This window comes from Nitrospirota bacterium (assembly GCA_016180645.1).
Lineage (GTDB): Bacteria > JACPQY01 > JACPQY01 > JACPQY01 > JACPQY01 > JACPAV01.
In genome coordinates this window covers 1-115343 of record JACPAV010000024.1, presented here as the reverse complement: position 1 = coordinate 115343, position 115343 = coordinate 1, and the positions used below count along the sequence as shown (strand labels likewise).

The window sequence follows — 115343 nt, the reverse complement described above, 5'->3', positions numbered from 1 at the left end:
ACTCCTTCGAACCCACGGCGGCCGTCATCCGGTTCGCCACCTCTCTCTGAACCATGAGACATAACAGCTCCAGTCCAGACGGCGCCAGGACGACATGGCCGTCCCGCGACTCGCCGGAAGCGACCCAGCGGGACGACGCCCACAACAGTTTGAGCGTCAACACCGTCGCAATCGAATAGGGAAGATTGGCCACAACCTTGTTCGCGCTCCCCCCGGGCACCCATTTCTCGAAGTCCATCGCGTCCGCGTGAATGACCTCCACATTAGGAAACGCCCCCATCTCCCGCCGCAGCGATTCGATCAACCGGCGGTCCAGCTCAAAGGCCCACACTTTCCGGGCGCGTTTCGCCAGAGCCTCCGTGAGAAACCCCGACCCGGACCCAATCTCCAGAATTCGATCCTCCCGATCCACCTCCGCCAGCGAGACGATCTTCTCGATGATGCCCTTCTGATGAAGAAAGTTTTGCCCCAGCGACTTCGACGGCCGGAGGGCGGTCTCCCGGAAAACGTCACGCAGCGGCCTGACCAAGCTCCCACCTCGGCACCGGTTCGGACGGCCCGCTTTCCCGCCGACCCGCCCGCCACCGCTCGAACGCCGCGTACGCGATCATCGCCGCGTTGTCCGTGCAGAGGGCGGGCGCGGGGAAATGAACCTTGACCCCCGGCACGGCATTCAGCATATACCGGACTTTCTCACGAAGGCGCCCATTGGCCGCCACCCCGCCGCAGACGACAACCCACTTGGGATGAAGATGGTCCACCGCAAGTTCCAATTTCCGGGAGAGCGCATCGACCGCCGCCTCCTGGAATCCCGCGGCCAGATGCGGCTTCTGGCTCTCCAACTCCTCCCGGGAAAGTCGGCGCAGTTCAACCGCCACGGCCGTCTTGAGCCCGCTGAAGCTGAAGTCCATTCCTTCCTTTCGGGCCATGGGGCGCGGGAATTTGACGCGCGACGGATCTCCCCTTCGTGCCAGTTCCTCAATCTCCCGTCCCGCGGGATAGTGCAGACCCAAAAGAGTGCCCACCTTGTCAAACGCCTCTCCGGCGGCGTCATCCCGAGTCCGCCCCAGCACCTCGTAGTCGGCCACACCGCGCACATTCACCAACTCCGTGTGCCCTCCTGAAACAAGCAGGGCCAGATAAGGAAACCCGATTTCCTCATTCTCGATCCTCGCCGCCAGAATGTGCCCCTCGAGGTGGTTGACCGCCAGGAGCGGCTTGTCGAGGGCCCACGCCAGGGTGCGGGCGAAGGCCACACCCACAATCAGCGCACCCGGGAGGCCGGGACCGGCTGTAACGCCCACGAGGTCGATATCGCTCGCACTGCAATCCGCCTTCTCCAAGGCTGATCGGACCACGGTATCGACGGCCTCCACGTGACTCCGCGAGGCCAATTCCGGCACGACGCCGCCGAACGGGCCATGAAGATCGGCCTGTGACGCTATGATGCTTGACCGGATCCGTCGATCTTCGAGAATAGCGGCGGCGGTCTCATCGCAGGACGTCTCGATCCCAAGGGTCAGCATTCAGGCTATCTTAGCTGGTAAGCGGTCAGCCGTCAGCCTCGGATTCTGAGGCAAGCGTGAATAGCGGGGATTCCGGTGCATTGACCGGGAGCTGAGAACTGACTGCTGATGGCTGAACGCTTACTTCAACTCCTTGAGCAGCTTCTCCGCCAATGGAACCTTGTCCGATTTGGGATACTTCTTCGCGAAGTCTTGAAGAAGTGCCTTGGCACTCTTTGAATCATTCATCTTCCGGAAGCTCAGCGCCTCGAAATAAGCGGCGTCGGGCGCCTTGTCCCCATCCGGAAACCGGTTCCGTACGTCCTCAAACTTGATGATGGCCTTCTCCCATTCTTCGTTGCTGTAGCGGCTCATGCCTTGCCAAAAAAGAGCGTTGTCGATCAGCGTGGACTTCGGATGACTCTGTTGGAAGACGTCAAACTTGTCGATGGCCTCCCCATACCTTTTCTGGAGGTAAAGCCGTCGCGCCTCTTCATAGCTTTCCTGCTCGGAACGAACGTCCGGAGAAGCGTCCGGACTTGTTTCACTCAGCAGTGCCTTCTCAAATTGGCGGATCCGCTCCTCGAGGGCCCGCGTCTTTTCCTCCAACAAGTCGAGTTGCTGGAGCACGCGGGGGTCCGACCCTCCCCCTTTCTGCTTCCCAATCTCCTCCGCTTTTCCCCGCACCTGGCTGATTTCCTGTCCCATCCGATCAATTCGAACCAAAACGTCCGCCTGCGCCCCCTTCGCCCGTTCCAACACCTCGACCTTCTTCTCCAGCTCCCGTATCCGGGCATGGGCATCGATCATGTTCTCCTCACCCTTGATCCCCCGCTGATAGGGGAAACAGGATGACGCGAAGGCGAGCAGGACCGGCAAAAGGAGTCTCAAACCAGAAGCGGCGATTTCAGTCGCCGAGGTGAACGAACTGCGCCCGGCGGTTCCTGGCCCAGGCCGACTCTTCGTGTCCGGGGTCGAGCGGAATTTCTTCTCCGAAACTGAGGATGGAAAGGCGATCGGCGGGCACCCCGAGCGCGACGAGGTAGTCCCGCACCCCGAGTGCCCTCCGCTCGCCCAAGGCCAGATTGTACTCATTGGTGCCGCGCTCATCGCAATGCCCTTCAATTTGGATCCGAATGCCGGCATGGGACAGCAGCCAATCGCTGTTGGCCCGGAGGACGCCTTTGGCCTCCTCCGTAAGCGAGTAGTCGTCGTAGGGGAAGTAAACCCGCTTGAGGACCAATTGTTCGTCCGGAACAAACGCGTTCTCCCTCGTCAGCACCTTCCCCTCGCCGGTGATGGTGGCCGCTTCTACACCCGGAGGTGGAGGGGCTGCTTTCTTGGCTTCCTCCGTGGGTGCTTCGACCGGGGGCAGCGCCAGCTTCTTGATTCGCTCTGAGAGATCGTCGGCTTTCGATTTCGCGTCGACGGCGAGTTTTTTCGCTTCGTCGTATTTCTTCTCCCGCAGCCGGGCGAGGGCCTCCGTCAGCGCGGCCTCCGCGGTCTTGTACTCCTCGGCATACAGCGTTTCGGCCCCGGCCTTCCTCGCCGCTTCCAACGCGGCCTGGGCATCGGAAATTTCCTGGGTGGGAGGCTTGGGGCCACACGCATAAAGGAGAATGGAAAGACCGGCAACCAATGAGAGAAATCCGTTTCTCTTCATGATCCTTACTTTATCTCACGTTTGACGCGGAATGTCAAACGGGGATTGTTCCCCAGTTTGCAGGATGCTTGGCCCCATGGATCACTTCGGACGTCTTCTCTGACATTTTTCGCAATACGTGAAACTCCGCGAGGGTTCGCGGACGCGTTGGAGCGGCCGCCCGCATTTTGGGCATGGCCGCCTGAATTTTCCATATACTTGATGCTGTTCCTGAAACCGTCCGGGATGGCCGTCTACGTCGACGAAGTCTGAGATGGTCGACCCGCCCGACGCAATGGCGCGACGAAGGATTTCCGTGAGAGACGAGTGCAGTCGTTTCAAGGCTGTGACGGGCAGGCGATGGCCGAGAGCAAGCGGATGGATTCCGGCCTCGAACAGGGCCTCGTCCGAATAGATATTCCCCACCCCCGAGATGATCTTCTGATTCAGGAGGATGTGCTTAATGGGGGCACGATGAGCCCGGACTCGAGCAGCCCATTCGCCGGGGTCCACTTCAAAGGGATCCGGCCCGAGGGTGGAACGCGCCCACTCCTCCCATCGATCCCGGCCGAACACCACCACTTTTCCGAACCGGCGCGCATCCCGAAAATGCAATTCGGATGCGCCGAAAACGAAGCGAACGTGCGTGTGATTCAGCGCCGTTTCTCCACTGGATTGAAAACGAAGCTGCCCCGTCATGCCGAACCGGAGCGCCACGATCCGTTTTTCGCCCCGTCCGTTTCTTGAAAGCGAAATGACACCAAGCTTCCCCATCCGCCGAACCGCCCGGACGTCCAGCCCTCGCAGGTCCAGCCGATCCGGATTCTGAACGAAACCGGCGGTGTGAACGTGGAGATCATTCAGTCGTCGACCGGCCAGCTTTTCCTGTAGCTGTCGGCAAACGACTTCCGCTTCGGGGAGTTCCATCGGGCGCCTTCTCTCGAATCTGATCCCATTCTTTCATCCTCTCGGCGATCTCCTCTTCGTAACCCACCGGCTTCGGCCGATAGTACTGCCTACCCTCCAGTGATTTGGGCAAGTAAGATTGGCGGACTCCGGCCGCCGACGCATCGTGCGGATAGACATAATCGCGCCCGTACCCCAGGCCCTCCATGAATTCGGTCGGCGCATTCCGGAGATGGACCGGCACATCGAGCGTTCCCATGCGCTTTACGTCCCCCTTGGCCTCTAAGTAGGCCTTGTACGACGCGTTCGACTTTGGGGCCGTGGCCAGATAGGTGGTGGCCTGAGCAAGAGGGAGATACCCCTCGGGCATCCCGACGAAATCGAGCGACTGCATGGCCGACACGGCGACCTGAATGGCTTGCGGGTCGGCGTTCCCAACGTCCTCCGACGCAAAGATCACCAATCGCCGTGCGATGAAAAGTGGCTCCTCGCCCGCTTCCAGCATCCGCGCGAGCCAGTAGACCGCGGCATCGGCGTCGCTTCCGCGCATGCTCTTGATGAAGGCCGAAATGACATTGTAGTGTTCCTCGCGATCGCGATCGTAGCGATAGACTTTCCCCGCAAGCGCTTTTTGCAGTATCTCCGCGGTCACCGCCGATCCCGGAGCAGCCAATCGGGATACCACCTCAAGCGTGTTCAGGGCGCGTCGAGCGTCCCCATCCGCCCGCTCCGCGATTTCGCGAACCACGGAATCCGGAACCTGGACCCCCTGTTTGGCCAGCCCTTTCTCGGCATCGTGGATCGCCCGCCGGAGGATCTTCTCGACGTGCTCGGTGTCCAGCCGATTGAAAACGTAAACCTGACACCGCGAGAGCAGCGGGCTGATGATGTAGAAGGATGGATTCTCCGTGGTGGTGGCCAGCAGCGTGACGCTACCCTCCTCCACGTGCGGCAGGAAAATGTCCTGCTGGGTCTTGTTGAAGTGGTGGATCTCGTCTACAAAAACCAAGATTCCCCGTCCGAGGCTTTTCCACTCCTGGGTGGCGCGTTCCAGAACGGCTCTGACTTCCTTCGTCCCCGATGCGACCGCAGAAAATGAAACGACGCTTTTCTTCGTCGCCGCCTGTACCAGCCGGGCAACGGTCGTTTTCCCCGATCCCGGAGGCCCCCAGAGAACGGCCGACGGCACGGTGTCCCTTGCGATCAGTTCTCGAAGGGGCGATCCCTCTCCCAGCACGGCCTCCTGTCCCAGCACCTCATCCGGCATGACGGGTCGCATTCGCTCGGCGAGGGGAGCGGCGGCAGGCGGAATTCCACCTTTCACGGCCCGCTTTTCGAAAAGAGGAAGAGAATCGTCAGCCATGGGGAGAGTCTACCGCAACCGACCCCGCGCGTCTCGGTGGGCCGCGGCGGATCGCTATCGGAACTGCGGCTGGTACGGCTCGGAGCGCGGACGCCCGATGTGAAATCCCTGGCCCAATTCCACACCGAGGTTGACGAGCGTTTCGAAATCGATCGCCCTCTCGATGCCCTCCGCGATGGTGTTGGAGTTGATGCGCTGGGAGAGCTGGAGAATGGTCGTGGCGATCTCCCGCCGCGTGGAGTCTTCGTGAATGCCGTGGACAAGCATGTGGTCGATCTTGATGAAATCCGGCTTGAGGAAAGCGACCGACTCGATGGACGAGTATCCGGACCCCACGTCGTCCACCGCCACTCGCAGTCCGCGCGCCTTGATCTGCTTCAGGATGCGCGCGAACGACTCCGGGTCCTTGATCGCGGCGCGCTCGGTGACCTCGATGACAATCCGGTGAAGGGGCAGGGTTTTGTCCTGGAGGATCGGCAGTTGCTGGAAATCGCCGCTCTCGATGATGTTCGGCTCGACGTTGATGAAGTACAGGTGCTTGCCGTTGCCCCTCAGCATGTCCACCATGCGCTTCTGCCCGGCCTGCTCAAGGGGCAGCGTGAGACTGCACGTATGGGCCGTCGAAAAAAGAATGGAAGGATCTTCGAACTTCGTATTCTCGGGACCGCGGATCAGGACTTCGTATCCAAGGACGTACCCTTTCTGAAGATTGACGATCGGCTGGAACATCGGGCGCAAGTCGCCGCGGCGCACAATGTCCCGCAGCCGCTCCGCGCGGTAATTCCGCTCGCGCACATCCTCGTTCAACGCCATGTGGAGGGCTTCGTTGATCCCGCGATGGACAAGCCGTTCGAAGCGGACAAGCGGATTGTGCTCGATCACGTCATAGCCCACGAACACACCGTGGCGCCCCCCCCCGTTTCGATTCAACTGTGATTCGAGCACGGCCATCAATTCGAAGTTGAGCATCTGGCAGATTTCGTGCATGGCCGTTCGATCCACCGATTCGTCCCGGAAGCCCACGAACGCGATGAGGTCGCCCCCGCTCGGCCAGTCCACCGTGAGAACGTGCTCTGACGACAGCTCCCCGATGAACTCTTCAAACTTCGCGGAGACCAACTTGACCAAGTGATCGAAATTCTCCCGTCCGGCCTCTTCTTCGAAGCGGCTGTACTGGGTGAGGTCCACGTAAATCAGACCGAGTTGGCGGAGGTTTGCGAGCAGATCCTTTACTTTGGGAAGTGCCGCCGGCAGACTTGGGAAACCGGTCAGACCATCCTTGAGTAGATCATCCTGCTCGGAGGGCATATCTAACCCATTGTAACCAGAGGGCAGTATTTGTCAAACGTGATTTACGTCACAATTGACGCTACATTGCGGCATCACGTTGCGGCAATTAAGCTGGCCGCTCAGCGTGAATACCTCGATTCGCTCGGGGTAGCCGCGGGCTTCAGCCCGCGTCCCAAGACGCACCCATGAAGGGTGCGCCTACCGGACACGACTCGGACCCAAGCCTTTCCCGCCCCATTCAACGCCAACCGGAGTATAATCCCCCTTCCATGGGAACGAAGAAACAACCCATCATCATCGCGAAGAACGTCTCAAAATCCTTCGAGGGAGGCCGCGTGCAGGCTCTCCGCGACGTCAACCTCACCGTGGAGAGCGGCGAGTTCATGGCCATCATGGGACCGAGCGGAAGCGGGAAATCCACTCTCCTGAGCATCCTGGGCGCGCTGGAGCCACCCGAAGCCGGGGAGATTCTGTTCGAGGGACGCACCCTGTTCAGCCAGACCGATCTCGCCGACTTCCGGTCCCGCAAGATCGGTTTCGTTTTCCAGGCTTTTCACCTGATCCCCACGCTTACCGCTCTGGAAAACGTGCAAATTCCCATGATGGCGACCGAAGTGGACGTTGCCGAGCGGTCGCATCGCGCCGTCTCTCTCCTCGATGAATTCGGCCTCCATGAACGGCTCCATTTTCGTCCCCATCAACTCTCGGGCGGAGAACGTCAGAGGGTGGCGATCGCCCGCGCGTTGTCCAATTCGCCCGAGGTGATTCTGGCCGACGAACCGACGGGGAACCTCGATACCTCCTCCGCCGAAAAAGTACTCGAAGCCCTGGTCTCCGCCAACCAGGAGCACGGGGTGACGGTGATCGTGGTGACGCACGATCAGAGCGTCGCGTTCCACGCCCGGCGCGTGCTTCAGCTTCGCGACGGTCGAATCCAGGATGCCGCGGTGTCCCGCGACGGTCTGAACATTGAGCCGAAGTCCCCTCCAAAGGGCGTCATGGAGAAGCTGCGGTTCGTCAGGCTCGATGCCAACGGCGCGTTCTCGTTCAAGCGCATCCCGTTCAGCCGGAGCGATCGGGCCTCGGTCGAACGGATCATGAAGGACGACCTGTTCCCCTTGGAAAAGGCCGACATGATCAATCTGAGCACGGACGGTCTTCTCGCATTCACGCCTTCGCCTCTCGAGGAGGGCGATCTCATGGCGCTCTCGCTCTCTTTGCAGGATCAGCCGGTGCCCCTGCTCTGCCGCGTTTTGGGGCTGACGGCTTTGGAAGACCGCGGTTTTCAAGTCCGCGGCCAGTTCGTGGAAGTCTCAGAACACGCCCGCGACCGCCTCCTCGCCCACCTGGACACCCTCAACCACTCCTCCTGACCGCTCCCCCCTCCCTGGTTGGTAGCCGCAGGCCATGTTCCATGCCATGCCCTCCATGGCACGGCAACATATCATGGCCCCATACCCTCCTTGGCATGGGGCTTCAGCCTGCATCCTCTCTGCCATGCCCCGCAAGCCACGCCCTCGTCAGGACTATCTACCCGTCAGGTGACCGCCGACAATGGCTACAATGGGTTTCAGGGTTCGATTCCAAGGATCTGCGTCGAGCCCGAAGTTCTCCAGAGCCGTGGCCCCGTGGTTCGCGCATTCTGTCCAAGCTACGGGATGGGATCTCAAGTGAATATTCTCCGGTCGGCTCAGGAAACGATCGGGCAGGCGGGGGAGGAATCGCCGAAGGGGATGGTAGGGGAGGCTGAGTAGGAGGTAGCGCTCACGTGGGAGAGGCGAAGATCGGTCTCGACCCACTCACGAAGCAGATCGGCTGTGCTCCGGAATACGTCCAGGTCCGTCCGTTCCTCCGCTGCATCCGCAAAGGCCGCGTACCAGCGGCCGACGTGATCGGCGAGGAAGGATTGGTGGGCGTTCAAGCACACTTCCGACATTTCGCGGGCGCCTCGGCGCAATCCATACGCCGCCTTGAGGAGGACGACTGACATGAACTCCATCTCCGCACAAATGTGATCCGGCATGTCGGGTCGAGCCGCGACCGGCAGGAGTCCGAACGCCCGATAGAAGCCCGCCAAATCTCCAAGGATCCGTTCCTTCCGCGCCGGGCAATACGAAGTCTCATAGGGTGAACAAAGCGGGTTTGTCCCGAACAAGCGTTCGTGCTCGATACGGAGATCCTGTCCCCCCACCCCATTCAGCAGGCCGGCCATCCGATGCATGTGGGCTCGGACGGATTTGGGAACGGTCTGTATTTTCTCCAGCCCCAGCGCCAGCACTGAAAGATTCGTCGCCATCACATCCGTCTCGGGATAGCGGAAGCACCCCGCCAGGAAGCGATACACATCGGCGCAAACGATCCAGCGGTTAACCTCGTCATGGCCGACCGGACCGATGCCGCCGACCGCAGGCCGGCCTACTTCTGAATCTTGAGTGGAATCCATGGGAAGTAGTGCTTGCGCGCGCCGCGGTCCTCATCGGATCCGTTCCACAGCGCAAACGCGATTTTCGATTCGCCGTCAAAGGGAAGGACGCTGTCCATCGCGTCCTTCGACACAAGAGGGCGGATGAGAACGACCGTCCACGCACCACTCTTCCACTCGCCCCGGCCGGACGCGTCCTGCCGCGGCTGTGTGGTAAGCGTCCCGAACCCTTCCGCGATCAACTCCTCGACCGGCACCTTTCGCTTCATCAGGGAGACCGGATTGCCGACGTACGTTCCGGGCGAGTAGTTCATGGTCTGTCGGCCCGTCAGGCTGTCCTCCGTCAGGAACGGATACGCGCCGTTCAGAAAGGGGTAAACGTCCCACCATCCGTTCGGATAGATCTTCGCAACCCCCTGAAATCCGAGGTCCATGTCATCCTGCCACGTGGCTTTCCAGTGAACGATGTGAACGCGGCCTGCCGGCTGGCCCGGACCGGGCGACGCGTGACCCATGAACGGCGAAGGGTCCGCCGGGCCGATCGGGAATTCGATCGCGCAACCATCCGAGAAACGGCCGATGTCCTGGATGCTGTCACGCGTCCTGTCAGGCCACTGCAGGCGGATGGCGATGTCCGTCTCGTTATGGAGGCTGCGGACTTTCAGCGACGGGATGGTGAGTTCGATCAGCGAGGGCGCGATCATGTTCTGCGGCAGAAGCGCAAGCTCTGTTTCCGGCGCCGAACCCCATGCGTCGTCGGCCGGACCGGACGGAACGGGCTTGGGTCCAATGTTCTTCGATTCCACCTCGAAATCGCCCGCCATCGGCGCGGGCGCCACCATGAACAACGCGAGGATCGTCCCTGCGACGTTACGAAATATTGTGCCGGTAGACATTGTTTTCCTTGTCGAAATACGGGCGGATGTAGACCGGTTCCTTGAGAGGAACACGCACCACCTCCTGACCGTTCGTGTTGAGTCCCACCGCCATCTCTCCCTCGCGCCGGAACGATCCCAAGGTCTGGTCCGATGATCCGAACAAGAGGAGCGCCGCGAGCAGATCTTTGTCGTCCTTCGCGGCGCGATAGGCCGCGACCGCCGGGTCCAACGCCGGTCCGAACATCTGGAGCAGGAATTCGCGCGGAACGTGGATCGGTGGAATGTAGTAGACGTTCGGCTCCAATCCATACTGAGGATAAAGCGGCACGGCGATTTTCTTGATGCGAACGAGATAGTCGATCGGATTGTCCTTCTTCTCCTCGCCCGGCTTGCTGAGCCAGCCTTGGAGTCGGATCTTCCCGATGCACGTTTCCACGCATCGCGGCTGCTTCCCCTGTTCCAGAAGCGGGTAACAGGCGATGCACTTCTCCGAGACCCGTGTCATGAGATTGAAAAACACTTTCTTGTACGGGCAGGCTTTCACGCACTCACGGTAGCCGCGGCACCGCGACTGATCGATCAATACCACGCCGTCCTCCGGACGCTTGTAGATCGCCTTCCGCGGGCACGACGCCAAGCACGCGGGATACGTGCAGTGATTGCAGATCCGCGCGAGGTAGAACATCCACGTCTTGTGGATCCCCTGAAAGAACGCGCCCTTTTCGACGACCGCGGATACATCGTCTTCGCCGACGTTCGGTGAGGCGTAGTCCTCCTCTTGCGGCTGATATCCCAACACGCGTTCGCCGGGGGCCGCCGCTTCGAAAACCGTTTTCCCTGCGTAAGCGCCGCCGTTCCACTCCTGCGGACCGAGCTTCTCCAGGATTTTGACATCCCACCCGAGCGGATAAAACCCGTACGGCTTCGTCTCGACGTTGTTCCAGAACATGTACTCCTGGCCCTTCCCGGAGGTCCACGTCGTCTTGCAGGCAATGGAGCACGTCTGGCACTCGATGCACTTGTTGGTATCGAAAATGTAGGCGACCTGCTTCTTGGGGCGCGACTCCTCGTAGGGGTACTCCATCTCGCGCCGAATCTGCCAATTCTTCACCTTCGGCATCGCTTCGCCTACGCCTTCACCTTGACGAAACCGCCCTGCAAGAAGGATTTCATGGAATCATTCTCATATCCGGGCCGGAACCCGTCCTTCGCAGGCTTCCAGAGTTTTTCGCCTCCGTACCCACCGTCCTCGGCCTTGGTGATCTTGACGAAACTTTCACGCGGCGCGCCGGTGGGGCAGTGGACGTCCGGCATGAAACCCTTCCCGATTTTCTGGCCCAGGAGATCCTTTCGCACGAGCGAGTCGGTCATCCACGTCGGCTTGAGCCAGCCGCGCGTGCAGCTCTGGTGGCTGCCGTACCGGTAGATGGACTGGTAGCCCGTCTCCGGACCCTTCGCCAAGCCCGTCGGATTCGTCTCGTGCCCCTTCACGCTCTGGTAGGTCGATCCAAACATGTTGTGCCAGGTTCGCGCCACGCCGCGCGGTGTACCGGGATAGTACCGCGCACGCAACAGGAGCCGCGCCAACTTGTATTCCTCGGTACCCTTCTTCCAACCGCGATAGGGCCGGTCCGCCGGGTCCGCGTCGATCCACACGTAATCCCCATCCTCAATTCCCAGTTCCTTGCCGTCGAGCGGATTGATGTCGACGAACGACTCGACCACGAACGGCTTGCGCTTGTCGTGCCGGTACACGTCCCCGAACGGGCCGAACCACACGGCCACGACGTCCGTATCCACCGGCGTTGTGTGTGCGCCGTGACGATACTTGGGGGTGTGATAGATGAACCGGTGCCCTTCCTTCATAAGCGGATGCTGCGTGTTCTTGACGTCGCTCCAGGGCTTGACCACGTGGCGGGTTTGGCGTTTGTCGCCGGATAACTCGGCGCGATTCACGCCATAATCCTCCGGGGATTTCGGCTTGAGGGCCGGGTGCGGCGCCGACACGATGACGTTCGGCTCGTAGAAGGTGGAATCCACCGGCTCCCGGTAGACCAGCATGTTCTCGCCGCTGTCGATGAATTCCGGTTCGTCGCGATAAAACTCCAGCCGGCCGGATTTCGTGTACCAAGGCTTGTCTTCGTTCGACTGCTCCCATCCGGCGGCTTTCGGATACGTGCGGCTCAGGAGAATCGATGGGACGCCCTCCTGCGCTTTCTTTTCGATGTCGTTCATCTTGTATCCGCGCGTGGCGCTGCTGTGATCGAGCACGCGTTGGAGGTACGGCTCCGCGGTGCCCTCGTTCACGAACTTCCACATGTCGCGGAACCGCGAATCGCCCGTCACGTCCGCCATCGCATTCGAGAGTCCGGCGGCCACTTCCAGATCGGATCGCGTGTTGAAAATTCGCGGGAGCGGCGACCGGGGATAAACGTAGAGGAACGGATTGGTCACGGAAATGGTGAGGTCCGGATATTTGAACTCCGCCCAGGAATCGACGGGGAAGACGACGTCGGCGTACTCGCAGGAGGCCGTCCACCACCACTCGTTCACGGCGATGAACTCCACGCGCGGGAACACGTTGATCACCGATTCGTAGTGTCCCTTTGCATTGCCGATGAGGGAGTTGCTGTTCGTGACGTGGATCGCCTTGGTGGGCGTAGGAATGTGGCTCTTCCCCGTAATCAGCGTCTTGCCCGCGCGGAGGACGTGCTCGCTGTCGTTGAAGTAATGGACCGATTCGGCTTTCGAGTAGCCTTTGGGGCGGGATGGCTTGGCGCCGTCCAGCTCCAGGTCGAAGGGGTTCTCCGCGATGAACTGCGGCAGGCCGTTGAAGAAGGCGGCGCGATAGTTGCCCGCGAAACTGCCCACGTTCGCGCCGATGAGCCCGATGTTCCGCGTGAGGGCGGCGAGGAAGAAGATCGCGCGGTCCTTGAGATCATTGTTGAAAAACTGGTTCGGGCCCATGCCCACGGCGAACAGCGTGGCGGCCTTGTTCTTCGCGATCTCCCGCGCCAGCCATTCGATCCCCTCCTTCGGCGCCCAGGTGATTTCGCTCGTCTGCTCCACGTTGAAGTTCTTCTCGACATACTCGGACAGGAGATCGAATACCGTTCTCACCGCCACGCTTTCCCCGGACGCCAGTTTCACCGTGAACGCTCCCGACACGGCCGGCTTGAGCGCGGCCGCTTTCTTTCCGTATTCGTCCCGGCTGACGGCCTTCGGCCCCTTGGCCGTCTCGTCCCATACGACGTAATCGCCCCATTCGTTCCGGAGGGCTTCGGGGACGATCGGAGTGGGCTGAAGGTGATTCGGAGGCGACTTCGCGCCCGAGGCCTCGACGGACACGTAGTTCCGGAGCGTCGACGCTTTCCGATCCGGCCAGACTTCCGCCGCGCGGAGGAGTTTCAGGTTGTCCATGCGGACGAGGAACGGAAGGTCGGTGTAGCGGCGAATGTACTCCTCGTCGTGCAACTTCTCTTTGAGGATTACGCCGGCCAGTCCGAGGGCCAGAGCGGGAGTGGTGCCGGGACGAACGACAAGTGCGGCATCCGCCTTGTTCGCCGTGGCGCTGTATTCGCACGCGATCACCACGGTTTTGGTTCCCTTGAGGCGAGCCTCGGTCAACCAGTGGGCGTCCGGCATTTTGGTGGCGATCCAATTCATTCCCCAGGCGATGACGAGCTTCGCGTTCTCCACGCACACGAGGTCCCAGTCCACCGTCTGCTGGCCGGTCACCATGGGATGGCCCGGCGGGAGATCCGTATGCCACGAGTAGTTGTCCCACCCGCGCGCGCCGATCGCCTTGTCGGGACCGACGTTTCGGATTTTGGCATCGAGGAGGGCCATGCTGTTGGCCAGACGGTACTGCGCGAAAATGCGCGTGGCCCCGAGGGCGGCCATTCCGCCGCGGAACTTGATCGTCTGCACGCCCGCTCCACCGACGGCTTCGACCATGGCCTCGTCGTACCCCTGCGCCTTCAGCCGCTTCACGCCTTGCTCTCCCGAGTATGTCTCCGCAATGTTGGCCATCGCTTTCGCGGAGAATTGAAACGCTTCATCCCAGGACACTCGGAGCCAGCCGTCGCGCCCCCGATTGACGTACTTGGACGGTACTCGGCCGGTTTCCGGATCGCGGGGGAATCCGTCCATCACCCACTGCCGGAATCCGGCCCGCACGAGCGGATATTTGCATCGGCGGTCGCCGTAAAACCGGCGGACGAGCGCGAGTCCCTTCTGGCAGCAGCGCGGCTCCCAACGGTGCGATGCTTTGTTTCCATAGAGGTCCACGGCCTTGCCGAAACCGTAGGTGGGACCGAGGCGCGTGATGACGCCGTTCTTCACGTAGGCGCGGAGGAGGCAGTTGTGCGTGTCGTTCGGGGCGCAGAGAAAACTGAACGTGCTGTCGTAGGCAAGGAGATCGCGGTACACCGATTCCCATCCGCGATTCGGGTACTGCGCGAGTGGATTCGGCGTGTCGAACGGTTCGAAGAAGGTGAACACGCTTCCCCACGCGTCTTTCGTCATGAACGCGAGCGATCCGCCCGCGCCGGCCATCAATTGGAGAAAAGTTCTTCGAGAGGGTGATTCGTCGCTCTTATTATGATCGTTATTGTCAAGATTAGGGCTACTCGAAACCGATTTCGGGTCGTTCATGGACCGTCACGGTACCCAACCCGGTCCTACCCCGAAATGACGCCCATCAAGTTTTTTTTCATGACCGCCGTCACCCATTATTCACTTTCGGATCACCCCCCACCAAGATGGCCGGGGGTGTGCTACGGGAAGTTGAGGACTTGGGTAGGAATGCTCTTGTTCGTAGGCGAATCGGCGCCGTCACCGATCTGGCCGAGGTTGTTCTCTCCCCAGCACTTGATCGTGCCATCGGAGATCATGGCGCAGGTGAACTCCTCGCCACCGCCAAGGGCGACCACCGAGCTGAGTGAAGTCACGTTCACGGGGATCAAACTGTCGGTTGTTGTTCCATCACCAAGCTGCCCGCTGTTGTTGCGTCCCCAACACTTCACCGCGCCGTTCGAAAGCAGCGCGCAGGTGTGGGTGTAACCGCCAGCCATCGCAATGGCATTGGTGAGGGAAGTGACCGCCACGGGCACAGAAGCATTGGTGGTTGTGCCGTCACCGAGTTGCCCGTAGTTGTCCCGCCCCCAGCATCGTGCCGCACCGTCGGCGAGCAGGGCGCAACTGTGCTCGACGCCGGCCATAACCGAGACGGCGTTGGTGAGGGATGAGACGGCCACAGGGGAGTGTTTGTTGATGCCGGAGCCGTTACCCAGGGCACCTCTCGCTCCATATCCCCAGCAATTCACCGTTCCATCGAATATCAGGGCGCAGGTGTGACCACTGGTCACGTCGTACCCGCCGCCGGTTTCTACCGCCACCGCTCCGGTCAGCGTCGAGACCGCCACCGGCGTGTTCTTGCTCAACGAGGTCCCATCGCCAAGTTGGCCGGCAAAGTTCAGGCCCCAGCACTTCACGGAACCCTCCGCAGCCAGCGCGCAAGTGTGAGCTTTCCCGGCGTCAATCGCGACGGCATTGCTGAGGCCGGTCACAGCCACCGGAGTGAGCCGAGTCGTTGTCGTTCCATCACCGACCTGGCCGGTGCCGTTGTTGCCCCAGCACTTGACCCCGCCGTCGCTCGTGACGGCGCAGGAATGGGTAGTCCCGGTCGCCAGCGCCACCACCCCGGTGAGCGAAGAGGGAACGACGGGGCTTCCGGCGGCGACGGTCGTGCCGCCATCGCCGAGCTGGCCGACGTTCCCGCCGCCCCAACACCGGACGGTCCCTTCCGAGACCAGGGCGCACATATGGAGGGTGCCTCCATCAAGCCCTTTGCGGAACGGGCGTGCGGATGCGCCGGTGGCGGCGGTATCTCTGACTCGCGGGAGCTTTGCCCCGAGGGGGCCCGCGGGCATGGTCACTGAAACAGGAGTGAACCGCTCGGTTACGGTCCCGTCGCCCAGCCCGCCCGCAGTATTGATTCCCCAGCACCGCACCCAGCCATCCGAATGGAGTGAACACGTAAAGTTGTTGCCACCCGCAACCGCCACGGCCCCCGTGAGGCTCGACACGGCGACAGGCGTCCAGCTATTGTTCGAAGTGCCATCTCCAAGCTGACCATTGCCGTTGAGTCCCCAGCACTTCACGGTCCCATCCGAAAGCAATCCACAGGTGTGGTCTATGCCGCCCGCAACCGCCGCCACGTTGGTGAGCGTGGAGACAGCCACGGAGGTCCACCTGTCGACCGTGGTGCCATCCCCGAGCTGACCGAACAGGTTGGACCCCCAACATCGAACCGTGCCGTCCGATACGAGTCCGCAGGAGTGATTGCCGCCGGCCGCGAGGGAAACGGCGTTGGTCAGTGATGAGACCGCAATCGGCGTCGTCTTGTCCACCGTGGAACCATCGCCGATCTCTCCATAATTGTTCCATCCCCAGCACTTGACCGTGCCATCAGGCAACAACGCGCAAGTGTGATAGCCTCCCGATGCCACGGCAATCGCGTTCGTCAGGCTCGAAACCGCCACGGGCGTGCTCTTGCTGTTGTTGGACGATCCGTCCCCCAACTGCCCGTACTGATCGCTGCCCCAGCACCGGACCGAGCCGCCCGACACCAACCCGCAGGAGAAAAAGTGGCCTCCCGCAACCTGCACCGCGCTCGTCAGGGATGAGACGGCCGTAGGCACGGACCTCAACACCGTCGATCCGTCACCCAATTGTCCAAAGTCGTTCTTTCCCCAACACCGGACGGAGCCGTCCGCCAGCAGACCGCACGTATGATTTCGAGCCCCCGACAGCGCGACGGCACCGGTCAGACTTGTTACGGCCACCGGAGCGGTCTGCATGCTGACGGACGAACCGTCACCCAGTTGTCCGTAGACATTGTCGCCCCAGCACCGGGCGGTTCCGTTCGACAGCAACGTGCAGGCATGCTGCCCAAAGTGATTGGTGACGGCCTGGGCTATCCTCGTGCCCCACGTCATGGCCGACCTCTCGGTCCCATTTGCATCCGCATTATTCACCGTGTCCACCGCCTTGACCATGAAGTAGTAGGAGGTCCCGGTGCTCAGGCCGCTGACGGAGTAGCTCGTTGCACCGGCGGAGGTCGTGTAGGACGTTACGAACGAGCTGCCGCACGCTCCCCTCGTCGTGCTCATGCAGATCTTGTACACGAGGCTCGAGCTCGCACTGACGTTGTCCGTCGCCGCGGACCACGCCAGGTTGATCTGGTACGTCGCAACCGCGGTGGCCGAGACCAGACCCGAGAACGTCGGAGGAGTTACATCGATTGTCCACGTGGAGGAGGCCGCCGGTCCCGTGTTCCCCGCCGCGTCTTTCGCCTGCACTTGGAACGTATGCGATCCCCCCGAGAGCCCCGTGTAACTCTTCGGCGAGGTGCATGCCGCAAAGGCCGCAGTGTCGAGTGAACACTCCAACGTGCAGGAAGAATCGTTGCACGTGAACGTGAACGTCGCAGTCGTTGATCCGCTGATAGCTGACGGCTGAGAGCTGATCGCTACGGTTGGCGCCGTCGTGTCCACCGACCACGCATAGGAAACCGGCGTGGGGTCGGTGTTCCCCGCAGGATCGATGGACCGCACGGCAAACGTGTGGCCCGCGTCCTTCGACACGCTCAGGACGAGCGGGCTCACGCAGGCAGAATACGTTCCATTGTCCGTGGAGCACTGGAATGTTGCCGCCGTGTCAGGCGACGTGAACTTGAAGGTGGCCGAGGTCTGGTTGCTGACCGCCGGCGGCTGATCGCTGATCGCTGTGTCCGGGGGCGTCGTGTCCACCGTCCACGTGAACGTCGCCGGTGTGGGATCCTTGTTCCCCGCCGTGTCGACGGCGTGGACGGAGAAGGTGTGGCTGCCGTCCGAGAGGAGAGAGAGCGTAAGGGGTGACGCGCAAGAAGAAGGCGTGCCAATGTCCAATTGGCAGAAGAAGGAGCAGGTAGGCGCAGGCTTTACGCCTGCGTCCAAAGACGCACCCATAAAGGGTGCGGCTACCGGGTCAGTGCAGGAGAACTCGAACCCGGCCGAAGTCCTGTTGCTGACCGCTGACGGCTGAACGCTGATAGCTGTCTCGGGAGGCGTCGTGTCACATACGTTCCCCTCGTCGATCTCGGAATCGCAATCGTTGTCCTTGCCGTCGCAGATTTCCACGCTGGGGACGCAGGTGGGGAGAACGACAAACGAGAATCGGGCCGGTGTGGGGTCTGCATTGCCGAAGCCATCGGCCGCCTGGACCGCAAGGTCATACGCACCGTCCTTCGACAGCCTCAGGACAAACGGTGATGTGCACGGCCTTGCCTCGAAACGCTCCGGTCCCGTGAGTGAGCAGCGATACGCGCAGAAGTCCTCGTTGCACGAGAAGGCAGCAACAACCTCCTGACCACTTTCGACTGACGGCTCACGACTGACGACGGCGGTGTCCGGCGGCGTCAAGTCCGGCGAAGGCAGTTCGTACGATTCCGGCACCCCCTGCTTCGTCAGGAACGGCTTGAGGTCTTTTTGGAGCACAAGAAAAACTTTTTCCGCCTGCTCCGGAGCCGGTGCGCTCGCGGGATCCGCAGCCATGAGAAGCGCGGCCTCCAAACCCACCTCGGCTTGAATCACAACAATCTCCATCAGGGTCGACACTCCGTCCCCGTCCGCATCGGGCAGTTGGATCTCACCCGGTTCCACCGGGCGCTCCACAATCGTCTCCGTTCCTGGGACACCCCCGCCCAGTCCGACTTCCGTCCGAAGCAGCGTACTGGCAAGAACCATTTCCGGGCGCGAGGCCACTCGAATGCGGATGCCCAAGGCATGCAAGCCCGGTGAAAGAATGGATCTCGGCACGGCGGCGGAAATCTCGATCCCGAGGTCCCCCGAATCGGAGGACTGTCGCTTTTTTGATTTCGGAATGTTTCCATTGGGGCGAGCCGGCGCACCCGGCAATCCCACGGGCTCTCCAAATCCACGCACGCCGCCCCTCACTCCCCCGCGCACCGCCGCGGGAACACCCTCAGCCACAACCTGCTCGTCCCAGAGCACATCCGCAAGCACGCCCGCATCCTTCCCCGCACCCCGAACACCCGACCTCAACCCCTGATTCACCGCCTCCAGCATCGCAGCCTGCTCGACCGTCAGCGGCAACACCGCCTCCACCTTCAATGTGCCGGGATCCACGGCTTCGGGTGGCTTCGCCGATTCCGACCGCCCCGCCTTGCCGGTCAGTCCGCACCCGGAGAATCCGATCGCCAGAAAAAATGCGAGCCCGCATATCAAAATCCGGTAGAGCCAATCTCCATTCAATGCCGTGGCTCCTGTCCAAGGTGAGTCTTGCATCCGTCCGTATCGCAGTGTACGGGGGGTACCCCATCGCTTCAAGGCAAAACGGGGCACGATCATCGAGAATTCTTCCTCTTTCGGTGATCGCCTCGATCCACCATATGGCTCTCCGCAGGTCCGGATTCGGGTGAAGCCGCCGGTTTCGTTTGAGGCGCACCGGCCGACGCAGGTGGGTGACTCACTGTCACTTGTCCGTCGTGATGGGGCGCTCCATGCGCACAATCCTGCAACGTCCAGATCATGACGGATGTTCCCGGCGACGAGACTCCCGCCAGCATCGATAAAATGCTCCTCATCCTTCACCTCCATGCTGTACCACTTGTCTGCAAGTTCTGATCGTTTCCATACCCCCGCATTCGCAATCGGCGTTCCAACTGTATGGCATGAGTTCCGCGCTGTTCTGCATGTAATGACGATATGATATCCATGATCGTTCAATGCTTGGTGATTTTCGTCACATAGGTGTGTGACCTGCCATAACGATTACTGTTGCAATACACAACGGTCCGGTTATCATCCATCCAGATGGGTACAATGCTCTTCGGCCGGCTCGAAATATTGAACAGCCTCGGCCAAGGACAATTCGGTCGCGTCCATCGGGCGTTCGATCGCACGCTCAATCGCGAGGTGGCCGTCAAGGAGTTCTTCAAGGACGTTACCGAGTGGGGGGACGAATCTTTTCGCAAAGAGATGCGGCTCCTCTCCCATCTCCATCATCCGGCGCTCGTCCAAGTGCATGACCTGCTGATCGATGATGCGACAGGCACCCATTACCTCACGGAAGACCTCGTGGCTGGGCCGAGCCTCTCTCAGTTTCTCCGGGATGCCTCGTGGCCTTCGCGATGGGAAGCCTTCGTCCAGATTCTCCAAGGCCTCGAATTTCTCCACCGCCAAGGCGTCATTCATCTCGACATCAAGCCTTCCAACGTGCTCGTCAACCCCGGCTCCGGCAGCATGCCCCCTCAAGTCAAAATTCTGGATTTCGGTATCGCCGATGAAATCAGCCGGTTCAATCAAAAGGGGCTGATCGCAGGAACGTTCCCGTATATCGCGCCGGAGGTGGCCCTCGGCGAGCAGGTGGACGGTCGTGCCGACCTCTACTCGCTCGCGGTCATGTTCAGCCGGACCTTCAAGAAAATCCCGGAGGACGATTCGGCATCGAGTGCCGGCTCCACCGGAAAGAGCATCGAGGAACTCGTACGGGAGACCGTCGGGCGAGTGCCTCCTCCACCCGAAGCCTTCCGCGCCGACGTGCCGGATTTGTTCCGGGAAATCCTGGTCACCCTTCTGGAGCCCAATCCAAGGCACCGTTTCTGGTCGGCCAACCAGGTGATTTCTCGGATCAACGCTCGCTCCTCCACGCGCTACGCCCTCGAACCCGGCCGTCAGCGGTTGCCGGACAAGGCCACGGCGATGCTCTCGGGATTGGAGTCGCCCTTGAAAGAGATGTGCGCATGGTTCGACGAATGCCGAAACGCCTTCCAGCCCCTCTTCGTGGGCGCCATCGTGGGTCGGCCGGAGACGGGAAAATCCGAACTTCTCGATGAGTTCCGGCGATGGGCCGAACTCCGCGATGAAAGGGTCGTTTCGCTCGCCGATCAGAAATCAGGTCTTCCGGAATTGTTCGAGAGGCTGCCGGTAACGCAGGATGCGGCTGCCCTGCGGCCCTATGCACCCTATCTCAAGGCCCTCCTCCCGGAAACATTCAAGGAGGCCCCCGATCCCCCGTCGCTCGAAACCACTCCCGACATGCAGCACGTCCAATTCCTCGAGAAACTCGCCGCCGCGCTAAGTGTCCTCACGGTCCGGCGAAATCTCATCGTCTTGGTGGATGACCTGGATCGGAAGGCGGATGTCCGCGAACTCCTGTCCTACTACTGCATGACACTGGGTGAAGACCCGAATACGAAGGCCGACGGCTCCACCTTCCTCTTGGTGACAAGCGCATCGGAGGAAGCGCTTCCGATCCGGCTCGTTCTGGATCGGACCCTGATGCTGGGGCCGTGGAGCGACGAGCAAGCCGGAGGCGTGTTGAAATCCCTCCTCGGAGTCGCCGATCCACCCGGCCGTCTTCTGAGGCGCCTGATGGACAAGACGGAGGGCGTGCCGGGGCTGTTCGTCGAGTATCTCAGGCTCCTGGTGGAAAAGGTCCTCCGGCCCGGGGAGGACCTCGAAGCCCAACTCGAGACGTTGGATTGGAGCCGGCTCGACGCCACGCTCAATCTCTCTGTCTGGTTCGCGGAAGAACTCAAGCGGTTGAGCAAACCGGAAAGGACGATTCTGGAATGGCTCTGTGTGTCACCCAAAGGGATGATGGCCGAGGATCTCGAATCCCTCGATCCTCTCCTGAGTGGCCTGGGCACGAGCCATCTGCGCCGGACTCAAGATCTCGGCTGGGTCCGCCAGGGGCCGGAGGGCTCCCAGCTCGCGAGTGACGTGCGCCGCGAAGCCGTCCTGTCGCAAATGAATCCGTCGGAGCGGGCCGCCAAACACCTCCAGCTCGCGGAACGCTGGACCCAGCTCTCCTTCGGTCGGAACGAGACCAACGCGGATGGTCGCATGTCCGCCTTCGATCGGGCCCATGAATATTTCCTCGCCGGGAAACCGGCCCAGGCGTTCGCCCTTGCGCGTCCGGACCTCCAACTCCTCGTCCGGCTCCATCAGCCGGGACCCGCCCTGCGCTTTCTCGAAGAGCACGCCGACGCCGCGGCGCCTTTGCCCCCGGCCGACGCCATCACATACCGAACGCTCCTGGCCCAGGCCCAATCCGCCACCGCCCGCTTTCCGGATGCCATTGAAACTTTCCGGCAACTCCTCAATCAAGCCGAAGGGCTCGATGCGCGCGCCGAACTCACCTCGGGGCTCGCCCACGCCTACCGACATGGGGGGCGTTTGAACGAAGCCGCCGAGGCGATCCGGGGAATCACGTCCAGACTGGCTCTCGATTCCCGTTGGCTGCCGGTCCTGGATGCGCTTCTTGCCGACATCCTTCTGGAACAATCCCAATACGATGAGGCCGCCGCCCTTTGCCGTTCCTATCTGTCGGGAGGCAAGTCATGCCCGGATGATGAACGGCTGGCCTTTCGCCATGTCCTCGCCAAGTTTCATCTCTACCGGCGAGAGATGGAGTCCGCCATTCCCCTCTTTCACCGGAATGCGGAGGAGACGAAGGGTTCCGGACGCTCGGCCCGTCACGCCCTCGCGCTGAATTCACTGGGCGTCGCCCATCTCGCCCAGGGGCGCCTGGATGAAGCCGTTTCCCTGTTCCAATCGTGCGCTACCCTTAGCCAGGAAATCGGCGATCTTCGGGGAACGGCGCTCGCCTACGTCAACCTCGGCGTCGCCTTCCACAAAGCCCAGAACATCGACGTTTCATCGAAGCATTACGAGAAAGCCCTCACGATTTTCCGAAGAATTTCAGACCGGACGGATGAGGCCCGCGCGCTGTACAATTTCGGCATCCTCCGGGCGCAGGCGAGGGACATGGCCGGCGCTGAGAATGCGTATGAAGAGGCCCTTCGCCTGGCTCAAGATCTGCGGATGATCCACCTCGAGGCCGCTCTCCGGCTCGAACTGGCTGAATGCTTCGAGCAGCGATCCCATCTCAACCGTGCGGAACGGGAGTGCGAGCAGGCGATCGACCTGTTTCAGCGGCTCGGCATGCCCGACGATCTCATGCTCTCCCGTCTCAAACTGGCCGAGATCCGCGCCGACCGCGGCCTCCTCCGCGAAGCCCACTCGGAGTTGGCCGCGTGCGAGCCGCAGGTGGGGGAGGCATCGCCCCCCCTCGTTCAAATTCGATTCTTCTTTGCCAAGGGCAAGTCTCTTCGACAGACCGATCCACGCTCGGCCCGTGCCTGCTTCGAAAAGGCCCTCACGACGCTGGATCAGTCGCCCTCGAAAGACCCGTTGATCCGGGAAAAGATCGTTCGCGAGTGGTCGGCTCTCACGCCACCGGAGCGAGTCTCTTCCCCATCTTCTTCCGAACCGTCCGAGGAGGTCCCTATGTCATCCGAAGGCAAAACCCTCATGTCGTCACGAATCGTGATCGGCGGGTCCGCCGGGAATCCATCCAAAGGTCAGGAACCGGAACCCGGTGGAACACGGCAGGTTCCGGTCCAACCCACGGTCACACCCGCCGATCCACCCCAACCGTCGGCTGACCCCCCACTCCACCGCCGGAGGACCGACACGGAGGCCTTCAACCTCCTTGATGTGGCACGCAAGATCAATTCGGCCCTGGATCTCCAGGATCTTCTTGTCGACATCGTCGATTCCCTCCTGGCGTTTACCGATGCCGAGCGCGGTTTTCTCCTCCTCATGGAAAACGGTGCGCCGGTGGTCCGCGTCGCGCGGTCCCATGACAAGAAGGACATCCGCGACACCGCGGAGAACTTTTCTCTCACCGTTGCCCAGGAAACGCTCGAAGCGCACCAGCCCGTCATCGCACTGGACGCCATGAAGGATCCGCGATTCAAGGATTCCGCCAGCATCTACCAGCTCCAGCTCCGCTCCGTCATTGCCGTTCCCCTCTTCATGCGCGGCGAGGCCATCGGCGCCCTGTACATGGACACGCGTCTGAAGGCGGGACGTTTCACCGAGCAGGACGTCCCGTTGCTTTCCGTCCTGAGCGAACTTGCCGCCGTGGCGATCTACAAGGCCCAACTGATCGCTCAAAACGTGCGTGACCAGCGCGAGTTGAGAAAAACGGTTCGTGAACTGAAAGATTCCAAGGATCAGATTGAGACGCTGAACCACCAACTGGAGGAGGCGAATCGGAAACTCAAGGACCAATTGGCCTCACAGGAAACCCGGCTGGAGGAGGCCGAAGAAAAGCTCAGTGTCTTGATCCGCGAGGAACAGCCGAAATACAAGTATGAACGCATCGTCGGATCGAGTCCGGCCCTCCGGCGCGTCCTCCTCTCCGTGGATCGGGCCGTGGAGAGTCGAGTCCCCGTCCTCCTCCAAGGGGAAAGCGGAACGGGCAAGGAACTGGCGGCCCGAGCCATCCATTTCAATTCGCCGCGCAAAGACAAACCGTTCGTGCCGGTCAATTGCGGGGCGATGCCGCAGGATCTCTTCGAGTCCGAACTCTTCGGACACGTGAAGGGCGCGTTTACCGGGGCGGATCGGGAGAAACCGGGCCTGTTCGAAGTGGCTGAAGGGGGAACTCTGTTCCTGGATGAAATCGGGGAGCTGCCCCTCCCCCTCCAGGTCAAACTCCTCCGGGTTCTTCAAGATGGCGTCATACGACGGGTGGGAGACACGCGCGAAAGAAAGTTGGACGTTCGCATCATCGCCGCCACGAACCGCGATTTGAAAACCCTTGTGGCGGAGAAAACGTTCCGGGAAGATCTCTACTACCGCCTGGGCGTGTACCGGATCCAGATCCCGCCTTTGCGTGAGCGGCGGGAGGACATCCCCGCGCTCGCCCGCGCTTTTCTGGATCAGATCGCTGTGGAAGAAAAGGAATCGCCCAAGAAGATCAGCAAACGCGCCCTGTCCGCTCTCATGGGCCGGCCGTGGCCCGGCAACATCCGTGAGATGGAAAACTTCCTGCGGACGGCACACGTCGTTGCGCGTGAAGCCGAAATCGACGTCCAGGACTTGGCCCAGGGCGAAGGCATTTCTACTCCCGAAATGCCACAGGGGCGGAGGAGAGGTCAGAATCTCAAGAGCGCCGTGCTGGAGTACCAGAGGGAACTGATCATCGAATCCCTTCGCCGCGCGGAGAACAATATTTCCGAGGCCGCCCGCGATCTCGGGGTAGATCGCTCCCAGCTCTCCATCTGGGTCAAGAAGCTGAAGCTCAAGGGCAAAGATTCCTAGCCCCGGCGCCCCTCCGCCGGCGGCGTCTTGCAAATATCGTGGGACGTGCTATACAGAGCGGCGCTCGGCCCATGGTCCGTCAGGTGGTCTTGGTGGTCATGCCGAGGGGGAAACACCCGTTCCCATTCCGAACACGGTCGTTAAGCTCCTCAGGGCCGATGATACTATCCGCCTTAGGTGGATGGGAGAGTAGGTCGCTGCCAAGACCACCGGACGGACCATGGAAGGTCCGCGGGCTAAAGCCTGCGCCTACCCCTGATCTGCATCTTGGTGGCTGCGGGCTTCAGCCCGCGTCCATCGAAGGAAGTCTCTTATCTCACCCCCACCAACCTCTCACTCACCTCCCACAACTTTCCTGCATCTTCATTATTATGGGATCGCCCCGACGATGGCATGACGCGTTTGTTCCAGAAATATTTACCGGTCACGTTCGCCACCTCCGAGGAAGTCGCCAGGTAGACGGGCCCGCGCGCCGCCTTCTCAGGCGTCAACAGAAACGGCTTCCCGAGTTTCATCCCGACCCGCATCCACCACACGGAAGTGCCGCCGAAATTGGAACCCACCGCGCCGGGGTGCAGGCAGTTGGCGCTGATACCGGTTCCCTCCAGCCGCCGCGCCAATTCGTAAGTGAAAAGGACGTTCGCCAGCTTCGATTGGTTATACGCCTTCATAGCCGTGTATCCCCGCTCCATCTGGAGATCGTCGAAACGAATCCGCCCCATCCGGTGGCCCTCCGACGCCACATTGATAATCCGCGCCGGCGCGCTTTTCTTCAGGTGGGGCAATAACAGTGCTGTCGTCAAAAAGTATCCGATGTGATTCAGCGCGAAGGTGTACTCCAACCCTTCCGGGGTCACCACCCGAGGACCCGCGATGATTCCGGCATTATTGATCAGCACGTCAAGCCGCGGATGACGTTTCACAAACTCCCCGGCAAATGTCCGAATGGAGGTTTGGGACGAAAAGTCGGCGATCATCAGCTCAACGGACTTGCTCCCCGTCTCCTTGCGGATCGTATCCAGAGCCTCTCCGCCCCTCTCGCGGCTTCGACAGACCATCACCACCCGTGCGCCTGTCTTCGCCAGCCCCAGGGCGGTGAAGTACCCCACCCCCGAATTGGCGCCAGTCACTATGCAGGTCTTCCCCGTCATCGTGGGTTCCACCCGGCCACGGGCGTCGATCACACCAGCCGCTTTCGAGCGGCGACGACTCGCACGGCCGTCGGTAGCGCCACGTTGCCATTCCTTCGGTACTTCGAAATCAACTGCTTGATCTCCGATTCCGCCGTTCCCCGCTGCTCCGCGGTGAGCTTCGCGAACAGCGTCTGGAGGGGCGCCGCAATCTCCATGAGGGCCTGAAAGTATTCGTCCACCGAATCAAACAACGATTCCCCCTCGGTCTCATCTTCCGACACCACTTCCAAACCGGCCGATTCCATGATCCCTCGGAGATCGCCCGGTTTCGCCAGCCTGAAAATACCCGGTTGGTTCGGATCGGGCGGGGGCAGCGTCATCATTTTCCTGAGCACACCCATCGGCGTGGAGGTCATCGGATTCTTTTCGGGCGCCGACCAGACGGCGGCCGCTACATATCCGCCCGGTCGCAGCACGCACGCGATATCCCTTGCGGCCTTGGAAACATCCGGAAGGAACATCAGGCAAAAACGGCTCGTCACGGCATCGATGGATCCGTCATCGAAATCAAGCGCACACACATCGGCCGTTCTGAACTCAACATTGGCAAGGCCTTTGGCGTTCGCCTTACGGCGGGCAACGTTCAGCATGGCTTCTGAGAGATCGAGGCCGATCACGGATCCCGTCGGGCCCACCGCTTCGGCCGCCAAGAGCGCCGGGTAGCCCGTGCCGGAGCCAAGATCCAGGACGCGGTAGCCCGGTCGAAGGCGGGCCTCCGCCAGTAGTCTGTAGTTGACGAACGACGTGTTCCGATCGAACACCTCATCCCACTTCTCCCACGCCGGAGCCACGCGGGTCCACTCTTCCCTCTGCGCCGCGATCATTTCCTGCGGATTCATGTTCGCCATGAGACACCTCCCTTGAAATGCGGTTCCTGAGAGTCGTAGACCCGCCCGGTCCTTATGTCAAACCACGCCAGAGGGGATCTGTTCGGTGAAGATTCAGGAGTTGGCGCGAGAGCCGCTCACATGAACCATTTCTTCGTGTGGTGCACGGCGTCGCCGAACTGCCGCATGAACCCGAGATCATCGTCCGTCAATGGCCCGCGGCGCACGGCGGCCAGGTTCTCGCCCAATTCCTTGCGATTCCGAGGAGCCGTGAGACACACATCTACATTGGGATTGGACAGAACGAAACGATAGCACTCCCCCGCCGTCGGAATGCGTCCCTCCGATGGCCAGGCCGTCGGTCTGCGCATCAGATACCTCCACCGCGTGGCCGTGTAGCCCACCACCCCCGGGTCGTGGACGCCCAAGTGGGGAAAAATGTCCTCCTCCGCGCCGCGATGGGCTGCATTGTAGCGCATCATGATGACGTCCAAGGCTCCGTTCGCACATAGCTGACCTGCGAAGGGACGGTTGTGCGTGGAGATGCCGATCGCGCGCACCTTCCCTTCCTCACGAAAGCGGGCCATCTCTTCGCGCACATCATCCGTGAGGTGTTTCGGCTTTGTCACGCCCAGAAACAGGAACAGATCGATGTAATCCGTCCGGAGCTGCCGGAGCCGTTTCTCCAGCGTTCGACGGAGATTGGGATGGCCCCAGAGCAGATTGTACGCCCCCGTGGCGATCACAACGTCATGACGATGATCATGAGACAGCCCGCGGAGGACCTTGATCATGTGGGAATCGAAGCCGAAACAGAAAAAGAGGTTGACGCCCTCGTCCAAGGCTTTGAACACCGTATCCTTCCCCGGACGGTAGGTGGCGGAGAGTCCCAGCGGAAAGACCTTGATCCCCGTTCGCCCCAGCTCGTTGCGCTGAATATCGCGCATATCGACCGGATCAGCCTACCAGTTTGGCCCGGGACTTGGAAGCGGGCGACCCTTCAATTGCATCGCCCCAGGCCTCATCGAGGGCAGCAGATTTACGACGTATCCCGACGAAGTTCAGAAGCGGATGCGCGAGAATTGGCGCCAAGTCCCCCTCAAGCCTCTACGAATGGTGATAGGATTAAGCTTGACCCCATCAGCCAATACTCCAACTACGCTCCACGGCTACCGTCCCCTCGCACCACTCCATCCAGAAAGCGCTTCACCTCTTGATGGAGGTCCTCGCTACTCACACTTGCGAGTCCGGTGCTTGATTGAAACGCATTGGTGATGCCATCCAGCAGATCCTTTAGCGATTCCACTCCTTCACCGTTTTCCAACGCGTCCCTACTACGTATCATCTTGCGGGGAATCCGTACCCTCGACCTGAGATCGCGCCGATCTGCCACGTGCAACATGGCCGATGTGGCCATGGCTTCGAAAGGCAGCGTATCCAACGGGCAAGGTCCGGCGGTTTCCACTGTCAGATCCAGCTCCAACTTCTCCGTACGCAATCGGGGAAAGAGTCGATCTGCAAGGACCAGCACCAGCAGGCTATAGGACAGAATCGTGGCCACTCGGACCGGGATAACATCCTTCCTCCCATGGCTCTGGTCGATCGGCTCCTCCTGCACAACAAAACGAAACGAGCCATCCAGCGTCGCCTCGCACTCAAACGTCATCCTGGATTGAACGTCCGTGTCGGTCACCGAATGGGACCAGGAGATCGATTTCCCACCCCCGATCGCAGTGATCCGGCCTGGGGGAAATGTGATCCGCCTGGAAGAAGAATCGCCTCCTCTGAACGCAAACTTGGCCACCTTGATAGCATCATGAAGCCGCGCGAGCGTTGCAAATGAGAACTCCCCCGCAGGGCAAACAAGAAAGCTATACCAAACGAACGGCCTTTCCTCACTCAGCGATTCTTTCTTTGGACCCCCATAATTCTCCTCAATGAGTTTCAAGATCTCACCCCTGGGAACGGTCAGACGACCTTCTGCACGCCCAAACCCCTCCGCCGTTACATCAAATTCCACTTCGAAATCCTCAACCGCCATTGCCGGTTCACGAACTTCCACCGGAATGCGGATGACCCACCGCGTCTGGCCACCTCGAATGGGGTGACGTCCATCATCCTCGAATTGGTCCGACGTCCCAGGGACCCGCGGGAAGGGGAATTGGCCGTTCCCGTCGACACCGCCGTCCATGTCCAGTCTGTGATGCGACTTGCACCCATAGCGGACCAAGGCGCTCCTCGCTGTGACGCCCAGGTGAGGGTTGTGAACCCCCAGCTTGACGTAGAGGTTGTACGCTGTGCCTTCCGGACCCCGGGAAACTCCATGTCCCTCAAGCTCGTGTTTCACCTCAAGCGCAGGAAGTGAGCCTGCGGAGGCGACCACGGGAAGCGGCACCCCCTGGACCGCGTCACCTCCTCCCAGACGCCCCTTCTGGGCCGTCGCCCTAACACGTTTGGCAATCCAATCAACGAGCGCCCCACGAATCGACCGCTCAAGTTGCTCTGGTGCTTGGTACATGGTTGCGAAATACCCCTTCGGGCCTTGGAGCACTCGGTCCCTGAACGCCTTCTGACGATCATCAGCGGCCGGCATGTTTCTAGCAAAGATCAGTACCTTCGTCGGGTCTGAGCCCTGGGCCTCATCAAACTCCATTTCCACGAACGAGACCTGTCGATCCGGAACGAACGAACCATACTGGGCACCGAGTATCCCTACGTAAATGTCGCACCCCTGCGACTTCTCGATACACACCTGCACCGACGATTGGGGTCGAGCATGTTCCCTGTCGCTTCTGAACACCTTGTGTCCAAGCTGCTTCACAACTTGTTCAGCGATCTCTCGGTCCTTCTCCAAGTCTCCAATCGTTGAACTAATCATGACCTGCAATTGCTCCTCCGGCTCGAACCCACCATCCCTACTCACTTCCCCGCCAGAATGTCTTGCTTCGGAGTGGTCCGATTCCAACCCAGGCGGGCCGAGGATGAAAACCGGGTAACCCTCTGCATGCGTCTCGACCCTCAACACCCGACACATTCCCCTCCGCCCGGAGAACGCTACAAATCCCTGTCGGCCTGATCGCTCATCAATTTCCCACTGCCAAGGCCCGTTCCTGTCCTGCGACACATACTTCATCGCACCGACAGACTCCTTCCACTGACTCCCAGTATGCCATCTAAGCGCCTCTTCGGAGAGCCACCCGTAGAGAACACCTGTTCTTGCACCGTCGGAACGCTCCTCAATCGAGAGGAACAGCGCGGGGGCCCTGCCCCTGCCGATATCCAAGATCGAGCGGAGCTCCTTGGCATCACTAGGCCCCAAATATCTCGCCCGAAGAATATTGGGCTCTTCCCATCGACGAGGGGTGCCCGTCTGGCCACGGTATATGATTTGGGAAGGCGACTTGTCTCTCTCTGGTAGCAGCCACAGAGCACGAGGAACCATCAGAACTCCGGAATGGCGAGCGGGTCGGAATCAGGGCCGCATCTTGACATTAGAGTGTATGCCGGAAAGCCACCGGTCGTGTCGAAATGGGTTGTGGAGGAGCGTTTCTCTAGAGGCAAGTATCTTTCAGTCTAAGTGAACGCTTCGTTGCTGTCATTGCTTTCCCACACCGGTGGTCGTATCCTATTCTCATGAAACGGAAAACGGAAGCCGTGTACGAAAACGGGACGCTCAGGCTGTCCAAGCCGTTGCCGCTCGCGGAGCAGGCGCGCGTCTACGTCACCGTCGAAGGCCTACGAGAGAAGGACGACGATCTGCCAGAATCCGCATGGCTCCGGAGTGCGTCGGCGAACGAAGCCTTCGACTTCCTGAAGGATCCGGCCGAGGATATCTACGATCCTGCCGACGGGAAGCCGTTCCGTGACGCGGCATAAGATCGTCCTCGTCCCTTTCCCATTCGATGATCTCTCTGGAACAAAGGTCAGACCGGCGCTATGCCTGACTGATCCGATCGGCGTCCAGCGACACGTCATCATCGCCTTCATTACCAGTCGGATCCCGCCCGATCCTGTCGCAACCGACCTCGTGCTTCCCGCCGATCACCCCGATTTTCCGTCGACCGGGCTGCGAGTCGCGTCCACGGTACGCCTGCATCGCCTCATGACCGTGTCATCGAGCCTAATTCGGAGGGAGTTGGGCACTCTGTCTCCCGGCAGGCAGGCGGAGGTGAGCAGCAAGATATCCGCATTGTTCACTCTCGCCGGATAGGCGCGGGCGGTCAGAAAAAGTATCTGACGATTTGCAGAAAACCCATCACCTTGGGTGCCCCTTCGACATGGTCATGAGAACCGCCATTCGCATCACATCGCACAGATGGCGTACCCGCAAGGCGCTTCGGCTCGAAATCCACTTCAATGATGCCGGGGGCCGGACTTGAACCGGCACGCCCCCATTACGGGACTAGGGATTTTAAGTCCCTTGCGTCTGCCATTCCGCCACCCCGGCCTTGAAATATCAATGCGCTAGATGGCATCCCGGAAGCAAGCTTTTCCACTTCCGGTAGGCTTCCGGTAGGCGCGGAAAACCCCACCTTTTCGGGTTCAGCCGATGCCTTCTCCCCAGAGAGCGCACGGGCCATATTCTGCTTCATGCCCAGCGCCTTTGCAAAGTTGAGTCTCGGTCTTGGCATTACTTTCCCCCTTTCAATTGACCGGCTTCCGGGCCGGGAGTACACTGAAAGCGTGAAGAACGGGAGAGGAAGAAAATCCGTGAAGGTCCCCAACTACGGGCGCACCTTCAAGGAATCCCTCGCTATCAAGAAGATGCTGGACAAGCTCCCGGAGATTCACTACCGCACGTGGAAGGAAGCCTTCACGCCGGAAGAGTGGGCCATGCTCCGCAAGACGCGCCGAACTTCCCTCTAGCCGATCCGATTCGTTCTTGTCTCGCCTACACATTCTCGTGCCGCCGTCTGCCTGGGACACGGTTGATTCGTGGGACAAAAGCCTCAAGGTTCGCTTCGTCAAAACCTGTAGGCTTGTGTCGGTTGATCTTGCGTATCCCTCTCTGCGCACCGAGAAGATCAAGGGTCCGGGGGGCGAACCGCTGCTTCGTCCCACTAACGGCATCCCCAATCCTGCCATTGAAGTTTTTGTGCCGGCCGGGGGATAATGCCCTCGGAATTGACCCCCGCCTGAGTAGTGCTCAAGTTGAAGCCGGAAGTCACGGCTTCCACTTCCATCGATGACCACAACGGCATCCGCCAGATGCGGCTTCGCATTCTGAAAAACGAGGTTGCAGGTGTACATGTAGAATGACTCCTTGTGCCTAAACCCTTCTCCCCATAGTTGCCCAGGCTCCTTGTTGACGGCGATGGCATCGTAGAAGAACTCGTACCGAGCCACGCCTCGAAGAAACTCCGTTCGGATCGCCTTGGAGCACTTGTTGAACCTGAACTCAAACCGGGGGTGAAGTTGAAGTTCCCTGCGCAACAAACCGATTCGCGTGTCGGCATCTTCTTCCCCGCCCCCGTGCGGGATGGTACATCCTTGTCCATTGGGAGGAATTGCACCGAGTCTGTAAGAGTCCAGTCAAGGTGAGGAGAACCGAAAAGAAGCGCCCCGGCCCCCAGCGAGGATACGGGGGAGCGTGGGGACCAGGGCTATGTGGGCTTTTGTGGGCCTCCCCCGTGGCCCTTGAATGGTGCGCCGATCATGCGGGCCTTGTCAAGCCGTAGCGCCTTCCCCGGCGGCTGGCGCGTGGGCGCGATCCGGCCTGGCGGATGATCGATCCTCGGCCGCGTAAATGAAACCGCGCCACGGGCCAGCAATCGGCCATTTCACGGCGCATCCCTTCCGCGGAGCAGCGAGAAATCCACTTCCGGCAGGCTTCCGGCACGTACGGAACCCCCCCGCCGAACTACGCCGAACGTGTATCGGCGCAACTTGCAGCGCCGTGAAGCGCAATCCCCTACGACTCCGAGGAATCGTCTTCCGTTGCAGTGACATGGGGTACTACTGACTCACTGTCCGCTATCGCTTTTCAGCCCCTTGCGTCTGCCATTCCGCCACTCCGGCTTGACAGGATGTCAACCGCCCTTTCGACATTGCGCGCAGGCAGGGATGCCTGCCCTTCGCGGAAAGGGCGGCCGAACGCCAGGCTCCATCCCGGACACGGACATTGCTGTCTGCGGTCCGCGAGAAGTGCGGCGAGCAGTATCCCAGGAGGGTACGCCGGGCATGCGAGTGGGTCAACGAAACAGTCTCCCGAGGCTCAGCTCGACTTTTGCCATTTTCTGAAAGGTTTATGTTGGTCATCATGCGTAGGGGAGGGTCTTCAGACCCTCCCGACAAGAGAGAGCATCTGAAGATGCTCCCCTACGAATCGGCATTCTGTCAGAGGCTCTCAGCTCGACTTTTGCCATTTTTTGAAAGGTTTATGTTTGGTCATTATGCGTAGGGGAGGGTCTTCAGACCCTCCCGACAACCCTCCCGACAAGAGGGAGCATCTGAAGATGCTCCCCTACGAATCGCTTGAGCGGTGTCTGAAGATGCCTTCCCATCCGAGCGAGATTCTGAGCGATGTTCACACAGCACGGAAAAATGCCAAAAGTCGATCTCAGAGCCTGTCCCAAAACCCGGCGGAAGCGGAGCGGGTTCCGCGGAGCCTAAAGGCTCTGCCGCTCCGGCGGGGTCCGCGATACGTTTTGGGATAGGCTCCCAGCCTCAAGAGGCGGATTCTCCGACCTCCTCTATTCCGAGCCGAAGATGTGGAGGCCGGCTCCGGAACCGATGTAGAGGGCGCGGCCCCGGCCGAGCGATGGGGATGAACGCGAGCCGCCGGGAACCGATTGCGACCAGTGAAGCTTGCCGTCAGGATCCAAGGCGTAGATCGTCCCACTGCCGCCACAGCCGCTTCCGAGGTGTTTGAAGTACACGTTCCCGTCGATATCCACTGCCGGACTTTCAACGATCGGATCGGAGCACGTCCCAGGCGCGCCGAACGTCCAAACGGGCACACCGCCCACCGTGTACACATGGAGTCCATCCGACGACTGAATGTACACCCGTCCGTGGGCAGTGGACACCGAACCGCTCACCGGCGCCCACCACAGCAGGCCGCCGCCACTTGAAAGGGCGTAGGTGTAGCTGTTGTAGGTACTCGCGATGATGGTCCCATTCTCCGCGATGGCAGGGGTCGACAGAATCCTTTCCCGGAGGGAGCGCGAAAACAATAAGGAACCGCTCGGGCTGAACTTTCTTAGGCTCGCATCGCCGCCTCCCACGTAGACGCTCCCCGCTTCGTCCACGGCGCACGCGTTCCGCATGGCGTCCCCGATCGAAATCTTGAATGTCCGACTGCCGGTCGGGTCAATTCCGAAGAAGTTTCCCCCGTTGTCACCGATGTATGCCGATCCATCCGGCCCCACGCACGGAGACGCCTGTATGGTATTGGCCACCCAGTGGGTCCATTGCAACTGACCCCGCGCGTTGAATTTGTGAACGATCCCGCCCTGCGATGCCGCGAACACGTTGCCCTGGGTATCCACGGTCGGGCTTCCAAGCACCAGTCCCGTGTTGTAGGTCCAGCGCACGGTACCGTCCCGCTCCAGTCCATAGAGCACTCCCGAGGCCGTGGCCACGTAGATATTGCCCGCATCGTCCAACACGGGGCTGCCGTTCACGCCGCCCCCGGAATTGAACGCGAGCTTCGGCGCGATGGTCGTCGGCCCCAGCGTGGGGGCAAGCCCGCTGTGCCGGCTGTCGGCGCCGAAGCTCGTCCACGTCTTCGCCAGCAGGGTCTGTTTCGCGGGATCGCCGAGGGCGTAGACCCTGCCGTCGGTTGCACCGATGTAGATCATCGAGTGGGCCAGGGCAGGCGAAGACCAGACTTCCACGTCAAGGGGGATCGATTCGATCTGCGAGCCGTCGGCCATGTTCAGGCGAAATACCGTGCCCGGTCGCGTCACCATGACCGCCTCATTCGATGTAACCGCCGCGTTCGAACGGATCTCGCCGTCCGTGGCCGCCTGCCAGAGCAACTGGCCACTGAAGGCGTCAAGGCCGTACACGTTCTTGTCCCACGCTCCCACGACCACTCTGCCCCGAACGACGGACGGCGACGTGGAAAAGCCGGCCGACGCCCTAAATTGCCACCGGGTCGCACGCGACTTTACGTCGAAGGCCGTAAGTGCTCCCGACTGATCGGCCACGAACAGCGTGTCGTACTTTGCCGAGGGCGCCGACCAGACCGACCCCGCCATCGCAAAAGCTGCCTTCGCGACTCCGGTGGACGCATCGAGGACCAACACCTTCGGATTCACGTAGTTCTGCCCGGACGGAATGCCGAGCGTTGGCTGGTACACCAGTCCTCTGTACACGGTCGGGCTGCCTTGGGGCGTGTTCATCCGTTGCCCCTCCGCATCTGAATACTTCCATTTGAGGCGGCCATCCGCGAGCGCAAACGCGTACACGGCCGAGTCACAGCCCGCGATGTAGACCACCCCCTCCGCGAGGGTTGGCGAGGTCGAATCGCTGCACGTCGCGAGATTCACCGGTCCCCAGAGGAGCTTTCGCGTGGCCAGATCGAAAGCGTACAATTCATTGCCCGTCGTGAAAACGATCTTGCCGTTCGCCACCGCCGGCGTAGGATCGTCCGAGGCGTATGGAACGCTCTTTCGGTAGAAGTCCTTGCCCGTCAGGGCATCTTGCATCACCAGTTCATTCAGAGATGTGGTGAACAGAAGCCCATCGGATACCGCCGGGCCGAGGACTTTCACATTCAGCTCCGTCCCTCCGAATCCGCCGTTGCCAATCGCGCTCTTCCACACCGCCTGAACGTGGGCCGGCAGCATCGCGGGCGAGTAGCTCGTGTGCCCCGCGCTCGCCCCGAACATCGGCCATACGTAGGGGTCGCCCGGATCACCCTCCAGGACTTCGATGGAGAGTGTGCTGGTGCCGGTCGCTCCATCGTCGTCCGTGACGGTGAGCTTCACGTTGAAGACTCCATCTTTCGTGAACGAGTGCGGACCCTTCGCGGTTGCGGCCGTCGCTCCATCGGCAAAGTCCCAGGCGTACGCGGCCACCGTTCCGTCCGTGTCGAAGCTCGAATCACCCTTGAACCCCACGTCGAGCGGCGCGAAACCTTTAACGGGATCGGCGAAGATGACCGCCACCGGCGGCTTGTTCGGCGGTTCGACGAGGATCGTCAGCATCTTGTCGCAGGACATTCCGTCATTGTCGGTGGCCTTGAAGACCGCGGTGTAAGTTCCCTGCGCTGGATATACGTGGCTCACCTGCGACCCTAAAGCGTTGGTCCCATCGCCGAAAGTCCAGCCTGTCACGACAATCGATCCGTCGGCATCCGTCGCAGAACCGTTGAAGGAAACGTTCAACGCCGCGTGGCCCTTGAGCGGCGTCGCGTTAGCCGAACACGTCGGCGGGATCAGCACTCTCTCGACCGTGACCTTGGCGCTCGCGCTGGCGGATGCGCCATCGTCGTCCTTCACCGTGAGGGTTGCCGTGTAGGCGCCGTCGTTCTGGTAGGAGTGAGACGGCTCAACGCCCGTCGAGGTTGCGCCGTCACCCAGCGTCCACGCATACGAAACGATTGTTCCGTCCGGATCGGAGGCGGTGGTCTTGAACTGAACCAAGAGAGGCTCCGGCCCTCTCTCCGGTACCGCCTGGATCGAAACCGCAGGCGGTTTGTTGGGCGGCAGCACGGTCACCGTTCCGGTGGCCATGCACGGGGCGCCCTCATTGTCGCGCACGGTCAGCGAGGCGGTGAAGGTGCCGATGAGGATGTAGGCGTGGGATGGATTCTGGATGTTCGATCCCGGCGTGCCGTCGCCAAATGTCCATTCGTAACTCACGATGGAACCATCCGTATCGGCCGCCGCGGAGGCGAACTGGGCCGCCAGAGGAGATTTCCCTCTCTGGGGTGAAACCGAGAGCGAGCACGTCGGCGGCTTGTTCGGGGGCTTGTCGACTTGAATCCCCACGGTCGAATGGCAGACGCCACCTTTGTCGTCATCGGCCCGGAATTCGGCCGTGTACGCGCCATGGACCGAGTAGGCGTGCGTCGATTGGGCCGATCCTGAGCTTGAGCCATCACCGAATGTCCACAGGACGGCCTTGATCACGCCATCGGCATCTGAGGCCGTTCCGCTGAACGCCACAGAGAGCGGCGCAATGCCCGCGAGCGGAGTCGCCGACGCCGAGCAGACGGGGTTTCGATTCGGATTCGCGGCGATCGCCACCGTATTCGAGCACGAGGCGCCTTGGGGATCGGTCGCCTTGAACTGCGCGTTGTACAAACCGACGGCCGCGTAGGTGTGCTGCGTCTGACCGAGGTTCGCGGAGGAGCCGTCGCCGAAGGTCCAGGCATAGGTGAGCGTTCCGCCATCCGGGTCGGTTGCGGAACCGAGGAACGACGCGGCCAGAGGCACGGCCCCGGTGGTCGGCGTAGCGGAGGCTGCGCAGACCGGCGCGCGGTTCGGGTTTACCGTGATCTGGACGCTGCCCTGGCACTTCGCGCCGAGGGCGTCGGTGACGGTGAGGACCGCTGCGTACGTGCCGACCGCCGCAAACTTGTGCGCTGCCTGTGCGCCGGCTCCCGTCGAGCCATCGCCATAGTCCCACGCGTACGTAAGCGGGTCCTTCTCAGGATCGGAAGCCGTCGCCGCAAATTTCACATCGAGAGGCTCCACGCCGCTCGTCGGATCGGCCGTGGCCGCACAGGTCGGCGCTTGGTTCGTGCCCGTGCCGTAGATCGCGACAAGTGTCATTCCGCCCACGAGGTAGATCGTGCCGTCCTCGCCTACGGACGGAGACGAGTCCCACCTGCGATAGGCGAAGTCTTCCTCCACCGGCAACTGCCATTCGACGATGCCGTCCGGCTTGATCGCGTACAGATTCCGCGTGCTTCCGCAGGCACGCGTCTTGAATAGGATGCGGCCGTCCGACGTCATCGTGGGCGAGGCGACCGCCGTGTCTGAATCACAGGACGTGCCAGGATCAAATCTGAAAATCTCCCTGCCGGACGCGTCCAGGGCCAGGAGTGCGTTGTTGTCGTTCACAACGATGCGCCCCTGTGCGTCCACCGCCGGAACCGATTCGTTGGTTTTGACGCCGCCGAGATCCTTCTTCCAGACCTGCTTCCCGTTGAGGTCTACGACATGAAGCCGATTTACATCGGTGGAGACGGCCTTGGTGGAGATGACGGCCACGCGCCCGTCTGGGGTAACGGTCGGCGAACCGACGATCGGAGCACCGGCGCCATAGCTCCAAAGAAGGTCCCCGGCCGGCGAGAGCGCGTACAGGGTGCCGCCAAACCCGCCGATATAGATCCGGTCCTGATCGTCCAGGGCGGGCGAGGAGTAGAAGCTGTCGGTTGCGGCGGCCGGTTCGGTTCCGGATAGGCGCGCCGATTCCGTGAGCGAGGTAGGGGACGGCACGGCGGTCACCCCCTGCGGTGTGAACTTCCATCGAAGTTTTCCATCCGGGAAGACGGCGTACACGGCGCTCATCGAGCCGCCAAACACCAGCGTTCCGTCGGAGAGGATGACGGGCGAGGACTCCAAGTACGGATCCCCCAGGCCCAATTTCCACCTGAGCGAGCCGTCAGCACTGAAGGCGAACAGGTTTCCGTTGTCGCGGCCCGTGACGTAGATCGTGCCGTCCGCTGCAATCGTCGGCGAAGCGTGGGTATCGCCGATCGTGTTGTTCTCCCACTTGACCTTTCCATCGGGGGCAACCGCCTTGAGCACGCCCGAGAAATTGACAAAGTAGGCCGTGCCATCGTCCGCAAGGCTCACGGAGTTGTGGACCCAATTTCCCGCGTCCAAGGCCCAGCGGACCCTCGGCAGGTGCGACGCCTCGAACTGGGATGCGCCGCTGTGACGCGGATCATGGCGGAACATCGGCCAGACGCGGGCGACCGTCGCTCCGCCCGTGCCGAACGCGTAGACCTTGCCGTCCTCCGACCCAATGAAGATCATGTTCTCCGCGATGGCCGGTGACGACCAGATCATGCCGCCCGTCGCATGGGTGTAGAGAACGTCGCCGGAATCTTGTTGAAGGACGTATAGGCTGTTGTCCGACGAGCCGACGAACAGCATTTGGCTTGCCGCGGCGATGGACGAGCGGATTTGGCCCTTGAGGTCCTTTTTCCAGGCCACCTTGCCGCTGGCCTTGTCCACCGCGTACACGAAGTGGTCGGTGGATGCGACGAAGACCCTCTTTTCCGTGATCGCCGGGGAGGTCTGGAGCTGCCCCCCAAGAAGCGTCTGCCACACCACGTCGAGCGTTTGGAGATCAACGGCGTAAAGTTTGCCGTCCATGTTCGCCAGGTAGAGCATCCCGTTCTCGAACGACGCGCTCGCCCAGAAAGAGTCTCCGATGTTTTTGAATTTGACGGACTTGCCCGTCTTGGCGTCGATCACGTGGAGACGGCTGTTGACATAGCCCGAGCCGGAACTGCCCGCGATCCCCATGGTGACGGCGAACACGCGACCGGATGCCACCATCGGGGCCGCCCAGGGTGTCATGAAATGAGAGCCGTCCGGCGTCACAAAGGTCCAAATCTTGGCGCCGGTCTTCGCGTCGAAGGCGAAGACCGTTCCCTCGCATGAGGCGATGTAGACCACGCCCGACTCGAACACGGGAGACGTCGATTCCGTGCAGGTCCCAAGGACGCTGGTCCATGCGATCGATCCATCCGCGGAACTCACGGCGTAGAGCCGTTTCCCATCGGTGAAGTAGACGCGACCATCGCCGTAGGCCGGCGTCGGATCGTCTGCGTTGTCCTTCACCGGGAAGTGCCACAGGCTCTTGCCTGTGTTTGTATCCAGCGCGTGCAGCCCCATCTTGGAAGCGATGAAGACCTTCTTCTCCGCCGCCGACGGCGAGAGAATCTGCGCCGTCCACTCCGTGGGCGAAATGGACGTCGGGACCGGCACGCTGAAGACCCACCGCTTCGCGAGCGGGAGCGTGATCGAGGCAACCGCCCGCCCGGTCTGGAAGGCATCGTGCTGGAACATCGGCCAGTCGGAGGCCGTGGCGTTGGAGGAGCACTGGACCGCATTCTTGAGCGACGTGGAGCCCGTCGCGCCGTCGTTATCCGTCACCGTCAGCTTGGCCGTGTATGAGCCGCACTGGTTGTAGACGTGGTTCGGGTTCTGGAGGGCGCTCGTTGTGCCGTCGCCGAAGTCCCAGTGGAACGCCATGATGGTTCCATCCGGGTCCACGCCGAAGCCCACGAAGTTTACGAACAGGGGCGCGGTACCTTCGTACGGATCGGCCGAAGCGAAAGCCTGTGGGCCGATGTTGGGGGCATGGACGTTGACCGGAAAAGACTTCTCACAGGAGGCTCCGTCGTTGTCCGTCGCTCGGAACAGCGCCGTGAACGCCCCCTCCTTATGGTAGATGTGTTGGATCGCGGGGGAATTTGCGGAGGCGCCGTCGCCGAACGTCCAGACCGTCGATTGGATCGAGCCATCCGGGTCGGTCGCGCTCCCGTTGAAGCCGACAGCCAGCGGCCCCTTTCCATTCGTAGGACTGGCCGTGGCCGTGCACGTGGGCGGCTTAATGACTTGGTGGACGGTTACCTGAACGGCTGCGCTCGCAGTCGCGCCGTCATTGTCGGTTACGGTCACCTTCGCTGTGAAGATGCCGTCCCGCTTGTAGGTGTACGAAAACGAGGATTGGGAGAAAGTGCCGCCGTCACCTGTATTCCAGGCATACGAGGAAATCGTCCCGTCAAGATCGGATGCCGTGGCGGTAAGCTTCGCCGCCAGAGGTTCATCCCCGGAGCCAGGTTCGATCCTTGCGGATACCGCCGGGGGTGTGTTCGGGGGATCGACGTTGACCAGAACATCATCGACGCACACGGTACCGTCATCATCCTTCACCGTCACAATAGCCTTGTAGGACCCCTGACCGGTGTACACGTGCTTGGGATGCGCGAGGGCCGAGGAACCGCCATCGGCGAACGACCATGCATACGAAACAAGGGTGCCGTCAACGTCCTTGGCGACGGTCGCGAAACTGACGGTGAGCGGCGCCTTGCCCTTCTGCGGGGTCGCCAAGGCTTCGCACGTGGGCGCTCGATTGGGCGGCTCGACCACAATCGCCATCTCCTTCACGCAGGTCCCCTGGTCATCATCCGTCGCCGTGAAGGTTGCCGTGTAGTTCCCGAAAGTCGCGTAGGTGTGGGTCGCGGCAGGGGTCGTCGTCGTTCCCCCGTCTCCAAACAACCAGATCGTGGAAACGATCTTCCCATCGGGGTCGGAGGAAATGGCGGAGAAGTTGACCGTGAGGGGCACGTGGCCTTTGAGCGGCTGTGCCGAGGCTGAACACGTCGGCAGCTGATGGTTCACGCTCACTTTCGCCGTGTTGAAATGGCCCTGGTACGTCGCTTTAACATGTCCCTCGCCCGCCTGGGTCGCTGCGAAGAGACCGTTGGGATCGACCGTCCCCGCGATCCCGTCCACGCTCCATTGCACCGAGTCCGTCACTCGCCGGCCCACCTCATCGGAAATCTCCGCGGAGAACTGCTGGGAGGCCCCCTTGGCCAATTTCGCGAAGCCCGGCCGGATGACCAGGTTAAAGACCTCCCCTGTCAGGACGGAGATCGACACCTCTGCCGGCACACTGTAGTTCCCGTCGCTCACGGTCACCTTAGCCGTCTGAATGCCGATCGTCTGCGGGGCCGTCCAGGTCGCGGATGCCCCGGCGCCGACGACCGTCCCCGCGCTTGCCGACCACGCGAAGGTCATCGGATCTCCGTCCGCATCCGCTGCGGTTGCAGTGAGCAGCGAGGTCGCGCCTGGTTTGGCGGAGGCCGGATCGGCCTTCACGGTCACCACGGGCGGATGGTTCGGATTGAAAGCGCACGCCCGACCCAGATTGATCCGCCCCGCACCCACGGGTTTGTCCGTCGCGATCTTGTCCGCCGTGGAAACCAGGATCGATTCGATTTCCTCCACCGTGAGCTGCGGATTGCGGCTCGCGATGCAGCCAACCACCCCGCTTACCATCGGCGTTGCCATCGAAGTGCCGCTCATGTACCGGTACCCGTTCGTCGGAACGGTCGCCCAGATATTCACACCCGGCGCGGCGAGGTCCACCACGGACCCATAATTTGAAAAGTATGCCCGGGTGTCATCCGGACCGGTCGCGGCGACCGTAACAGCCGAAGGCACCGCCGCGGGTACCTTTAGTGAGGCATCTCCCGCGTTGTTCCCCGCCGCCACAATCACAACGGCTCCCTTGTTCCGCGCATCGTCGATCACCTTCACGAAAGCGTTGTAAACGTCATCTGACCGTCCCCCGCCGAGGCTCATGTTGATGACCCGGGCGCCGGCATCCGCGGCATACGTGATCCCATTCAGGATGCCGATATAGCTCCCGCTCCCCGTATCGCCCAGAACCTTAACCGGGAGGATCTTGCAGTCCCAACAACCCCCTGCCATACCGAGCGCGTTGTGTCCCTTCGCCGCCGCCGTGCCCGCCACGTGCGTTCCGTGGCCGTGACCATCCTCGGTATGGTCGCCTCCCGTCACGAAGTTTTTCCCTTTCAGCATCCGCCCTTGGAATTCCGGGTGGGTGGACTGCACGCCCGTGTCCAGAATGGCCACGGCGATGTCTGACGATTTTGCCGGCGTCTTCCACGCCGCGATAGCGTCGATTTTCGTGTAGCCCCAATCATCCTGGGGATCGCAATTCTGGAAATTCGGGTCGTTGGGGAACGCCCCCGGCGAGCAGCCCTGGCCGCCGTCCAATTTCGCCGCAGCCGCTTTGAGGTTGGGCAACGGGCCGATGTTTTTCGCACTCGTGGATTGCGGGGTTCCCGTTTCCACCAGAATCTTCCGGAGATCCGCCGGCAGAAGGGCGGTTCCCTTCTTCTGCTGGAAGATGCCCTCCAAGGCCGCGGCCGAGCCGGTAACAATCGGCGACGCGCTCGATGTACCCCCGAAACTGTTCGTGTAGAGCTGGCTCGAATCTCCGCCAAACGCATCCCCATAACCGGTGGTGAACACGTATCGTCCCCACCCCTGCACGTCCACCCTCGAACCGTGGTTGGTCCAGCATTCCGGCGCGTGGGCCACGTTGTCGCCCGCGCCCACAAGGATCGCACCCGAGTCCCGCTTCGCCCGGTCGAAGGCGCCGCCATAGATGGGGTTGTCCAGATTCATCGACCCATTCCCTGCCGCTTCAACCACCACCACACCCTTTGCCACCGCCACCTGAATCGCGTCGAACGTCGCCTGCCAGTACTCCATCGCGATGAGCTCAAACTGACCGCAATTGCACGTGCACGTTTGACCGCTTGAGGGACCTTTGGCGTGCAGTTCGATCAGGATGAGGTCTCCCGGTTTCGCCTTGCTCGCGGCCAGACTGATCGCACTCGCCGTACCGTACGCAAAGACCGAGACTCCCTTGGCCTTCGCTTTCGGCACGATGCCCTTGATGCCATACCCGTTCTCCAAGCCGACCATCTCGCCGTGAACGGCCGTGCCGTGGTGGAGCCAGCCCGGATCCGTGGTCGGCGTTCCGAAAATATCCGTCTCGTGAACGTCCAGGTCCTCATGATGGGTGGCCCACGCCCCCTCCACGTCATAGATCGTAATCCCGTCGCCTTTGCCACCTGCGATCGTCCAAGCGTGGAGCGCATCCACCCCCTGCGGCGCGGGATTCAGGTATCCCTGCTTCGGGAAGAAGTCAGGGGTCTGTGGAGGATTGTCTCCGGTCGTGTGGGCCGGCTCGGGCACCGGCTCGAAGTAGACCACTTCCACCACGTCGAGCGCACTCAGGGCATTGATGAAAGCCTCGGGGTCCACGGAATCGGACAACTTGAAGCTGTAGTAGAGATTGAGGTCGGGCAGGGATTGATCCGAGAACGATTCGGCGGCGGTCCTCTCTTTTTGGATCGCGGTCTCATCTTGCGAGAAATGTCGTTCGGCTGAAATACCGGAGAATGCCCCCAGAGCCGCTTCCAGAGGGACAAGATCGGCCTTCGCCTCGGACACAAAATCGCCCTCGCGCAATCGCACCGCCGTGCCTTCAACAAATTTCACAACCACGTGTCTCGCATCAACACCCTCCGGGATCGCGAGGTGAGGTGATTTCCTCGGGACGGCACGACGGGACTTTCTCTCCGAATCGAGCGTGAACACCGGGTGGACCGCCGTCCCGGCGACACGCGGATCGGCCTGGATCTGCCGTATGCCCTCCGCTGGGGTCACGTTCGGAGGTAATTGGATCTGGTACAGGCCCGCAACCGAGTTGAAACCGACGACCTTGCCGCCCAAGCGTTTGGCCAGGGACTCGACGTCAGCTTGAGACGTTCCCTCCTTGACCGTCACCAGAATCTCGTCTCGCACCACGTCCTGTTCCGTGGCAGGGTCCTTCACAACGTGGCCCGCATCGAAAGGTTTGTTGAAGATGATGCCTTTTGCGGGCGCCCCAGGACTCCGATCCTGACCCCGACCCAACACCCGCCCACCCTTTCCCTCACATCCCGCCAACAGGAGCGCGAGTAGCAGAGCAAGAATGAGGATCGACAGACCGGATGGATGCAGGCCGGCGATGACCGGTTCCCCGCGATAAACGTTCATGGGCACCTCCTCGTGGGATACGAACAAGGATCGCATCTCGTCGCCATGCCCTCTCAAGCGCAACGGCCGTACCATCACCCCCGTTCGTGCCAATGCCCTGAATGCACAAGACTTTCGAACAAAATGTGACGATCGTCACAGAGGCGGTCGCTGTGGGGCCGCGCCACGAAGCGTGTGATCGCGCAACGCGCAGAGCTGATGCGACGGATTCCTCTCGACTCGACTGAAAAAAAGCTTATACTGTGCGCTCGGCAATCAGCCTTCACACCATGGCGGCGACCCTGAATATGGCGAGCATGAAGAGAGCAGATCGAGCTGGGTGCTCACCCACAATCACCCACAACACAGATAGGTGAGTCATGAGCGAAGATTCGAATGAGCGGACGACTATTTTCGAGGCCGTGCGCGCTTCATACAAACCCAAGGCCCACGAAACGGCATATGTCGAGCCGATCCAGGGAGAACATGTCGGGCGCATGTTCGGAATCGATCGTGACCGACCGTTCGTGGTCGGGAGGGCCGCCGAGTGCGAAATCTGCCTGCAGGATGCGAAGGTGTCCCGACGTCACACCGAAATCGCTCACCACGAGGGAGAGTATCGCCTTCACGATCTTGGAAGCACCAACGGAACGTTTGTGGGCCAGGTGCGCGTGGCAGAGTGTACCCTGCACGACGGGGACATCATCCAGATCGGTCAAACCGTGTTGCGATTCAGAGTCCTGCGGACGATAACCAGCACGAAATAAATGAAGATCAAGTTCTGGGGAACGCGCGGATCCATCCCGACACCGGGCCGTCGGACGGAGAAGTACGGCGGCAATACTTCGTGCGTGGAAATCCGGACGGACGACGGTCAGATCCTCGTCTGCGATGCGGGCACCGGGATCCGCGAACTGGGGCAATCTCTATTGACGGAATTCAAGGACAAGCCCATCGAGGCCCACGTATTCATCAGCCACACGCATTGGGACCACATTCAGGGCATCCCCTTCTTCACGCCCGCCTTTCAATCCGGAAACGCATTCACGTTTCACGGACCCGGAGACATCAAAGGCGCGCTCCACGGCCAGATGTCCAACACCTACTTCCCCGTCCCCCTCACCGCCATGGGCGGCAAGCTCCACTTCGTTTCATTGCAGCCGGGATCACGCGTCCATGTCGGGAAAGTCCAGGTTCTTTCGGCCGGGCTAACCCATCCGGGGGGCGCGATCGGCTACCGCTTCACTCTCGACAATCATTCGGTCGCCTACATCACCGACAATGAACTCGCTCCCATTGAATCGCCCGACGGGCCCATTCCCCCTTCGGCGGCAGCGCTTGCGGATTTCGTCAGGGACGTTGACCTCATGATCGCCGACACGCAATACACCAAAGATGAATACCACTCGGGGAAGAAGGGCTGGGGCCATTCGATCATCGACGACGTCCTCCGGCTGGCCGCCCACGCGCACGTGAAAGCCCTCGCCCTCTTTCATCACGACCCTACCCACTCCGACGAGTTCATGGACCAGCTTTTCCAATCCAAAGCCGCCGAGCTCTCCAAGCAGGGCGTTTCGATGGAGTGCTTCGTCGCCCGCGAGGGCCTGGCGATTCAGGTCTGAGCGCCGGCCTGATTCTCCGGCCGACGGTTGCTACCGCGTAAGATACACCAATACGCTGCCGGCGAACTGGCGGTCGTTCGGCGATGCCTGCGGAGCGCCGATCACCAGGTCAGGCTTGCCATCACCATTCAGATCGCCCGCGGCAATGGATTGACCGAATACAGTGGCGATTCCCGGATCGCCCAGCGTGAAGAGTGGAAATCCGTCCCTGCCCGAAAGAATCTCCACCTGAGTGTTGGCCGGATCCAGCGCGGCGGCGGCGAGATCCGGGCTGCCATCTCCGTCAAAATCCCCCACCGAGGCAACGACCATCCCAAACATGAGGGAGGCCGGATCGCCCAGCCGACAGTAAATCTTCCGACCATCGGTCCCGGAGTACACACACACTCGTCCGACACCGTCCATGCCGTCCGACTCACCGCCCCCCGGCGCACCGAAAGCGAAGTCCGGAACTCCGTCCGAATTCACATCGCCAAGTTTCGCCAATGACGTGCCGATCTCACCGAAGTTTTCAGTGCCGTCTATGCTTCGGATGAGAACGCCGTTGGCGCCGGAGTAGACGTACACGCGACCCGCGTCTTCGAGCGCCCCCACCTCCGTCTTTGGAGCACCTACGAGAAAGTCCGGGGTTCCGTCCGCGTCCACGTCGCCCACCGCCGAGACCGCAACGCCGAATTCATCATCAACGGTCTCGCTCTGAACCGTGAAGAGAAGTGAGCCCTCCCCTCCCCCGCACGGACCGACCTCGACGACACCCGTCAGGGTCCAAGTCTCCGCGTCAAGTCGGCTGTGTCCCCACGCGCAATCGTCCTGGCCGTCTCCATTCACATCGCCAAGGCGGGCGGCGTTCACACCCAGCATGCTCATGGGTTCGCCCTTTCTTTCGCTCCAGAGCGATCCATCCAGTCCCGAAAACACTCGAACGGCCCCGGTAAAGGGCGCTTGTTCCGATCCGACGGTGGGCGCCCCCGCGCCGAAATCGGGTGTGCCATCCCCATTCACGTCTCCCGCAGGGAAGATCCCAAATCCCAACTGATCTCCAACGGCGCTGCCCGCCACCTGGAGAAGGAGTGATCCATCGGAGCCGGAAAACATATAAACCGAGCCGGCAACCTCCAACTCGCCGGCTTTGACACCGGACGCACCAACGAGGATCTCAGGGCGGCCGTCGCCGTTGACATCATCCAGGATGGCCACCGAGGTGCCGAACATGTCCTGAACCGCATTCCCGTCGAGTTGGAACGCGAGGGTCGGCCCCAAAGCCATGACCACGGACTTTTCAACCTCATTTGAATCGATGTTGCCGGCCGCGTCTTGAGCCCGGACCACGAAGTAGTAGGAGGCCGACGGAGTGAGCCCCTTCACAGAATAGCCTGGCGCGCCCGGTAACGTCAGAAACGTGGAGGCGAATGCCGATGCGCACGCGCCCGGCACCGCACTCTGGCAAACGTGGTACACAGCGGACGATTCCGGCGAGGCATCCCATGACAGGTCGGCTTGCGTGGTCGTAATCACTTTCGCCGATTTCAGACCGGCAAACGCGGGTGGAGTGAGGTCCACCGTCCACGTGAAGGTCGATGGAGTCGCATCCTTGTTTCCAGCCTTGTCTACCGCGTACACGGAAAACGTGTGGTTCCTTTCCGTGACGGGTGACAACGTAACAGGCGACACGCAAGAGGTAGGAGTCCCCACGTCCAGTTCACAGAAGAAGGTGCAGGTAGGCGCAGGCTTTACCCCTGCGTCCGAAGACGCACCCATAAAGGGTGCGGCTACCGGGTCAGTGCAGGAGAACTCGAACACGTGCGACGTGTCACGTGTCACGAGTAACGGCGTTTTCCGAAACGCGGTCTCGGGCGGCACCGTGTCGGGCGGTTCGGTGTTCACCGGCGCGGCAGGGACCGTTGCGGACACAACGGGCGTAGTGACGGGGACCGGAACAACGACCTGCGCTGCGTTCACAACGGGGGGTGGCTCAATGGCCGCGATGACCACCGGCTCCGGCTCGTTTGAGGAGGCCACCGGCTCCAAGCCCCTCCTGCCCTCGACGATAATGGTCCCCTGCCCGGATTCCGGCGGTGTCGGGGAAGCGAGATCGGTTTCTGAGCTCTCGACGGTGCGTGCGGGTTGACCTCCCGTATTCTCCCCTGATTCGCAAGCCGCCAAGAGCACCATCGCAACCCATACTGAACTCGTCCAAAGTTTCACGAGTCACCTCCTATTGCGCAATGTAGACGTACACACTTCCGGCCCCTTGCAGTCCGTTCGGTTTCGCGTTCGGGGCGCCAATGACGAGGTCTGGCTTTCCGTCAGCGTTCAGATCGCCCGAGGCAATCGCCTGACCGAAGCTTGTCTCCACCTCGGGACGGTTCAGCGTGAGCAGTCGGCGACCGTCCTTGCCCGATCGGATGTCTACGCGATCCTTTTCGTCCGCTTTAGTCGTCAACACCGTCACGGCAAGCTCGCGTAGACCATCCCCATCAAGATCGCCGATGGCCGTGAGAGTCTCCCCGTACCGCTTGGAAGCGATCTCGCCATCCACACAGAACTTTGTCCGGCCGTTCTTGCCGGAGTAGACACAGACACGCCCCACCCCTCGCTGACCTTCGACCGTCGCCCCAGGTATTCCTGCGGCGAAGTCCGGAACACCGTCGGAGTCCACATCGCCCAACGAAGCGATAGCGCTACCAAGTTTGCCTATGGTCTGAGAGCCGTTTATCTTCAGGACGAGGGATCCATCCGCACCGGAGAACAAGTACACTCGTCCGACCCCTGGAACGAATTCCACGTCACTATATGGAGCTCCCACGAGCAGGTCCGGCCTGCCGTCGCCGTTGACGTCGCCTGCCGAGGCAATCACTGTCCCGAACAAATCGCCGGCCTGCTCGCTTCGGAGCGTGTATAGGTCAGCCTCCCGTCCGCCAAGGCAGGGCCCCACCTCCACCCCCCCCACATAGGTGCCTGCCGTCTCATCAAACCCCGTATGTCCCCACGCGCAGTCCACCTTCGAATCCCCATCAACGTCCCCCAAGGGTGCGACGTCGTACTGCGCCGGCATCCAGCTGTCTCTTTTCCTGGCCGCCAATACGGAGCCATCCCGGCTCGAGAACATCCGGGTCACTTTCTCGGCGCGTCCACTCCATTCAGAGGCGCCGTAGTCGGCCAGCCCATCACCGTTCAGATCGCCCGGCGAAAAGACATAGCTCAGCTGTCCCGACACCTGGGTCCCACATGTTGTGAGAAGAACCGACCCATCCGCACCCGAAAGGACATAGACAGCCCCCGCATATTCCACCCCGATCGGGGAGTTCTCCCCCGGGGCCCCGGCTAGGATCTCGGGGATGCCGTCGCCGTAGAGATCGCTCATCAAGGATACATCCCAACCCAGTCCGTCGAATTCCGCCTCTCCATCCACCTGGTAAGCCAAGGTTGGGACCAAGTGCGTTCTCGCGGACTTCTCGACCTCGTTCGAATCCACATTCCCAGCGGGATCTTCCGCTCTCACGAGGAAGAAATAGGTGGCGAACGGGGTAAGGCCCGTGATGGAATAGCTCGACTCACCGGGAGCAGTCACGTACGAGGACGTAAATGCCGAGGCGCAGGCGCCCGCCACGGCACTCCGGCAAACATGATAAACAGCATCCGCTTCCGGCCCGGGATTCCAGGAGAGATCGGCGCGGACCGACGAGACGGCTGTTGCCTCGCGCAGGCCGTCGAACGTCGGCGGTGTCATGTCCACGGTCCATTTGACGGAGGCAGGCGCCCCGGTGTTCCCGGCAGGATCGGTCGCGCGAGCGGAATGCGTGTGAGATCCTTCGACGGCATTCACGGTGACCGGAGATGCGCAGGAGGCGTATGGACCACCGTCCACTGAACACTCGAACGTCGCCGTCGCATCGGGAGACGCAAACGTGAACGTGGCCGATGTCTTGTTCGTCGCTTCCCGCACATCACTTGTCAGGCTCGTTTCGGGGGGGGTCGTGTCCACGATCCACGTGAACGTGGCCGCGAGAGTCCTTACCTTCCCTTCTGCATCGATCGCCCGGACGGAAAGGGAATGAGTCCCTTCGGCCAAGCTCAGCGTGTCCGAACTCTTGCATTCCGCCCACGGACCCCCGTCCACTGAACACTGTATGGTGGAGCCGGTTTCGGGGGCAGGGAGAGCCGAAATCGCCGTGGTTCCGTTTGTCGCTTGTGCCACGCTGCTCGCCACAACGGCTTCAACCGGCGGCACGACCACGGGCTGACGGCTCTCCACGGGCTGCTCCGCAGCAGGCTGAGATGGCTGACTAACCTCGGGCGTCGGCTCCGTGACCGGAGGAGTGATCTCCTGGACAACTCCCTTGGGCTCCGGCCTGACTTCAATCACCGGGGGTGGAACAATATTCTCCGGTTTCGCCTCTTCCGATACTTGCACCGGCCGGCTTTCAAGTTGCGCTTCCAGTTGGCCGTTGGGATTGTCATCCTCCGCACAACCTGCAAGCAACAACACCAATCCGAAAATCACGCTCATTCGTCTTTTCATGTAACACCTCCACCTGCTCTCCAAAGTTGAATTCGCTTGTTTCATTCCTGGAGAAAAGCAAGAGGACGGCCAACATTCAAGACCGCTTCTGTATGGATATAATAGTTCATATAATCTGTTACTATTAGTTCCGTATCAATATGATGATCATTACAACGGTACCGTTGTTGCATATCCTATGTCCGTTGCATAGTACAACATAGAAAATAGGGCCACGGTCCGCAATCGAACCGTGGCCCTTGGAGAGGTGGATAAGCGGATTAGGTTCTTCGGGGAATCCGTTTCCCCTGAACGATGATCATGGCCTGCCCCCGGTGAATACGTAGGCGGCGCCGGCGAAATCCAGATTGCCCCATGGGGACGCAACCGTCGTACCGGGCGCGCCGATGAGGACATCCGTGAAGCCATCACCGTTCACGTCGCCGGCCGGACTCACAAAGTGCCCAAAGTCCGCATCTCCCATCATGGGCTGAATCGATGGGACGGGCATCGGCATGTTGAAAAGCCACGAGCCGTCCACGCCGGACAAGGCGTTGGATCGGATCAGAATGTCGGCAAAGCCGTCGCCGTTGAGGTCGCGAGAGATGGAGATGGGCAGGGCGACATCGGTCTTCTGCCACAGCACCGATCCGTCCCTACCCGAGAGGGCATGAAGCGTGACGTTTCCCCACTGGGAGGAAGCCACCACCAAGTCCGGTGAGCCATCCCCCTTCAAATCGAAACCGCCGGAGACGACGTGCCCGAATCTCTCCAAGTCGTTCGTCCCGGTCTTGTGGTACAGCAGATTGCCCTCCGCCCCGGAGAATACCCAGACCACACCGGTCCGATTCGGCGAGGGACCGTCCGAAAGGTCGCGCGGCGCACCGATGGCGTAGTCGCCCGTGCCATCGCCGTCCACGTCGCCGATCGCTGACACGGAGTACCCGAATTCGGTCTCGCTGTACGCCATGTTGCACGGCGCACGCAGAAGTGTGCCGTCGGCTCCGGAGTAAAGGTAGGCGAGGCCGGCCCGCCCGAACATGTCATAGGCGCGGGGCGCGCCGACCAGAACCTCGGCATGGCCGTCTCGATCGAGATCGTCAAGTATCGCGGCCGACCAGCCGAACCCATCGTCCAAGGCGGGCGATTGCAGCCGGAACAGCAGCGAGCCATCGCGACCGGAGTGTACGTACACGCTGTCACCGCCTTCGGTATCCCACCGCCCCGAGATGAGGAGGTCGGGCGTGCCGTCCCCGTTGACATCCCCACCCCCTTGCACCATGTCGCCGAAAGCCCTGGAATTGCCCGGATTCGGGATCTGATAGCGCAGGTCCAGTCCACTTGGCGAGGCCATCGGGTCCGCCCAGGAATACACAAAGACTTGGCCCGACCCATCCCAGGAACCGGGCTGGCTCACGGCGAACTCATCCTTGCCATCCCCATCGATGTCGCCCAGAACCGTCCCCGCCGTGCCGAAGTTCCCGCCGGCGCGATCGCCATTCAGGGTCATGAGCAGCGAGCCGGGCGCAGCAAGGGTGCGGGCCGTGACCTCATTGACATTCCAATCCTCGTTCCCGGCTTCATCCACGGCGCGAACGACGAAGAAGTAGGACGTTGAGGCCATCAATGCCTCTTGGGAATAGGACGTGGCGCCGGAGGGGGCCGTGGCCGTGGCGACGAAATTCGACCCGCAGTCGCCGGAGAAAGACGACTGACAGATTCTGTACGAGATCCGATCCGATGGGCTGAGGTTGTCCGTTGCCGGCTCCCATGAAAGCGCCATCATGGACGCCGAAATGGCGGTCGCAGAAATCACTCCTCCGAAACTCGGCCGCTCCACATCCACGGTCCACGCATGCGAGGCGGGCATGGGATCCACGTTCCCGGCGAGGTCGCGCGCGCGGACCGAAAACGCGTGGCTCCCCGCGGGCAGGAAGGTGTAGGACGCGGCGGGCACACACGCCCGATACAGCCCCCCATCCAGGGAGCATTCGAACGACGACGTGCTCGGCTCGGACGAGACGAATCCGAACGTCGCGTCGGGTCCCGTCGTCAGGGGGGGATCAGGAGTCATGAGGGTATCAGGAACGACCGTATCCACCGACCAGGTGTGATGCACGGTAGGGGACACGGCGCCGCCCGTGTCGGTCGCCTTCACGTGGAAGGCATGGTTGCCATCCGATTGGGCGGGCGAGGGAAAAGGCGACACGCACGGTGAGAAGGATTCGGTGTCCAGTGCACATTCGAACAGGCAGCCCTCTTCCGAGGCGGAGAACGCGAACGTGGCTTCAGCCGTGTTTGTCCACGGCGGAGGGGCCGTCAGCAGCCGGACCGTCGGAGGGGTATCGACCGTCCAGGTAATGCCGGCCGGGGTCGGGTCATTGTTTCCCGCCTGGTCAACGGCGTAGACGCTGAACGCGTGGGCTCCCTGGCTGACGGTGAATTCAACGGGAGAGCCGCACGGGGCGGGCGTGCCAATGTCGAGTTGACAGAAGAAGGATGAGGATTCGGTGCTGCCGAAAGTGAATTGGACGAACGTCGACGTGGTGATCTCACCCGAGCTCAACACGGAAAAACCGTCGGTGGCGCTCAGGGTCGTGTCGGGAGACGTGAGGTCTATCGTCCAACTGTAGCTCGCGGGCGTGGCATCCGAGTTGCCGGCGCGATCGACGGCGTAGACGTAGAAGGTGTGCACTCCGGCGGCCAGGTTCGAGGTGGTTTTGGGCGAAGAGCACACCGAATAAGAGGCCGCGGAATCCATTCGGCAGCGGAAACTCGATCCGGATTCGTTCGAACTGAATGAGAAGGCCGCCGTGGTCTGGTTGGTCGGGCTCGGCGGGAAGGACGTCATCGTAGTGTTCGGCGGGGTCAAGTCGATCGTCCAAGACTTGATTGCCGGCGTCGCATCCATGTTCCCTGCCACGTCGGTGGCCTTGACGTAGAACCTATGCGTTCCCACGCCGAGACCCGAGTAGGACGCCGGCGAGGTGCAAACGGCGTAGCTTTGAGCATCCAGCTTGCACTGGAACGTTGACCCGGTCTGTGTGGCGGTGAAATAGAGGTTTGCGTACGTGAGGTTGGTCGAGTATGGCGGACTCGACGTAATACCGGTATTCGGAGGGGTGACATCGTTGATCATGGTGGTTGCCGGGCTCTTCACAAAGATCGCGTCCGCCGCAACCACATAGACCTTGTTCCACGAGTCGGCCTGATTGTCCCCGATGTCGATGGCGGGGAAAGAACCATCCTCTTGTCCGATGCCGGATCCGATTTGAACCGTCAACGAGGAATCCTTGAAGACCCAGACCGACAGCCAGGGTCCCACCGCGCCGGCCGATCCCGTGAGCGTATCGTGGATCCCCGGGGGGTTCATGGTCACGGTCATCCTGCTCGCGTCCGGTGCGGAAGGAGGCGAGGAAGATTGAGCCCGGGCCGCTCTGCCGCCGCATATCATCGCGGTCGAGAGGACTGCGGCAAGGATTTGAAATCTGTGTCTCGTGAAATGGTTCATGAAGATCCTCCTTATGAAGCCAGGGCGGCCGCCATCTTCTGAGAGAAGTCGCCGCCTTTTTGCTGGGTCTGTCTCTTCCGCGCCACCAGCCGTTGGCACGGCAGCGTGGGGTCGAGGACGCCCTTTTCCTGTTCAACAACATCCAGACCCATCTTCTGAAGAAGCTGGGCCATGAACTTCGCCGTGTGGGCATGGATTTCGCATTCCACCCGGTGCGAGGCGCCCATCCTTTCAATGTAGGTCTTCTTGATGAGAACCCGCGTGGATGACGCTTCGAGCCGCTTCTCCTCCAATACGATCACATCGCCGAATCGTTGCGCCTGGAGTTTCGGGGGGGATGCGGCCAGCAGTTCACGGCTGGGAAACTCGATGATCAGCCGCCCACCTTCTTTGAGAACGCCCTGCGCCCCTCTCATCAGGCGGATGCTCTCCGTAACGTTGAACCTGGCCACACACGAGGGAGGGACGATCACAACGTCAAACACGCTCTTGAAGGGCAGATCCGTAGGCTGCGCCAAGATGACCCCCGCGTCGCGGAGTTGGGCCCGGGCGAGAAAAAGGTGCGGTCGGAGCAGGTCCACCCAGCACAGTTCCACTCCGCTCGGAAACCTGAAGATGGCCGGCTCATTGCCGCATCCGAGAACCAAGACTTTCTGTCCCGCTTCGACCTGGAACGCCTCTTCCCCGAGGGCATCGAGGACCGATTCCGATTCCCCGCCGGACGGAACCAAATCCATCCCCCATCCCGAGAGAAGCCCGCCGCCTTCGGCAGACCTCACCGTTACGTCATTTGGATTCATCGTTGCCTCCTCGTATCTGCATTCGATCCATCATTGACTGTCTATCCACCCCGCACCTATCCTGTGCAGATCCCCGCGCACTCGAACGATTGCAGCGAAGGGTTGGCTTCACTTCCAGCTCCAATACCAGAAAGCATCTTGAGCCGGGATAGGTGCGGGGTCCATGCGCAGCCCATACGCAACGCCCATACCACATGACACTGAATTCCGATGCAATATCTATCTTATAACAATACCTTATATGATAGTGCGACATTTTGCCACAATTCAATCGACGCCTCCGTGAATCAATTAAACGATGTGTTGTTGCTTACAACAGAGTGGAATCGGCAGAAGTTTGCTCCTTAATGAGTCCCGGGCAGTAGGATCAGTGAGAGTGTGCCTTACCAGGATCGAATGCCGGATGCAGTCACTGATGGTCCTCGCCAGCCCTCAGGCTGAAACCTGAATAATCGCTCCAGTCCCGAATGGCATATCGCGGATAGGTGGAAATCTGTGACTGCCCGATGAGGAGTCCCGCGCCCAAGTTCAGTGCGGCCGATGCGGGCCGATCATACCGAAGCCAAAGGAGCAGACTGGAGGCCGTCGGAACACTCGCACTGAGGGATCTCGACCACCATGCCGTGGCCAGACGTGCCTCCTTCGCGTTTCGTGAGAGAAGTCCCTCCGCCTTCTGAAGTTTCTCCCTCCGCTGTTCGGGCGTTTCATCAGGAATGCTGCGTAATTCGCCGGCGGCCGAGCGGGTGTGCATGGGAACGACCAGGACATTCACGAAGCCCAGAAGCGAGCCGGCCCCACCCACCCGGTTGTCAATCCGAAGCCCCGGGTCATCGGTGATGACACTGATCGCCCCTTGTCCCACCGTGAGAACCCCGAATCCGATCAACCACCCCGTCCGCCATTTCCGAGCGGGAGCCTCCGCCCTATCCAACCTCGCCTGAATGAAGTCTATGCGGGAAGCAACCTCAACGTCACCGGATGATTCGATGGATGACGGCGCGCCCGGCGATTCCCCCCACGCCGCACCCACGCGAGCAGCCGCCAGGATGGCGCAGAGGCACGCCACGTGAACCTGTTTCGTGAGAGCAGATTCCGTGAGAATCAAATAGAGTATACTGTCACCGATTATACGCCGAGGATTCGCCGGGTTTGAGGCCGAGAACCTTGACGCCTTTCACGCCCTTGATCTCCTTGCGCAGGGCGTCCGGCGTGCCGATCAGGACGGGGAACGTGCCGTAGTGCATGGGGATCACCGTCTTCGGCTTGATCATCCGCACGGCGAAACCCGCTTCATAGGGCGACATCGTGTAGAAATCACCGATCGGGAGGCACGCGATCTGCGGCTTGTACAGTTTCGCGATCAGCGCCATATCGCCGAACACCGCCGTGTCGCCGGAGTGATAAACCGTGGGGCCGTTCTCAAACTTCAGGATATAGCCGACCGCCTCACCACCATAGATGATTTTCCCATCGTCCAAGATACCGCAACTGTGATCGGCGTGAACCATCGTGATCTTCACACCCTCAACGATCTGCGATCCGCCTTTGTTCATCCCGGAAAGTTTCTGCACGCCTTTGCTTTCCAGCCACGCACACGTCTCGTAGATCCCCACCACGGTCGGACTGTGCTCCTTCGCAATGGCCACGGCATCGCCGATGTGATCGAAGTGACCGTGCGTGATCAGGACCAGGTCTACCCGTTCAAGTTTCTTCTTGTCCTCCGGACACCCCGGGTTTCCCTGGACCCACGGATCGATGAGGATCCTCTTGCCGCTCGACGTCTGGAACAACATCGTTCCATGCCCCAAATACGTAACCGAAAGTCCACTCGCCTTCATAACCTACCTCCTCTTTGTTATCCGACTATCACTGTGCGTCACGATATCGACATGACGAGAATCAATTTCTCTGCGCAGAAATCCTCTCATCCGTGAAACACGAAATCGCCCCCAATTCTACACAAAGATGGGGACTCTTCCAGTCACCGTTTAACTAACCGGTAAATCTATAGAGGAACGTCAAGTTCTTTCTGAGGATTGGCACCGCCCTTGCTCATTGACCGATGGTCAGTCAATTCGCATGGGGAGAAACGCAGAGCAGAACAAGGAAATGCGGGCAAGGACGCGCAGCAAGATCCTTGACGCCGCGCGCGAAGTCTTCGGGGACAAGGGGTTCGACGCATCCCGAATCGAGGACATCGCCCAGGTGGCCCAGGTCGCCAAGGGCCTGTTCTACGAGCACTTCAAGAACAAGGAAGACATCGTCCGCCAATTCGCTCTCCAAGTGGGAAACGAGATTTTCCAGAACATCAGCTCCGTTTTGGAGAGCCAATCCTTCGCCGATCCGCGTAGCGTTTTCCGCTCGGCCATCGAGGCGTATTTCAGCACGATCGACCGCAATCGGAACCTCGCCCTTTTCTTCGCGCGCGAAGGGCGAAGCGTAAGCGTGGGACTCGGCCGCGTCATTCATCTCATGTTTGATCGGCTCGAAAGCCTCGCCTACGGCCAGTTCGAGCGCGGCCTTCGGGAAGGCCTTCTCCGGCCGGCGCTCCACTACGGCCTGATTGCACGCGCGCTGACCGGACTCCTCGAACAGGCCGGCCACTACTATCTCACCCATCCCGATCTCACGCGGGAACAAGCCATACAGTCACTGGTCGAATTCTCCGTGGGCGGAGTCGCTCAAACGAACGGAGCGCACGCGTGAGCCGTAACACCTAAAGGGGGGAACGTTGCCGAAAGAAACGTGGAAGCCGCAAAGACAGGTCGCCATGGTGATCGACCTGAACAAATGCATCGGATGCCAGACCTGTACCGTCGCCTGCAAGACGCTGTGGACCGACGAAGAAGGCCAGCGCCATATGTTCTGGAACAGCGTAAACACACAGCCGGGCCGCGGCACGCCGAAGGATTGGGAAACCATGGGCGGTGGGTTCGACGCAGACGGAAAAGCGCGATCGGGAAAACTCCCATCCATCGAGGATTTCGGCGAGGCGCCCAAATACGACTACGACAAAGTCTTCTATCAGGGCAAGGGCGCGGGTGAGTACCTCCACCCGCCGAAAAAGCCGAAATGGATGTTCAACTGGGATGAAGATCAAGGCGCGGGTGAGTTTCCCAACTCCTATTTTTTCTACCTCCCGCGGCTCTGCAACCACTGCACCTACCCCGCCTGCGCCGAGGCCTGCCCCATCAAGGCGATCTACAAGCGCAAGGAAGACGGAATCGTGCTCGTCGATCAGGGGAAATGCCGAGGCTACCGCTACTGCATGGAAGCGTGCCCGTACAAGAAGATCTATTTCAACTACGTGACGCTCACGGCGAACAAGTGCATTTTTTGCTTCCCGCGCCTCGAAAAAGGAGTGGCGAACGCCTGCGCGAGACAGTGTCCCGGACGGGTTCGATTCGTGGGCTACCTCGACGACACGGCCGGCCCCATTCACAAGCTGGTCAACGAGTGGAAAGTGGCGATCCCACTGCACCCGGAATACGGGACTGAACCCAATATTTACTATGTACCGCCGATCGGTCCGGCTCGCGTCGGGCAGAATGGAAATTTCGATACCACCCAAGCGCGCATCCCGATCGAGTACCTACAATCGCTCTTCGGGCCGAATGTCTCCGAGACGCTGGCGATCGTCCAGGCCGAGATGGACCGCCGCCGCAAGGGTGAGAAATCGGAGTTGATGGACATCCTCATCGGCTGGCGATGGCCCGATGACTTCTTCAAGCCGTTCACGAACGACCCCGTGACGGCGAAGGGAGGCGTGCCCTCTTGAAACTCGACCGCCGCGAATTTCTCCAGACCACCGGCGTGGCCGCCGCCACCCTGTCCCTCTCCCAGTTCACGGTCACCAGTTGCGAACGCAAGGCCGCGCTCCCTCCGGCGCTCAAGCATACGGGCAACTGGGAAGACGCCATGCGCGAGAAATGGTCGTGGGACAAGACCGTTTTCGTCACGCACCCCCAGGATTGCTACCCCGGAAACTGCTCCTGGGTAGGCTACCTCAAGAACGGCGTGTTCTGGCGCGAAGAGCAGACCGGCCGGTACCCGGTGGTGGACCCCACCACGCCCGACTGGAACCCACGCGGCTGCCAGAAAGGCTGCATGTACTCCCGCGTCACCTACGGAGGCGAGCGGTTGAAGTTTCCCATGAAACGCGTGGGTCCCCGCGGGAGCGGCCAGTGGAAGCGCATCAGTTGGGACGAGGCGCTCACCGAGGTGGCCGACGCCATCATCGACGCGGCCGAGAACGTTGGGCCGGAATCCGTCGTGGTGGACGAGCAGCCGGGCCAGGGCGGCGCCTTCCCGCACGGCGTGTATCCCCCGCTCCGCTTCGCCGCGATTCTCGGCGGAACGATGCTCGACGCGAACGGAATCATCAACGACTACAACATCGGCCAGTACATGACTTTCGGGAAGTTCCACGGCGTCAGTTCACAGGACGACTGGTTCAAAGCCGAACTCACGCTCATCTGGCTCATGAATCCCGTCTACACGCGGATCCCGGGCTACCATTTCGTGTCGGAGTCCCGTTACAACGGCGGGGAAGTCTGGACCATCGCTCCGGACTTCAGTCCTTCCGCCGGCCATGCGGACTACTACGTTCCCGTCAAGATCGGGACCGATGCCGCGCTGGCCTTGGGCGTGGCGCGAGTGCTCATCGAAGAGAAACTCTACAAAGCGGATTTCGTTCGCGAGCAGACGGACCTCGCGTTCCTCGTGCGAAAAGACACCCGACGTTTCCTGCGTCAAAGCGATCTCAAGAAAGGCGGGAGCGACGAACAGCTCTACTTCTGGGACGGAGCAACCCAATCCCTGTCCGCCGCGCCCCGGAAGAAGCTGTCCCTCGGCAAGGTGGTGCCGGAACTCGAAGGCGAGCATCTCGTGAAGCTGGCCGACGGGACGGAGGTCGCCGTCACGCCCGTATTCGAAATCCTGAAACAGAAGCTCAATGCGGAATACGACCTCGACAAGGTCCACTCGATCACGGGAATTCATCCGGATGTGATTCGCGATCTCGCACGCAAGATGGCCGCGAAAAGGACAAACATCCTCGTCGGCTGGTGCCCCCCGAAAATCTACCATGGCGATCTCATCGAGCGCGCCATGTGTCTCTGCCTCGGGCTTACCGGAAACTGGGGGCGCAAAGGGACCGGCGTGCGCGGCTGGACCGTGCTGGCCGACGCCTCTATCTACAGCATGCCGATACGCGAGGGCGGCAAGGGCGCATTCAAGGAAACGTTGACGGAAGTGAAGCGACTGGTCTCGCTGCTGAAAAGGAAAGATCCGTCGATGACCGACGAAATGGCCCACATCGATATCGAAAACATCATGGCCAAGCTGGTCGGTCAGGTCCCGCCCGCCTTCTTCTGGTACTACCACGCCGGCTACCGCGAAGTGTGGAACACCAAGGAATGGGGCGATACTTCGATGAAGCGCACCTTCGACGAGTACCTCCAGGAAGCCGTGGACAAAGGTTGGTGGGAGGACTACGTCCGCCCGCGGCAGGATATCCCTCCGCAGGTCTACATCCTATGCGGATCCAACACTCTTCGCCGCACGCGCGGCGGCCCGAAACGGCTGCTCGAAAACCTCTGGCCCAAACTCAAGATGGTTGTCGCCGTCGACGTCCGCATGTCCACGAGCGCGATGTATTCCGACATCGTCCTTCCGGCGGCGTTCTTCTACGAGAAAACCCAGATGCACTCGATCACCAGTCCTCACATCCGGTTCTGGGCGTTTGCGGACAAGGCGATCGATCCGGTGCACGAGTCGAAAAACGAGTGGGACATCTTCGCGTTGCTCGCGAAGAAGGTCTCCGATCGGGCGAGAGAGCGCGGCAAGGAGGAGTATCGCATCCGGCAGATGGTGGACGTCGACAAGGTCATCGACTCCTTCATCCCGCCCGGTATCCTCGGCAAGATCGGCAACCGGCTGTTCCACGAGCGAATCTCAAAGCAGTTCCGGGAGTTCTACGGGCCCACTCGCAAGTTTGAAAGCGTGTACAAGCGATTCACGGCAAACGGGTACTATACCGACGGGGAGAGCGAGAAGATTTTCGGGGATGCCCTCGAAATCTTCACCGAAGGAGGGATGGTCGCCAAGGACACGGACCTCGCCAAATTGCGGAAAGACGGCTTCGTGAAATACACGGGCTTGGGCCACACCCCCCACGGGCAGAACGTGGCGACGGACGTCAAGCCGGATGAGACCGTGAACCCGTTCTCGTGGCACACGGAGAAGAAGATCCCCTACCCGACGTATGCCCGGAGGGCACAGTTTTACATCGACCATCCGTGGTTCATCGAGGGCGGTGAAGAACTCCCGACCCACAAGGTCCCGCCCAAAGCCGGAGGGGACTATCCGTTCATCATGACCAGCGGTCACCTTCGCTGGAGTATCCACGCCTCGAATGTGGCCAACGAACTGGCCCTCGCCCTGCACCGGGGCGAGCCGTTCATGTTCATCAACGCGATGGATGCGAAAGAGAAGGACATCGAGGACGGCGAATACGTGCACGTCCAGAACGACATCGACCACTTCACCATCCAGGCCAAGGTCAGCGCCCTGCCCCGGCGCGGGCAGGTGATCGTCTATCACGCATGGGATCCGTACCAATACAAGGATTGGAAAAGCTACGACACCGCGATTCCGGGAATGGTGAAGTGGCTTCACCTGGCGGGAGGCTACGGTCACCTCAAGTTCTGGGTGTGGAATTGGCAGCCCGTCCAATCGGACCGGCATGTTTTCGTGGACATCCGCAAAGCGAGCGTCGTTTGAGGGGGAGCCGGATCCTTTCGATGACGAACACCCACGTGGCGAACGCCGCGGCGTTCCTCACGCTTGGAATCACCGGCATCCTCCTCCTGCCCGCTCCCTTCTCCAGTCTGAGGGAAATCTTGTTGGGCGGTCGATTCGAGGTTGTCCGGGATGTCCACCTGTGGTCGGCCGTACCCTTCGGAATCACGCTCATCGCCGTATACGCCCTCCGCGGCTGGGCCATCCTGAAAATCAGGAGGCTCACGGCCCTGGTGGGCTGGAAGAAGCTCAATTCGATCCTGGCGCTGGCGCTGAGTATCCTGCTCTTCGCAACGGGGGTGCTGCTCTGGATCGAGCCCGAAGCGGCCGCGGGATGGCTCCCCATCAGTCGAAGCATTCACGTCTGGTCGACCTGGGCCGTCCTTCCGTGGGTGCTCTTGCACGCCTCGGTGGAAGGCATGCGCTGGATGTATCGCAGGAGGAGGCGATTTTCCTTCTCCTCAACCATTCCTGTCCTTGCGGCAGGTCAAGCCCTTCCCGTTTGTACCGAGGAGGTGAAGACACCATGAAGATCACGGCAAAGAAATTGGAACTCGATCCGCAACAGGCTCTGGCGCCGGATTCCGGCCTGTGGGGCCACGTGCCCGCATCGCGACTCAAACTCGATCCTTCTCCCTTGGAGAACCAGCCCTCGGAGTACGTGCGGAACCTGCCCAAGAAACACGGAGCCATCCACGAAATATCCGTGAAGATCGCGCACGACGGCAAATCGATTTATGTCCGCCTCGAGTGGAACGACAGCAAGAAGGACGCGGCGCCCTCCGATTCCGATCCTTTCCCGGACGCGGCGGCCGTGATGTTCCCCGGTCAGGAAGGCCTCCCCAGCGTCTTCGAAAACGATCCCATCTCCATGGGAGCGGACGATATTCCCGTGAATGCCTGGCTCTGGAGGGCGGACTTTGGCGATAAAGCCAAGGACGTGCGCGCGCGCGGATTCGGAACATCCAAGCGACTGCCCGACAGCACGATTGCCGCCCGAGGCGAATGGAAGAACGGCCGCTGGCAGGTGGTTCTGAGCCGCACCCTGGCGGCGCCGGACGCTGAGAAGGAGGTCGCCGCGCTGCCCGCTCAGGGCACCGTCCCGATTGCCTTCGCCGTATGGGAAGGCTCGAACAAGGAGCGCGCCGGCCTCAAGTCCACCGTTCCAGGTTGGCTCCTCCTGGAGGTGAAGGCGTGAGCCCATCGAAGCGCCAATTGGCGATGGTGATCGACCTAAACAAGTGTATCGGATGCCAGACCTGCACCGTCGGCTGCAAACAACTCTGGACCAACGATCCCGCCATGGAATACATGTGGTGGAACATCGTCACCACCGTGCCCGGTCGCGGCACTCCCCGCGATTGGGAAAAAATGGGCGGCGGATTCGATGCCGATGGAAAAGCCCGGACCGGACGACTTCCCACCAACGAAGAGTTCGGCATCGCGTGGAACTTCAACTATGAGGAAGTGTTCTTCGAGGGCAAGGGCACGAGCGTCCATCTGAAGCCCACGCCCGAGCCCACGTGGGGGCCCAACTGGGAAGAAGATCAGGGCGCGGGCGAATATCCGAACTCCTACTACTTTTACCTCCCGCGTCTGTGCAACCACTGCACGCGGCCGGCCTGTCTTGAAGCCTGCCCCCGCAAGGCCATCGTCAAGAACGAGGAGAACGGCACGGTCCTGATCGACGAGGACAAGTGCCACGGCTACCGCTTCTGCATGGAGGCCTGCCCGTACAAACGGATTTACTTCAACCCCAAGCGGTTCATCGGCCAGAAGTGCATTCTGTGCTTTCCGCGGGTGGAGAAAGGCGTCGCGCCGGGTTGCGTCCGCATGTGCCCCGGACGCGCGCGCCATTTCGGGTACCTCGATGACGAGGCGGGCCAGGTGTTCCAACTCGTGAGCAAGTGGCGCGTGGCAATCCCTCTGCATCCCGAGTACGGGACCCAGCCGAACATCTACTACGTGCCGCCCGTGCTGCCGCCTCCGTTCGACTCCACGGGGAATCCGCTTGAAGCCAAGCCCAGAGTGCCGGCGGAATATCTCCGTTCGCTGTTCGGTCCTGCCGCGGACGAGGCGCTTCGGATCCTGAATGCCGAATGGGATAAAACGCGGGCCGGCCAAAAGTCCGATCTGATGGACATCCTCATCTCCCGGCGATGGCACGATATGCTCAAGCCCTTCGATCAGAATCCGGCGCAGATCGAGGCATGACCCAAGCCATGGCGGATACCCCTGCGCAATCGACAGACACCATCACAGAACCCTCACCCTCGGCAGGTCCCGTAGGGGCGAGGCATGCCTCGCCCCTACAAGAAACGGGAGAGGGTCAGGGTAGGGAGCTCCAGGCAACCTCCCCAGCCGCATCTCGCTGCCGGTTCTACCGGCTTCTCGCCTCCGCCTTCGCTTTTCCCGACCACGAATTTTTTGAGGACATCGGAAACGGCCGGTTTCGATCAGCCGTCGAAGAGTGCGCCCGTTCTCTGCCGTATGCCCTGGAGGCGTCCCTCCCCACCGATCCCCTTCCACCCGCCTATGACGACTTCGAAGCAGAGTACATCCGGCTGTTCGAGGTTGGACTCGGCGGAGGGCCGCCCTGCCCGCTCTACGCCGGCGAGTATCTCGGCGCCCGGATGAAGACGATGGAAGAGCACCTCCGCTTCTACAATTTCTTCGGTCTCAAGCTGAATGAGGGCGATGGGCGCGAACTGCCCGATCACCTCACCGTGGAGCTCGAGTTCATGCACTTCCTCAGTTTTCAGGAGGCCCAGGCCCCTGCGGACCCCGAATCAATCCAATCCCTTCGGCACGCCCAGTCGGACTTTCTCGACCGCCAACCGGTTCGCTGGCTGCCTCTGCTCGCCAAGAAACTCGCCGGGCAGAAACCACCGCCATTCTACGCCACCCTCGTGGAGATGACGGAACGATTCATGAAACAAGACCTCGGCTACCTGCGGGCCACATGAGACGCCGGGAGTTCCTCGAACTCGCGGGAACCAGCGCCCTCGCTCTCTCAGCGTTCCAAGCCGGCGCATGCTCCGGACCCACCAGTACCACCTCGCGCCTCTCGCCTCCCGCCTCTCGTCCGTCGTACGGTGGCTGGCAAGATCTCTATCGAACGAAATGGTCGTGGGACAAAATCGTCAAAGGCACTCATCTCCGGACGGACTGTATCGCGGCATGTTCCTGGGACCTCTACGTTCGCGACGGCGTCGTCATCCGCGAGGAACAAAACACCATCTACCCCCAAACGAACCCGGATACGCCCGACTTCAATCCGAGAGGCTGCAACAAGGGCGCCTGCTATTCGGATCTCACCTATGCGCCCTCCCGGATCAAGTATCCACTCAAGAGGGTGGGCGAGCGAGGCAGCGGCCGCTGGAAACGGATCAGTTGGGACGAAGCCCTCACCGAAATTGCCGACAAGCTCATCGACACCTGCGCGAAGCACGGCTCGGACACGGTCGTCTACGATCACGGCACCACGCAGATCGACATGGGGCCGGACACCGCGGGCGAAATTCGACTCTTCGCCCTCATGGGCACCACCATGCTGGACTCCTGGGCGGGCGTGGGGGACCTGCCGATGGGCGTCGTCCAAACCCTCGGCCTCTACAACATGGACGGCACGTCGGATGATTGGTTCAACTCGGACTACATCATCGCCTGGATCGGCAATCCGGCCTACACACGCATCCCGGAATATCATTTCATGGCCGAGGCCCGATACAAGGGCGCCAGGGTGGTCCACATCTCTCCCGACCTCAACGCCACCGCCATTCACGCCGACCGCTGGGTCAACGTCAATCCCGGAACGGACGCCGCCTTCGGACTCGGACTCGCGCACATCATCATCAAAGAGAATCTTTTCAAGGCGGACGTCATCAAGGAACAGACGGACCTCCCGCTGCTCGTACGATCCGACACGGGGAAACTCCTCCGCGGCTCGGACCTCTCAAAACGGGGCCGTGACACGGAGTATTTCATGTGGGACACACGGAAAAATCGCCCCGCCTCCGCCCCAGGCGTCGAAGGCAACCCGAAACCGGTCCACGACAAGTTAAGCGTGACGAAGGCCATCCAGGCCCTCGGTTCACGTCATTTCTATTCCATCCGACTGGGTGACCTGGATCCCGCTCTCGAAGGATCCTTCGCCGTGACGCTCAAGGGCGGCGAAAGCGTCGCCGTCCGGCCGGTCTTCGAACTCCTCAAGGAACGGCTGGCCCCCTACACCCCCGAACACGTCCAGTCCATCACCGGAATCCATCCGAATACAACCGTCGCCATGGCGCGCGAAGTCGCTGCCGCAAAATCGGCCATGATCTTCATGTCCTGGGGCGCGTGCAAACACTACCACAGCGATCTCATGCAAAGGGCCGCCCTCCTCGTTCTTGCCCTCACCGGCAACTTCGGTAAACCGGGCGCGGGCATGCGGGTGGGCGCGTGGTGGACGCTCCACGGATTCGAACTTCTCGCGTTCGACCTCGCTCACATGCTTCCTGCGATGGTCCACCCGGCGCTGGAAAGTCTCGCCCGGGCGCCCAATTGGATCCGCTCGACCGCCCGCCGGAACGACGACCTCATGAAGGTCCTCACGCGCCAGTACAGCCTTCACACGCCTCTGATTCCGTGGCTCAACGTCCACGGCGGCCTCTCCCAAGTGTCCGACCGAAAGGACTACAATGATCCCACTTTCAAGCGCCCGCACGCCGACTGCATGACGGAATCCATCAAAAAGGACTGGATGCCGGTCTACCCCCCCCCCGGAAAGGATCCCAAGGTTCTCGTCTTCTCCGGCGTCAATCCACTGCGCCGATGGCCTTCGCCAACCCGGATCCGGGAAGTGCTCTGGCCCAAGCTGGATCTCATCGTCTCCCTGAACGTCCGAATGTCCACGTCCACCCTCTGGTCGGACATCGTCCTCCCCTGCGCGGGCTACTACGAGAAGACCGGCATCAAGTTCACGATGAGCTACGTTCCCTACATCATCGCCGGCGACCAGGCGGTGCCGCCGCTCCACGAATCGAAACGGGAGTGGGACATCGCGGCGCTCCTGGCCAAGAAGATTCAGGAACGGGCGAGGGCACAAGGCGTGAAACCGTACCGGAATCTTCTGGGCAACGAGCACGATCTGAGCCGGATCTACGAGCGGTTCACGCACAAAGGCAAACTGACCGAGGGAAACGCCGATCGGGCCATGGACTGGATCCTGGAACGATCCAAACCTATCCGGGGCACCGACTGGAAGGAACTGTCGCGCCGCGGCGCCGTGCGGATCAAGCACACCGGGGGCTACATGCTCCTGAACCACGTCTGCGGCGATTATGAGGACGGAAAGACCGTCTACCCGCTCCAATGGAACCGCGAAGGCAAAGAACCGTATCCGACGATGACGGGCCGTCAGCAATTCTACATCGATCACGACTGGTACCTGGAAGCGGGTGAACATCTGCCGATGCACAAGCCCGCGCCGGACGCCGGTGGGAAATACCCGCTCCGGCTCTCGGGCGGACACACCCGATGGAGCATCCACTCCATCTGGCGCGACCAGCGCCACATGATGCGGCTGCAACGAGGCGAGCCGGTGGTGTACATGAGCGTCGAGGATGCGCGCTCTCGAAAAATCCGGGACGGCGAGCGCGCCAAACTTCTGAACGACGTCGGTTCCTTCATCGCCATGGTGAAGATTTCGCCTGCCGTGAAGCCGGGCCAGGTCATTTGCTACCACGCCTGGGAGCCGTACCAGTTCAAGGATGGCCGTGGAAATCAGGAGATCGTGCCCTCCCCGTACAAGGCGCTTCACCTCGCCGGCGAGTTCGGCCATCTCTACTACCGGGCCTACTACGCGGCCCCTTCCCACACTCCGCGCATGCAGACGCTGGACGTGGTGAAAATTGGCTGATGGATCTCCAGGAGCGGATCTCCAGGTTCATCACCGAGAGTTCCCCACCCGGACAAGCCCCCAGGGTCGAAGGTCTGCGCCGCCTTGGGACGGGATCCGCCGGCGCCTCGCGCGAGAATTGGGTATTCGACCTGGTCCCGGCCAACGGGGCGATCGGCGAGCGGCGCGCCTGCATCCTCCGCCGCGATCCGCCGAAATCGCTCCTTGAAGCGGGCGTCACCACCGACCGCACCGTCGAGTTCGCGCTCCTGAAAACACTGGAACGCTTCCCCGTGCGCGCACCCCGCGTCTACTGGCTCGATGCGGACGGCTCCCGGCTTGAACGCCCATCGATCATCATGCATCGCATGGAAGGCCACGCCTCTCCAACCAGCACGCTTCCGAGCTACGAGCCGGCGGAGTTGAAAACGAAACTGGCGGATCAGTTCATTCAACTCCTATGCAACATCCACGCGGTGGATTGGAGGAACTGCGGCCTCGGCACGGTCTTCAAAGTCCCGGAAAATGGGCGCGCGGCAGCCCAACAGCAGGTGGATCTCTGGACGAAGGTCTATTTGAAAGACCGGACGGAACCGCTCCCCCCCGTCGATCTCGCCCTCCGCTGGCTGAACGAACACCTTCCCAAAAAAGGAGAAGTCACCATCGTCCACGGAGATTATCGCTCGGGGAATTACCTCTATGACGACGCCGGCACTCTTCATGCCGTGCTGGATTGGGAGCTCACGCATCTCGGCGATCCTGTCGAAGACGTGGCCTGGGCCTGCCTGAAGTTCTGGGCGAACCGCGACGGCTGGGCATCGGGCCTCCTGCCCGTTGACGAGTTCTGCCGGGAATACGCCCGGCGTTCCGGCCGGGAAGTCGATCCTGGCAAGTTCCGATTCTATCGCGTCCTCGCGAACGTCAAGACGACCGCCATCTTTCTTTCCGGAGTCCGCGTCTTCTGCGAGGGTACGCGACCCTCCGCGCAGCTCGGCATCCTGGGATTTCTCATTCCCCGCATTGTCGAGGACACCCTAAGCCTCATTTCCAACTGACCATGCGCCCCACAATCGGCGACATCATCAACGGTACAAAGCGCATCATTCAGGAAGTCGTGTTCCCGTTCGTCGCCGAACACCCGAACCATCCCGAACAGCCCGCCGTCATGGAAAACCTCCTCAGCCTCATGGTGCTCCTCGAACACGCGGCACAGCGATGGGACAAGGCCCATTTGTTCCTCGCGGAGGAGAACCGGGAACTCACCGCACTGCTTTCCAAGATCTCCAACAACCCCCCGCAGCCGTCCGCCCTGGGTGTCGACCTTTCGGCCATGTGGGAGATCAACTCCAAGGTCAAAGAACGAATCGCCACACTTCTTCAGGCCCTGCCGGCCGCCCTTCGCTCCGAGGCGGAGAAATCCCTCGCCCAACTCGTCGAACGTGAAAAAGAGTGGATCAAAGTCGGAGAGGTCCTTTGGGACTAGTGTTCTTGGACGATGAGTTTCGACACTTCCCCTCGGATCGGTGGCCCAACGTCAGCGCCGCGGATCTTCGATGGTTCGAGCGCTACTGGCTCAACGTGCATTCGCACGACGGCCGATACGCCCTTGGGCAGGGGATCGGCGTCTACCCGAACTTGGGCACCATGGATGCCTTCGCCCTGCTCGTCGATTCGAATATCCAGTACAACCTGCGGGCAGCCGTCCGCCCCGGATGCTCCGGTTCCGATCTCCGAGTGGGACCCGTTCGGGCCGAGATCAAGAGCGGCGGGCGGAAATGGCTCTTCGCATCGAATTCCGGCGCAGCGGATTTCTCTTACGAGATCGAATTCGACTCCGACCTGCAACCGGCCCCACACACCTTGCCTCATGGAGAGCCGGAAACGGTCAATAGCCTTCCCATCCGATGGTGTACCTTCGCTCAAACCGGCCGTCCGCGGGGCGTCATTCGCCTCGGCTCCCGGAAGATCGATGTCCGTCCAGACTCCTGGTGGGCCGGTCGGGATCGGTCTTGGGGAGTTCGCCCGGGAATCGGAGGCGGCGGGGAACTCGAATGGCTCGGTGCTTTCCAGAAACTTCACTGGGGCTTTCTGCTCTACTGGGTGTTATTCAGTACGCCGAACCGACAATTCTGGTATTTCGGCACTCACGATCCCGGAGGTGGAAACCGCCATTTCACGGGATTCATCACGGAGAAGGACGGCCGCGTGACTCCCATTATCGACGTCGAGCACGACGTGATCCTTGATCCGGAGTCCGCTCGTTTTCAGAAGGCACACCTGAGAATTCACACTTCAAGTCATATCGAGGAAATAACTGTAACTCCCTTTTCTACTGTGTATCTCCGAGGAGGCCTGTACGATGGGCTGAACGGCGTCTACCACGGAACGGATCGCGGCCCTTCGGTCGTCGAGGGCGAATCGTGGAATTCTCGTCTGGACCCCCAACTCCGGCAGTCGGTCACCGGCCTGAACGACCACGCCTCTCGCTTTGAGGGAAAGGACGGCGCCGGCCGCGGGGTTTTCGAACTGCACTATGGAACGTAGAGAATTTCTCGAGCTGACGGGGACAGGCGCACTCAGCCTTACCCTCCTCCATCTCACCCCCTCTTGTGTCTCGCCTGATTCCGGTAAACCGCGAGCCACGGGCCACGAGCCACGAGCCACGTACCACAGCTTCCAAGATCTCTACCGCTCCAAATGGACCTGGGACAAGACCGTTCGCTCCACTCACTTCGTCAACTGCTGGTACCAGGCCCATTGCGCCTATGACGTCTACGTGAAGGACGGGATCGTGCTCCGCGAAGAACAGGCCGGGGAGTATCCGCAGACCCATGCGGGCGTCCCCGACTTCAACCCGCGTGGCTGTCAAAAGGGGGTCTGCTACAGCCAGCGCATGTACGAGCCCACTCGGGTCAAGTACCCGCTGAAACGGATCGGCGAACGCGGCAGCGGCCGATGGAAAAGAATTTCATGGGACGAGGCGCTGACCGAAATCGCCGATGCGGTCATCGACACAACGCTCCAGGACGGCTCCGACACGATCGTCTGGGAAATCGGCCCCCTGATCACGATGGGCACCTTCACCGCGGGCCAGATGAAACTGGCCGTCCACCTGGACCAAGTCACCCTCGATATGAACCCCGAGATCGGGGACGCCCACCACGGGGCGGCCGTCACGTTCGGCAACGTCATCTGCGAACGATCGGCGGACGACTGGTTCAATTCCGACATCATCCTCATCTGGGGATGCAATCCCGTCTACACGCAAATTCCGAACGTCCACTTTCTAAACGAGGCCCGGTACAAGGGAACGCGAATCGTTTCCATCGCCCCCGACCTGAATGCGTCGTCCATCCACACTGACCAATGGCTCTCGATCCGGCCGGGCACGGATGCCGCCCTGGCGCTGGGCCTGTGCAAAACCATCATCGATGAGAACTTGCAGAACGCCGATTTCATCCGCGAGCAAACGGACCTCCCCCTCTTGGTGAGAGAGGACACCCGCCGGTTCCTTCGCGATAGCGACTTCAAGCCTGAAACCGATCGATCGGCCGCCTCAGAGAAGGAACGCGTCGGAGCGGAGAAGTTTTACGTCTGGGACGAGACCTCCCAGTCCCTGCGAAAAGCCCCGAGACGCCGGCTCAAGTGGGGCAAGGTCGTCCCCTCCCTTTCCGGTTCGCACGTGGTTCAGACCCCGGCTGGCGCTGTCCGCGTGCGCCCGGTCTTCGATCTTCTAAAGGAGACACTCCGCGGATACGGAGCCGAGTCCGTCGAGAAAACGACCGGCATCCCCGCCACCCGGATCACCGCGCTCGCGCGAGACATCGCCAGGGCCGAAGCGGTCTGCAACGTCACGAGCAGCAATTTCGGAAAATATTATCACGGCAACCTCGTCGAACGTTCGATCATCCTCCTTCTCTCCCTTTGCGGACACATCGGCAGGAAGGGCGGCGGATACTCGGCCTTTCCGTTCATCTACCAGGACGGCATCGAGAAGTTCCTCATGACTCCCTACTCCCTTGAAGGCGCCAAGCAGATCCTTGCCCTCAACGGAGCGATCCTGCCTTCCGCCATCAAGAAGCGGTTCACCGAGGACTACACGAAGGAAATGGTCGTGTACGAGCTTGCCCGCGAAGGTCTGCACGAAAAAGGGCTCCTGACTTCCGGCACCCTTTTCTGGGCGATACACGGGGGTGTGATCGAAGCCAGCGGACGATCCCGCGAGTGGGACCCGGCCATGAAGCGCGACCTCGGCGACTTCCTCCACGAATCGTTCAAGGAAAAATGGCAGTCCATCTGGCCGCCGGTCAACAAAAAGCCCCGCGTCCTCTTCACCTACGGCGGCAACATCTGGCGGCGCCTCCGAGCCTACACGTTTCTCAACAAGACGCTCTTGCCGAAGCTCCACAAGTTCGTCGCGATTGATTGGAGAATGACCTCCACCACCCAATGGGCGGACATCGTCCTGCCCGCAGCCGGCTGGTACGAGAAGACGGAACACAAATGGGTTACTCCGCTCACGCCTTTCATCCACGTCGGTTCCAAGATGACGCAGTTCTTCGAGGCCCGTTCAGACTGGGAGATCTGCCTGCTCATCGCGAAGAAGATCCGGGACCGCGCACGCGAGCGAGGTCTCGAGACATTCAAGGACCGGTGGGGAAAAACGCGCCACTTCGAAACCGCCTATGATGAAGTCTCGGCCGGCGGCCGGTTCGACGAAGGGGGCGACGACGCCCTGGCCGGCCTCCTCATCAAGAAAAGCACCAATCTCGGCGGAATCGAATGGGAAGAACTCAAGAAGAAAGGGTTCGCCCGATTTACCTCCCCCGGGAACGGGATTCTCTCCAATGGCAACGCCTGCGATATCAAACCGAATGAAACGATCACGCCCTTCACGCATCATACGGAGAAGAAGATCCCCTACTCCACCGCTACAAGGCGAATTCAGTTCTATCAAGATCATCCCCTGTACCTGGAACTGGGCGAAGAACTGCCCGTCCAGAAGGATCCCCCGACCGCGGGGGGAACGTACCCGCTCATGCTCGGTGGGGGCCACACGCGATGGAGCATCCACGCGGCGTGGCGGGACAATGCGTACATGCTCAGGCTCCAGCGGGGAGTGCCCGTCGCCTACCTCAGCTCGACGGATGCGCACCACCGCGGAATCCGCGACGGGGACGAAATCGAAGTCCGCAACGACCTCAACCGATTTCGGATTCACGCGAAAGTCTCACCCAGCCTGCGACCAGGACAGATCATCATCTATCACGCCTGGGAGAACTTCCAATTCAAGAACGGCGACGGTTTCCAAAATCTGATTCCCTCGCCCATCAATCCCGTCGAACTCGCGGGGGGGCAACTTCAACTGCGCCCCATGTCCGCCATGCTCTCCCCCGGCCAGTTCGATCGCGACACGCGCGTGGAAATCCGGAAGGTCTAGCATGGGACTCGTTTCCCGCAGGCAATTTCTCGAGATCACCGGAACCGGGTCTCTCGCCCTCAGCCTCCCCCATTTCCTCCCCTCATGTTCGAAGCCCACTCCTCACGAGCCACGAGCGACGAACCACGAGCCACGATCCTATTCCGGCTACCAAGACCTCTACCGTCAGAGTTGGACGTGGGATTCCGTCGTCAAAAGCACTCACAACCTCAACTGCTGGTACCAACAGAATTGCCTCTTCCACCTGTATGTCAAAGACGGCGTGGTCCTTCGCGAAGAACAGGTAGCCGACTATCCGCAAACGAACGATCAGGTTCCGGATTTCAATCCCCGTGGCTGCAACAAGGGCGCCTGCTACGCGGCCATGATGATCAACCCGAGCCGCCTCAAATATCCCTTGAAACGCGTGGGGCCCAGGGGGAACGGCAAATGGCAGAGGGTTTCATGGGATGAAGCGCTCGGTGAAATCGCGGAGCGGATCGTCGACTCGATCCAGAAGGACGGCCCGGATTCCGTCGTCTGGGATCCCGGCGGCAATCCCGTTTCCGTGATCTCCTTTGCAAGCGCCTGGCTCCTCTCCGACCACATGGGTACCGTGTTCATGGACATCAATTGCGAGATCGGTGACGAGCAGCAGGGCGCCGCCGTTACGTATGGGCACCCCGGATGCGACCGGTCGGCGGACGACTGGTTCAATTCGGACCTCATCCTCGTGTGGGGCGGGAATCCCGTCTACACCCAGATCCCCAACATGCACTTCCTGCTCGAAGCCCGCTACAACGGCACGAAAATCGTCTCGGTCTGCCCGGACTTCAGTCCCTCCAGCGTCCACACGGACCTCTGGGTCCCCGTGAAACCCGGCACCGATGCCGCTCTCGCCCTTTCCATGGCGCACGTGGTTGTTTCCGAGAAGCGATACAACGCCGATCTGATCCGTGAGCAAACCGATCTCCCCTTCCTCGTGCGCATGGACAACCGCAAATTCCTGCGCGAATCGGACATGAAGAGTGGGGGTGATGACGCCCTCTTCCACCTGTTCGACCTGACCGGTCGCAGCGTGGTCCCCGCGCGGACGGATACGCTGAAACTCGGCAAGATCCTCCCCGCGCTTGAAGGGGAATTCGAAGTCGAAACTCTCCATGGCCGCGTGAAGGTCCGCCCGGCCTTCGAGCTTCTGAAGGACATGCTCCGTTCCTACGATCCGGAGCCTGCATCCAGGATCTGCGGCACCCCCCCGGACCTGATTCGCAAGCTCGCCCACATGATGGCGGATGCCAAGGCGGCCACCAACGTCTGCACCAGCAATATCTCGAAGTTCTACCACGGCGATCTCATGATGCGGGCGCAGATTCTCATCTACGTTTTGTGCGGGCATCTCGGCCGGAAGGGCGCCGGCTATGTGTCGGCCTCCTTCCTCCTGCCGGATGGATTCACGCAGTACCTCTCGGCCCGACCCGGACGGCTCGCCCGTATTCTGCTCCGAAACTCCCCCGCCATCTATAAAATGATCCGGCAGGGCCGGGGTTGGAGAGACGCGGTGCTCGAGCTGATGCGCGAAACGTATATCCACGATCGCTTTCTGACCAACTCGACGCTTTTCTGGTACGTCCACGGCGGGCTCGCGGAAGTGAGCGGCCGCTCGCGCGAGTGGGATCCGCATCTCAAGAAAGACGTGGACGAATACATCCGCGAGGCTTGGAAGAAGAATTGGCAGGTGGTCGATCCACGACCGCCGAAGCGTCCCAACGTCTACTGGAGTCTCATGGGCAATCCGCTGCGGCGCGTGCGTAGCGCCCACAAGCTTCTGGAGCACTTCTTCCCGAAGCTCGACCTCATCGTATCCACGGAGCTCCGGATGAGTTCGACGGCCTTGTATTCCGATTTCGTCCTCCCCGTCGCCTCCGCCTACGAAAAGACGACCCTCATCGGCGGGAACACCAACTCTCTGGCTCCATTCGACCACATCACACAGAAGGCAACGTCGTATTTCGAAGCCAAGGATGAATGGGAAATCTTCTGTGCTCTGGCGAAACACCTCCAGAGGGTCGCGCGCGAGCGGCGCCTGAAGCCCTACGTCGATCGAATGGGACGCGAACGCCGCCTCGACCGGGTGTTTAGGGAGATGACGGACGGCGGCGATCTTCCACCCGACCGCGGGGACAAGATTTCCGAGAACGTGGTGAACGCCTCGACCAACCTTGGCAAGACGCGTTGGAAGGAACTGAAGGAGAAAGGCTACGCGCGCTTCACCGGGCTGGGGCGCAACCCCGGAAACTGGGGGAACGCGTGTGATATCAAGCCGGGGGAAACAATCAGCCCGCATACGTGGTTTACCGAGAAGAAAATGCCGTGGCCCACGCTCACGGGCCGCGTCCAGTTCTACATCGACCACGACCTCTACCTGGAACTCGGCGAGGAATTGCCGGTGCACAAGGACCCACCGAAAGCCGCGGGTGACTACCCGGTAACGTTGACCGGCGGGCACACCCGCTGGAGCATCCACTCTACCTGGCGCTCGGATGCGTCCATGCTCCGGCTCCAACGCGGGCTTCCCGTCATGTACGTAAACGGGGCCGATGCTCGGCGCCGGGGAGTTCGCGATGGCGACCGCGTCACCGTGCGCAATGATATCGGATCGTTCGTGATCATGGCCAAAACGTCGCCCGCCGTCCGGCCGGGGCAGGCCATGATCTACCACGCTTGGGAAAATTATCAGTTCGAGGGCGGGATGGGTTACCGAAACGTGCTGCCCAGCCCGATCAATCCGATCGAATTGGTCGGGGACTATGGCCACATCCGACCCGTCCCCGCCATTCTCCAACCGGGACAAAGCGATCGCGACACGCGGATCGACTATCGAAGAGTCATGGGTCATGGTCCATGACGAAAACACAATGATCGAGGTTCACAAGATCCTGTCGGCGAAGGCGCTCCGAAACGCCCTCAAGCACGGGCCGGTCGTCCTGAAAAGTCGGCTCGGCGTCGAGCCGGCATCCGGCGGCGCGGTTTCCGCCCAGGCGAACTCCGAGGAGATCTGGAAGTTCCTCACCGACTACGGAAGCCACCCGGACGTCCTCCACGTCATCGCCGCCGAGAAGCTCCTCAAACGGAACGGTCATCACGCGGAAGTCCGCATGAAGTTCGGCGCGCACGTGTCGTTCATCAAGATCGGCGTGGACCTCACCATGCACGTCATGGAGCATCCGGGACGTCGGATTGACTTCGAACTCAAGGACGGCTCTTCGCAGAAGTTCCGTGGATACTGGGGACTCATGGCCGATGGTCACGGGTCCTCGATCGTCACGTTCGGTCTCGGCGGCGAGGTGCGCTATCTCGGCTGGCCCGTCCGGGCCCTCCTCGACCGGTTTCCCACGCTGGAATCCGGCGTGCTGGGTGCCATCGTCTCCGCGGTGCTGACGGATATTGAACGACACTTCGGAGGTGAGCAATCGTGAGCGCCACGCCGATTTCCCGACTCCCCGATTCCGCTGATCTACTCGTCCAAGTCGGGGCCACAGCGCGCCGGCTGGCCCAGTCCGTGATCCTTCCACAATTGCGAGCATTCGACTCGGATCAATCCGCGCGGGCGTGGGGCGAGATATCCTCCCAACTTGGCGCCAACGGGCTCCTCGATCCTCCGTTTGACGCTGCGGATCCCTCGAGCCCGGGATTGATCGCCGCGATTCTTCGGGAAATCGCGGCAACGTGTCCGGGGGTCGCCGCGGCACTCTGGTCGCATTACTCCGGCTGCCTCCCCTTCTGGCTATCGGGCCAATCCATTAACAGGACGGAGCTCACAGCATGCAGTTCCGCGGGATTGGCGCCGGGAGTCCCGCACCGCTCCTTCGGCTCCACGGCGTCGATCCAGGCGGTGGACTACTCCGAGAGCGGAACAACCGGATCCTTCAGCCTGCTCCCCCTCCTCACGCAGGATTCGACGGATGGATTGCTGGGGCTGCGTGCCTGCCGCTTTGGAGATTTCGGGGCCGAGAACGACCGGCAGGAGAAGAGTTCGATCCTGACGCTCGACATTTCGTCGGCGCGCGCCCTTGCCCGCTCCACCGAGGCGATTTCCCTCCCTTGGCTGGCCGCCGTCGCCGCCTCCAATGCGGAATCGGCCATCCGTGAAGCAACGGACTACGCCCGGAGCCGATACCAGGGATGCGGTCTGATCATCGATCATCCGGTCATTCGGACGATGCTCGGTCGGATGACCATGCTGAATGCAGCCACACGCGCTTTGGTCGACAAGGCCATCGAATCGAGGGATCCGGTCCAAGCCGGACTCGCCAAGGCGTTCGCCACCCAATCGGCTGAACAGATTTGCTCGGAGGCGATTCAAGTCCTCGGCGGATACGGCTACATGGAGGACTATGGGCTGGAAAAACGACTGCGGGACGCCAAGACGCTCTGCATCATCGGCCGATCCAACCGCAATCTGGTCGATCGGGCCGGGGCCCGGCTGGACGAAGACCACCATGGCAACTGACTTCTACAACTGGCTTGGGAAGAAACTCTTCTCGAAACCCGGGCTGCGCGACCCCCTGAAAACACCGAAGGCATTGGAGCGGTTCCGGACCGAATTGCGAATCTGGCTGGACAAGGAGATCGCGCCGCATGTTCCAGAGCTGGACCGTCATCCCACCGACGCGTTGCAACTCGAACTGATCCGAAAAGCCGGCCACGCCGGTTGGCTGACGATGCTGGTACCGAAACGGTACGGAGGCGATTTGAGCATGATCGACTTCTTCCGTTTCGGACTCCTCAAGGCCGCCGTTTTCACGGAAGAGATCGCGGCGGTCTGTCCCGGCGTCTGCGTCCTGTTCGGCGCACATACGCTCGGGCTGCTCCCGTTGTTCATCTCGTTCGATCCACGCATCCTCAAGAAATTCCTTCGGCTCGTGGCGGAGCGGTCGCGCACGGAACGGCCTGCCCTCTTCGCCTTCGCCATCACCGAGCCGTCCGCGGGCTCCGATGTTGAGGACACCGAAGGCAGCCGCAAGGCGAAACTGTCGACGTTTGCCCGTCGCGAGAACGGTGGGTACGTTTTGAACGGATGCAAATGTTTCATCTCGGGGGGGAACCTGGCGACGCACGTCACGGTCTTCGCCGCCCTCGACAAAGAGAAGGGAATCTCCTCGTGGACGGCATTCGTCGTCCCCACCGACTCCAAGGGGTTTTCCATCGGCCGCGTCGAACACAAGATGGGGCAGCGCGCCAGTCCGGCGGCCGAGCTGATCTTGGAAGATGTGCACATTCCGGAGGATCACCGCGTAGGCGCCGAAGGCGAGGGATGGCGCCTGAATCACCAGACTTTGGACCTCTCACGCCCCGCCGTGGGCGCAATTGCGCTCGGGTCGGCGCGATTCGCCTTCGAGAAGGCCATGGCGATCGCGCGAACGTCGGGAGGCATGGCCGATCGCAGTTTGAAGTACGAACTGGCCGATCTCGCCATGAAGATCGAGGCCGCCCGGACTCTCGTCTGGAGGGCCGCCTCAACTTTCCCGCCCGATCCGGCCTTGTCGGCCATGTCGAAATGCTTTGCCAGCGACGTCTCCATGGAGGTCTGTTCTCGTGTCATCGATCTCCTTGGGGAGAGCGGCGTCACAGCGGCGGCAGGAGTCGAGAAGGCGTTCCGTGACGTAAAGCTCACTCAGATTTATGAAGGCACCAACCAAATCCAGCGAATGAGAATTGCCGAATCGTGGGAGGATTCATGAGAAAAGTGATGGTCGTCGGAGTCGGCATGACTCACTTCGGGAAATTTCCCGACCGTTCTCTGAAAGACCTCGCCCGCGAGGCCGTGGAGAGTGCGCTCAAGAATGCCGGAATGGACAAGGGCGCACTCCAAGCCGCCTACGTCGGCAACGCGATGGCCGGCCTCATGTCCGGACAAGAATGCATACGTGGCCAAGTACTCCTCAGACCCCTCGGCATCGAGGCGATCCCCATCGTCAACGCCGAAAACGCATGCGCCAGCTCTTCGACGGCGTTCCACCTCGGCTGGATGGCCGTGGCTTCGGGGATGATCGATGTCGCCCTCGCCCTCGGGGTGGAGAAGCTTTATGATGAGGACAAGAAGAAATCCTTTCGCGCTCTGGGCAGCGCGGTGGATGTCGAAATGATGGCGCAAATCGCCGAAGCCCTGAAGGCCTCGTCCGACAAACCCGCGCCCGGTGAGGCGGGATCACAGCGGAGCCTGTTCATGGACTTCTACGCGATGGTCGCCCGGATGCACATGGATCGATTCGGCACAAAGAAAGAACACTTTGCGAAGATCGCGGTGAAGAACCATTACCACGGAAGCCTCAACCCACACGCCCAGTACCGGGAGCGCGTGACTGTCGATGAAGTCATGGGCTCTCCTCCCGTCGTCGAGCCGCTCACGCGGATGATGACGTCGCCCATCGGCGACGGCGCCGCCGCCGCGATCGTCTGCGATGAAGCCACGGCCAGGCGATTCACCACGAAGCCCATCCACGTTCGTGCTTCGGTGCTCGTTTCGGGGAAAGATCGATCGTTCGGAGAGCCGGGCATCGTCGAACGGGCCGCGCGGAAGGCTTACGAAATCGCCGGCCTGGGCCCCAAGGAGATCAGCGTCGCCGAGGTTCACGATGCCACTTCCACCGCCGAGCTTCTCGCCTACGAAGAACTCGGGCTATGTGCTGAAGGTGAAGGAGGCCGGCTCGTGGATGAAGGAGCCACAACGCTCGGAGGGCGAATTCCGGTGAACACAAGCGGAGGACTCTGCTCCAAAGGCCATCCGGTCGGCGCCACGGGCATCGCCCAGATCTCGGAGGTCGTGTGGCAACTCAGAGGCGAGGCCGGCGATCGGCAGGTCGCGGGCGCCAATGTCGGCCTCACCCAGAACGGCGGAGGCGCGCTCGGGAACGAAGCCGCCGCGATGGCCGTGCACATACTCAGCGTGTGACACGCCTCGGAAACGTGTACACCCTCGCCACCCTCACCGTCGTCCGGCGGATGCTGACGGGACGTGTCCGCGCGGCCCTCTCCCCTCTAAACCCGGCGATCCTCGGCCACCGGATCGAGATGGAAGCGCGCAAGTCCCCCGATGCGATCGCGTACATCTTCGAAAACGGGGACCACCCGGAAGAACGCATCACTCGGCGTCAGCTGAACCAGCGGTCTCACGCCTTGGCGCATGAACTCCTCGCCCGCGGTCTCAAGCCAGGCGACCGCTTCGCCGTCTTTTCACAAAACTACCCGGAGATGCTGTACGCCTTCGCCGCCGCGTCCCTCACGGGCACGGTTGCCGTCCCGATCGACCCACGAAATCGAGGCGACCTGCTCACCTACATCCTCGATCACAGCCAGTCGAAACTGCTCATCTTCGCCGACAACCTTGATTCGGAAGCCAAGGAAGTTCTTCCCAAAGTTCCGGCCATCAAGCATACCTTCGTCATCGAATCGGAACGGCCGCCCGGCTCCACGGGGTTCCCACCCGTTCTACCGATCCTGAACAGCGCCAAGGGTCTCGATCCCCAGGATCGCGCCAAAGATATGTGGGCACCCTTCCAGATCATTTACACCTCCGGCACCACCGGGAATCCGAAAGGGGTCGTGCAACCGAATGTCCGCTTTTTCTTCATGTCCATGCTCGGCCATTTCTTCGGATATCGCCGATCGGACATCCTCTACACCGGCCTTTCACTCTCCCACGGTAACTCGCAGGGCGTAACCGTCTACCCCGCCCTCGAACTCGGCATCCCCGCCGTGATCAGCCGCAGATTCACGAAGAAACGCATCTGGGATGTCACCCGGCGCTACGGCATCACCTCCTTCTCGCCTGGGAGGATTTCGAACAACGATTCAACTTGAACATTCTGGAATGGTACGCAAGCGTGGAAGGGGGATTCACGTTCCGGCCGATTGGAGAAGGACCGCACGGAACCTTCGGAAAGAAACGCATCCCCGGCATCATCGATTTCCGGATTGTAGATGACAACGATCGCGACGTGCCGGCCGGCGTGCAGGGCGAAATCGTGTCGCGGATGAAGCTCGGGCCGACGCAGGTGGACTACCTGCGCAATCCTGAAGCCTCGAAGGACAAGACCCGCGGAGGATGGCTGAGAAGCGGCGACATCGGGCACGCGGACGAGAACGGCTGGATGTTTTTCGATCATCGGAAGGGCCGAAGCCTTAGGCGGCAGGGCGATTTCGTGCCGACCGATTTCGTTGAGAAAGTCATCGGAGAGCTGGATGAGGTTTCGGAGGTTTACGTCTATGGCGTTCCGGCGGCTTCCGGCGCACCAGGCGAAGTCGATCTCGTGGCAGCCGTTTCCACTCATGATGGCCGCACCCTCCTCCCCACCGCAATTCGAGAGAGATGCAGGGCTTCCCTCCCGACAAACTTCATCCCGACCTACGTCCAAATCCTATCCGAGATTCCGAAGACCCCGTCGGAGAAGCCAAAGGACGAGTTCCTGAAATCCACGTTCAGCCCGTCGGGTCCAAACGTGCACAGGTTGGCCTGACCCATGCTGATCCTCGATGGCCAAATTGAGAGTCCCGACGTAATCATTGACCACTCGAAGTGCGACTTGTGCGCCAACTGTACTCGCACCTGCCCCATGGGCGTCCTCAAGATCGTCGACCGGAAAGTCGCGCGGCTTCCGAACATCTGCATTGGCTGCCGCAATTGCAAGGTGAGTTGCTCGCCCGGCGCCATCGAGGTCAGGGGTCAGAACCGCATCATCACCGGCGCGCCGCCGATCGGATATGCCCCTCTGAACAATTACCCCCCGTACACTGGGTTGTCTCAGGCGAAACGAAAACTCGTTTCCGACAGAGCGTGACGAAAAGGGGCGTCGTCTCACCGTCGGGGGTCATTCTGAGCGAAGCGAAGAATCTCGACACCGCACCCATACAGACCCTTCGCTCCGCTCAGGGTGACGCCGCAGTACTCCACCCCTACCCCGTCGAGGAAATCGGGCGCCTCATCCGAAGCCGGCGGAGCGTTCGCCTCTACGAAAGAACGCCCGTTCCCGAAGAAACTATCCGCAAGATCATCGATCTCGCCCACTGGGCGCCGTCCGGCATGAACGCCCAACCGTGGAAGTTTGTCGTCGTCCGCGATACGGAGATGATCGACAAGATCCGGGCCGTTACCCTCAAGGGCATGGACCTCTGCCTGAAAACATTCACGCGAAAAGAGTTTAGGTGGCGATTTCTCAAGCTTCTCTTCAGGATCTTCGATCCCGGACTCTTCAAGACGATGGACCCAAGAATCCTCCAAGGGATGCGCTCAATCTGCGAATCGAAATCGGCCGACACGTATCACAAGGCGCCGGTCCTCATCCTCATTCTGGGAAATAAACGCGCCCAGACTTGGCTGGAGGACTGTTCCGCCGCCACACAGAACCTCGCCCTAGCCGCCCATGCCATGGGCCTCGGGAGCTGCTGGATTGGATTCGCCAAGTTCATCAAGTATTCTCCCAATATGATGAAGAAGCTGCGCGTGCCGCGCGGGTGGACGATCGCTTCGGTGTCCACGCTCGGATATCCTTGGCAGGGAACGGCTTACGATCAGCCGTCCGACCGGAAGGAGCCGGAGATCTCCTGGTTGTAGGCGGATCTTTGCGGACATCGTAGGTCACCCTTGAGCGATACGCGAACCCGATGGCCTGCCCTCTCCGCGCATTCGGCTTGTCGCCAATGCCCGTCTTCGCTATGGTAGCGGCCAAAGGGAGGAATCACCCATGACCCATCCAGCAGCCGACGTCCTCGATCGAATCCGAAAAATCAAACCGCCGTTTACGAATGGTGGCTCACAAACCGTGGCCGGCCAGATTGCGGGACTAGCGGAGCAGATCGCCCGTTTTCCCCTACCCGATCCCGGTAGAAAGGCGTTGCGCAGCGTGGGCCTGCTCGCCTCGATGCAGGCGGATGATCTGTTCACGTACATGCCCCACATGCGCGCCCTCCGTCGCTTCGGGCAACAAATCGGCGGAGTCCAATCCACCGTTCTCCTGATCACGGCTTTCAGGTCAAAGATTTTCGAGCGATTTCCGGCGGAAGGCGGGTCGGTGGAGGCTCTGGCACGGAAGTTCAAACTGAATCGTCGAGCCCTCGAACCGTTTCTCAATGCCCTGACCGCCATGGGATATCTCCAAAGGGATGGGAAAGGCACCTACGACTTGAGTGAATTCTCCCGCACGTTTCTGGTTGGACATTCGCCGTACAGCTTGGCTCCCGTCCTCGCGCTTCTCAGCCAGTCCTGGACTTCCTTCATGGACCTTGCGGACACTCTCAGGACCGGGAAGAGCCCGAAGGCAATGGACATTTTCGACCGGAAGAATCCCACGAGCCGGGGTTACATACACGTCGTCAATGCTCAGCTCCGATCCGCGCACAGGGCGTTCATGGAGAGAGTGGATGTCTCGGGTGTGCGCCGATTCATCGTCGGTTCCGCCGGAGTCAGCTTTGCGGCCGCACTCCTGGAAGCGAATCCAAAGGCGCAGGTGGTGTTCGCCTGTCTGCCGCACCTCGTCGATGAGATCCCGGACATCATGAAAGACCATGGCATCGCCACGTCGAGAGTCGATAGCTTCCACCGCCACTCCGGGGACCCGTGGAAAGACACCTGGGACGATACCGGCGAGGGCTACGACATGGTTTTTCTCACGCGGAAACTTTCGCTCAAACCGCTCTCTGAATTTGGCAAGAAGTTTCTGGGCAAGGCTTTCCAAAGCTTGAAGCCGGGTGGACGCGCGGTGGTGTGGGAACCGATTCTGAATGACGACAAGCTCACTCCCCGCGGATCGGCCGTTCAGGCCGCAATGGATCTCTTCTTCAATCAAGGTGGGCAGACGCCCACGCTGAACGAAATCGTGGCCCTCATGCGCGAAGCCGGCTTCCCGCGCGTCCGTCGCGTCGATGTTCTCGGCGGATCCGTCTCCTACTTAATCGGGACCAAACCGGCGGTCAAGGCGTAGCCATCTCCCGCCTGAAGGACCGCCGATCGCGGGATCCTTACAAGCCTATGACCTCAAGCTGAGGCTTCTTTTTCTTGGCTTCCGAGACCGATTGCTCCAGTTGCCGAGCCGTCTTGGCGTCGATCCACTCTTCCCCGCACTGGCTGCAAATCGTTGCAGGAACTCCCCGAACTACAATCACGCCGGCGCCATAGTCGACCGTGTAGGTGGTGTGACCCGATTCCTTTTCACCCCCGCACAAGGGGCAGGGTCGCGGCGAACGGATCTTCCTCATCTCTTTCGCCTGGTTCTCAAATCGGCCTCAAAGTGCTCGATATCGGGTTCGTACACGGTAACAATATACGCCCAAGGCGCCGCCGAATCCAGAGCCGCCACAACATGTAAACCCCGGCCCGCCGGCCTTCCGAGAAAAAGAGCTGAGGGGAACGGCTTGGATTCGGGGTACTCCTCAATAATCTCGCCGTCTCGCAATATGGAAACGACCTCCGGTTGGGAAATCGACCTTTGTGCCATCCTTTGCAGGGCATGCTTGCGCCATTCGTACGAATCGGAATCCAAGGCCCGGCGCAGTATGTCGCGCTCCATCTGACCTGTCGTACCGCATCAGGCCATGTTTTGCACCTGGACCGGCGCGAGGCCAGCTTCCCGCGCGTCCGTCGCATCGATGTTCTTGGCGGCTCCGTTTCCTACCTGATCGGAACCAAACCGGCCGCGAAGGAGTGACCGTTCCGCTCCAAAGCGTCAACCCCCATGCCTGACCCTCATGACCCATGCAGGGGAAACTGCCGCGCAAACGCTTCCATTCTTAGAAGCGATCCCCTGTAGATAAGTCAATAAGTGAAGCCTGACCCCACCGCCTTCCCGCTGCCACAGGCCTGACCTCGGGCATGCGAAGAGTCCGGCTCATAACACGGGCCTTACCACAATATCAACGGGCTTCGATACCACTCTTCCGGTCCAGATTTCCTTTCCGACTAATCTTGACCTGAAATACTCCGAGAGCCTCCAAGTCAGTTCATACATGAAGTAGACTTGGAATGTTCCGGGCTGTCCAAGGGAATGGGCGAGGACGCCGGGGTTCTCGTACAAGAATAGACCCTGACTGTTGAAGAACGAATCACTCAGGGCGACGCCCTTCGGCGCACTGACCCGACGAGCGGCACAATGAACCTCAAACCGCCTCTTGTCATTCACCGCGAGTTCGTGACTCGCTGGATCGGAGTCGAGCGCTGAAAGCTGCTCAAAGTAAATATATTGAAAATGCCTTCTGAAGTGTCCTATGTTTGACCGAACGGCGAGTGACAGTCCGCCGTACAAGTTCAGAGGGTTCTTCGACTGGTTGTGCAGGGTGACGCCGAAAACAAATTGCTGACCGTTTCCAGTTGTTTCCTCCTCTACAATTGCGCTAAGCACAAGCTCAGTCGAGGTGGACCTCAGCACGTATTGACTAATGAACGCATCCTTCTCCCAGTCCTTGAGTTTCCCGTTAAGCGCGTAAGTGAACCCGTTCGTCGCGTTGAACTTATCGGAGACCAGTATCTTCTTCAGAGCGGCTTCCGCCTCGGGGGTGTGGATTGTAAATAGGTCGTGCGCTACCCAATCTCCATCGACACGTTCTTGTGGTACCTTGTTTTCCAGTATTCGCACCAACTCGGTTGTTGCCTTCCCACTGTATCGACCTCGACCGGCAAGGCTCCATGCTGATTGGGTCGGAAGCGTTGAGCTAGACAAAATGTATCCACCTGCCACCAAAAACAGAAATGCTCCAACGATTACTTCGCGTTTCATTTAGGAGTGCCCAAGTGCCCAGGGTCAGGCATGGGTGATGACAAACCGGAAAAGATCCAAACTGACTGGATGCCGGATCCTGAACACGGACACGCTCAATCGACTTCGGTGATGTCGGGGTCGCGCATGTCGAGGCCGACGCGAACGGTGGTCTCCCCGTTGTCGTTCAGAACACTGATGTCCCAAGCCTGCATGGTCTTCGCTCCCACCAGCATGTCTTGAACCAGATCGGGGGTCACAAGCGCGGAATCGCGAATCATCCTGCCTTCAAGCGTAATGAACAGCGGCACTTCCCCGACGACCCTGATCTGTCCACCTTGGGCGACCCTCAGTTGGGTGGGCATGGTTTGACGGGCGATCGTTTGGGTAGGAGGAATCCTGTCCTCGCGAATGATGCTGTAAAAGGACCCGGAATCGACGACAGCCCGCAAACGCGCCACCTTCTCATCCAAGGTCTGGATGGTGACCTCCCGTATCGGCTTGCTCATCATCTGATCCTACTCTCCGAATCGCGGAGCGTAAAGCAGTGGAAGCGACGGTTGGTTCGGCCTTGGGAAAGGGTGCGTCCCAGGAGCGACCGCGGCTGCATGTGACAATCGTTCGTAGATGCGATCTTTTCCCCGGCCCTGTTCCGCTTCCAGCAGATCCAGATTCTTGCGGAAATACGAGTGCAAGCAGAATCGAATAGACCAAGAGACCTGCCCCCGCATGGATCGACGCCCATCGCACCGCGGACGGCGGAAGGCGACGGCTTCAAACGTGGGAACTATACCACAGTCCAAGCTGTTGGCCGGAGACCGGGTTAGGCTCTGTTTAAAAACCCATCATTGCCGGGGCGCATCTCTTGGTAGTCGCACCCTTTACCCGCCGCGGCGGGTTGACGGGTGGGCCTTCGGACGCAGGCTGAAGCCTGCGGCTACGGGTCCAGCGCGTTGTCAAGCACAGCCTGATGCGAATCGGAATTATTTCGCCAAGCGAAGGGTCAGCCAGTTCGTGACGGCCTTTTGGCCGTTGCGGTCGCGCTGAGTGCCGTCCCAGATAGCAAACGCGACCGGCGTGTGGCCGCCCGCCTTGAGCGTCGCATCGGCCGCACTCGTCTTGCCGAGCGCTCGCGTGAAGACGACCACCCATCTCCCTTCGATCCAAGCCCCCCCACCCTTGACGCTCTGTTGCGCTTTCGGCTGAGTTGTAAGTGTTCCAAAACCCTCCGCATTCAATTCTTCCACCGTGGAAGGAAGTGATACCGGGTTCCCGACCGCCGCTCCGGTGTAGTAGACCGGATCACGATTCACCCTCTGGTCCTCGGCCACGTTGGGATGCGCCGACACTGTGGTGATCGGCGCCGCGTTCACCTCCCGGTCCGCCCGCCAGTACCACACGTTCACCGGTTTGCCGGCCTCACCCATCGTGAACGAAGGCAGACCGGCTCCAACGGGGAACTGGATCGCGGCGGCATCAACAAACTGCTCCGGAGACACAAAGTTGCTCGCCACTTCGGAATCTTCCCACTCCACTTGAATCGCCAGTTCTTTTCCGTTGTGCATGGCCCGAACGGCCGCAGTACTGATCGACTTGCCGCGCTCCCAGAGTGGCATAAGGCGCACGTTCGCCGCGGGAATGGACTCCCACCTGGAGTCGCTTGGGTCCTTGGCGATCTCACCGGATACTTTCCCAGCCTGGATTTCAGAGACGGTGTCGACCGATGCGGCGACCGCCCCGGCAAGCGATTTCACATACGCAGCAACCGCCCACCGATCCGCCCCCTCGATGGAATCCGCAAACGACGGCATGGGCGTGCCCTGAATCCCGCCCATGATGCGCCGAAAAAGATCCTCGTCCCTTCCTCCCCCTTTGTAGACCCCTCGTGTGAGATCGCGAGGTCGAATCGCGAATCCCCAATCGTCTTTGAGAGTCGCGGCCGAAGGACCATCCCCCAGACCGGCCTTGCCGTGGCATTTCACACAGTCCAGATCCGCGAAAAGCTGCTTGCCTTGAGCCACGAGCTTTGGAGAAGCGGCCGGAGGGGAGTCGACCGCAATCGGCGGCTTGGGGGTCTGCGATGAGAACTTCGGCGAGAAGGACTTCACAACTCGAATCGCGGACATTTTCTGATCCTGCGATAGGTCGGTGAACGACGGCATGGCGGACCCCGGGAGCCCGCTCGAAATGGTGCGCAAAAGATCGTCATCCGACGGCAGCGAGCCCTCGGGCGTCGAACGGAACTTGAACAGCCCCTTCGTGAAGTCTCTCGGCTTCGGGTATAGAAAACGGGCGGCAGCCCCGTCTCCCTGCCCTTTCTGACCATGGCAGATCGCACACCGTTCCGCATACACGAGGGCACCCGGATCGGCGGCCGCTCTCTCCGAACCGCCCGTTGCGGCAAGAATGGACAAAGCACAAACGACAACCGAATTCACGACGCCTCCTCCTCCTTTGAAACAACGCTCAAGAACGCAACCGTGAGCAGGCTCAGGGTTCGATAAAAGCCGTCGGACCTCCCGGCGATCCTCGCCGCCAGCCCCGGCACCCACCGAAGAAAATGATCTTTCAAGAACCGGGCTTCCGCCTCACGACACACGCCCGCTTCCTCGATCATCCCATCGAAAAGGGCGACGGCCTGCTTGGCGCACAACCACGATAGGAATTCGGCCTCCACGGAAAGATGATCCACCCGCTCCCGATCCGATGAATTGATCTCCATTCCGAATGCGCGGTAGAAGCCGGTGATATCCGCCAAATCCCTCGATTTCCTGAAGATCTCCTGGCCGACATGTTCTGTTTCATAGAGGCTGATCTCGCCCGCCCCTCCGAACCCAAAGAGTCTCGCGTGGGCGTCCACCCGGGAGTTCCCGGCTTCGGCGGGCAGGTCCGCCAATTCGCCGGTCAATCGCTCGACCTCAACCGACCCAACAAGCGGTGCCGCTTCCATGGCTTCTTCCAGAAACAGGGGATCACCGTTCGGGCAGGCGTATCCGGCGGCGAGGAGACGGTAGAAGGAGGCGCGGCAGAGGGCCTTTTCCGCGGGAGACCCTGAGACCAGCGCAGGTTGACAAACCGTGATGCCATTCCGAACTCGGTTCAGAATCTCCTCCGGCTCCCGCATCGGCTCCATTCCCGCGCCCGGCTTCATATCGAATTCAGATATTGCTTCGGCCGCTCGATCACATCCTCTTCCACACTGACTCGGGCGAGCTCTTGGCCGTCCCGGCCGTAGCCGATGGCGACGTCCTTGTAAATCTCGTGCTTGCGACCGTTCAGCATGATCTCCGAGACTTTCGGGCCGTCTTTGATCTCGTAGCTGAACAGAATCTTGTTGGTCGCCTTGAAGAGTTGGAGCACGGCCAGGAGTTCCCGTGAAGGATGGGTGTACCGTTCGATCGCGTCATCCACGCCCGGACCGAACATTTGGCGGAGGTGCTGCCGCGGCACCCATCGGGGCGGGATGTAGTAGATGTTGGGCTCCGTTCCCAACTGCGGATAGAGCGGGAGGGCCACCTGTTCGACGCGTGTGAGGAAGTAGAGCGGGTTCTTGCGCTCTTCTTTCCACTGGCCGTTCTCCGCGATGGGCACCAGACCTTGGAGCCGGATCTTCCCGACGCACGCGCTCATGCAGCGCGTCTCCATGGGTTCGCCCTTCGCCATCGGATCTTTCCCTTCCACTCGCGGATAGCAGGCAATGCATTTCTCGGTGACGCGGGTCGCGGCCCGGTACATGGGCTTCTTGTAGGGACACGCCTCCATGCACTTCTTGTAGCCGCGACATCGCGATTGATCGATGAGGACGATCCCGTCCTCTTCGCGTTTGTAGATGGCCTTCCGCGGACACGCCGCCACGCAGGCGGGATAGGTGCAGTGGTTGCAGAGCCTTTGAAGGTAGAAGAACCAGACTTTGTGCTCCGGGAGCGTCGCGTCGCCGGAGTAGCTGAGTCGACCCTTCTTCCCTTGCGCGCCCACGGCGGTGTCTTCGTAGATGTTGGGATGACGCCACTCGGCTTCCGTGGGCAGATAGCCCACCGCCACCCGCTCGCCCTCCTGCGGGTATCCCTTCTCCGCTGCCTCGAAAATGGTCATTCCCTTGTACATTCCGTAGGGAGCACGCGCTCCATCCGGTTTTCCCTCCCACATCATTTCGCGCTCCTGCCGCCGATGCTCCTCCGCCAGAAGCTTGAGCACCTTCACGTCCCATCCCTGCGGATATCCGCCGTACGGTTTCGTCTCGACGTTATTCCACCACATGTACTCCTGGCCCTCACCGGCCGTCCACGTTGACTTGCAGGCCATCGAGCAGGTCTGGCAGGCGATGCATCGGTTGGTGTTGAATACGGCGGCGAATTGCCATTTCGGGTGGCGTTCCTCGTAGGGATAGGACATCTCGCGGCCGAGATGCCAGTTGTAGACGTTGCTCATGAGCAAACCTCACTTCTAAAAACCGCCCGGATCTCCTTCCGGATAAACCCCTCTCCGAGCTGTCCGTAGAGCCTGTGCGTCCCGTGATAGAAAGGCGTTTTGAACAGCATCAGGATCCGCTCCGGCCCCATCCCCGCGAGCGCATACTCCTCGATGAAGGCGCGAGCCATCACGGCGGGGTCGCCGGGAATGGAAACCGCCTGGAACTCCATGGGGTCGCTTTCATCGAACTCGTCATAGGCCATGGCGATACCTCATGCGATCTTGATCAGATCCCCGGCCAGGTAGGCCTGCATGAAGGGGTCTTCCTGCGCGGGGGCCCGACCGGACTTCGCGGGTGCGAAGTTCCCCGTCTCGGCCTTGGTAACCTTCACCAGTGTCTCCTTCGGTGTGGTATTGACACCGTGGTTGTCCGCCTCAAATCCGAACAGGAACCCCATCCGCACCTTGGCCTTGTGGAACAGACTGTCGAGCTGGTGCATCGGCATGAGCCACCCGCGGGTAAGGGACTGTTGCGAACCGTAACGGAAACTGGATTGGTAGCCCGTCCCCGCGGACAGCGCCCGGCCATCCGGCCGCGTCTCGTGGGCCTTCACGCTTCTTTCGGTCGCGATGAACGGCCCGTGCTTCATCATGACGATGTGATAAGGATACGCGGGATTGAATTTGACCCGGAGCATGAGCCGCGAGACTTTGTAGAACGGATCGTCTTTCTTCCAGCCCACGTACGGCCGATCGGCCGGATTGGCGTCCACGTACACGTAGTCGCCGTCTTCCACGCCCAGATCCCGCGCGGCCTGGGGGTTGAGGTGGATCGTGTGCTCGCCAACGCCTGGCGCGCGCTTGTCCGTCCGATACGGATCGCCGAATTGATTGTTCCAGATGAACTGCCAGTCGGTGACCTGCCACGAGGAGTGCGTCGCGTGGCGCGTTTTGGGAGTCAGGCAGTAGAAGTGGAATCCCTGTTCCCACAGGGGATTTTTCGTGTTCTTCACCTTGCTCCAGGGCAGCTTGATGTTCCGGACCTGCCGCTCATGCCAGCCCATGTGGTCCACCGGGATGCCGTAGTCGTCCGGGCGGATGTGCGGATTGGACGACACGATCACATTCGGCAGATACGGCGTGGCCTCCGGACCTTCACGATGGACCACGAAGTTCTCACCGTACTCAATCACTTCAGGCTCATCGTTGTACGCCTGCAATCGCCCGGTCGGCGTGAAGAACGGCACCGAGTCGTGAATCTGCTCCCAGAACGGGATGCGAGGATAGGTCCGGAAAAGCAGAAGGGCCACTCCCGGCTCGCCGTACTTCCCGGCCATGATGTCCGATACTTGGTATCCGCGCGTGGTGGCGGAAGCGTCCAGCAATCGCTGAATGTAGACATCGGTTCGCTTCTCCAGCGCAAACTTCCAATAGTTGGGGAATCGCGCATCGTTCAGGATCTCCCCGAGCCGTTTCGACAGCTCCGCGTAGATCACCACGTCGTCTCTCGTGTCGAAGACCGGCGGCATCCCGCCCTTCCAGATCTGGAGGAAAGGGTTCGAACAGGAAGCCGTGATTTCATGCACGGTGAATTCCATCCAGGAATGCGCCGGCAGCGCGATGTCCGAATACTCCACCGTGGAGGTCATCTCAATGTCCTGCGAAATGATGAGCTCGATATTCGGGTTGACGTTCTTGAGCATCTCGTAGGCCCACTTGGCGTTGTTGAAAAGGTTCACGTTGGTGAACCAGAGGAGTTTCGTGGGCGACGGAAGGTGAGTCTTGCCGGTGAATATTTTCCGACCCTGCTTGGGCGTGTCCACCGCGAGCGGACGGTCCCCGTAGTTCCAGTACGCGGGCTCCTCATCATAGGTGTACGCATGGGCGTGGATGTCCTTCCCGTCCGCGTTTGGGTCGAGATTCGGATGGAACGGATCTTCCGCGACCCAGCCCTTGAAGCCGGGACCGCTCCACTCGGAGCCTTGGAAGATGGCGGCTTTGTAGTTTCCGGCCCAAGTGTGGCATCCGCCGCCCGGCACGCCGATGTTCCCGGTGAGAATCATCGGAAGGTACGCCGCCCGATTGACCTCCGTCGCGTGAAACCAGTGGTTGATGCCCTCGCCCAGATGCACGGCGGCGGGCTTGATCGTGGCGATGTCCTCGGCAAGCTGCCGGATGGACGTCGCGGGCGCGCCGGTCATCTCGGCCACGGAGTCGAGGTCGTAGTCCTTGAGATGGATCTTGTAGAGATTCAGCAGCGTGGCCGCCTGGACTTTCTTGCCATCCGTCAAGTGGACCTCACCGGACCAATCCAACGCCGGTTTCAGCCCTTTCTTCGCGATCTCATCCCCCACATCATCCCGAGTGAGGGCCTTGAGAGATTTCGAATACTCGTCGTAGACCACGTAATCGCCGATTTTCGCGTACTGCTCGGCCGTCAGCCCGTGGAGTTTGAAACTCGCGCCATCTTTCGAGAGTCCCGGGGCGTAGCCAGGGATGACATCCCCGGCCCGCAAACGCTGGAGCGTGTCGGTTCGCACGATCACCGGGAAATCGGTGAACTTCCGCACGAACGCTTCGTCGTATTTCTTCTCGTCGATCAGTATTTTCGTAATGCCGAGGAACAGCGCCGCGTCCGATTGCGGCCGCACGGGAATCCAGTAGTCGGCGCGCGTGGTCGCGGGGCTGTACTCCGGCGTGATCACGACGATCTTGCCTCCCCGCTCCAAGGTTTCGGTGAAAAAATGGTTGTCCGCTCGCTTGTTCTCGATCATGTTCTTGCCCAGCTGGATGTGAAGACGCGTATGACGCAGCTCGTTGAAGTCCACGTCCGACGCCTGGAGGCCGTGCACAAAGGGGAAGCCCGGTGCTTGATCGCCGTGCCAGGTGTAGTTCGACCACCCCCGCGCGCCTTTCGCATCTTTCTCGTTCACCTTCCGGACATGAACGTCGAGCACCGCCATCAGATTCGCCATCCGATACATGCCGTACTTGCCGATCACGCCGAGAAGTCCCATCCCGCCGCGCATCTTGAACGTGCGAGTGCCCGCCCCCTCCCAATGCGTCAGCATTTCTTCCGGATAGCCCTGAGCCAAAAGGCGCTTCTTGCCTTCCTCGCCGCTGTAGGTGGTCGCGATCTTGACCATCGCCTTCGCGATGTAGTCGTACACTTTCTCCCAGGAAATCTTTTCGAATTCGTCCTGGCCGCGCGCGCTGAAAAAATATTTCGCCTTGTTCGCCGCGTCGAGTTCAGGGAAGCCGTCGTCCGCCCATCGCTTCCATCCTTTCCGGATGATGGGGTGGCGCAATCGGTAGGAGCCGTAGACACGGCGCTGAAACGTGAACCCATTTGAACAGCCTCGCGGATTCCATTCGGCGGAGGCCTGATTCCCGAGAAGGTCCTTCACCCGATGGCTGTCGAAATTCTGCTCGCTCCAGAGTACAACCCCGTTCCGCGTGAACGCGCGCATCCGACAGGCGTGCGTGCAGTTGGGTGAACAGACCCACGCGAATGAATCGTCGTAACCGTATTGCGCGCGGTAGACCCGCTCCCAATCCCGATCCGGATAGTGCGCGAGGGGGTTCGGGATCTGCTCGATGGGCTTGAGATAGCGGAAGGTGCACGACGACGCCCAGGCAGCGATCGATCCCATGCCCGCGATCTTGATGAACTCTCTTTTGGACTTATCCATGCACCATGACTCCTTTACCTGCTTTGCCCGGGCACCTAGCGAGGGGTTCGGCTCACAATATCGCCCGTATGCCAACAGCCGTCACACATTCTGCCTGATCCCGGTCAGTCCTTTTCGCAAGAGTCGTGCCGTGGTGTAATGGAGACTTTAGCGGCCATAATTCCGGGAAATGCTTGACGACGGTCAGCAATATCCCTCGGAGATGGCCCATTTAGCACCCGGACGGGTCCACGCATGCGTCTCATCCTTAGCACTCGCAACGGGTTCGCATTTTCATTCGCTGGAAATGACTTGACATGGCGGCGGCGGGTGCTACCATCCCCGCCCAACGGGATAGGACATTTTGTAGCTAGCCGTGAGCGATAGAGAAAGGAAGTTCTTCACATGAAAACGCTAAGATTCCGCAGTTTGCCGGCGGCTTCCCTTGCCCTTTTCCTTGCCGGCACCGGTTCCACCTATGCGGGGACCATCAGTGGAACGGTCACCTACAGCGGTCAGGCCCCGAAATTGAAGCCCATAGCCATGGACGCCGATCCCGACTGCGCGTCCAAGCACACCTCGCCGGTATCGCCGGACACGCTCGTCCTTGGAGCGGGCAACGCGATGGCGAATATCTTCATCAGCGTGAAGAGCGGCGCCCCTGAGAAGCCGTACCCCGCCCCGGCGGATGCCGCTACGATCAACCAGCAGGGCTGCATCTACATTCCCCACGTGGTCGGAGTGATGGTGGGCCAAAACCTTAAAATCAAGAATTCCGACGGAATCCTCCATAACGTCCACGGACTCCCCAAGAAGAACCCGGAGTACAACGTCGCCATGCCCAAGACCCGGAAAGAGGCCACGCGGGTGTTCAACACGCCGGAGCCTCTTTTTCCGATGAAGTGCGACGTCCATCCGTGGATGCAGGCCTACATCGCCGTGATGACGCATCCCTATTTCGACGTGACCGAAACCGATGGAAAGTTCCAGCTCCCCGATCTTCCGGCGGGCACGTACGAGATCGAAGCATGGCACGAAAAGCTGGGGACCCAGACCCAGAAGATTACCGTCGGCGCCGCGGATTCGAAGCAGATCAGCTTCACCTTCAAGGCCCCCGCGAAGTAGTCCTCACGAAAGCCGCCCAGGGAAATCACCCTCATGGCCGATAGCGCGCACGGCACCCACCATGCCGAGATGAGTTTCTGGCGGAGATACGTCTTTTCAACCGATCACAAGGTGATCGGGATTCAATATTCCATCACCGCGCTCGTCTTTCTGTTCTTCGGCTTCTCGCTCATGTTGCTCATGCGATGGCAGCTCGCCTATCCGGATCAACCCCTGCCGATCATCGGCGGACTCTTCGGGGAGCTCCGGATGCCCGGCGGCGTCATGCTCCCCGACTTCTACAATCAACTGGGCGCGATGCACGGGACGATCATGGTCTTTCTGGGTGTCGTTCCCCTCGCCGTGGGCGGATTCGGCAACTTCGTCGTGCCTCTCCAGATCGGCGCTCCGGATATGGCGTTCCCCCGACTCAATATGGCCAGCTACTGGGCTCTTTTCCTCGGCGGCGTGACCATGTTCGCCAGTTTCTTCGTCCCTGGAGGCGCCGCCCAATCCGGATGGACCTCCTACCCACCGCTCTCGGACATCGCGCCCATGGGACAAACCATTTGGCTCGTCGGAATGCTCTTCCTGATCGTCTCGTCCCTGCTCGGCGCCATCAACTTCATCACCACGATTCTCCAGCTCCGCGCGCCCGGCCTCACGTTCATGCGTTTCCCCTTCTTCGTCTGGGCCCAGTTCGTCACCGCGTTCCTGCTTCTTCTCGGTTTTCCCCCCTTGCAGGCAGCGGGCATCTTCCAATTGATGGACCGGTTGGCGGGTACAAGCTTCTTCCTTCCCAGTGGACTCGTGGTCAGCGGCCAGCCGATCGCGGCGACGGGCGGTGGATCACCTATTCTGTGGCAGCATCTCTTCTGGTTCCTCGCCCATCCCGAAGTCTACGTCCTGATTCTTCCGGCCATGGGCATCGTCGCCGAAGTCGTCGCCAACAATACCCGCAAGCCTCTCTGGGGATACAAGTCCATGGTCTACTCGCTGCTCTTCCTCGGATTCATGTCGTTCATCGTATGGGCTCATCATATGTTCATCACGGGTATGGGGACGGCGATGTCGTCCTTCTTCCAGACGACCACCATGATCATCTCCATTCCTTCGGTGATCATTTTGAGCTGCCTGATTATTTCCCTCTGGGGTGGGTCGATCCGGTTCAACACGCCGATGCTGTTCGCCCTGGCGTTCCTCCCGATGTTCGGTATCGGCGGACTGACGGGGCTCCCTCTCGGCCTCGCCACGGCCGACATCCACCTCCATGACACGTACTATGTCATCGGCCACTTCCACTACGTGGTGGCCCCCGGCACAATCCTGGCCCTGTTCGCCGGTATCTACTACTGGTACCCGAAGGCGACGGGTCGAAAAATGAGCGAGTTTCTCGGGAAGCTCCACTTCTGGCCGAGCTTCATTTTCATGAACGGCGTGTTCCTCCCGATGCTGATCCAGGGACTCCACGGCGTGCAGAGACGGCTCTACGATGGCGGCGCCGCCTACGCCCACGCCCAGCCGGTCCTCCACCTCAACAAGATCATGTCGTATTCGGCGTGGGGATTGGCTCTCACCCAAGTCTTCTTCATCGTGAATTTCTTCTGGAGTCTTCGCAAGGGAGAGAAGACCTCCGACAACCCCTGGGAGGCGACCACCATCGAGTGGTCGGCGCCCTCTCCTCCGCCCCATGGCAACTTCGTGTCGATGCCCCAGGCCTACCGGGGGCCTTACGAGTACAGCGTGCCGGGCCACCCGACGGATTTTCTGCCCCAATTCAGCCCCGGCGCCGGGGAAAAGGCCAAGACCGGGCAAGCCGGCAAAACGTCCCACTAACCCTCCATGGAAATTCCCTACACCGTCTCTGAGAGGCCCGACACGGGCCTGAACAACGTCAAGATCGGCATCTGGCTGTTTCTCGCCTCGGAAATCATGCTCTTCGGCGCGCTGTTTGCCTCATACATTCTTCTTCGCGTCGGAGCGACGAAGTGGCCGGACGGCTCGTCCATCCTGAGCGTCCCGATGGCCTTCACCAATACCATGGTCCTCATATCATCGAGCGTGACGATGGTCATGGCGTGGGCCTCGCTCATGGAAAAGAAACTGGGCCGCTACCGGCTCTTCATGGGGCTCACGATTGTGCTCGGCCTGGCGTTCCTCGTCATCAAGTTCTTCGAATACCGCGCCAAGTTTCACCACGGTCTCCATCCGTCCACGAGCACTTTCATGGCGCTGTACTTCACGCTGACCGGGCTCCATGCCGCGCACGTGGCGGGTGGAATCGGCATCAACGCGTACCTCTGGGGGCCTGGACTCAAGCTTTGGGAACGCGCCCCGCAACAGTTCACCAACCGGGTCGAAACAGCCGGGCTCTTCTGGCACTTTGTCGACTTGGTGTGGATCTTCCTGTTTCCCGTTCTCTACCTGCTCTAGGAGGAGCCATGAGCACTGAAAGCCACACGGTTGACATCCAGAAACACGTTCGATGGTACCTCCGAGTGTTTGCGGCTCTCATGATCCTGACGGTCGTCACCGTGGCCGTGTCCTACTTGGAGTTGACGACCCGGCTCGCCGTGGCGGTGGCCCTGTTCATCGCAACCATCAAAGGGTCGCTCGTCGCGTGCTATTTCATGCACCTGATCTCGGAACGAAAATTCATCTACACCGTTCTCATCGTGACGGTGATCTTTTTCGTGGCTATGCTCCTGGGACCCGTCATGACTCAAATCAACTCCGCGGGAGCGTAATCGTGTCCCCGGTCATTCTCCAATATCTGCATGTCGCACCACGGAGCGCACCCATAAAGGGTGCGGCTACCATGGCGGCCGCGGTAGCCGCAGGCTTTAGCCTGCGTCCGGCGGCCCGTGGGGGGGTTCTGTCGTGTCCCTGAAGGCCTTCCACATTGTCTTCATCGTTTGTTCGAGCCTACTGGCGACTGGGGGCGGTTTCTGGGCCTGGCGGCATTCGGCCACACATGATCCCGAAGGTTATCGCCTTGTGGCGGTTGCCTGCTTCGCCGGCGGGATCGGCCTCCTGGTCTATGGTGCTTGGTTCCTCCGAAAGCTGAAGGGGGTTCGTTACCTGTGATTCGGATCGTGGCTTCCGCATGGGCTCCCATACCGGCCATGCTCCTCTGCGTCATGGCTTCGCCCTCTTCCGCGCTTGCGTGCGCGGTGTGCTATGGAGCGGCAGAAGGCCCCTTCATCCGGGGACTGCAATTGTCTGTCCTGGCCCTGCTCGGAGTGACATACTTCGTTATCATCGGACTGCTGGCCTGCTTTGTAGTCCTGCGGCGGCGCGTGCGCCTCGCCGCAAACACTTCCGAAGGAGCGTACTGACCCATGAAAGAATTGCTCGGCCTACCCTTCCTCGCCTCCGCAAACGGCGGCGAGGTTGACCGACTCATTGTGTGGGTCCACTGGTTAATGGCAGTCCTTTTCATCGGGTGGTCGCTCTTCTTCATTTACATGCTGATCCGGTTCCGCCGATCCCGAAACGCCAAGGCGAATTACCACGGGCTCAAAAGCCACGCCTCCAGCTACGCGGAGGTGGCCGTAGCCATCGCGGAAGTCATTCTCCTGGTCGGCTTCTCGATCCCGTTCTGGTCCCAGCGCGTCGACGCCCTCCCCAGCCGCACCGAGGCCGTGGTGGTGCGAGTGGTGGCCGAACAATTTGCATGGAACATCCATTATCCCGGCGCCGACGGGCGATTCGGACCCACACGCTTGGAGCTGGTGGACGCCACGACCAATCCGCTCGGACTGGACCGATCCGACCCGATGGGGCAGGACGATATCGTCACCCTCAACCAGCTTCACCTGCCCGTGAATCAACCCGTCATTGTCGAGCTGGCCAGTAAGGACGTAATTCACAGTTTCATGTTGAACGAAATGAGGGTCAAACAGGACGCGCTCCCCGGAATCGTGATTCCCGTTTGGTTCACTCCCTCCGTCACCACGGCCGACATGCGGCAGGCCATCGGGAATGACAAGGCCAACTACGAAATCGCCTGCGCCCAACTGTGCGGCATCGGCCACGCCCGTATGCGCGGCTTTCTGACGATCCACACGCAGGAAGAGTTCGCCCAGTGGCTGGCCGACAACGCCCCTTCGACCGACTCAGATTCTGCTTCAGACAGCTTCTGGGAATAGCACAGCAGTCGCTATAGAGGCTTAGCCTCGATAGGCAATTCTGAGAGCGGCAATCTCGTCCGATTCTCAGTTCATGGAAATTGCGCGGCAACAGGAAGTTACGCAGTCATTTCCCAACCTACCTGAAGTGGACTTGTAAGGGCACTAACCCTTTGTGACTTCGCAGGAAGCCAAAAGCGCCTCGCAACAATCGGCCGCATAATGAAAACAAGCAACCATGGCATGGAGATTGCTTTATGGAGTATCGAGGTCAACGAAAATGTTTTGCATGTTCACCAAGCGCGGCGAATACGCCCACAAAGCGGCGATGGCTCTGGCGGTCTCCGGAAACGGATACGTGAAGGCCAAGGATCTTGCCGAAAAAGAATCCATTCCCCTTCCCTTCCTCAAGAAACTCATCGCGGCCCTCAAACAGAAGGGAATCGTCGATACAAGGACAGGGAAGCAGGGCGGCGTTATTCTCCGCAAGGACCCCACCAAGGTTTCTCTGCTCGACATCGTTCATGCCGTTGAAAAAGAGCCCGTGCTCTCGGCCTGCCCCTTCCCCGCCAAGCAGTGCACCTACCGGACTCTGTGCGGTGTTTCGTCTGAATGGACCCGGCTCGTGAATGAGCTGACCGATACGATGAAGAAGGTCTCCCTCGCCGACCTCATGCGGACCAAGAACGAAGTGTCCGCCCTCCACGCTCGGGCCTAAGATAGTTTTCCCGGTTCGACTTTGAGTATGGGGTCAAGTCTTGACTTGACCCAACCTAACTTCCCTCCGGCTGCCTCCACCTCACAGGTTGTGCATGAAGAACTTGAGCCGCTCGTTGAGGCCGCCTTCTCCGTCGTAAAAGAAGCTCACCATCGGGATTCCCGTCTGCTTCTCCATTCTCTGGAACAACGCCGCCGTGATGGCGCCCGGCATGCACGAGAAGGGAGCGCAATTCACAACCAATTTTGCTCCCTGTCTCACAAAGAGGGCCGCGCGTCCCAGCGTCAGGACGGCCTCCCCGACAAAATTCAACGGGAGGTATCTCGATCCCTCGTCCAGGATCTCCTCCATGGCCGGCTCCCGCCGGTCGCGAAGCACCCCGTGGGCCGGTTTGGACAGGTTGTGCTCTACTCGGAGCATGAAGTGGTTCCTCATCGCCGAAATGGCGCGGGCGCCCAGGCTCCGGCGCCTCCACCCGCCCTCGCGTTTTTCCATCTCGCTCGTGTAGAGAATCCATTCGGCAATGGGTGAGAGCCACGCCTCGCCCCCGAACCGCTCAATCGTTCGGATCACGTCCTCGTTGCAGAACGGATTGCAGCGCACATAGATCTCACCCACCACGCCCACAAGCGGCTTTCCGTTGTGCGATGCGACCGGCACCGCAAGAAAGGCTCCAACAGCTTCCGTCAATGCGTTCACCGGATCGCCCCGGTGTTCGAACACGCTCTCCATTCTTCGGATCCCCTGTTCCAAAACCTCATCGGTTCGCCCCGCGATGCTCTCGTACGGCCTGACCCTGCACGCACACTTGGTCAGCGTGTCGGACACGCACACGCCCTTGAACAAATACCGGCGGAGGTCTTCTTCCACTCCTTGATACGTGTTCCTGCTCGATGGAGAAAGGATGGGGATGTCCTTGTAACCCACGCGATTCAGGATCATCCGCTGTAAAAGGGCATATTGACCGAACCGGCACGGTCCATCCGCCGTGGGCATGAAGAGCGCGTGCTCTCGTGCGTCGGCCCCGATCCGCCGCATTTGATTCACAAAGGAACCGATGGTCGCCGCCATGGGAAGGCATTCGCTCCCCCGGGCCAAACTCCGCCCCAGGGCCAGGTCCTCGCGCGTCTCCACCGTCAACGCCTCACAACGATACCCGTGCCCTCGGAAAGCGGCGGCGAAGAGACGGCCGGTAACGGGGTGCATGGGTGGAATCCAAATCGTGCGGCGCTTGAACTCCGCCGCATCGTCTTTCGGAAAGTGAATCCTCCTCTCCCGTTCCCTTGGCCGCCAGGAGCGAATGACATCCAAAAACGCTTCGATCCGCGTCGTATAGCCGGCGTCCGCCCCGTGCTCGTCCACCTCCAACACCAGCATCGGCTTGTCTCCCATTTCGTGCTCGGCGAAATTCAGGAGGAACGAATCCGGTCCGCAGTTGAAGTTCGTGAAATAGACGGCGAAGAGATTCGGCGTACGCCGGACATGACGCACGGCGTTCAGGATCTTCTGGCCATACGACCAAAACACGTTGGAGTACGGCTCCATCGCCCCCTCCGCTTCGCTCCGGGGACGATGAGTGGAAGGATCATCGGGTCTCAGCATCGACTCCTGCCGCCAGGGGATCATGTCGATCGGGACGACGGTGTACCCGGCGTCCGCCAGCTTCCTCGGCAAAGCCAGGTTCGCACCCAGGTCGGCTGTATTGTACGGCCTCCCGAGGACCACAACGCCGATCTGATCATTCTTCGCCAGCTCGTCAAGGATCCGCTTGCCCTCCGTCTGGCAGCCGTTGTGAAACTCCGCCTGAGCGCGCCACGCGCTCTCCCATGCCTCGCCGATGTCCCGACGGCTGCGCCCGAGCTTCTTCCCCAAGCCGGCGGTAAGGAGGCTGACCTGATCATCCCGCTCCAGGCTCAGGTCGACCACAGGCGAAAGGATTTTCTCCACATCGCTGCCCCCTCCGCTCCGCTCCGGGGACGACGGTCGGAATCGCCATGAGATCCCTGCGTCGCCGCCCAGGGACAGGGCCTGTTTCGCCACGGATGCGAATCCCTGCACGTAAGGGCAGAAGTAGCTGTTGCTGGCATTCGGGTTGCGCTCATGGCTGATCATGGCCGGAAGGAATATGAAATCCATTCGATCCCTCATGGCGAGAGCGCAGACGTGGCCGAGGGAGAGCTTGACCGGAAAGCAAAACTCGGCCGCCGCCCGTTTCACACCGTCGGAGATGATCTCCGGTGACGTGGGCGGCGACAGCACAACTCGAAGCCCGAGGCGTCTGAAGAAGTGGCTCCAAAGGGGAAAGAAGGTGTGCGTCGTGAGGGCCCTCGGCAGACCGACCACCTTCGCCTCGGGAGGCACTTTGCCCGTCCCCCCAGTCACGCTCCACAATTTCTCCCTCTTCTTGAACGGCGCGAAATGCCGGCTGACTTTCTTCTCCCGTGCGTCCGATTCGCGGCCGCACCGGTAGCCCCAGGACGGTTCCTCCTTTTCACCCTCAATCGACGCGTAGGAAATCTTGCACCGGTCCCTGCAAAAATCGCACTCCTCGTGGCGGACGCTGACGCTCCTTCCGCCCAGATCGAGCCCCTTGAAGGTGGTCCGCCTCCCGGCCTTTTCCATCGCCCGCTGGGTCAGCAAGGCCACGCCGAACGCTCCCATCACGTGGCAAAACGGGGACACGACGACTTCGACGTCCAGGAGATTCTCGATGGCGGCCACCAGCCCTTTGTTCCGGGCCGTCGCCCCTTGAAAAAAGATCTTTTCCTTGGAGACGGGCCGTCGGCCGACAACCTTATTCAAGTAATTCTGAATGATCGAATACATGACGGCGGCCATGCACTCCTGCTTCGAGTAGCCTTTTTTCAGAAGACGATGGATATCTTGCTCCATGAAGACGGTGCACCGGTCCGACGTGCGCGGAGGACGGATCCCCAGCACGGCATCGCCCACCTCGCGAAGCGGAATGCCCAGCTTGCGGGCCTGCTCCTCCACGAACGATCCCGTGCCCGCCGCGCACACGAAATTCATGTTCGCATCATGGATGCGCCCATCCTTCATCCGCATGTACTTCGAGTCCTGCCCTCCAATCTCGAAAATCGTATCGATCGTGGAGTCCGTCCTCAGCGCTCCGGCCACGTGGGCCGAGATTTCGTTCACGATCTCGTCCGCTCCCACCACGGCCCCGGCCAGTTTCCGCCCGCTGCCCGTCGTTCCCACGCCCTTCACAACCCACGAGGCGCCGCAGGCCCCGCGGACGGCGTCGAGGGCGACGAACAACTTCTGCGTCGCTCCAATCGGATCTCCCGCCGTCTTCCGATAGAGGTCGATGAGCACGCGCCCTTCCCCGTCCACCACGGCCATCTTCGTGCTCGTGGAGCCGACATCGATCCCTAGATAGACCTCCGTCGTTCCCGTCGGCCGGATTGAAATCCGGATCTCCGTCCCGTAGGCATCGACGCCATCCTCCTGAACAGCGACCTCCGGATATTTCGATTTCTCGAGGACCAGCGGCTTGCGGATCTCGTCCTTTTCCTTGCCGCCTTCTTCGTCGGTCAATGCGTCCCAACGGATCCGGCGGTGCGGCATACCCATCCCGTCCGCCAAGATCGCCGCGCCGAGCGCGCCCGAGAGGTGAGCTTGCGGAAACGTCTGCACCGTCTCTCCGTACTGCGTCTTCAACCAGAACACGGCCTCCGCGTTGAGCGACACCCCCCCCGTCAGCACCGTCAAGCCGTCCAGCGGCCTTCCCTTAAGAAGCGTCTGAAGCATCGTCTCCGTCATCCCCTTGCACAGGGCCGACCACAGGGCCGGCCTTGAGTAACCCTCCTGCTGACGGTGAATGATGTCCGATTTTGCGAACACGGCGCATCGGGTGGCCACTTGGGGGATCTCCTTCTCTCGCGAGCACGACGAGGACTCGCCGCAGGCGATCTCCAGGCGCCCCGCCTGCTCGTCCAGGAACGATCCGGTCCCCGCGGCACACAGCGAATTGGTCGAGTAACCCTGGAAATTTCCCGCTTCGCTCAGCGAAATGAGGCTTACGGTGCTTCCGCCGACGTTCATGATGTTCCGCGCGCCGGGGATTGCCGTTTTCACCGCCGCGATTTCAGACCGGACCGAATCCATCACCGGGACACCGGTCTGCCGGTGGAGCGCGTCGACGTTCGTTCCCGTCGCGATGACTCGAACCCCGCCGTCCAGAGCCAGTTTCCCCGCCTCCTCCCGGACCACCTGGAGAGGACTTCCGTGGTGTCTGCGGTACACGCCTGCGACGAGCTTTCCGTCGCCGTCCACGAGGGCCATCTTCACGGCCGTCATGCCGATGTCAATGCCCAGTACTTGATGTCCCAAGTCCGTAGCCATACTTAGAGCCTCTAACAGAATGCCGATTCGTAGGGGAACATCGTCAGATGCTCCCTCTTGTCGGGAGGGTCTGAAGACCCTTCCCCACGCATTCCGTTGGAGGTCCTTAGACTGACGCGTCAGTCTAGGGTCGACCTTCCTTCATGTCAATGATGGATCGCCGCGGCCGGATCGTTCGTGGACCCATCGAGTCCACGTGCGGAGTTGACCCCGCACCTATTCCGTTGAAAGCTCCCCTTGGATGAACGCCCGGAAGGCGAAGCCGCCTACGGCTCCAACCTCTCACCCACCGCTGACGCTCGTGAGAATACGTGCGGGGTTGACCGCAAACGCGCTGCCCGATATGGTCGGAACCGTGTCCGGAAGCCCCGTTCGACGCCAAAAGATCCTATCCGTCGCAGCGCGGATTTTTTCACGAAACGGCTATCACGAAACGCACGTGTCGGACATCATTCATGGCGCGCGCATCGCCCGAGGCACGTTCTACCTGTACTTCGACTCAAAACAGGACATCCTGAATGAACTGATCGACGTGTTTCTCGCGCGGCTCGACTCTGCGATCAAGAAGGTCGACCTGGGCCGAAACGCCCCGCCTTTCTCGCAGCAGATCGAGTCCAATTTGTCCCGTGTTCTCGCCCTCATCGAGAGCGAGCGGGAACTCGCCAGCATTCTCCTGGATCGCAGGGTCACTCTCGATCCGGCCATGGAACGGCGCGTGGATGTATTCTATGACAGCCTTTGCAAAATGACGCGTAATGCTCTGATTCAAGGCGTCCGGTTCGGCCTGATCCGTCGGTGCGACGAGGGACTTACCGCCCACTTTATCGTGGGCGGGCTGAAAGAGATCTTTCACCGGTGCGTCGTCCAGAAGCGACACCCCACGCGCCTCAAGGAGAGCATGAGCGAGCTGTTCCAGATCATCCTTCAGGCCATCGGCACCGACCGCGCGTCATTCGCGCGCCGCGACATCCGCGCGAAGTAGGTGGGGCACAGGCCGGCAGACCGCACGGGCTCCCGGTCCTCCCTCATCCCACCTTGGTGTATCCTCTCACGCGATATGAGACTGACGCTGCTCGCCTTGTGCATCTGGGTGCTTGCCGGCTGCGACGGACCGAACCGTCGGCCGCTCCCCGGCCTGTCTTTCGGAGTCAATTCGTCGTTGGAGTGGTGGGGCGGGACGCTCGATGAATCACGATGGAGGCTCCGCGAATTCGAGGCCGCGAAACTGGCGCCTCCGGGTGGGATCGTGCGGATGGCCTTCCGCCGCGGCGAGATGGAGATACAACCGGGCGACTACGATTTCACGTGGCATGACCGCTCGGTCGATCTCTTTAGATCGAAGGGAATCAACGTCCTCGGCGTCCTGATCGGTTCGACGCCGTGGACCCTGACCGCGCCCGTGGCCGATCTGTCCCAAATGGGTTTCTATCCGCCGGATGACCCGTCCGAGTTCGGCCGATACGTCGCCGAAGTCGTTTCGCACTTCAAGGGACGAGTCGCCTTTTGGGAGATATGGAACGAGCCCAACATACTTTTCTTTTGGTCGCCCACCCCCGATGCCACACGCTACGCATCGCTGCTTCGGGAATCGATCCGGAGCATACGTTCCGCCGACCCCGCCGCTCAAGTCATCAGCGGGGCCATGGCCCCCGCGCCCTCCCTTCCACCGCTCTCGTATTCCGATGCGGAGTTCCTCGACGCCGTCCTCTCGGCCGACCCGGATCTTTCCCGCGATCTCGACGGAATCGGAATCCACAACTACGGACTCTATCCACCCCAAGATCCACCGGAGGAGAATGGGGCGGACTATCGCGCCCAGGTCCGCCGGCTTCGCGAAGTGCTGAAGCGCCGCGCAGCGGATGAATTGCCCCTTTGGGCGACGGAGTTCGGGTTCTGCTCGCACGACCGCCTCACCCTGAACGCCCAGGGCGACTACCTGGCCCGTGCCGCGCTCCTCCTTGCGGCAGAGGGCGTCGACGTTCTGATCCCCTGGGTCCTGTTGGATCACGGTCCCGGTTTTCGGACGTTCGCCTCCATCGGAACGTTCGAATGCGAGCGTTTCTTCGGCATGCTGAAGGACACCGATCCCGCCACCGATCCGCCGGCCGCGGAAAAGCCCGCCTACCGCGCGTGGAGCGATCTGGCGCGCGATCTTACTCGCGCCCGATTCGACTCGGGCACCTCGGCTCTCTTTACTGATCCGACCCTCAGCACTTTTCGATTTTCTCGCAACACCGAGGAGGTTTTGATAGCCTACCGGGCGGATGGTGAAAGCGAAATCGAAGCCCCTCGACGCGTGGGAGACACGACATTGAAGGAAGTCCACGCTCTGGGCGGTGAACAATTCGATCCAACCGATGCAGGCAAGGGGGTCCACACGAGGATCGGATCCACGCCGGTCGTATTCATCTACCGATGACTTGGCGGCGCTGGATTCCCGTCTGTTCCCTAATCGCGTCCTGCGCCCATCCCTTCGAGCCCGTCCGAATTGACGGGGACAGATCCGCCGGGCCCGACTGGACCCGGCATTTCCAGATCTTCGCGTACGGCACGCCGCCGGTCTCGTATCTCGAAGCGGTCTTAGGCACCGGCATCGCATGGTCGGTGTACCACTCCGGATTGAATGACGACCAACTCGCCTACACCAGAGAACTGCGATCGCGGGGAATCCACGTTGCGGCCAATTTCGCCACCATGCAAGGTTCGCTGAGCGTCCTCGGCAGGGACACGGCGGCAGCCGATCCCGAATTTCTCACGCGAATCGCAAGTCAAGATCTGGGTGGAAACACCGCCCTGGCCCTCTGGATCACCCCCAATTCCCCCACCCTTCCGTCCCACAATGATCCCGAGTGGCAGGCCTATCTCAGGCGGCGCGTCGATGAGCAAATCAAGGGCGGGGCGGACGCCATCCATATCGACGAGGTCGAAGGGCTCGGCGGCCATCTCTACCTCTTCGGCTTCGATCCCGATTCAATGGCGGGATTTCGCGCCTACTTGGAGAACCGGTTCACGGGCTCGGAACTCGCGAGCCGCCTCGGCATTGCAGGGATTGACTCATTCGACTACGCGGCCTCACTCCGGGCGGCCGGCGCGAAGGGCCTATCGGAAGATCCGAATCCGGAGCGGCGCCGCGAATTCGTCCGTTTCCAGCTCAAGAGTCGTCAAGACCAACTCCGCGATCTCATCGCCCACGCGCGATCCACCTCGCAGAGCCCCGTCGCCTTCGCAGGGAACACGGTCAATCTGGCGCCGCAATACCAAGTCCAGGCGGCGGTGCTGGACTTCCTCGTCTTCGAGACAATGCTTCCGCTCCCGCCGCAAGGACGCCTCTTCGCTCTCCACCGGCTCGGCTACCAACTCATGCGCGGCGGGATCACGGCCATGTTTCCCAACATCGTCAACCTCCTCGATATGGTCAATTCCGGCAAGGACTGGAGCGTCATCACGCAGCGCTTCGCCGAATCCTGGGCCGCCCAGCAATCGTTCCTGATTCCGTACGAGGCGTATGTTTTCGGCGGAGGCACCTCCACCGTGACCGGTACCGCCACCGTCCCCGCCGAAATCATCGGGCCCATGTCCTTGCTTGCCTGGCGGCACCGGGGGATCCGCGAGGCCAACCTCGTCGCCCGCGTGGGCTTGGTCTATCCCTTCCATGAAGTTCTCCGCGAATTCCTGGATATCGGCTACGCGTTCTCCTACACGACAACCGGCACCCACAACGAGTTCCTCACCATCGGTGAGGAACTCCAGAAGCGCCACGTGCTCTTCGACGTGATCTATGCCGGTGACGAGGAACTGGTACCCCGCCGTTTGGACCTCAACCGACTCTCTGCGTATGACGTGCTTGTCATTCCCCCAGGGGGCGGCTTCACCGAGGCGGACGAGAGCGTGTTGGCGCAATTCAAGTCGAGGGGCGGAACGATCGTGCACAGCGCCACCGAACTGGATGAGTCGATGTCCGTTTCCGGCAGCCTCCCTGAACAGGTCGGCGTCAGCGTCGTGAGGAATTCCGCCGGAACGCTGGGTGTACACATTGTCAACTACGACTACGACAGAGAATCAGGCCGATTCCGCCCCGCAGGTCCCTTCGCCATCTCGGTTCCGATACCGCCGGGAGCACGTTGCGACCAGGCCGCGTTCGAAACGCCGGAGTTGCCGGCCACCGCCGTACCGGTTCGCATCGAAGCGTCCGTCCTCTATGCCACCCTCCCGGCCTTCGACATCTACGGCCTGCTCCAATGCGTTACCACGAAACAGTAGCCCAAGCGCTCGCCGAAACAATCGTGCCCCATGGGGGTGCGTTCCCCCTCGGTGGAGGGGACGTACCCCTCGCGGAGCGGCTCGAATCGATGACCCACCGATTGGGTTATCCATCGTGGCCGATCCGCCTCCTGCTCACGCTCCTAGATTGGCTCCCGATTCTCCTCTTTTTCAGATTGTCCAGATTCAGATGTCTGACCCCGGACGAGCGTCAGGCGTTCATCTCCCGATTGGCAACGAGCCGGTGGCTGATTCATCAAGTCCTCTTCTACGGGATCAAGGCGCTGGTGGTGACGATATTTTATTCGGACCCTCTGGCCGGGGCCGCCATTGGGTATCCGGGGACGGTGGAGCGTGATCCCGTGAATCGTGAGCCCGTGAGCCCGAGATGACTGAGCATTTGAACGCCGATGTCTGCGTCGTCGGGTCCGGGCCCGGCGGAGGCGTGGTGGCCAAGACGCTGGCCGAGGCCGGCGCCAAAGTCGTGATTCTCGAACGCGGCATGGAATATGACCGGCTCGACCACGGCGAACCGTTGGTGGACGGAGCCCTGCGCATCGTTGGTCGCACAAGGGCGTTTCGACTCGATATGGCTCACGGCCTTCCCCCCATGCCCATCTTCACCGGGCGGTGCGTTGGCGGCTCGGCGGCCCTGAACGCGGGCACGTCCTTCCGGGTACCGGAGTCCATTCGACAAAGATGGACGCGAGATCTCCACCTCGATGCGTTCCAGAAGGGGTACGTCGAGAGCCTCTACCAGGAAATCGAGCGGTTCCTGAACATCCACGAGATCGAACCTGAAGTCATCGGGGGGAACGGTCGTGTGTTCGAGAGAGGAATCCGCGCACTGGGTTGGTCGGGTGCCCCCACCAAACGCAACGCCCGAGGGTGCAAGGGAGCGGGAATGTGCGTCGTCGGTTGCCCGAACGATGCCAAACTCGCGCCGCACTTGAGCTGGATTCCGGCGGCGGTGGCCGCAGGCGCAAAGCTTGTCACCCGCTGCAAAGTGGAGCGAGTCGTGATGAAGAATGGGCGCGCGGTGGGAGTGGAGGCGATCGTGCGAGCACTAACCACGGGCAATGGCCGTGCTTCGACGGGATCGGCACGAGCGGAAACCACTCCGCTCACCCTGAGCCTGTCGAAGGGCGAGGTATGCGAACCTCTGTTCATCGAAGCACCCACCGTCGTTCTCGCGGCCGGCGCGCTGAACACCCCCCGCATCCTTTGGAAGAGCGGGATCGGCGCCGATGCCATCGGACGAAATCTCCGCGTCCATCCGGGAGTCGTGGCCGGCGCGATTTTCGATGAGGACGTCTCCTGCTGGCGGGGCACTCCACAAAGCTACTTCTCAGACCAATTTCTCGAGGACAAGGGGTTCATCTTCCTCGTGGGTGCGGTTCCGCCTCCGGTCGGTTCACTCCTCATTCCTGGATTCGGACAAGAGCACAAACAGTGGATGGCGCAGTACGGCGGCTTCACCGATGGGGGCGCGTTGATCAGCGATTCATCAACAGGCCGATTGATCCGCCTCCCGGCTGGTTGGGCGCAGGCCGTATATCTTCTCCCGGAAGGCGACCGTGCCCGCATGCAAGAAGCCTTGGAACTCACGTGCAAAATCTACCTTGCGGCTGGAGCGAACGCCGTCTTCCCGGGGTTCATCGGCGCGCCGGCGGTGCATGACGAGGATGGTCTCCGCGCACTGATGAAACGGCCCATCCCCCGCAGCCGTTTGATCGGTGGAAGTCTCCACCCGATGGGCACCTGCGCCATGGGAGTCGATCCCAAGCGTTCGGTGGTTTCCCCCTCCGGCGAAGTTCACGGGTTAGAAGGCCTTTTCATCGCCGACGGCGGCATCCTCCCCACCTGCACCATCGTGAATCCGCAGCAGGCGATCATGACGCTGGCCCTCCACGTGGCGCGCGGGATTCGCGCATAAACGGTGACCGCATAGTGGCGCCCGTGGTTACCGCGTCGGCCTTCATCCTTGCGGCGACGCTTCTCTCGGCTCCCCCTCCGACGGGAGAAATCGCCTTGCTCGACGGAACACATCTGTTCCGTGCAGGTGACGATCCCGCATGGTCCGCGCCGGAAGCAGACGAATCCGGTTGGATCCCCGTCCACATTCCGGGCAGTCTGCAATCGCAGGGTCTTCACACCGACAACGGGCACGGCTGGTACCGGCTTCATTTCACGCTGCCTCGCGGCTTCTCGCCCCATCGGCCGGCTCTGTTCCTCGGTCGCATCGGCAACAGCGATGAGACTTTCCTGAACGGCATCCGCATCGGATCGGCAGGCGCCGTCCGGGGAAAGTGGGTCGAAGCCACGTGGGACGAACGCCTCTACCCCGTCCCCGCGTCTCTCCTCCGGACAGAGGGCGAAAACGTGCTGGCCATCCACGTGCTGAACACCTGGCTGAGCGGGGGGATCATGGATGGTCCCGCCGCCATTGGCGACTACGCCGTCCTGCGCGAGATTGAACTCGATCGGGAAAATGACCGAGGCGCCGTGGAGTCCGTGCTCCTCTCGCTGTTTGCCTTCCTCCTCCTCGCCGCACTGTGGGGTTATGCGAGAGGCATCCGGGGGAGGGAGATGCTCCTCTTCTGCGCCACGGTCATGGTTTACGAGGCAATCTACTTCTTGGACACCTTGCTTTTTTACCAGACCGGCTGGAAAGGCGCCGTTCCACAGTGGGCATCTTTTGCCTTGTGGTGCCTGCTCCCAGCCTTGTTCCTCGTGTTCGTCATTTCCTTCTGCAAGGCCCGATTCCATTGGGCCTACAAGGCCATCGTGGCCCTTTCCATCCCCCTCGCCGCCGCCTTGGTCACATGGTCCGGCGGCCACTACACCACGATGGCCTTTCTTTTCTATGCCTACGCCGCCGCCGCGGGGATCGCCCCTGTTGTGGTCGCCGCGCAAGCGGTCCGTCGACGCGTGCCTGAATCGGGAACCGTTCTCCTCGGCGTGGTCGGCGTGGTGTTCGGAATAAACGCCGAGGTCCTCTCCTTCCTCGGCATCTACCCCGATCATTTCCTCGGCCCGTTGGATCTGGGCGACCTCGCCGCGGGGTTCTTCGTCGTGCTGCTCACGTTCGCCCTTGCCGCGAGATTCATCCGCATTCGAAACACCATGCGCTCCCTCTCGGCCCGCGTCTTGAACGCCTATGAAGACGAACGGAAACGGCTCTCGCGGGAACTCCACGACGGCGTGGGACAGTCTCTCCTGGCCGTCAAACTCGGGCTCCAGATGGCTGAAGCGAATCTGAGAAAGGGTGAACGATTGGAGGTAGAGACCTTCACGCGGGCCGTGGCGGATTTGTCCCACTCGATCGACGAACTGCGTGCCGTAGCCGTTGACTTGCGCCCGTCCGCGCTGGAGCGCACGACCATGGCCGACGCCGTCCGCTGGCACGCGCGCCTGATTCGGGAGCGATCGGAAGTTCGGATTTCCGTGGAAGCCGATCCTTCGTTCGATATTCCACTCCCGGCGAAAGATCATTTTTACCGCATCTTCCAGGAAGCGCTCGGAAACGCCGTGAAGCATTCGGGCGCGCAATCCATCCGAATCTCCCTTCGCAAGGAAGGCCGCGCCGCCATCCTGGAAATTCACGACGATGGGAAGGGCATGAAAGGCGGGGATGGCGCCGACCGCGGCTTGGGACTGGGTCTCATCACCATCAAGGAGAGAGCGGAACTGTTGAACGGCAGTGTCGCGCTGAAGACCGCTCCAGGCGGGGGCACCACGCTCGTTCTCGCCATCCCCACCCATGATTAGGGCGATCTTGGTCGACGACCACAAGATGTTCCGGGAAGGACTCAAGGAGATGCTCCGCGCCACCGGAGACATCGTGGTGGTCGGCGAAGCAGACAACGGAAAATCGGCTCACGACCTCGTGCAACGCCTACGCCCGGACGCCGTCATCCTGGACGTATCGCTGCCGGACATGGACGGTTTGGACGTGGCGAGAGGCTTCGAAGGAACCCCTTCGCGCGTCGTCCTCCTGACGATGCACGATGATCCCGTCACCCTCGCCCGCGCCGCCCGAGCACGCCTCCCCGGCTTCGTGCTGAAGGACAGCGCCTTCGAAGACCTCGTCCAGGCCATCCGGACGGTGGCCGCAGGCGGCAGGTTCGTCAGCGCCTCCGTCGCCGCGAAGCTGGATGCCCTCGTGTTCGATGGCCGTGCTCCAGGCGACTCGCTCACGGACCGAGAACGGGAGATCCTCCAATGGATCGCAAGAGGTCTCACCAATCGGCAGATCGGGAAGAAACTCTCCATCAGCACCAAGACGGTCGAGACACACCGCACACACATCATGGACAAGCTGGACCTCCACAAGGCCGCCGATCTTGTGCGCTACGCAATGGAAACCGGCTTGGTTTGAGTCCTCGACCGAGACAACGCGGGCTGAAGCCCGCGGCTACCGGGGAGGCCTTTTCCATACGGTAGGCGCAGGCTTTACGCCTGCGGTCTTTCCCCAGCACCACTTTCACGACTGCGGCAGTCCCCAATACAGGGTTTACCTGATTGTCTGTGGTTCTCCCCGTTCTATTCTGGCCGCGAAATTCGCTATGCGGGCTATCACTATTTCGCTGGTGTTCGGGCTCCTCCTTTTCTCCTGTTCCAAGGCAAGGGTCCTAGCCGAAACCACACCCGCCGACTCTGCTCCGGTGAACGTGGTTCTTCCGCTCTCCCCCGAGGCCGCCGCGGCGCTGTTGGGCGTGGGGGAGCAGGAGGAACTCGAGGCGGATGTTTATGTGAATGAGGAACTCGTCGCCGAGGGCATCCGCGGGGGCGTTCGGAGCGGTCGGAGAGGCGAGGAAGCTTCCGGCATTCGTGGCGGCATCCGGGCGGGGCGCCGGGGAGACGTGGAATCCGGCATTCGAGGGGGGAGACGCGGCGCCGCGGCGCGGAGCGTGAGAAGGTGGGTGCGGGGGACGCCATCCCGAGTGGTAGCCGCACCCTTTACGGGTGCGTCCTCGGACACGGGAATAAAGCCCGCGGCTACCCTCCAACCACAGTTCCAGGAACTAGGAACAAGGAACCAGGAACCTGCAGAAGGCGACATCGCCTTCGCCTTCGAAATCACCTTCCTCCTCCCCCAGAAATCCGCCCGCGACGGCGCCAACTCCATCCGCACACGCGTGCGACCCGGCAAACATCAGGACGTGCCCCTCGTCGAAGTGAAAACGACGGTGAAGATCAAAGTCAGCAGTCAGCAGTCAGCGGTCAGCGGTCAGCCCGGAACCCCCTCCCCCTCGACGGGGGAGGGTTCGGGTGGGGGTGCTCCTGGCGGGGTCACGGGATCACTGGATCACGGGTTCACGATTGAGGTGGAAGACACCCCCCTCTCCATGAACGACGTCGAACTCCCCGACCTCGACGGCGACGGCATCGCCACGCTCACGGAGGTGGCCTCTCTGATCGGAACCGGCGCGGTAGCCGCGGGCTTTACGCCCGCGTCCTTCGACCAAGCCATCGCCGCCGCCGCCGATCCCGCGTCCAAACCTACCGAGGCCCAGGCCCAAAAGGCCTTTGAAGACCTTGCCAAGAAGCTGGAACAGAAGGTCGTTGCGGATTTCAAGTCCGCGGGAATCCCCCCCGCCGCCGAGGTCAAGATCGAACTCAAGCAGGTAGATCTCACACCGCCCGACACGTTCGTGTCGGCGGAGGCGCTGGGCGCAGGACGCGAGGCGCAGGCAGGACAAGACATCACGTTCACATTCACCTGTACCGAGACGGCATGCGTATTCCGGTGCGCGTTGGACGACTCAGCCTTCGCTCCGTGCCCCGCGTCCCACGTCCTGCGTCCCGCGTCGGGCGAGCACAAGTTCGCCGTGGCCGCCTCGGACGCGATGGGCAATCGCGACCCCTCTCCTGCGGCCCTCACCTTCACCGTCCTCCCCTCCTGCGTCCCCACGCCCGAACTCTGCGACGGCAAAGACAACGACTGCGACGGCGTGGTGGATGAAGACTTGGTAGGCGCAGGCGCACCCTTTACGGGTGCGTCTTCGGACGCAGGCATAAAGCCTGCGACTACCGCCGGGACCTGCGACACCGGCCTGCCCGGCGTCTGCGCCGAAGGAACCCAAACCTGCGTGAACGGCGCTCTCGCGTGCGCCCAAACCACCAGCAGTTCCATCGAGGTGTGCGACTCGAAAGACAACGATTGTGACGGGACAACCGATGAGGACATCCCGTCGGCATCCTGCTCCACCGGCAACCAAGGCGTCTGCTCCGAAGGAACCCAAACCTGCGTGAACGGCGCTCTTACTTGCGTCCAGCGTCTTGCGTCCAGCGTCGAGATCTGCGACGCGAAGGACAACGATTGCAACGGAAAGGTCGACGACGCCATCCCGTCCGCCTCCTGCGCCACGGGCGGCAAGGGCGTCTGCGCCGCAGGCACAACCGTGTGCTCAAACGGGACTCCCGTCTGCTCCCAAACCACCGCCTCTTCCGCCGAGACTTGCGACGGTCTGGACAACGATTGCAACGGAACGGTCGATGATGGAATCACTTCAACCTCCTGCACCACGGGTCTTCAGGGCGTCTGCTCCGCAGGCACGACCGCGTGCTCCAACGGCTCCTCCGTATGCTCCCAAACAACCGCCAGTTCCTCCGAGAAGTGCGATGCGCTCGACAACGATTGCGACGGCTCGACCGAC

The 115343-nt window shown here is 61.0% G+C and carries 78 protein-coding genes, 1 tRNA gene and 1 rRNA gene (1 of these 80 running past the window's edge); 46 read left to right on the top strand and 34 right to left on the bottom strand.

Going from position 1 to position 115343, the window contains the following annotated elements; translation table 11 throughout:
• The 7 genes from rsmA to HYT87_14580 form a co-directional block, all read right to left on the bottom strand.
• On the bottom strand, positions 1 to 529 hold the 5' portion of the coding sequence (gene rsmA, locus HYT87_14610; protein MBI2060995.1) for a ribosomal RNA small subunit methyltransferase A. The gene continues 368 nt to the left of window position 1, outside the view; only the first 529 of its 897 coding nucleotides appear in the window; its start codon is at positions 527 to 529; the stop codon falls past the left edge of the window.
• Complete coding sequence (gene tsaD, locus HYT87_14605; GenBank protein MBI2060994.1) at positions 510 to 1526, bottom strand: tRNA (adenosine(37)-N6)-threonylcarbamoyltransferase complex transferase subunit TsaD; 1017 nt, start codon at positions 1524 to 1526, stop codon at positions 510 to 512. Before tsaD ends, rsmA begins: the two co-directional genes overlap by 20 nt.
• Positions 1527 to 1646: 120 nt before the next feature.
• Positions 1647 to 2396: a tol-pal system protein YbgF gene (gene ybgF / locus HYT87_14600; GenBank protein ID MBI2060993.1), complete on the bottom strand. Its 750-nt coding sequence runs from the start codon at positions 2394 to 2396 to the stop codon at positions 1647 to 1649.
• A gap of 16 nt (positions 2397 to 2412) precedes the next feature.
• Complete coding sequence (gene pal / locus HYT87_14595) at positions 2413 to 2994, bottom strand: peptidoglycan-associated lipoprotein Pal (protein ID MBI2060992.1); 582 nt, start codon at positions 2992 to 2994, stop codon at positions 2413 to 2415.
• Positions 2995 to 3249: 255 nt separating this feature from the next.
• Positions 3250 to 4074, bottom strand: a complete 825-nt coding sequence (mutM, locus tag HYT87_14590) for a bifunctional DNA-formamidopyrimidine glycosylase/DNA-(apurinic or apyrimidinic site) lyase (protein MBI2060991.1) — start codon at positions 4072 to 4074, stop codon at positions 3250 to 3252.
• A complete protein-coding gene (locus HYT87_14585) occupies positions 4004 to 5416 on the bottom strand; it encodes a replication-associated recombination protein A (protein ID MBI2060990.1) in 1413 nt (470 codons plus the stop codon). The genes mutM and HYT87_14585 overlap by 71 nt, the downstream gene beginning before the upstream one ends.
• Before the next feature lie 54 nt (positions 5417 to 5470).
• Positions 5471 to 6724, bottom strand: a complete 1254-nt coding sequence (locus HYT87_14580) for an EAL domain-containing protein (GenBank protein ID MBI2060989.1) — start codon at positions 6722 to 6724, stop codon at positions 5471 to 5473.
• 251 nt (positions 6725 to 6975) lie between these two features.
• On the opposite strand from HYT87_14580, the gene HYT87_14575 reads away from it, so the two are divergent.
• Positions 6976 to 8079: an ABC transporter ATP-binding protein gene (locus HYT87_14575; GenBank protein ID MBI2060988.1), complete on the top strand. Its 1104-nt coding sequence runs from the start codon at positions 6976 to 6978 to the stop codon at positions 8077 to 8079.
• Positions 8080 to 8396: 317 nt separating this feature from the next.
• Here HYT87_14575 and HYT87_14570 read toward each other — a convergent pair whose 3' ends face one another.
• From HYT87_14570 to HYT87_14550, 5 genes are all read right to left on the bottom strand, one after another.
• Complete coding sequence (locus HYT87_14570; protein MBI2060987.1) at positions 8397 to 9149, bottom strand: molecular chaperone TorD family protein; 753 nt, start codon at positions 9147 to 9149, stop codon at positions 8397 to 8399.
• Positions 9122 to 10024 carry a hypothetical protein gene (locus HYT87_14565; GenBank protein ID MBI2060986.1) on the bottom strand — a complete coding sequence of 301 codons (903 nt, stop codon included), beginning with the start codon at positions 10022 to 10024 and terminating at the stop codon, positions 9122 to 9124. The genes HYT87_14570 and HYT87_14565 overlap by 28 nt, the downstream gene beginning before the upstream one ends.
• A complete protein-coding gene (locus HYT87_14560) occupies positions 9999 to 11126 on the bottom strand; it encodes a dehydrogenase (GenBank protein ID MBI2060985.1) in 1128 nt (375 codons plus the stop codon). Before HYT87_14560 ends, HYT87_14565 begins: the two co-directional genes overlap by 26 nt.
• 8 nt (positions 11127 to 11134) lie before the next feature.
• The gene (locus HYT87_14555) at positions 11135 to 14662 is read right to left on the bottom strand and encodes a molybdopterin-dependent oxidoreductase (GenBank protein ID MBI2060984.1); all 3528 of its coding nucleotides are present in this window, start codon (positions 14660 to 14662) and stop codon (positions 11135 to 11137) included.
• A 122-nt stretch (positions 14663 to 14784) separates the two neighbouring features.
• The gene (locus HYT87_14550) at positions 14785 to 19356 is read right to left on the bottom strand and encodes a hypothetical protein (protein MBI2060983.1); all 4572 of its coding nucleotides are present in this window, start codon (positions 19354 to 19356) and stop codon (positions 14785 to 14787) included.
• 528 nt (positions 19357 to 19884) lie between these two features.
• Between HYT87_14550 and HYT87_14545 the strand changes: the two genes are divergently transcribed.
• Complete coding sequence (locus HYT87_14545; protein MBI2060982.1) at positions 19885 to 25188, top strand: sigma 54-interacting transcriptional regulator; 5304 nt, start codon at positions 19885 to 19887, stop codon at positions 25186 to 25188.
• Positions 25189 to 25276: 88 nt separating this feature from the next.
• Positions 25277 to 25394: ribosomal RNA gene (rrf, locus tag HYT87_14540) — 5S ribosomal RNA — on the top strand.
• Between the two features lie 105 nt (positions 25395 to 25499).
• Here the strand turns inward: rrf and HYT87_14535 are convergent.
• From HYT87_14535 to HYT87_14520, 4 genes are all read right to left on the bottom strand, one after another.
• The gene (locus tag HYT87_14535) at positions 25500 to 26339 is read right to left on the bottom strand and encodes an SDR family oxidoreductase (protein MBI2060981.1); all 840 of its coding nucleotides are present in this window, start codon (positions 26337 to 26339) and stop codon (positions 25500 to 25502) included.
• A gap of 29 nt (positions 26340 to 26368) precedes the next feature.
• Positions 26369 to 27229, bottom strand: coding sequence for a class I SAM-dependent methyltransferase (locus HYT87_14530; protein ID MBI2060980.1), 861 nt, complete (start codon positions 27227 to 27229; stop codon positions 26369 to 26371).
• Positions 27230 to 27345: 116 nt separating this feature from the next.
• Positions 27346 to 28155, bottom strand: a complete 810-nt coding sequence (locus HYT87_14525) for an aldo/keto reductase (protein MBI2060979.1) — start codon at positions 28153 to 28155, stop codon at positions 27346 to 27348.
• 209 nt (positions 28156 to 28364) lie between these two features.
• Positions 28365 to 30086 carry a DUF4062 domain-containing protein gene (locus HYT87_14520; GenBank protein ID MBI2060978.1) on the bottom strand — a complete coding sequence of 574 codons (1722 nt, stop codon included), beginning with the start codon at positions 30084 to 30086 and terminating at the stop codon, positions 28365 to 28367.
• A 755-nt stretch (positions 30087 to 30841) separates the two neighbouring features.
• On the opposite strand from HYT87_14520, the gene HYT87_14515 reads away from it, so the two are divergent.
• Together HYT87_14515 and HYT87_14510 are read left to right on the top strand one after the other, a co-directional pair.
• Positions 30842 to 31084 carry an antitoxin family protein gene (locus tag HYT87_14515; protein MBI2060977.1) on the top strand — a complete coding sequence of 81 codons (243 nt, stop codon included), beginning with the start codon at positions 30842 to 30844 and terminating at the stop codon, positions 31082 to 31084.
• Positions 31071 to 31418, top strand: coding sequence for a type II toxin-antitoxin system PemK/MazF family toxin (locus tag HYT87_14510; protein ID MBI2060976.1), 348 nt, complete (start codon positions 31071 to 31073; stop codon positions 31416 to 31418). Before HYT87_14515 ends, HYT87_14510 begins: the two co-directional genes overlap by 14 nt.
• A gap of 150 nt (positions 31419 to 31568) precedes the next feature.
• On the opposite strand, the gene HYT87_14505 is transcribed toward HYT87_14510, so the two are convergent.
• Positions 31569 to 31655 (bottom strand) — tRNA-Leu (locus HYT87_14505).
• Positions 31656 to 31891: 236 nt separating this feature from the next.
• Here HYT87_14505 and HYT87_14500 point away from each other — a divergent pair.
• On the top strand, positions 31892 to 32074 hold the full coding sequence (locus tag HYT87_14500) for a hypothetical protein (GenBank protein ID MBI2060975.1): 183 nt from the start codon (positions 31892 to 31894) through the stop codon (positions 32072 to 32074).
• A gap of 1826 nt (positions 32075 to 33900) precedes the next feature.
• Here HYT87_14500 and HYT87_14495 read toward each other — a convergent pair.
• Positions 33901 to 44766 carry a PKD domain-containing protein gene (locus HYT87_14495; protein ID MBI2060974.1) on the bottom strand — a complete coding sequence of 3622 codons (10866 nt, stop codon included), beginning with the start codon at positions 44764 to 44766 and terminating at the stop codon, positions 33901 to 33903.
• A 359-nt stretch (positions 44767 to 45125) separates the two neighbouring features.
• Between HYT87_14495 and HYT87_14490 the strand changes: the two genes are divergently transcribed.
• Positions 45126 to 45512 (top strand): FHA domain-containing protein, encoded by a 387-nt coding sequence (locus tag HYT87_14490; protein ID MBI2060973.1) that lies wholly within the window; start codon positions 45126 to 45128, stop codon positions 45510 to 45512.
• Entirely contained in the window at positions 45513 to 46367 is an 855-nt protein-coding gene (locus tag HYT87_14485) for an MBL fold metallo-hydrolase (GenBank protein MBI2060972.1), read from the top strand.
• Between the two features lie 30 nt (positions 46368 to 46397).
• Here the strand turns inward: HYT87_14485 and HYT87_14480 are convergent, their stop codons facing one another.
• The 6 genes from HYT87_14480 to HYT87_14455 all read right to left on the bottom strand — a co-directional run bounded on the left by HYT87_14480 (position 46398) and on the right by HYT87_14455 (position 57017).
• Positions 46398 to 48572 (bottom strand): FG-GAP repeat protein, encoded by a 2175-nt coding sequence (locus tag HYT87_14480; GenBank protein ID MBI2060971.1) that lies wholly within the window; start codon positions 48570 to 48572, stop codon positions 46398 to 46400.
• A gap of 10 nt (positions 48573 to 48582) precedes the next feature.
• A complete protein-coding gene (locus HYT87_14475) occupies positions 48583 to 50889 on the bottom strand; it encodes an FG-GAP repeat protein (protein MBI2060970.1) in 2307 nt (768 codons plus the stop codon).
• A gap of 298 nt (positions 50890 to 51187) precedes the next feature.
• A complete protein-coding gene (locus tag HYT87_14470; protein MBI2060969.1) occupies positions 51188 to 54241 on the bottom strand; it encodes an FG-GAP repeat protein in 3054 nt (1017 codons plus the stop codon).
• Positions 54242 to 54390: 149 nt separating this feature from the next.
• Positions 54391 to 55179: a hypothetical protein gene (locus tag HYT87_14465; GenBank protein ID MBI2060968.1), complete on the bottom strand. Its 789-nt coding sequence runs from the start codon at positions 55177 to 55179 to the stop codon at positions 54391 to 54393.
• A gap of 409 nt (positions 55180 to 55588) precedes the next feature.
• Positions 55589 to 56284 carry a hypothetical protein gene (locus HYT87_14460; protein MBI2060967.1) on the bottom strand — a complete coding sequence of 232 codons (696 nt, stop codon included), beginning with the start codon at positions 56282 to 56284 and terminating at the stop codon, positions 55589 to 55591.
• Positions 56285 to 56297: 13 nt separating this feature from the next.
• A complete protein-coding gene (locus tag HYT87_14455; GenBank protein ID MBI2060966.1) occupies positions 56298 to 57017 on the bottom strand; it encodes a metal-dependent hydrolase in 720 nt (239 codons plus the stop codon).
• Between the two features lie 241 nt (positions 57018 to 57258).
• Between HYT87_14455 and HYT87_14450 the strand changes: the two genes are divergently transcribed.
• From HYT87_14450 to HYT87_14345, 22 genes are all read left to right on the top strand, one after another.
• Positions 57259 to 57885 carry a TetR/AcrR family transcriptional regulator gene (locus HYT87_14450; GenBank protein MBI2060965.1) on the top strand — a complete coding sequence of 209 codons (627 nt, stop codon included), beginning with the start codon at positions 57259 to 57261 and terminating at the stop codon, positions 57883 to 57885.
• Positions 57886 to 57949: 64 nt separating this feature from the next.
• The gene (locus HYT87_14445; protein ID MBI2060964.1) at positions 57950 to 58957 is read left to right on the top strand and encodes a 4Fe-4S dicluster domain-containing protein; all 1008 of its coding nucleotides are present in this window, start codon (positions 57950 to 57952) and stop codon (positions 58955 to 58957) included.
• Positions 58954 to 61962 carry a molybdopterin-dependent oxidoreductase gene (locus HYT87_14440; GenBank protein ID MBI2060963.1) on the top strand — a complete coding sequence of 1003 codons (3009 nt, stop codon included), beginning with the start codon at positions 58954 to 58956 and terminating at the stop codon, positions 61960 to 61962. Before HYT87_14445 ends, HYT87_14440 begins: the two co-directional genes overlap by 4 nt.
• A gap of 20 nt (positions 61963 to 61982) precedes the next feature.
• Entirely contained in the window at positions 61983 to 62510 is a 528-nt protein-coding gene (locus HYT87_14435) for a hypothetical protein (protein ID MBI2060962.1), read from the top strand.
• Positions 62507 to 63178, top strand: coding sequence for a hypothetical protein (locus tag HYT87_14430; protein ID MBI2060961.1), 672 nt, complete (start codon positions 62507 to 62509; stop codon positions 63176 to 63178). The genes HYT87_14435 and HYT87_14430 overlap by 4 nt, the downstream gene beginning before the upstream one ends.
• 23 nt (positions 63179 to 63201) lie before the next feature.
• A complete protein-coding gene (locus tag HYT87_14425) occupies positions 63202 to 64194 on the top strand; it encodes a 4Fe-4S dicluster domain-containing protein (GenBank protein MBI2060960.1) in 993 nt (330 codons plus the stop codon).
• Complete coding sequence (locus HYT87_14420) at positions 64191 to 64946, top strand: molecular chaperone TorD family protein (protein ID MBI2060959.1); 756 nt, start codon at positions 64191 to 64193, stop codon at positions 64944 to 64946. The genes HYT87_14425 and HYT87_14420 overlap by 4 nt, the downstream gene beginning before the upstream one ends.
• Complete coding sequence (locus HYT87_14415) at positions 64943 to 67882, top strand: molybdopterin-dependent oxidoreductase (protein ID MBI2060958.1); 2940 nt, start codon at positions 64943 to 64945, stop codon at positions 67880 to 67882. Before HYT87_14420 ends, HYT87_14415 begins: the two co-directional genes overlap by 4 nt.
• Positions 67882 to 68916, top strand: coding sequence for a phosphotransferase family protein (locus tag HYT87_14410; GenBank protein ID MBI2060957.1), 1035 nt, complete (start codon positions 67882 to 67884; stop codon positions 68914 to 68916). The genes HYT87_14415 and HYT87_14410 overlap by 1 nt, the downstream gene beginning before the upstream one ends.
• 2 nt (positions 68917 to 68918) lie before the next feature.
• Positions 68919 to 69344, top strand: a complete 426-nt coding sequence (locus tag HYT87_14405) for a hypothetical protein (GenBank protein ID MBI2060956.1) — start codon at positions 68919 to 68921, stop codon at positions 69342 to 69344.
• On the top strand, positions 69335 to 70405 hold the full coding sequence (locus HYT87_14400; GenBank protein MBI2060955.1) for a hypothetical protein: 1071 nt from the start codon (positions 69335 to 69337) through the stop codon (positions 70403 to 70405). Before HYT87_14405 ends, HYT87_14400 begins: the two co-directional genes overlap by 10 nt.
• Positions 70395 to 73301, top strand: a complete 2907-nt coding sequence (locus tag HYT87_14395; GenBank protein ID MBI2060954.1) for a molybdopterin-dependent oxidoreductase — start codon at positions 70395 to 70397, stop codon at positions 73299 to 73301. Before HYT87_14400 ends, HYT87_14395 begins: the two co-directional genes overlap by 11 nt.
• A 1-nt stretch (position 73302) precedes the next feature.
• A complete protein-coding gene (locus HYT87_14390; protein MBI2060953.1) occupies positions 73303 to 76185 on the top strand; it encodes a molybdopterin-dependent oxidoreductase in 2883 nt (960 codons plus the stop codon).
• Positions 76175 to 76756: a hypothetical protein gene (locus tag HYT87_14385; GenBank protein ID MBI2060952.1), complete on the top strand. Its 582-nt coding sequence runs from the start codon at positions 76175 to 76177 to the stop codon at positions 76754 to 76756. Before HYT87_14390 ends, HYT87_14385 begins: the two co-directional genes overlap by 11 nt.
• Complete coding sequence (locus HYT87_14380; GenBank protein ID MBI2060951.1) at positions 76753 to 77790, top strand: acyl-CoA/acyl-ACP dehydrogenase; 1038 nt, start codon at positions 76753 to 76755, stop codon at positions 77788 to 77790. The genes HYT87_14385 and HYT87_14380 overlap by 4 nt, the downstream gene beginning before the upstream one ends.
• Complete coding sequence (locus tag HYT87_14375; GenBank protein ID MBI2060950.1) at positions 77780 to 79021, top strand: acyl-CoA dehydrogenase family protein; 1242 nt, start codon at positions 77780 to 77782, stop codon at positions 79019 to 79021. The genes HYT87_14380 and HYT87_14375 overlap by 11 nt, the downstream gene beginning before the upstream one ends.
• Positions 79018 to 80232 (top strand): thiolase family protein, encoded by a 1215-nt coding sequence (locus tag HYT87_14370; protein MBI2060949.1) that lies wholly within the window; start codon positions 79018 to 79020, stop codon positions 80230 to 80232. The genes HYT87_14375 and HYT87_14370 overlap by 4 nt, the downstream gene beginning before the upstream one ends.
• On the top strand, positions 80229 to 81140 hold the full coding sequence (locus HYT87_14365; protein ID MBI2060948.1) for an acyl--CoA ligase: 912 nt from the start codon (positions 80229 to 80231) through the stop codon (positions 81138 to 81140). Before HYT87_14370 ends, HYT87_14365 begins: the two co-directional genes overlap by 4 nt.
• Positions 81137 to 81796, top strand: coding sequence for an AMP-binding protein (locus HYT87_14360; protein MBI2060947.1), 660 nt, complete (start codon positions 81137 to 81139; stop codon positions 81794 to 81796). Before HYT87_14365 ends, HYT87_14360 begins: the two co-directional genes overlap by 4 nt.
• A gap of 3 nt (positions 81797 to 81799) precedes the next feature.
• The gene (locus tag HYT87_14355; GenBank protein ID MBI2060946.1) at positions 81800 to 82117 is read left to right on the top strand and encodes a 4Fe-4S binding protein; all 318 of its coding nucleotides are present in this window, start codon (positions 81800 to 81802) and stop codon (positions 82115 to 82117) included.
• Complete coding sequence (locus HYT87_14350; GenBank protein MBI2060945.1) at positions 82114 to 82890, top strand: nitroreductase family protein; 777 nt, start codon at positions 82114 to 82116, stop codon at positions 82888 to 82890. Before HYT87_14355 ends, HYT87_14350 begins: the two co-directional genes overlap by 4 nt.
• A gap of 130 nt (positions 82891 to 83020) precedes the next feature.
• The gene (locus tag HYT87_14345) at positions 83021 to 84256 is read left to right on the top strand and encodes a hypothetical protein (GenBank protein MBI2060944.1); all 1236 of its coding nucleotides are present in this window, start codon (positions 83021 to 83023) and stop codon (positions 84254 to 84256) included.
• Positions 84257 to 84293: 37 nt separating this feature from the next.
• Here HYT87_14345 and HYT87_14340 read toward each other — a convergent pair whose 3' ends face one another.
• From HYT87_14340 to HYT87_14300, 9 genes are all read right to left on the bottom strand, one after another.
• Complete coding sequence (locus tag HYT87_14340; GenBank protein MBI2060943.1) at positions 84294 to 84530, bottom strand: type II toxin-antitoxin system MqsA family antitoxin; 237 nt, start codon at positions 84528 to 84530, stop codon at positions 84294 to 84296.
• Complete coding sequence (locus tag HYT87_14335) at positions 84527 to 84841, bottom strand: DUF4258 domain-containing protein (protein ID MBI2060942.1); 315 nt, start codon at positions 84839 to 84841, stop codon at positions 84527 to 84529. Before HYT87_14335 ends, HYT87_14340 begins: the two co-directional genes overlap by 4 nt.
• Before the next feature lie 318 nt (positions 84842 to 85159).
• Positions 85160 to 85903 (bottom strand): hypothetical protein, encoded by a 744-nt coding sequence (locus HYT87_14330; protein MBI2060941.1) that lies wholly within the window; start codon positions 85901 to 85903, stop codon positions 85160 to 85162.
• A gap of 236 nt (positions 85904 to 86139) precedes the next feature.
• The gene (locus tag HYT87_14325; GenBank protein MBI2060940.1) at positions 86140 to 86532 is read right to left on the bottom strand and encodes a hypothetical protein; all 393 of its coding nucleotides are present in this window, start codon (positions 86530 to 86532) and stop codon (positions 86140 to 86142) included.
• A 474-nt stretch (positions 86533 to 87006) separates the two neighbouring features.
• A complete protein-coding gene (locus HYT87_14320; GenBank protein MBI2060939.1) occupies positions 87007 to 88461 on the bottom strand; it encodes a c-type cytochrome in 1455 nt (484 codons plus the stop codon).
• Complete coding sequence (locus HYT87_14315) at positions 88458 to 89174, bottom strand: molecular chaperone TorD family protein (protein MBI2060938.1); 717 nt, start codon at positions 89172 to 89174, stop codon at positions 88458 to 88460. The genes HYT87_14320 and HYT87_14315 overlap by 4 nt, the downstream gene beginning before the upstream one ends.
• Complete coding sequence (locus HYT87_14310) at positions 89171 to 90451, bottom strand: 4Fe-4S dicluster domain-containing protein (GenBank protein ID MBI2060937.1); 1281 nt, start codon at positions 90449 to 90451, stop codon at positions 89171 to 89173. Before HYT87_14310 ends, HYT87_14315 begins: the two co-directional genes overlap by 4 nt.
• Positions 90448 to 90696: a hypothetical protein gene (locus HYT87_14305; protein ID MBI2060936.1), complete on the bottom strand. Its 249-nt coding sequence runs from the start codon at positions 90694 to 90696 to the stop codon at positions 90448 to 90450. Before HYT87_14305 ends, HYT87_14310 begins: the two co-directional genes overlap by 4 nt.
• A 9-nt stretch (positions 90697 to 90705) precedes the next feature.
• A complete protein-coding gene (locus HYT87_14300) occupies positions 90706 to 94125 on the bottom strand; it encodes a molybdopterin-dependent oxidoreductase (GenBank protein ID MBI2060935.1) in 3420 nt (1139 codons plus the stop codon).
• Between the two features lie 384 nt (positions 94126 to 94509).
• Between HYT87_14300 and HYT87_14295 the strand changes: the two genes are divergently transcribed.
• From HYT87_14295 to HYT87_14260, 8 genes are all read left to right on the top strand, one after another.
• The gene (locus HYT87_14295) at positions 94510 to 95229 is read left to right on the top strand and encodes a hypothetical protein (GenBank protein ID MBI2060934.1); all 720 of its coding nucleotides are present in this window, start codon (positions 94510 to 94512) and stop codon (positions 95227 to 95229) included.
• 33 nt (positions 95230 to 95262) lie between these two features.
• The gene (locus tag HYT87_14290) at positions 95263 to 97044 is read left to right on the top strand and encodes a cbb3-type cytochrome c oxidase subunit I (GenBank protein ID MBI2060933.1); all 1782 of its coding nucleotides are present in this window, start codon (positions 95263 to 95265) and stop codon (positions 97042 to 97044) included.
• Positions 97045 to 97050: 6 nt separating this feature from the next.
• Entirely contained in the window at positions 97051 to 97641 is a 591-nt protein-coding gene (locus tag HYT87_14285; protein ID MBI2060932.1) for a cytochrome c oxidase subunit 3, read from the top strand.
• 8 nt (positions 97642 to 97649) lie between these two features.
• Positions 97650 to 97955: a cytochrome C oxidase subunit IV family protein gene (locus HYT87_14280; protein MBI2060931.1), complete on the top strand. Its 306-nt coding sequence runs from the start codon at positions 97650 to 97652 to the stop codon at positions 97953 to 97955.
• Positions 97956 to 98088: 133 nt separating this feature from the next.
• On the top strand, positions 98089 to 98295 hold the full coding sequence (locus HYT87_14275) for a hypothetical protein (GenBank protein ID MBI2060930.1): 207 nt from the start codon (positions 98089 to 98091) through the stop codon (positions 98293 to 98295).
• A complete protein-coding gene (locus tag HYT87_14270; protein ID MBI2060929.1) occupies positions 98292 to 98546 on the top strand; it encodes a hypothetical protein in 255 nt (84 codons plus the stop codon). Before HYT87_14275 ends, HYT87_14270 begins: the two co-directional genes overlap by 4 nt.
• A 3-nt stretch (positions 98547 to 98549) precedes the next feature.
• Complete coding sequence (locus HYT87_14265; protein ID MBI2060928.1) at positions 98550 to 99359, top strand: hypothetical protein; 810 nt, start codon at positions 98550 to 98552, stop codon at positions 99357 to 99359.
• 268 nt (positions 99360 to 99627) lie between these two features.
• On the top strand, positions 99628 to 100056 hold the full coding sequence (locus HYT87_14260) for an Rrf2 family transcriptional regulator (GenBank protein ID MBI2060927.1): 429 nt from the start codon (positions 99628 to 99630) through the stop codon (positions 100054 to 100056).
• An 81-nt stretch (positions 100057 to 100137) separates the two neighbouring features.
• Here the strand turns inward: HYT87_14260 and HYT87_14255 are convergent, their stop codons facing one another.
• Complete coding sequence (locus tag HYT87_14255) at positions 100138 to 104421, bottom strand: hypothetical protein (protein MBI2060926.1); 4284 nt, start codon at positions 104419 to 104421, stop codon at positions 100138 to 100140.
• 241 nt (positions 104422 to 104662) lie between these two features.
• Here HYT87_14255 and HYT87_14250 point away from each other — a divergent pair, with 241 nt between their 5' ends.
• From HYT87_14250 to HYT87_14215, 8 genes are all read left to right on the top strand, one after another.
• On the top strand, positions 104663 to 105403 hold the full coding sequence (locus HYT87_14250; GenBank protein ID MBI2060925.1) for a TetR/AcrR family transcriptional regulator: 741 nt from the start codon (positions 104663 to 104665) through the stop codon (positions 105401 to 105403).
• 75 nt (positions 105404 to 105478) lie between these two features.
• Positions 105479 to 106840 (top strand): hypothetical protein, encoded by a 1362-nt coding sequence (locus HYT87_14245; protein ID MBI2060924.1) that lies wholly within the window; start codon positions 105479 to 105481, stop codon positions 106838 to 106840.
• Positions 106837 to 108681: a hypothetical protein gene (locus tag HYT87_14240; GenBank protein ID MBI2060923.1), complete on the top strand. Its 1845-nt coding sequence runs from the start codon at positions 106837 to 106839 to the stop codon at positions 108679 to 108681. Before HYT87_14245 ends, HYT87_14240 begins: the two co-directional genes overlap by 4 nt.
• Positions 108660 to 109073 carry a hypothetical protein gene (locus HYT87_14235; protein MBI2060922.1) on the top strand — a complete coding sequence of 138 codons (414 nt, stop codon included), beginning with the start codon at positions 108660 to 108662 and terminating at the stop codon, positions 109071 to 109073. Before HYT87_14240 ends, HYT87_14235 begins: the two co-directional genes overlap by 22 nt.
• The gene (locus tag HYT87_14230; protein ID MBI2060921.1) at positions 109070 to 110617 is read left to right on the top strand and encodes a GMC family oxidoreductase; all 1548 of its coding nucleotides are present in this window, start codon (positions 109070 to 109072) and stop codon (positions 110615 to 110617) included. Before HYT87_14235 ends, HYT87_14230 begins: the two co-directional genes overlap by 4 nt.
• Before the next feature lie 14 nt (positions 110618 to 110631).
• Entirely contained in the window at positions 110632 to 112452 is a 1821-nt protein-coding gene (locus HYT87_14225) for a beta galactosidase jelly roll domain-containing protein (protein ID MBI2060920.1), read from the top strand.
• Positions 112445 to 113062: a response regulator transcription factor gene (locus HYT87_14220; protein ID MBI2060919.1), complete on the top strand. Its 618-nt coding sequence runs from the start codon at positions 112445 to 112447 to the stop codon at positions 113060 to 113062. The genes HYT87_14225 and HYT87_14220 overlap by 8 nt, the downstream gene beginning before the upstream one ends.
• A gap of 187 nt (positions 113063 to 113249) precedes the next feature.
• The coding region (locus HYT87_14215) for a putative metal-binding motif-containing protein (GenBank protein ID MBI2060918.1) at positions 113250 to 115343 on the top strand (2094 nt) is incomplete at its 3' end.

Excerpts from the sequence above, each read along its gene's own strand:
- HYT87_14485 (MBI2060972.1), top strand. The coding sequence starts at position 45,513 with ATGAAGATCAAGTTCTGGGGAACGCGCGGATCCATCCCGACACCGGGC.
- HYT87_14355 (MBI2060946.1), top strand. The coding sequence starts at position 81,800 with ATGCTGATCCTCGATGGCCAAATTGAGAGTCCCGACGTAATCATTGAC.
- HYT87_14550 (MBI2060983.1), bottom strand. The coding sequence starts at position 19,356 with ATGCAAGACTCACCTTGGACAGGAGCCACGGCATTGAATGGAGATTGG.
- HYT87_14420 (MBI2060959.1), top strand. The coding sequence starts at position 64,191 with ATGACCCAAGCCATGGCGGATACCCCTGCGCAATCGACAGACACCATC.
- HYT87_14580 (MBI2060989.1), bottom strand. The coding sequence starts at position 6,724 with ATGCCCTCCGAGCAGGATGATCTACTCAAGGATGGTCTGACCGGTTTC.
- HYT87_14325 (MBI2060940.1), bottom strand. The coding sequence starts at position 86,532 with ATGAGCAAGCCGATACGGGAGGTCACCATCCAGACCTTGGATGAGAAG.
- HYT87_14235 (MBI2060922.1), top strand. The coding sequence starts at position 108,660 with ATGCGTTACCACGAAACAGTAGCCCAAGCGCTCGCCGAAACAATCGTG.
- HYT87_14315 (MBI2060938.1), bottom strand. The coding sequence starts at position 89,174 with ATGAAGCCGGGCGCGGGAATGGAGCCGATGCGGGAGCCGGAGGAGATT.
- HYT87_14515 (MBI2060977.1), top strand. The coding sequence starts at position 30,842 with ATGAAACGGAAAACGGAAGCCGTGTACGAAAACGGGACGCTCAGGCTG.
- HYT87_14535 (MBI2060981.1), bottom strand. The coding sequence starts at position 26,339 with ATGACGGGGAAGACCTGCATAGTGACTGGCGCCAATTCGGGGGTGGGG.
- HYT87_14310 (MBI2060937.1), bottom strand. The coding sequence starts at position 90,451 with ATGAGCAACGTCTACAACTGGCATCTCGGCCGCGAGATGTCCTATCCC.
- HYT87_14245 (MBI2060924.1), top strand. The coding sequence starts at position 105,479 with ATGAGACTGACGCTGCTCGCCTTGTGCATCTGGGTGCTTGCCGGCTGC.
- HYT87_14340 (MBI2060943.1), bottom strand. The coding sequence starts at position 84,530 with ATGAGGAAGATCCGTTCGCCGCGACCCTGCCCCTTGTGCGGGGGTGAA.
- HYT87_14290 (MBI2060933.1), top strand. The coding sequence starts at position 95,263 with ATGGCCGATAGCGCGCACGGCACCCACCATGCCGAGATGAGTTTCTGG.
- HYT87_14430 (MBI2060961.1), top strand. The coding sequence starts at position 62,507 with ATGAAGATCACGGCAAAGAAATTGGAACTCGATCCGCAACAGGCTCTG.
- HYT87_14410 (MBI2060957.1), top strand. The coding sequence starts at position 67,882 with ATGGATCTCCAGGAGCGGATCTCCAGGTTCATCACCGAGAGTTCCCCA.
- HYT87_14385 (MBI2060952.1), top strand. The coding sequence starts at position 76,175 with ATGGTCCATGACGAAAACACAATGATCGAGGTTCACAAGATCCTGTCG.
- HYT87_14455 (MBI2060966.1), bottom strand. The coding sequence starts at position 57,017 with ATGAAGGCGAGTGGACTTTCGGTTACGTATTTGGGGCATGGAACGATG.
- HYT87_14525 (MBI2060979.1), bottom strand. The coding sequence starts at position 28,155 with ATGCGCGATATTCAGCGCAACGAGCTGGGGCGAACGGGGATCAAGGTC.
- HYT87_14490 (MBI2060973.1), top strand. The coding sequence starts at position 45,126 with ATGAGCGAAGATTCGAATGAGCGGACGACTATTTTCGAGGCCGTGCGC.
- HYT87_14435 (MBI2060962.1), top strand. The coding sequence starts at position 61,983 with ATGACGAACACCCACGTGGCGAACGCCGCGGCGTTCCTCACGCTTGGA.
- HYT87_14265 (MBI2060928.1), top strand. The coding sequence starts at position 98,550 with ATGAAAGAATTGCTCGGCCTACCCTTCCTCGCCTCCGCAAACGGCGGC.
- HYT87_14415 (MBI2060958.1), top strand. The coding sequence starts at position 64,943 with ATGAGACGCCGGGAGTTCCTCGAACTCGCGGGAACCAGCGCCCTCGCT.
- HYT87_14395 (MBI2060954.1), top strand. The coding sequence starts at position 70,395 with ATGGAACGTAGAGAATTTCTCGAGCTGACGGGGACAGGCGCACTCAGC.
- HYT87_14260 (MBI2060927.1), top strand. The coding sequence starts at position 99,628 with ATGTTCACCAAGCGCGGCGAATACGCCCACAAAGCGGCGATGGCTCTG.
- HYT87_14555 (MBI2060984.1), bottom strand. The coding sequence starts at position 14,662 with ATGAACGACCCGAAATCGGTTTCGAGTAGCCCTAATCTTGACAATAAC.
- HYT87_14295 (MBI2060934.1), top strand. The coding sequence starts at position 94,510 with ATGAAAACGCTAAGATTCCGCAGTTTGCCGGCGGCTTCCCTTGCCCTT.
- HYT87_14335 (MBI2060942.1), bottom strand. The coding sequence starts at position 84,841 with ATGGAGCGCGACATACTGCGCCGGGCCTTGGATTCCGATTCGTACGAA.
- HYT87_14425 (MBI2060960.1), top strand. The coding sequence starts at position 63,202 with ATGGTGATCGACCTAAACAAGTGTATCGGATGCCAGACCTGCACCGTC.
- HYT87_14475 (MBI2060970.1), bottom strand. The coding sequence starts at position 50,889 with ATGAAAAGACGAATGAGCGTGATTTTCGGATTGGTGTTGTTGCTTGCA.
- HYT87_14280 (MBI2060931.1), top strand. The coding sequence starts at position 97,650 with ATGAGCACTGAAAGCCACACGGTTGACATCCAGAAACACGTTCGATGG.
- HYT87_14530 (MBI2060980.1), bottom strand. The coding sequence starts at position 27,229 with ATGGCGAACATGAATCCGCAGGAAATGATCGCGGCGCAGAGGGAAGAG.
- HYT87_14450 (MBI2060965.1), top strand. The coding sequence starts at position 57,259 with ATGGGGAGAAACGCAGAGCAGAACAAGGAAATGCGGGCAAGGACGCGC.
- HYT87_14345 (MBI2060944.1), top strand. The coding sequence starts at position 83,021 with ATGACCCATCCAGCAGCCGACGTCCTCGATCGAATCCGAAAAATCAAA.
- HYT87_14300 (MBI2060935.1), bottom strand. The coding sequence starts at position 94,125 with ATGGATAAGTCCAAAAGAGAGTTCATCAAGATCGCGGGCATGGGATCG.
- HYT87_14305 (MBI2060936.1), bottom strand. The coding sequence starts at position 90,696 with ATGGCCTATGACGAGTTCGATGAAAGCGACCCCATGGAGTTCCAGGCG.
- HYT87_14520 (MBI2060978.1), bottom strand. The coding sequence starts at position 30,086 with ATGATTAGTTCAACGATTGGAGACTTGGAGAAGGACCGAGAGATCGCT.
- HYT87_14445 (MBI2060964.1), top strand. The coding sequence starts at position 57,950 with ATGGTGATCGACCTGAACAAATGCATCGGATGCCAGACCTGTACCGTC.
- HYT87_14575 (MBI2060988.1), top strand. The coding sequence starts at position 6,976 with ATGGGAACGAAGAAACAACCCATCATCATCGCGAAGAACGTCTCAAAA.
- HYT87_14240 (MBI2060923.1), top strand. The coding sequence starts at position 106,837 with ATGACTTGGCGGCGCTGGATTCCCGTCTGTTCCCTAATCGCGTCCTGC.
- HYT87_14375 (MBI2060950.1), top strand. The coding sequence starts at position 77,780 with ATGGCAACTGACTTCTACAACTGGCTTGGGAAGAAACTCTTCTCGAAA.
- mutM (MBI2060991.1), bottom strand. The coding sequence starts at position 4,074 with ATGGAACTCCCCGAAGCGGAAGTCGTTTGCCGACAGCTACAGGAAAAG.
- tsaD (MBI2060994.1), bottom strand. The coding sequence starts at position 1,526 with ATGCTGACCCTTGGGATCGAGACGTCCTGCGATGAGACCGCCGCCGCT.
- HYT87_14220 (MBI2060919.1), top strand. The coding sequence starts at position 112,445 with ATGATTAGGGCGATCTTGGTCGACGACCACAAGATGTTCCGGGAAGGA.
- HYT87_14285 (MBI2060932.1), top strand. The coding sequence starts at position 97,051 with ATGGAAATTCCCTACACCGTCTCTGAGAGGCCCGACACGGGCCTGAAC.
- HYT87_14255 (MBI2060926.1), bottom strand. The coding sequence starts at position 104,421 with ATGGCTACGGACTTGGGACATCAAGTACTGGGCATTGACATCGGCATG.
- HYT87_14495 (MBI2060974.1), bottom strand. The coding sequence starts at position 44,766 with ATGAACGTTTATCGCGGGGAACCGGTCATCGCCGGCCTGCATCCATCC.
- HYT87_14545 (MBI2060982.1), top strand. The coding sequence starts at position 19,885 with ATGGGTACAATGCTCTTCGGCCGGCTCGAAATATTGAACAGCCTCGGC.
- HYT87_14570 (MBI2060987.1), bottom strand. The coding sequence starts at position 9,149 with ATGGATTCCACTCAAGATTCAGAAGTAGGCCGGCCTGCGGTCGGCGGC.
- HYT87_14250 (MBI2060925.1), top strand. The coding sequence starts at position 104,663 with ATGAACGCCCGGAAGGCGAAGCCGCCTACGGCTCCAACCTCTCACCCA.
- HYT87_14465 (MBI2060968.1), bottom strand. The coding sequence starts at position 55,179 with ATGAATCCAAATGACGTAACGGTGAGGTCTGCCGAAGGCGGCGGGCTT.
- HYT87_14230 (MBI2060921.1), top strand. The coding sequence starts at position 109,070 with ATGACTGAGCATTTGAACGCCGATGTCTGCGTCGTCGGGTCCGGGCCC.
- HYT87_14390 (MBI2060953.1), top strand. The coding sequence starts at position 73,303 with ATGGGACTCGTTTCCCGCAGGCAATTTCTCGAGATCACCGGAACCGGG.
- HYT87_14585 (MBI2060990.1), bottom strand. The coding sequence starts at position 5,416 with ATGGCTGACGATTCTCTTCCTCTTTTCGAAAAGCGGGCCGTGAAAGGT.
- HYT87_14565 (MBI2060986.1), bottom strand. The coding sequence starts at position 10,024 with ATGTCTACCGGCACAATATTTCGTAACGTCGCAGGGACGATCCTCGCG.
- HYT87_14370 (MBI2060949.1), top strand. The coding sequence starts at position 79,018 with ATGAGAAAAGTGATGGTCGTCGGAGTCGGCATGACTCACTTCGGGAAA.
- HYT87_14405 (MBI2060956.1), top strand. The coding sequence starts at position 68,919 with ATGCGCCCCACAATCGGCGACATCATCAACGGTACAAAGCGCATCATT.
- HYT87_14470 (MBI2060969.1), bottom strand. The coding sequence starts at position 54,241 with ATGAACCCCCCGGGGATCCACGATACGCTCACGGGATCGGCCGGCGCG.
- HYT87_14560 (MBI2060985.1), bottom strand. The coding sequence starts at position 11,126 with ATGCCGAAGGTGAAGAATTGGCAGATTCGGCGCGAGATGGAGTACCCC.